Origin of the sequence: [Zimmermannella] bifida NBRC 103089, from assembly GCF_001570925.1 — a bacterium.
Taxonomy (GTDB): Bacteria; Actinomycetota; Actinomycetes; order Actinomycetales; family Microbacteriaceae; genus Gulosibacter; species Gulosibacter bifidus.
The window spans coordinates 1-92,555 of the sequence record NZ_BCSP01000007.1 but is presented as its reverse complement, the minus strand read 5'-3'; the positions used below and the strand labels follow the sequence as shown (position 1 = coordinate 92,555).

Sequence of the window (92,555 nt, the reverse complement as noted above, 5' to 3'; positions counted from 1 at the left end):
AGCTGGTGATTTCGAGATTCACCAGGGGGTGTGAGGGCAGTGTTTAGCGAGGCAGATACGTAACCGGGGCTACAGCTCGGAATCACTCGGGTGATTTCGTGCCAGAGCCCCGGTTACGTTACCCACCGCATCCGCCGTACTTGACGCCTGGAGTGTGCTGTAGGTTCAAGCGATCAGTGGACTAAATACGTGCTGAATATCTTGGCGGATTGAATTGCCTCGATCGTCGTATTGTCGGTGGGCGGTATTCCTGCGGGGTGGATTACCGCCTGATTATTGCTGCGCGAGGGCCTGAGCCGGCGCAATTCGAGTGGCCTTGCGTGCCGGGCTTGTACCGGCAAGCACACCGATACCAATGGCGACAACGAGGACAACCAGCACGGCTACCCATGGAATCGACTGTTGCGTGCCGCCCAGCGGGATGAGCGCGGGAACCGCAGCCATGCCCAGCGGGATACCGATCAGGATCGCGAACCCGGCACCGGTGCATGCCAGCACGACTGACTCGATGAGCACCATGCGGCGGACTCCACCGCGGCTCGTGCCGAGTGCGCGCAGCAGCGCAATTTCTCGTCGACGCTCACCAACGGCCAGGGCCACTACCGACGCCAGACCGAGGGCAGAAATCACGATCGTGAGCGCAAGCATCGCGAGCACAAACATGACCAGCATGTTGATGGCTTGCATGATCATCTGCTGCAGGGCCATGGGACCTTCGAGCTGCAACGAGTTGTATGCAACGCGTACTTCGTCGATGGTCTTCGCCAGGTTGTCGATCGTGTTCGCCGGGGCCTCTACCCAAAGGCGGGAGTTATCGACCGGCTTCGCGAATTCCGCGAGCGTGGTTTCGGTAACGCCACCAACGATCGACGGGGCAGAAGTGAATGATCCAAGACCGTCGAAGGCTTCGTCGAGGTGAATGGTCAGTGTCACGGCCTTGCCGTCAGTATCGGTGAGGACAATCTGGTCGCCGTCCTTGAGGTCGTACGCGCCAGCCATAGATGCCGATACGAGGATTTCGCCATCCTGCAGCGGAGTCGTAAACGCGCTCGAAACTGATTCGGGGACGGTCGTAACTTCAGTGAATGGAGTTCCCGTTTCGGGCGCGGAGACCTCTGCACTCTTGGTGAATGCCGTGGATGAAACTGCGTCGCTGTTGACAATCGGTGCTACCGCTTCCGGAGCAATCGCGGCCCCACTGGAATCTGAAATAACCGCGTCGAATGCGAAATCCTCATCCATCTGCTTGTTAAACGTCGCTGTGGCGCCGCCAACTGCCGTGAGCATGGCGAGGACGAGGCTGCCACCGAACGCGATGGCGAGCACGACCGTGCCTGAGCGGCGTGCGGTGCGAACGAGGTTTTCGCTCGCGATCTTCGCGATCGGGCCGCCGGCACGAAGCGGTGCCGCAATGGCTGGCATTACGATGGGCACCAGCAGCGGAACCAGCACAAACAGGCCTGCTGCGAGCACGACTGCCGCGAGGATGAACAAGAACGGGTTGGCGGTTGCGGGGAGCGTGTTCGCTGCGGCACCGGCGACACCAGCCGCACCTCCGACAGTCAGCAGCGAACCGATAACCCAGCTGAATATCCTGCGGCCTTCGCGCTCAGCGGCAGCCGAGTTGGCTGCGCCGAGGGATGCGATTGGGCTGAGGTTACGCAGGCGAGCAGCAGGTGCCCAGGCCGCAAACACCGTCATGAACGTGGTCGCTACCAGCGCAGCAATCACCCAACCGATCGAGACGACGAGTCCGCCACCGGCGAGACCGGCAAGCTGAGCTACACCCCAACCGAGCGCGATACCGACGCCGACACCGACAACAGCCGAGACGAAACCAATGAGGGCGGCTTCGTACAGCACGGCGGACTGCACCTGACTGCCGGTCGCCCCCACCAGTCGCAGCAGACCGTTCTCGCGCAGGCGCTGCGAGAGCAAGACCTGGAAGGTGTTGCGGATCACCATGACGGCCGCGAGCATCGCAATGACGACGAAGATCATGAACACGATGGTGAGCGTCTGCGTCGAGCCGGTCTGGCTCGCGATCTTGGCGTTCACGTGGTCGTTGACGGTCAGCGCCTTCGCGCCGTGCGGTGCATCGGGATCGAATCCCATCTCGGTGTTGATGGTTGACACCATCGAGTTCGGGTTGCCACTCGTCGCAATGATGTACTCGCTGGCGGGCGCACCGGATGCGGATTCCAAGAACGCGGGTGGGGCAACGAACCACGGGTTTCCGCGAAGCGGCGCACTCGTTGTGATGGTGCCAACAACAGTGGCTTCCTTGGAAGCTTCGCCGAAGAATCCGAACGAAACGGTGTCGCCGATCTTGAGACCGAAACGGTCAAGGTTTTCCTGCGTTGCGAGCACTTCATCGGTGTGAGCCGGCCAATTGCCCGACTCAAGGTTGACCCAGCGCAGCGACTCTGTGCTGGGCAGCGAGTGCAGCTGCACATCAAAGTCAGCGCCCTTGATCGTGGCGCGGACATACGATTCGTGCACCGGTTCAACGGCGGTGACGCCGTCGATCTGCGCGAGCTTGTTGACGTCAACGGGCGCGCCGTCGGTGGTGACGATGACATCGGCATGCGAGAGGGGAGCCGCCATGCTCGCTGCCATGCCGCGGTCAAGCGTGCCGATGAAGGTACCGGTGGCCATGATGGCCATCGCGCTCAGTAGTGAAGCGAGGGCGATTGCGAGGATGCGTCGCGGCGAGCGACGGATCTGCGCGGTGGCGAGTTTGCGTGCGACGCTCATGCTCCGACCTCCGCCATGACGGCTGCGATCTGCTCGTAGTTGGCCCCGCGAAGATCGTGGGCGATCTGGCCATCAACCAGGATGAGCGTGCGATCTGCGAATGCAGCGGCAGCCGGGTCGTGGGTGACCATGATGATCGTCTGGTTGCGTTCGTGCGCGGCCTGCTGCATGCTCTGCAGCAATTCGCGACCGGTGCGCAGATCAAGGGCGCCCGTTGGCTCGTCGGCAAAGACGACGGCAGGCTGTGAAATCAGGGCGCGGGCGACGGCTACACGCTGCTGCTGACCGCCCGAAAGCTCGTGCGGCAGGTGGGCGAGACGCTCAAAGATACCGAGGCGACTGGCGAGTCGATCGATTTCACCCGCATCCACCTTGCTGCCGGCAAGACGCAGCGGCAGCTCAATGTTCTCGCGCGCGGTCAGCGTCGGAACCAGGTTGAACGACTGGAAGATGAAACCGAGTCGGTCGCGACGGAGTTTGGTGAGCTGCTTGTCGTTCAAGCCGGTTAGCTGGTTGCCTTCGATACACACCGAACCCGAGGTGGGGGTGTCGAGGCCAGCGAGCAAGTGCATCAGCGTCGACTTTCCCGAACCAGACGGGCCCATAATCGCGGTGAATTCGCCAGCGGCAAATCCTGCCGTGACGCTGCGCAGCGCGTGCACCTGAGCTTCGCCGGTGCCGTAGGTTTTCGTGAGCTCTTGGCAGCTGACTGCCGCCGGGGGTGTTGGGTGGTTCATCGTGATCCTTTCAACGTGTGTGCGGTTTTGAAGGCAGATTGGGCACGCACAGCTTGCGGTGATGGTTCAAGGATGCTGACATCCGGTTTCGTGCGGCAGTGTGCTGTAGTCGCATTCAGATGCATTCGCTGATACTCGAGGAGGAGAGAATTTCTCGGGCATCCACTCCATATGGGGGAAGGTGCGCACGCGACCAATGTCTAGGGTTGAGTTATGCAGGATTCATTCATCGCCACGCGCCCCAACCCCATGCGGGTGCTTCGCAATGATGCGATCGCTGCGGGCATCATGGGCGCGCTCAGCGCACTGCCACTGTTGCTGCCCGGGGGCAACGTTGCCCCGCAACTTGTGGGATATGCGGTGTTGTGGTCGGTGCTGAGCTGCCTGGTGCTCACTGCCCGCCGAGTCGCGCCGGTGACAACCCTGCTCGCCACGAGTGTGCTTGCCGGTGCGACGCAGGGACAAACCCCGTTCGCGTTGTTGCCAACGTTTCTTGCGGTCTTGATTGCGGCCTATGGTGTGGCTGCATTTGCGCAGCGAAAATACATGTTCTTGAGTTTCTTGCCGATGGCGGCCGCGCTCGTGCAAGTGGCGCTGCAGATTTTCATCGGCATGCCCTGGGCAAGCGACCACGCGTTTCTAGGGGTTGACGCTTGGCGGCAAGCCGAATCGCTAATCGCGTTCGTTGCCGTGGTGGTGCTGTCGTTCCTTACTTCGTGGGCATTGGGCATGGTGCGACGCAGCCAGCTCGCCGAGGTCGTAACCGCGCAAGAAAAAGCGCTACTGCTCGAACGTGACCAACAGCGACTGACCGAGCTCGCACTCTCGGACGAACGCTCGCGAATCTCGCGCGAGATGCACGACATCATTGCGCACTCGCTGGCATCGATCGTGACACTGGCCGAAGGTGGGCGCATGGCTAGCCGTACCCGGCCCGAGATTGGGAGCGAACTGTTCGGCAAGATTTCCGAGGCCGCGCGAGACGCCCTGGGCGACATTAAGGTGCTACTGCAACGCGTTGATTCGCCGCAGGACGATGCCCCGGTGAAGGGAATCGGTGACCTGCGCGAACTGGTGTCTGCCGCTCAGCTTGCGGACGTTCCGCTTCGTTTTATTGAGACCGGTGAACCGCGGGAACTACCAAAGGGGCTGTCGCTCGCGGTATTTCGTGTTGGACAAGAGTGCCTGACAAATATGTACAAGCATGCGCCGGGTGCCCCCGGCGAGCTTCACCTGGATTGGCGCTCGGACCAACTGGTCCTGCGGGCAATCAACGAGCGCGTGACCTCGGCGCCTCCGGTGCCGAGCGATAAGCGCGGGCTCTCGGGGATGCGCGAGCGCACGGAATTGTTTAACGGCGAGTTCTCGGTGCATGAAAATGACACGAGCTTTGAAATATCTGCAATTTGGCCGTTTTCGGCAACATGATGCCGTGAATATCGCAAAGGTTGTGCACTTAGTCTTACGGCGTCCGTAACTAGGTGGAAACAAGCATGAATCGACCATTGACCGTTACCTCGACAGAAATTGCAACGTAGGAGAACCAATGACTGCACAGTTGGGCGACACCGACACGAATGCTGCGGATCCGATCCGGGTGCTGATCGTCGACGACCAGTCGCTCGTTCGTGATGGGCTGGCGTTGATCGCAGGATCTGCCGATGACATCGAAGTCGTCGGCACCGCCGAGAACGGCCGAGCCGGTATCGAGGCGGCGTTCCGCCTGCGTCCCGATGTGGTGCTGATGGACATCCGCATGCCGGAACTCGACGGTATTTCGGCAACGGCGCAGCTGCTGCGCCACGAAGGTGAATCCACCGACATTCGAGTCATTGCGCTGACCACCTATGACTCAGAGGACTTTGCCGTGCGGATGCTCTCTGCCGGCGCGTCAGGTTTCTTACTGAAGGACGCACCCGGCGAAGAGCTCGTGCGGGCGATCCGCACGGTTCACGCCGGCAACGGGATTATCGACCCATCAATGACGAAGTCACTGATCCAACGCATGTTGTCGCAGCATCCGCAGCAGGCGGCCGGCGTTGTGGCACCGGGCACAGCGGATGCGGGTGCTCAGGCAGCTGCGAACGCTGCGAAGGCGTCTGGTCGCGCACCCGAAGCCGAGGCACAGTTCGAGCAGTTGACGGCACGCGAACGCGACGTGTTTGAACTGCTGGTGCAGGGTGCATCCAACGGAGAAATTGCCGCGAAGCTGTTCTTGGCTCAGGTGACGGTGAAGTCACACGTCGGTCGAATCTTGGAGAAGCTCGACCTGCCCGACCGCGTACACGTGGTGATCTGGGCGTACCAGCACGGCTACGCCTCGGCATAAGCAAGCGGTGCCGCACCCGAATTCGTGGCTTGGCACCGCTTGGGTCACCCGGATCGCTGTGTGGATACGTAGTCGATCAGTCCGCGCTTGGTGCGATTTGGTGCTGGTTGCCTGAGGTTAGCGCGCGGAGCGCGTAGAGGATTGCAGCGAGATCGACGAGCTCTTGCGAGAGCGCACCCCAGATCGCCGGGATGTAGCCGAACGCGGCAATGGTCATGAGCCCCAGCGACAGTGCAATACCGATCCAAATTGCGGTGATGGCAACTTGGTACGTGTGTCGGCCGATCGACACAGCCCGTGCCACCATCGAAATATCGTCTCGAACAATCACTGCATCCGCCGACTCACTGGCCGCGGTTGCGCCGCGTGCGCCCATCGCAATGCCGACATCGGCCGCGGCAAGGACTGGCGCGTCGTTGACACCATCACCAACCATGATGACGGGGCGAGCGCCCTGTTCGGCAACGAGACGAACCTTGTCTTGCGGGAGCAGGTTGCCGTGCACCTCGGCAATGCCCGCTTGGGCAGCTAACGCATCGGCGGTGTGCTGATTGTCACCCGTCAGGATCACAACGTGTTCGATACCATTGCCGCGAAGATGCGTGACGGTGTCGGCGGCGTTGCCGCGGAGCCGGTCAGCAATGCGCAGCACACCGGCGTAGACGCCGTCGATGGCGACATACACGGCAGTCTCGCCCGCGGTCAGTTCGGATTCGGGCGCGTTCGCATCGAGTTCGCGGATGAACGCGAGCTTGCCGACGCGCACGTGGCGGCCGTCGATGCAGGCATCGACGCCGTTGGTGGCGATTTCTTCGGCAGTGTCGGTGGTCGCCAGCGCGAGTCCACGAGATTGCGCGGCATCGATGATGCCAGCTGCCAACACGTGCGTGGAGTACTGCTCAGCAGAGGCCGTTAGCCGCAGCAGCTCGAGCGCTTGGTCATCGAGCGTGGCAGCTTGTTGAACGTCCGTATTGCCTGCAGCGAACGATTCGTGCAGCTGTATGGCGGTGAGTTCGGGCTCGCCGTGCGTGAGCGTACCGGTCTTGTCGAACGCTACGGTCTTGGCTTTGGCGAGTTGCTCGAGCGTTGCGCCACCCTTGACGACGACACCTTCGCGGGAGGCGCGGCTCATGCCACCCATGAACGCGACCGGTGCCGCGATCAGCAGGGGACAGGGCGTTGCCAAGACAAGTACTTCAGCGAAGCGGGTTGCTTCGCCGGACAGCCACCAGGAAAGCCCGGCAACCGCGAGCGAGACGAGCGTGAACGGAATCGCAAACCGGTCGGCAACACGAACGGTTGGGGCCTTGGCCTGCTCGGCCTCAGAAACGAGCGCGATGATCTGTTGGTACTGCGAGTCCTTGGCGCTCGCGGTAGCGCGGATGCGGATGGCCGTGTGTCCGTTGACGGCACCGGAGCGAATATGGTCACCGGCGACATAAGCAGCCGGCAGGCTTTCGCCGGTGAGTTGCGACTCATCGATTTCCGCGTTGGCGGTGAGGAGCTCACCGTCGACCGGAATGACTTCGGCGGGCTTGACGAGCAGGATGTCGCCTGGTGTCACCTCATCGACGGGGACATCTGTGCTTGCGGGGAGTTCGTCCGTCGTGGAAGTCAGGGCGGTGTCGTCGGTTTGTGTACCGAGTCGGTGCGCGCGTTGCGGGGCACGCTTAAGTAGCGCATCGAGGTCTTTGGTGGCGCGGGATGCGGCGTAGTCTTCGAGCGCTTCGCCACCCGAGAGCATGAGCACCACGATCATGGCGGCAATGTACTCGCCCACAGCAATGGCAGCGCTCATCGCAACCACGGCCAAGATGTCGAGACCGAAGTTGCCGCGCAGGATGTCGCGCACCATGTCGATGACGGTGATCACAATGATGATGGCGACATAGCCCGTTGCGACGGGCTGGGCAACGTTTCCGAGGCCGCCGAGCGCCAGGGCAATCACGATCGGGAGCAATATGAGCGTGCACAGCACAATCGGATAGCGGCGGGCGAACGTACTGAGGTTCGGCACTTGCATCACTTCCTTCGTACTTAATGATCCCGGATTTGCGGGGCGGTTTCCAGCTAGGTAAGGCTTGCCTGATCAGGGAATTTATGGGGTCAACGGGTTTGCTTGAGCGGAATTTCGAGCGCGTGCGGTCGTCATTTCGGTAGTCGTTGTGCACGGGATGTTGGCCGTGCATTTGTGCGCAGCCACGAGAGATGGATGGCCGGGCGGGCGTAAACTTGTCGGTTGACGCAGACGCTGCGTCACGGTTTCTGCGGCACTGTTTGTGCTCGACCGCTCACATGGCAAACCGACGCCTCGTGAGTGTGACCGTTGCCGGAGAAGTGGGGAAAACACCATGGCATTTGCCGACGAGATGGTTGCAAGCAACGCGGAGTACGTGGAGTCGTACCCGGGACCAAAGCCGCTGCTGCCGAGCCGGCAGGTAGCGATCGTTGCGTGCATGGACTCGCGACTGCAGATCTTCCCGCTCACAGGTATCGACCTGGGTGAGGCGCACATCATTCGTAACGCAGGTGGCGTGATCACCGACGACATGATCCGCTCACTGACCATCTCGCAGCGCAAGCTCGGCACCCGCGAGATCATCCTCATCCACCACACGGACTGCGGTCTGTCGACCTTCACCGAAGACGAATTCGACGACCTGCTCATGAGCGAAACCGGTGCTCGTGCCCACTGGAAGGCTGAAGCCTTCAAGGATGTCGATCTGAGCGTGCGCGAGTCGATTCGCCGGATCATGCAATCGCCATTCATTGAGCACAAGAACGTGCGCGGATTTGTTGCCGATGTCGACACCGGACGCCTGCGTGAGGTAACTGCGTAATGTCGGATGCCCTGCGCGTACTGCCAAGCCGATTCGGACGAATTGGCGTGGTGGCAAGCGAGTTGGGGATTTCCCGCTGCTGGCTGCCGAGCGCGTTGGCGGCGGATGCGCGTGATGCATCGTTCGCGCAGGGCAATTTGAGCGTCGCGCAAGACGCGCTGCTTACCCGTGCCGTGACCGAGCTTGAGGAATTCCTCTCGGGTAGGCGTCGTGAATTCTCGGTGCCATTGGATTGGAAGCACGCATCCGTCGGCTTTGCCGGCGAAGTACAGCGCGCGCTCCGCCAGATTCCGTACGGCGAAACCGAAAGCTATGGCAACCTGGCGGCACGGTTGCAGCGACCGGGTGCAGCACGGGCGGTCGGTACCGCATGCGGTAAGAATCCGCTGCCACTGTTCGCACCGTGCCATCGAGTGATCCGCGCCGGTGGCGAGATCGGTCTGTATGGCGGCGGTGAAGCATTGAAGCGTGCGCTGCTCGAGCTCGAAGCGGTGGCAACGGCCTAAGTTGATTGCCATGGGCGTTGCTTGTTGCCGGATGCACGCCTCGGTAATCAAGCATGCAGCCTGAGGGCGTACCGTCGAAGTACGGCAACGGTGACCGGATGCACTGGCATCGGCGCTGGAGAGGTCGGTATCGGCCAAGCGCAGCTTGTGTCGATGGCATGTGGGTACTGGTAGCCGACGCAGCATTGCAGGAATCCCAATGGTGATGACGGAATTAGGTGGCGCGTAGCGATGGACGAGAACGAACTCACCCGTCGCCGTCGCGTGTGGATTGAACGGCGGCTGCGCCAACGATCGCTTTCGTTCCCTCGGCCAACCAAACTCTCGCCGGACCAGTTGCAGGTGCTGCGAAAACAGCTGCCGAAACGTCGCACACTGTGGTGGCGATTCACTCGCGCTCGCGGGATGATTGCGGATGCCGGATTCTGGACGATTCGGCAGGTGGATGCCGCGAACGCAATGCTGCGCAAGACGCCCGGACTGATTCCGATGTTCCGGTTGCTGGGCGCGCTCGGCCCGGCCAAGCTGCCAACTCGGTACGCCGAAAGCGCGGCTCCCTGGCGTGAAGGCGCCGATTTGCGTGCGCACCGACCGCATCCCGAGGGCGAATCGACCGCCGAAGCTGCGCTGCCGGTCGTGGTGGTGCTTGCCGGGTTGGCAACGCCATGGGGCTTCATGCGGCCGATGCTCGACGCGTTGACCGAGCGCGGTTTTCGTACGGTGGTGCTGCCGCAGCTCGGATGGAACTACCGTTCGGTGGCCGAACTTGCCGAATTGGTTGACCTGTATCTTCGCGCGCATCCCGAGTACGGGCGAGTGTTGCTCGTCGGCCACTCGAAGGGTGGATTGATCGCCAAGCAGGTGCTCTTGCGTGACGCGGATAGTGAGCGGACGCTGGGCGCGGTGGCAATTTCGGCGCCGTTTCGGGGCGCGGTTACCGCGAAGTACGTGTTCGGTTCGTCGTGGAACATCACGCGCGAAATCATTGGGCTTCGCCCCGGAACTCCGACGCAATTGGCATTGACCGAGCACGACAGTGTGGATCAGCGCATGGTGTCGATCATTCCGCTGTACGACCCGATTGTGGGTGTGCCGGGAACGTTGGTGCAGGGGAAGAACCGTACGGTTCGTGCACTCGGGCACAACCGGTTGTTGGGCGACCCGCGCGTACATGAATTGGTGGCGCGTGAACTGCGCAGGCTGGCCGCATGCGCAGTGGATGAAGGCACGTTCGAACACTAGACACCCACCTCGATCGGTGATGCAGTTGCGGCGGCATTCTGAATCAATACGTATTCCTGCCAGGCGAGCTTTAAATCGCGCGCGAATTCGGCTTGGATGGATACCCCGCGTTCTCCGGTACGGCGCACTTTGCCGCGAATCAGCAGCAGTGGAGTACCGAATAGAACGCTGCCGCTGAGCTCCTGCGCATCATCAAAGAAGGTGGCATCGGCACAGCCGGTGCCGTCATCGACCGAGATGAATACGACACGTTTTCCACTACGCATTGGTGGGGTTTGAGTTGCGACTCGGACACCCGCAACGGTGACTTCGGTGCCGGCGCGCAGCGAAGCGAGCCTACCTGCGGGAGTAACCCCAATCGCATCCAGCAGCGGGCGATAGCCATCAACGACGTGTTCGGAGAGGTCGAGCGCCAGAATGTCGAGTTCGGCATGGACGCGTTCGCGCGCATCCATTTCGGGAACACCGCTGGGGAGTACCGGTGCGTGCGCTTCACGAAAGTCCAACGGAAGCTCGAGGGCAGTTGGATGAACCGCACGCGAGCGTGTGCGCGGGCGAGCACGAATCGCGGCAACAAGATCGCCACGCGTAGGTGCACCGGGCTCGAGCCCATCGAGTGCGCCGATGAGGGCGAGTCGTTCGGCAAGAGTGCGGGACGGCCGAGCACGGGTCAGGAAATCGCCGAGGGACACGAATGGTCGTTCGCTCAGGATGCGCTGGATTTCGGCTTCGGTAATGCCGCGGATATCGGTGAGCGCGAGCCGAACCCCGAGATCGCCCGGACGGGTCGGCGACCCCGGTGGCGTTTCGCGCACTCGTTCAACCACGAATGCCCGTGTCGAGTGGTTGACATGCACGGGGAGGATCGGGATACCCATGCGGCGGGCATCGCCAAGTAAGAGTCGCTTCGGATACATCCCCGGGTCGTGGGTGAGTAGCCCAGCAACGAACTCTGCGGGGTAGTGCGTTTTGAGCCACGCGCTCTGCCACGTGGGTAGTGCAAACGCCGCCGCGTGCGCCTTGCAAAACCCGAACGAACCGAATCCGCGCAGCACATTCCAGATCTCGTCGATTTGGGCATCGGTAAATGTTCGCTTGCCGTTCGCATCCCGATTGGCGCGGGTTCGTTCCCGGAAAAGCTGCTCGATCCCGTCGGTCTGCTTTTCCATGCTGCGGCGCAGTTCATCGGCATCGGCCAGTGAGATTCCCATGCAGTGATGCAGAATGCGCAGTACTTGTTCGTGATAGACAACCACACCGTAGGTCTCGCGAAGGAACGGGCGAAACGACGGATGCAGCCACTTCGGGCTGGCATAGCCGTGCTTGACGTCAAGAAACGGCGCCACCATGTTGCCTTTCATCGGGCCGGGGCGAAACAGCGAGATATCGGCAATGAGGTCGTTGTAAACATCGGGCTGCATTTTGCCAATGAGCTCACGCTGCCCGGGCGACTCGATCTGGAACATCCCGAGCGTGTGGGTGGAACGGATTTGCTCGAACGTGGGTTCGTCATCGGTCGGGATTTCATCGAGCACGATGCGGCCATTTGGTGCGACATAGGTGACATCGGGCAACAACCCGCCTCGAATTGCGGCAGCGGAACCGTGTAACCGCTGCACTTCGTTGACGGCATAGGCCAACGACGATTGCATCCGGACACCGAGCACATCGAGTTTGAGCAGCCCCATGTCATCGATATCGTCCTTATCGAACTGGCTCATCGGCAGGTCAATACCGCTGGGTTGTACCGGCGTGGTCGACAAGAGCGAGGCGTTCCCGAGCAAGACACCGCATGGATGCATGGAGAGGTGACGGGGGAGTCGGTCGAGTCGCTCGGCCAGGTCGATCAACAAGTTGAGGTCGCGGTCTTGGCGGGACTGTTCTGCAAGCGCCACGAGCTCAGGCTGTTCGTGCAGCACTTGCCGCAATTGGCCGGCATTTAGCCGCCACAGCGACTTTGCGATCTCGTCGATTCGCTGTTCGGGTAGTCCCAGCGCGAGCCCAGCATCTCGGGCAGCGCCACGAGCCCGATAGGTGGAGTGCGTTGAGAGCAGGGTGACGCGTTCGGAACCGTAACGCTGGAAAATAGCGCGGTATACCTCGTGCCTACGAGCCGATTCCACGTCAATATCGATGTCGGGCAGGGTCGAGCGTTTGCGCCCAAGAAAACGCTCGAACACGAGGTCGTGTTCAATCGGATTGACGTTGGACACCCGCAAGAGATAGTTCACCAGGCTGGACGCGCCGGATCCTCGGGCCTGGTTGCGGATACCAAGATCTCGGATCAGTGAAGCCACATCGGCAACGGCCAGAAAATATGTGGCAAACCCAAACCCCGAAATCGTGGTGAGCTCGTGGTTAAGGCGATCTTCGATCGCGCGCAGTGCGCTACCGGTCGTTGTCGCAAACCGTTCCCGCAGCGCCAGCTCGCAGCGCTGCCGCAACACCGAATCCGGTGCATCCTGCAATTGGAGCACTTCGGGCTCGGGCACCTTTGGTTGGCGCCAGTGGACGTCCGTTGCCGGATCGAGCCTGCACCGTTCGGCAAGGATGCTCGTTTCGGCAATGAGCCGCGCCCGCGCGTGCGCACCAAGATCAGTTCGCGAAACCACAAGGTCAGCGAGTGCGTGCATCCGCTCGGGCGGTTTAAGCCAGGCCTGCGCATTTGCCTGTAACGGCGATTGCGCCAACGGCTGGAGGGCTTCAGCCGCATCGAGCACGTCACCGGTCAAGGCATCGTCGTGGTCGAGATAACGCACCTGGTTGGTCAGCACCGCCGGAACATTCGCTCGGTGTGCAAGCTCAAGCAATCGAGCCGCATGCCGCAGCGACGCTGCAGCTCCCGGCTCGGTGAGATGACACACCACTTCGATCGCGACACCACCGGGTACCCAGCGTTGCCAGCGCTGCAGGCGTGCTTGCGCCAACTCAGCGTTCCCTCGCAGCAGCGCGCGCCCCACATCTGACCACGGGCCGAGCAATACGGTACCGAGCGCATCCACCGTACGGGTTTCGTGCCCCGACGCATCCGCGCACAGAAACGGTGCGAACCGGCTCGCAGCAAGCTGTGCCCGGTGTGCTCGTTTTTGGGTTGGTGATGCTGCACGTGGGGGCACATGTGCTGCTGAAACGAGCCGACACAGGCTCTCCCAACCCGCACCGTCAAGGTTGCCGTGAGCGAGAACGGTGACCCGGTCGAGGCCGGGCTGGGCTACGAAACCGGATGCCGAACCCGCGATACGTAACTCGCTCGCGACGTCGCCGGGTTGCGCGCCAGAAGCGGCAACTGCCGGTGCCAGCGCAATATCGGCACCGACAATTGGCGCCAGACCGTGCGTCAGACATGCGCGAATGTGGCGCACCGCACCATACAGGCCATCGCGGTCAGTAATCGCGGCCGCCTCGCCACCCCACTCGGCAACCCTGGCCACCAATGCTTCGGGAGCGGCAGTGCCGTGATGCATTGAGTGTGCCGAGGCCACGTGTAGATGCGTAAAGACAGGCATGGTCAGGCAAACAACCGATGTTCGAGCTCGTCATCCCAAACGTGATCGAGCAGCCAGTTGCCGGTTTGGTCGCGTTCGAGATCAAAACTGCCGTCGACCGGAGATCCCGTACCGTGCAGTGGTACCGCATCTACCCGCCAAAGCTCGCGCTCGATGCGAACCGCAGTGCCTTTCGCAGCCCGGTCGACATGTTGCCACCAGGGCTCGCGACTGAACCAGGGCTCGGGGGCACTGGTGACGCCGTATGGCACGCCGCGCCAGTGAAAGCGCACTGGCGCGCCGTGCGGTGAGCACTCCACCACAACCGGTTCATTGACCAACATGACAACCTCCCTGTATCGAAAATATGTTCGATACGAAATGTACGAGGAGCCTACGACATGTTCGAATAATCGGTAAGGGGGTGTGGATAACGTTTGCTGGCTGAGTGCGGGTCGTGGTGCTGCGGGCGAACGAAAAACCCCTGAACTCGCGCGGAATTCAGGGGTTCAAGTAGTGCTTGAAGTGAAGTTGGGTTACTCGCCAAGCTCGCTTGGTGCTTGCGGTCGAGCAACGCGGGTGTTCGAAAGCTCTCGAGAGATTTCGCTGAGTGCGGAGACCTGGTCGTCGTGATCGAGAATGCCGATTCGCGCTAATTCCTGCACCAATTCAGCGCCATTGGGGGCGTGCACCCAGGGTACAGCCGAGGTTGCGTGCCACTTCACCCACGAACTCGCACGGCCACCGGCGAGTACGGACTCGGTGTTCGAGAGCTGGCGAATCGCGACGGCGAGTACCGAGTCGGGGAACTCAGCGGCAAACTCGCCATAAATCTGTTCGTCATGCTGACCATCGTCACCGATGAGCAGCCACTTCATGTTGGGAAATTCCTGCGCGAGCCGGCGCAGATTCTGTCGCTTGTGTTCGGTTCCAGAGCGGAAGATTCGTTGCGGCACCGGACCCCAGTCGGTAAGGAGCAATGGGCCGAAGGGGAACATATTGCGTCCCAAGAAGCGGCTCAGTGTCGGCGCGACATTCCAAGATCCCGTCGACAGATAGACGATCGGTGTTGTGTCGCCGCCGAACTTATCGGTCAGTCGCTGGTACAGCACGTTCATGCCCGGAACCGCAGCGCGGGCGTGCTCGTCAAGGACAAAGGTGTTCCACGCGGCTAGCAGCGGGCGGGGGAGCGACGTCACCATGACGGTGTCGTCGATGTCGGACACAATGCCGACCTGCTGTTTTGGTTCAGTAATAAACACGCGTGCAACGGTTCGCTGCTGATCGGCGCTTTCAAACGTGACCTGCTGCCATCCCGGAGTCAGCGACGCCGGCAGCACGGCGTCAATCACGCCGCCGCGGTCAGCGGTAATTTCGTGGACCTGGTCGCCGATGAACACCTTGACCTTCGCGTATGGCACCGTGACGCGCACGAAACTGCGCCAGCCGCGCACCGACTTTTCGCGACGGCGCGGACCGCCGATCGGCAGCACTGTGAAGCGACGGCGTCCGGCTCGACGTACCGCGTGTGGCAGCATCTGCACGCGGCCGAGTACCCGCACCGATTCGGTGGTGCCATAGCCGGTGTAGGCCTCGACCTCCGAGATCTCACCGCGCTTCAGTGCGCCGCGCAGTCGAATTGCTTTGTATCGGTCTTCGACTCGAAACGCATTCTCGGCGAGGTGTCGCACAAATGAAACGGGTGCGAATCGAAAACCAGTAGATGCGGGGCGGTCGGGTCGAGAGCTCACTGAGCCATATTTACACGATCAACTTGACGAACCGAGTGTTTGGCGTCTGCGCCGCGCGCATCCGGGGGGCGAACTCAACGCATCCTCGGCGCCGCACTAGGCGGGGTCGGCCATCGGCGCAATAAGCTCTGGCCCTCGCTCACGCACATTCCCGACGCGGCGGTCAACGGCACGCAGTGCGAGTGAATCGGTGAGTGCCAGGCTACGTTCGGCAAAATCCGCCACGAGTTCAGCCGATCCGGCTAGTGCCGGGTCGCACCACTCGTCAATATCTGCGGCAGTACAGAAGACCGGGATGCGGTGATGTAGCTCGCGCATTCGTCCCGCAGGTGCCTCGCGGGTCAAGATCGTCGTCGAAAGGAGCCACTCGCCTTCGGGGTTTTGCCACCACTCGTAGAGTCCGGCAAAACAAAGGGACGCATCGGCACCGCCCTCGGCAGGATGCACGTAGTACGGCTGCTTGGTGCCGTCGGCCCCCGTCTGCCATTCGTAATAGCCGGATGCGGGGATGACCGCGCGGCGACGTTTAACCGCGGCGCGGAACGTGGGCTTGACTGCGGCGGTTTCGCTGCGGGCGTTGAATGCACGCGAGGCGACGCTGGCATCGCGTGCCCATCCCGGAACCAGCCCCCATTTAGCGACTTCAAGTCGGCGAATCGGGCCGGGCCCGTAGGTGTCTACTTCTTCGGCCGGTGCGGGTGCTTGCACGATGACCGGCACTGAGGTCGTGGGTGCGATGTTGTACGAGGGCGTGAACTCCGTATCGCTCACTCGATCAATATCGAATTCGACCGCGAGATCACTCGAGGCTTTGGCTACTACGAATCTGCCGCACATGCCGTCAGGCTAGCCAGCATTGCTGGATGCAGGTGGCGAGCTCGCAGCTCGCGGGTGCCGGCCGAGCGCGTGGTCGCTATGCCGACGCGTCTGCGCCTGCGTCTGCAGCCGCATCCGGCGTGCGATCGACGCGCCGACTGAGCCAGCGTTTGAGTGCCCAGGTGCCGAATGCGAACGCGATGAGGACGCCGGCGAAGATGAAGCTCGCCAGATGGAGATTCGACTTGGCTCGGTCGAATCCTGCCGTTGCGATCGCCCCAACAGAAACGTAAGCGAGCGACCAGAGCGTGCAGGCGGGGACGGTCCACGCGATGAACGTGCGGTACCGCATCCCGGTCATGCCTGCGGTAACCGGGACGAGCGAGTGCAGCACTGGGAGATAGCGCGAAATAAAGACGGCGAGACCGCCGCGTTGTTGCACGAATGACTCGGCGCGCTGCCAGTTACGTTCGCCAAGTCGGCGGCCAAGCCACGAATGTCGCAGGTGTGGTCCAAAATATTTGCCGAGCGCGAAGCCAAGCGACTCGCCACCAATCGCACCCAGAATCGCGGCAGCAACGACCGCTGCCCACATGCTCCAGCTATCGACGCCTGCGGATGCGGCAAGCAAGATTGCGTCGCCGGGCACGATAAAGCCGACGAGCAGGCTGGTCTCGAGGAAAACGCCACCGAAGGCGATCGCAATGATGATTGCGGGGTCGAGTTGGCGCACGGTCTCGATGAGCCAGGCGAGGGTGTCGGCGAGCATCGGTCCAGCCTAATTCGGGCGGAGCAGGATTGGGGAACCGGCTGGGCACGCCAGCATGAATGCTTGTAATGGAAAGTGAATTATTCGAGCGAGTTCTGCATATCACCGCGCGTTAAAATATCTCGATGTAGAGCGATTTGTGGGATTTCTTGTGTTGATCCGGTGGATATCTCGATATCGAGATATAAATCTTGTTTATTTTGGATGCATTCCTTGTTGTGAATGCTTCAAGATTGCGCCCAAAATCCCTGGTCAGGGTGTTAAAAAAGTTCGAACTGTCGATTCTGAAAAATGGCTGGTGAACGATAGACTGGGCGAGTCGCATTCAGGCGGCAAAGCAACGTGGCCTGCAGCGACATCCATCACGTCACAGCTGAAGGTGAGAGCCCGTGGAAGCCTTATTGGATCCCCTCGTTCTATCTCGGTGGCAGTTTGGTCTAACCACGCTGTACCACTTCTTATTCGTTCCAATCACGCTGGGCATGGTGCTCTGCGTCGCGATCTGGCAAACCCAGTGGGTGCGCACGGGCAAGGTCATCTACCTGCAGCTCACGCGCTTCTTCGGGAAGATCTTCCTCATCAACTTCGCGATGGGTATCGTCACCGGTATCGTGCAGGAGTTCCAGTTCGGTATGAACTGGTCGAACTACTCGCGATTCGTCGGTGACATTTTTGGTGCACCACTCGCATTCGAAGGTCTCGTCGCGTTCTTCCTCGAGGCAACCTTTATTGGTCTGTGGATCTTCGGCTGGGACAAGCTCTCGCCGAAGCTGCACCTCGCGACCATCTGGCTCACCGTCATCGGTACCTGGACCTCGGCCTACTTCATCCTCGTCGCCAATGCGTTCATGCAGAACCCGGTCGGCTTCGAGTTCAATGAGGTCACCGGCCGTGCCGAGCTCGTTGACTTCGGTGCCGTACTGACGAACCCGGTTGCCGTAACGCAGCTGCCGCACACGCTGACCGCATCCGTCATGCTTGCTGGAACGATCATCGCCGCAACTGCCGCATGGCACCTGCGCCGTGGCCAGCACCAGGAAGTCTTCCGCCCGGCGCTCACCTTCGGTCTGTGGACCGTGCTGATCTCCGGCGCTGGCATCATGCTCTCGGGTCACGCACTCGGCATCGCCATGACCGAAACGCAGCCAATGAAGATGGCTGCCGCTGAAGCGATGTACAACACCGCGAGCGGTGCGGATGCGTCGTTCTCACTCTTCTCGCTCGGTACCCCCGACGGGTCTGCAGAAGTCTGGTCGCTGCGCATCCCGTACCTGGCTGGATTCCTTGCCACCAACACCTTCGACGGAACGGTGCACGGCATTAACGACCTGCAGGCCCAGTACGCCGAAATGTACGGCGCTGACCAGGTCTACTCGCCAGTTATCTGGCTCACCTACTGGTCGTTCCGCTGGATGATGTTCTTCGGTTTCGCTTCGATGGCGATCGCTGCGATTGGCCTGTGGATCACCCGCAAGGGTCGCGAGCCGAAGCCATGGCAGTGGAGCGTCGCTATCTGGGGTGCAACCTTCCCGCTGTGGGGCATCCTGATCGGTTGGATCTTCACCGAAATGGGCCGCCAGCCGTGGCTCGTATTTGGGCTGATGCCAACCGAAGCCGGTGTCTCGCCAAATGCAACTGGAGTCAGCGTGCTGATTTCGCTCATCGGATTCACGCTGATCTACGGCATCCTCGCCGTGGTCGAAGTGAAGCTCCTGCTCAAGGCAATCCAGTCCGACCCAATGCCGGTACCGGGAGCGAATGAAGCAGGCGTCGTCGAAGACGTCGAGACCGTCAAGGTGAAAGCGAGCGTCTACTAATGGAACTGCAAGTTATTTGGTTCTGGATTATTGCTGCGATGTTCATCGGGTACTTCGTGCTCGATGGCTTCGACTTCGGCCTCGGTATTGCGCTGCCATTCGTGAGCCGCGACGACACTGACCGCCGCATCCTGATCAACACGATCGGCCCGATCTGGGACCTCAACGAGACCTGGGTCATCACCGGTGGTGCCATGCTCTTTGCGGCGTTCCCGGAGTGGTACTCGACGATCTTCTCGGGCGCCTACCTGGTGCTGTTCCTGATCCTGCTCGCACTGATCGCCCGCGGTGTTTCGTTTGAATACCGCCACCAGGGCACCGGCAAGGCCTGGACCGACAAGTTCGACTGGATGATCTTCGCCGGTTCGGCGCTGCCGGCCCTGCTGTGGGGTGCCGCGTTTGCGAACATCGTTCGTGGTATGCCGATGGAGACCGTTGAGCAGACTGTTGGTTCGCTCGACTACTCGTTCGGGTTCAACTACACCGGCACGTTCTTTGACCTGCTCAACCCGTACGCACTGCTTGGTGGACTGACCACGCTCGCGCTGTTCTTCTATCACGGTCTGATCTTCATCACGCGCCGTACCGATGGTGAACTGCGTGAACGCGCCCGCACCATGGCGAAGTGGGAGGGCCTGATTGTTGCCGCGCTCGCGATCGTGTTCCTGGGCTGGACTGTGCTCGCGTACTTCTCGGTTCCGGGCCTCATCCTGACCCTCCTCGCGGTGGTGTGCTTCGTCGGTTCGTGGGTTGCCAACCTGCTCAACAAGGACGGCCTGGCCTTCCTTGGTGGCGCACTGACTGTCGTATTCGCGGTTTGGTCGCTGTTCGCCGCGCTCTTCCCGGCGCTCATGCGCAACCTGACCCCGGGTGGCGAAGACCTCACCATCTGGAACGGTTCTGCTAGCGACAACACGCTGCAGATCATGACGTGGGCGTTTCTCTGCATCATGCCGGTCGTGCTCGGTTACCAGGCATGGACGTTCTGGACGTTCCGCAAGCGCCTGCGCCGCGTGGACTTCGAAGAAAACGCGTCGCGTGCCGAGCTGGCACACGCAGATGAAGCAGTCACTGCCTAACCGCAGTTACTGACACAACCGAATCGGACCTGGTGTACGACACCGGGTCCGATTTGGTTTTCCTTCGGGTCGCCGTCGTGCCGTTCTCGCGCTTCACGCACGCCAACTCCGGTAGCCTTGAGGAACCGTGAAACCGCTTGATCCACGCCTGCTGAAATACGCCCGTTCGTCCCGGGCGTTCCTCGCAATTGGCGCGATTCTTGGACTCCTGCAGGGCGGTGCGCTGATCGGCATCGCTTGGTCGATCGCCCGCTGCGTCACCCAGGCAATCGAGGGCCACGGGTTCGACACGCTCGGCCCAGACTTCGCGCTGCTGCTGATTGCGGTGGCCGTTCGTGGTCTTGCCCAGTGGGGGATGGACTGGGCTGGTGCACGCGCCGCTGCGACCGCAAAGTCGGAACTGCGCGGTGCACTGATGCGCAAGATCGCGCAGACGCGAGGGAACTCGATTGCGGTACCGGGTGCATCCGAAACCGAACCCGCCAAGCGACTGGGCAGTGCCGAACTCACGCTGCTGGCAACCCACTTGCTGGACGCGCTTGACAGCTATTTCGGCAAGTACCTACCGCAGCTCTTGCTCACCATGATCGTGATGCCGCTGCTCATTTTGGTGACGCTGATCGCTGACCCGGTTTCGGGCATCACTGAAATCGTTGTGCTGCCGATCATTCCGCTGTTCATGATTCTGATCGGCTGGGCCACGCAGCGTGCACAGGCCAAGCAACTCGATGCGCTAAGCACGCTCGCAGCGTCGTTCCTTGAAATCATTGAGGGACTTTCCACGCTCAAGATCTTTGGTCGCGCGCGCCGTCAGCGTGACCGCATCCGCACCATTACCGATGACTATCGCAAGTCCACGATGAAGGTGCTGCGCGTCACGTTCCTTTCGGGATTCGCGCTCGAGCTGTTCGCGTCGTTGTCGGTCGCGCTCGTGGCGGTGCAGATCGGTATTCGCCTCATCGACAACGAAATGGCGCTGTTTGCGGGACTGTTTGCGCTGATTCTTGCGCCAGAAGTATTCGCCCCGCTTCGCGCCGTTGGCGCGCAATTCCACGCGGCAAGCGAAGGCGTGCAAGCCTCCGCGACCGTGTTCGCGATTTTGGATGCACCGGAAGGTGCCACGGGTAGCGCTCCTGAAGGTGCCGAGCGAGACGCAAACGCCACCGGTGCCGCAACTGCGCTCGAGATCCACAACGCAGCTGTGCAATACGACGGTCACGTCGTATTCGACGGGCTTACCGCATCGTTTGCCGCGGGCCTCATTACTGCACTCACCGGTGAATCCGGTGCCGGAAAATCTACGCTCCTTGGCTTCATCCGCGGCGAGGTCGAAGGCACCGGAAACTGCACGATTTCATCGGCAACCGGTTCGCGTGCCTGCCACCGCGACGACATCGCCTGGATGGGGCAATCTGCCGGCCTCATCGAAGGCACAGTGTTCGACAACGTTGCCCTCGGGCAGCCGGATGCATCACCCGAGCAGGTGCGCGCCGCACTTTCGCTCGCTGGTTTCGCCACGGTCGACCCACAACAATCCCTCGGCGTCGGGGGAGCCGGGCTCTCTGGCGGGCAGGCACAGCGCGTCGCACTTGCCCGCGCTATCGTGCGTGCCCGCGCCAAGGACTGCCCGGTGGTGCTGCTCGATGAGCCCACATCCGCGCTCGATGCCGACCGCGAGCGCGAAGTCATCTCGGCGATGCGCGCGCTCGCTGACGAAGGCCGAATCGTGGTGGTTGTTAGCCATCGTCCCGCCGTAATCGCCGCAGCCGACGCGACGGTGACGCTGACCGCACCCGTGCATCCTGCCGCCGCCGCGGCGAGTGAAGGAGCACACGCATGACTTCACCAATTGCTGAATCCACGGCGGCAGACACCAAGATGACGCCCGCCGAGCGCGAAGTGCTGGAACTGGCAACCCCGCCCGCGAAACGCATGTGGGTGCCGATTGCCTGGGCCGTGCTTTGGGGGATTTCGGTGGTCTCGCTGCTGGCCGCGAGCGCGTTTCTGATCACCCGTGCCTCACTGATCATCCACATTCTGTGGCTCGGTTGGGCAATTGTCGCCGTGCGCATGTTTGCGCTGGGCCGGGCCGTGTTCCGCTATTTGAAGCAGCTTTCGGGGCACGACGCATCATTCCGTCAGCTGGCAGAAATGCGCGTCGGATTGCTTGACCGACTCGAACCACTCGCACCGGCTGGGCTCGCTCGTACGCGTCGAGGCGATCTGCTCAGCAGGCTCGTTGACGACATTGACGAACTGCAGTTCTTGCCGTTGCGCGTCATTGAGCCGCTGATCACCTCGGTGATTGTGGCCGCACTCACGGTTGTTGGCGTGGCGATCATGTCGGTACCGGCAGCGTTGACGCTGCTTGGATGCTTGCTGGTCGCGCTCATTGTGGCCACGCTCGCGCAGCTGATGATCGCCGGTGCCGCCGACCGGCAGGTTGCGCCGTTGCGAGCCGCGCTCGGCGACCGCGTGCATGACACGATCACGAACCTGGAGACGCTGCGTGCGTACGATGCGCTCGATTCGCAACTGGCGCGCATCCACGAAGCCGACGCTGCGCTGCGGCGCGTGCTCGTGCGCCGTTCAATCGGTGAGGGAGTTGTGACCGGTGTCGTGACGATTTTCGCCGGCCTCGCAACCGCGGGTGCGCTGTGGTTCAACGTGGATGCGACGGCAAACGGCACGTTTACGCCCGAGTTTCTGACGATGGTCGCGCTGGTGCCGCTGGCACTGTTCGAAGTGTTCGCGCAGGTGCCGGTGGCGGTGGCTGCGTGGCGGCGAGTACGAGTTTCGGCACAGCGCGTGGCCACGGTCGCACCAACCACCGTTCCCAGCGAGATCCCGCAGCCCGGTGGCACAGCGAAGCTGCCCGAAGGCCCGCTCGACATCACGATTACTGACGTTTCGGCCCGCTGGCCGGGCGCTGCGCAGCCCGCGATTCAGGGCTGCTCGGTCGAAATTCCGGCTGGTGCGCGGTTGCTGGTTGCCGGTGAATCTGGCTCAGGTAAATCGACCTTTGCGAATGTGCTCGTGCGTTTTCTCGACTACGACGGCACGTACCGAATTGGCGGTGTCGAAGCTCGCGATGTCGACCCCGAACTGCTCCGCCAACGCGTGGGCCTGATCGAACAGCGCGCGCACCTCTTTAACGAGAGCATCCGCCAGAACCTGCTATTTGCCAAGCCGGACGCAACCGACGCAGAGCTCGAAGCCGTGATCGAACGCGTAGGGCTCGGTGGCTGGATGCGGTCCCGCGGCGGCCTGGACGCGCACCTTGGCGAGCGCGGCAGCCTCGTCTCGGGCGGCCAAGGTCAGCGCATCGCCCTGGCTCGCGCCCTGCTCGCTGATTTTGACGTGCTCGTGCTCGACGAGCCAACCGCCAATGTTGACCCGGGGCGTGCCGATGCGCTTGTCGCTGACCTGCTCGACGCTGCTGGCAGCCACACCGTCGTGCTGATTTCGCACACGCCAATTGACGAACGGCTGATCAGTGCGAAGTTGGTGCTGGGGTAGTCGAGCGTGGGCCGCAATTCGATTGCGGTCATGACGATCGTTGCAGCAATGTGCAGCCATCAGTCAGAACGCCTGCAAGCACGGGCGGGCCGGGGCTAAACTGGCGTAGTTCAGCAATACGTCTAGCGAAAGCAGCACAACCGTGACTCAGGCCGAAAATCCACAGGTGGATGCACCGAACGAGGACGAGTACGACTTCCGCCGCCTCGAATCGAAGTGGCGCCCAATCTGGGATGAGCTCGACCTCTTCAACGTTGACAAGGCCGACCCTGAGCTTCCGCGCAAGTACGTGCTCGACATGTTCCCGTACCCGTCCGGCGACCTGCACATGGGTCACGCCGAGCAGTACGCACTCGGTGACGCAGTAGCGCGATTCTGGCGCCACCGCGGCTTCAACGTGCTGCACCCAATCGGTTGGGACTCGTTCGGTCTGCCCGCAGAAAACGCCGCCATCAAGAACGGTGGCGACCCCAAGGACTGGACCTACAACAACATTGCGCAGCAGCGCGACTCGATGCGCCGCTACGGCGCCAGTTTCGACTGGTCGCGCGTGCTGCATACCTCTGACCCCGAGTACTACCGCTGGAACCAGTGGCTGTTCCAGCAGATGTACAAGCGCGGACTCGCGTACCGCAAGGAATCGTTCGTCAACTGGGACCCGGTAGACCAGACCGTGCTCGCGAACGAACAGGTGCTCGCCGACGGCACCAGCGAACGCAGTGGCGCGATCGTCGTCAAGAAGAAGCTCACCCAGTGGTACCTGCGCATCACCGACTACGCCGACCGCCTGCTTGACGACCTCGACCAGCTCGAAGGACGCTGGCCCGCGAAGGTGCTCACCATGCAGCGCAACTGGATCGGCCGCTCCTACGGTGCCGATGTGCAGTTCCAAATCGAGGGCCGCGACGAACCGGTGACCGTATTCACCACTCGCCCCGACACGCTGCACGGCGCCACCTTCATGGTGGTCGCGCCCGAAAGCGACCTGGCTGCAGAACTGGCAGCCGGTGCATCCGCCGACGTACGCATGAAGTTCCAGGACTACCTGCAGCAAACGCAGGCCATGGGATCGATCGACCGCCAGTCGGCCGACCGTGAAAAGACCGGTATTTTCCTCGAGCGCTACGGCATCAACCCGCTCAACGGCGACCGCCTGCCGATCTGGACGAGCGACTATGTGCTCGCCGACTACGGCCACGGCGCCATCATGGCCGTACCCGCACACGACCAGCGCGACCTCGACTTCGCTCGCGCATTCGATCTGCCAGTCAGGATGGTTGTCGACGTCACTCAGGGGCCAGACGCCCCGACCGACACCGACGGAAACGCGATCGCGCTTGCCGACCTCGACCCGGCCGCATCCGGCGAAGCACTCACCGGTGACGGCACCCTCATTAACTCGGGTGAGCTCGACGGCCTGTCGAAGGATGCGGCAATCGCGAAGGCGATCGAGATTCTGGCAGCGCGCGGTACCGGTACCGCCGCCACCAACTACCGCCTGCGTGACTGGCTGATTTCGCGTCAGCGCTACTGGGGCACCCCGATTCCGGTCATGTACGACGAAGACGGCAACGAAGTACTCGTACCCGAAGACCAGCTGCCGGTGCGCCTGCCCGACGGCGAAGGCCTCGACCTGAAGCCCAAGGGCTCGTCGCCGCTGGGCGCGGCAACCGAGTGGAAGACCACGCAGACGCCGGACGGCAAGCCGGCGGTGCGCGACACCGACACGATGGACACGTTCGTTGACTCGTCGTGGTACTTCCTGCGCTTCATCTCGCCGAACAACCACGAGGCGGCGTTCGACCCCGAAGAACTCGCCAAGTGGGCACCGGTCGACCAGTACATCGGCGGCGTTGAGCACGCGATTCTGCACCTGCTGTACGCCCGATTCATCACCAAGGTGCTCTACGACCTCGGCTACGTGAACTTCACCGAACCATTCACGGCGCTGCTCAACCAGGGCATGGTGGTGCTTGAGGGCGCCAAGATGTCGAAGTCGAAGGGCAACTTCATCAAGCTCAGCGACGAACTCGGCGAGCACGGTGTGGATGCGGTGCGTACGACCATGCTGTTTGCTTCGCCACCAGAAGAAGACGTTGACTGGGCGACCGTATCCGTTGCCGGTTCTGGCAAGTTCCTTGCCCGCGCGTGGCGCCTGGCTAAGGACGTCACCTCGGCACCCGGTGTCGACGTCGCTGGGGGAGACGTGGCCCTGCGCCGCGCCGTTGCCAAGGTTCTGGCCGAAGTGCCGCAGCTTGGTGAGACGTTCAAATACAACGTGATCATTGCCCGCCTGATGGAGCTGACCAACGTCACCCGCAAGGCGATTGACTCGGGCGTTGGCGCGGCCGATCCTGCCGTTCGCGAAGCCGTCGAAGTGATCGCCATGATGCTCGACCTGTTCGCTCCGTATGTTGCCGAAGACATGTGGCAGCTGCTTGGACACGAGACTCCCGTGGCATTCGCACAATGGCCAACCGCCGAAGCAGCACTGCTCGTTGCCGATCAGGTCACCGCGATCGTGCAGGTCAATGGCAAGCTGCGCGACAAGGTCGAAGTTGCGCCATCGATTTCGGATGCGGAACTCGAACAGCTCGCGCTCGCGGCAGACGGTGCCAAGCGCGCCATTGGCGATGGCGATGTCGTCAAGGTGATCGTCAAGGCACCGAAGTTCGTCAACATCGTGGTGAAGGGCTAACTGCCTGACGCTTGATGTTTGCTGGCGGGGTATGACCGGATGGTTCGGTCATACCCCGTGTTCTTGTTGGTGTGGCACTTAACGAGAAGTGGGCACTGCCGGTGGTGACGCAGGGTACTATCTAGGCATCGCCAAGCAACACTGTGGTTGTGCGGCGGACACAAATGATGGCGTTTGGAAGTAGCAAGGAACACACACAATGGCTCCTGCATCGAGCAAACAGTCAACGAAGCCCGGTGAGTACTCTGGCATGTCGCTCACGGAACGGTCGAACCGCTATGCGGAGAAACAGCAACAACGACGCGCCCGTGGAGTTTCTATTGCCTTCGGTGTGACCGTATTTGAGTACTTCTGGTTGTGCATCATCGTCGGAGGATTCGCCAGCAGTGGCAGTGCGTATGGAACTAGCGGTGTCTCGTCCGGCCTAGTTTCGTTCGCGATGCTCGTGTACTCGGGCCCGATCGTTCTGCTGGTCAGCCTTGGGCTGTTGATTTATGGCATGACCGTGATCGGGAAAATGCCCAAGGGTGAAAAAGTGCTCCCGATCTTGATCATGGTCGGGAACGGATTCCTATTGCTGTTGGCGTTGGTGTGTTGTTTGGGCATGATTTGAAACTGACGTCTTGAATGGGAGGAACTGCAAGCACGATGCCTGGTAACAACCCTGATGCAGTCGGTAAGGAACCGCACACACTCAGCGATGCCGAAGTAGACGAATTGCTTGCAAGACCTGAGCGAGATCGCAAACCAGTGTCGCGAGGGCTGATCTTTGCATCCGTCACAACCGTGATTCAGTTCGTCGGAATGTTTACGGTGCTGGGGTTGTTCTCGGCAGCCAGCGAAGAAGGGCAAGCGGGCATCGGATACGTTGGCTTGGCGACCCTGATGTCTATCGGGCCGTTCTTGCTGATTTCGGCGATCGCCAACATCATCTATTGCGGAACCAAGATCGCGGACGACAAAGATGGCGATCAGATGGCTGCCGGAATCCTGCTGACGGCCAACGGTTTCTTCATCATTATGGGTTTGGGATTATTTCGGCCGTTCTAGCCAGGATTTGCTCTTGGCTGGTCTGCGTTGCCCACCGGGCGGCGATCGGATGTCGATCTGACGCTGTGGAGAACGAGTTATCCACAGCGTGACACGGCGCGATCCCGGTGAGAGCGCAGCGTACCTAAGCTGCCGGGCATGTCGCCCACTTCGCACGCCTGGACGTCCACCCAAACCGCACCGATCGAGCTGCCGGAATCGCCGCATCCGTCAGCTCTCGGGAGCGCGCACAAACCCGACCCTTTAACGGATCTAGAGCTCGACTCACTGTTCGCGTCCCCGCAGCGCCCGCGATTGCGCGTGGGGTTCGGCGCTGCGGTAATCGTCGCGCTGATTGCCAGCGCCATCGTGGTGTTTGCTGTCTCGTTGCAGCCACGGTCGACGCAGCTGCCGGTGCTGGACGCCGGCAGCACCGTGCCCGCAAGTGGTTCGGCTGCGCTACCGACACCGAGTGCAACCGCATCGACGGTGGTTGTGCATGTGGTCGGACAAGTCCAGCAGCCGGGCGTTTATGAGCTTCCGGGCTCGGCACGCGTGGCTGATGCGGTGGCTGCTGCCGGAGGGGTGCTGGCCGAGGCGGACATTACGGCGGTGAACTTCGCTCGTGCGCTGGTCGATGGCGAGCAGATCTATCTGCCCAAACCGGGCGAGCAGCTGCCTGCTGCCGAGGGTGCAGGTGCCGGTGGCACACCCGGTAGCGCTGGTGGTGTCGGCAACGCTGGCGGTGTCGGCAACGGATCTGGACTCGTCAATATCAATACCGCGAGCGCCACGGAACTCGAAACGCTGCCGCGGATCGGTCCCGCCATGGCGCAACGAATCATCGACTATCGCGAGCAGCACGGCGGGTTTCAACAGGTCGAAGATCTGCGAAATGTCACCGGTATCGGTGACGCGACGTTTGCCGGAATCAAAGATCTGGTGACTGTGTGAGCCACGACATGAACGGGGGAGCTGCCGCAGGGGTGCGGAATAGCGAAACCAGTGCTGGGCAGCCACCTGATCTGCGCATGTTCGTGGTTGCGCTGGTCGCGTGGGCTACGGCGTGGGTTGCTGTCGGTGCGCCGGATGCATCCCCAACGATCGCCCTACTCGCTGCGGCAGCAATGGTGTGCGGTCTCGTCGTACTCGCAGCGAACCGTAGGCTTCCGCGCAAACCCGCGTCGCATTGGCGGCGGGACTGGTTCGCGCTGGCCTCCGTCGCGGCTGCGGCAAGCATGCTTGTGGCAGCGATGGTGGCGGTGCGGGCGCCGGCGCGAACGCCGCAGCTGCTGATCGACGCGGCCGAGTCACAAACCGAACGCGGCTACACGCTCGTGATCACCGGTGCTGGAAAACCTGCGGCCGGGGCGCAGTTTGGGCCACCCTCGCTGCGCTACCGCGCGCAAATCCAGCACGTCGAGTTGCGCCCTGAGCCAAACCTCACAAGCAAGGGACAGCACGACGAGCAAACGCCGCTCGACGGGGTGCCGGTCGTGGTGACGCTGCCCGTGGCACGAGCCAACATCGGGCCGAGCAGTGACGTACGGGACTCCCAGATGCCCGGCAGCGCCGATGCGAGCGAGGCGTTGCCTATTGGTACGACTGTCCAGGTTCGGGCCAAGGTGCGGCTCACCGATCCGGGCGATAGTGCGGTGGCGATGCTCTACGCGAAGGGACCGGTGCAGCTGCGTGCCCCACCGCATCCACTGCTGCAAATGGCGCATGATGTGCGCACACAGACCGCGGCGGTCGCAGCGATGTTGCCAGCACCGGGCAACATGTTGATTCCGGGGCTTGCTGCGGGCGACGAACAGCTGGTGTCTGACGACCTCAACCACGACATGAAGGCGACGTCGCTGACTCACCTAACGGCGGTTTCGGGCTCGAACATCGCGGTGATCGTGGCCGGGGTGCTGCTGCTCGGCCGGTGGGTGGGGTTCGGCAGAGTGTGGCGGTTGGTGTTGGCACTGCCGGTGCTCGCGGCATTCGTCTGTTTGGTGACGCCGCAAGGTTCAGTGATCCGAGCAACCGCCATGGCCGTGATCGTCATCGGGATCGACCTCGCGGGGCGAAAGGTTGCCGGTGTGCCGGTGCTTTCGCTCGCGGTGCTCGGACTGCTGGTGGCCGATCCCTGGTTGAGTCGCGATTACGGGTTTGCGCTGTCGGCCGCGGCAACGGCGGGATTGCTGTTGGGTACGCGCCCGTTGGCGAACTTGTTGCAACGGTGGTTGCCGCAATCGGTGGCATTGCTGATCGCGGTGCCCACGGTCGCGCAAGTGGCCTGTCAGCCAATCCTGTTGCTGCTCGAGCCGAGTCTGCCAACCTACGGCGTCCTCGCCAACCTGTTGGCCGCGCCCGCAGCACCGATCGCAACACTGGCCGGGCTCTTGCTGGTTGCCGCAGTAGTGGTAGCGCCCGCGTTGGCGCCGATCGTCGCGTGGCTTGCGTGGTTACCCGCGCAATGGATCGGGCTCGTCGCCGAAGCCTTCGCCGCGTTCCCGGCGGCCAACCTGCCGTGGCCGGGAGGATTACCCGGGGCATTGCTTTGGATCGCAACGATCACGGCAATCGTGATCGCCTGCAGCCCACGATCCCTGCCACCTTGGCTACACGGACGGCCAAGCGGGTTGCAGCAGCGGGCTTGGTGCCTGCTGCAGCGAATTGCCTCGGGGCTCGTGGTCACGGCAGCCATAGTGGTATCGGTCATCTGGGTGGGACGAATGGCCGTTCGGATGCGTGACTTCCCGCATGATTGGCGGCTCGTTGCCTGCGATGTTGGGCAGGGGGATGCACTCCTGCTGCGCGGCGGGTCGCTCACCATGCTGGTCGACACCGGGCTGGAACCGGAACCGGTGGCACGCTGCCTACGTGACTTCGGCATCCGCGAGATCGATGTTCTGGTGCTGACTCATTTTGATGCCGACCATGCTGGCGCGGCAGATGCGCTGCCGGTTCCAGTGCGCTCCCTGTGGGTACCCGATACCGAAGATGCTCGCACCGAGCCGCTGGTGCAGCGCTTCCATCGGGCGCAGATACCCGTTACGCATGTTGCCACCGATGATCGCGTCACCATTGGCGACCTGGAGATAACGGTGCTGTGGCCGCGGCGTGCCACCGATGGCAGTCCGTCTTCCCTTGCCGACAACGACGGCAGCGTGATTTTGCGGGCCGACCCGACCGCGGATTGCCAAACCGGTTGCGTCAGCAGTTTGTTACTCGGAGACTCGGGCGAAGCCGTGCAACAACAGCTCGATCCCGCCACGCTCCCCGCAGACATCGTCAAGGTCGCGCATCACGGTTCGCGAGATCAGTTCGCGGATGCGTACGGGTACGCACGCGCGCAACTCGCGGTTATCTCTGTGGGTGCCGACAACGGTTACGGCCACCCGACTCAATCAACGCTGACGGTACTCGCGAACGCGCAAACCCCGTGGCTGCGTACCGATGAACATGGTGACATTGCCGTGTTTGCCGATCGAAGGCAGCACACTGTGCCACAGGTTTGGACGTCTCGAAACAACTGAGGTTTGCCACCGATGGGCAGGCTCATAGATTCGTTAGCTGAGATTTTGCAGAACGTTTCATCCCAGTTACCTGATTGCACTAGTCTCCGGGCAGGCTCCAATCCGGAGTGTTCTGAATCCACCAGCGCAGCCGCCCGCAACTATTGGGCAGCCGTACGAAAGGGTACATCCGCCATGTCGACATCGACTCCTACGAACTCATCGAACCAGCAACCGGCTGCGGGCTTCGCCATGCCGAAGAACCTGTTTGGATTTGGTCCGATTGCCGTGGCCGCTGCCGGTGTTCTCGGTTTCATCTCGGTATTCCTGCCACAGATCACGATCGAGATGTCGGACTTCTCGATCACCACCATGGAATCGACCACCGAAACTGAATTGATCGGTTACTTCACTGAGGGCGCCGCCGGCGAAGGCGTACTGCTGCTCATCGCGTTCGTGCTTGCCATTGCGCTCGGTGCCGTTGCAATCCTTAAGCAGGCCAAGGAGCTCACCCTGGCCGCTGCTGGTGCCGGCATCGTGGTCGGTCTGTTCGCCCTGCTGCGCAGCATCAACATCATGTCCAGCGCCGACGAGCTCGCATTCCTCGCTGACGGTGGCCCAGCATTTGGTGCGTACCTGATGCTGTTCGCCGCGCTCGTGCTGATCGCTGGTGGTGTGCTTTGCGTCGTGGGTGCGTCGAAGCTCCCCTCGATGCTGAACAAGCAGGCTCCAGGCGCAACCGTCGCCTAGGTTCGAGGCGAATCGACTACTTCAACGTGGCCCGGTGCGAAACGCGCCGGGCCACGTTTGCATCTCGAATGCGCCACACACTCGTGCGCGGCCCGACACCCGCATCTACGAATGCCTGCCACCCGCATCCGTGTCACCAGCGCCGAGATTCGGATGCGGCATCCTACGGTCGACTGAAATTCGCCGTATTCGACGAATTTGATTCGTACTTGTAACGCGCAGTCTTTATGATTGCCGCAGCTTGCCACCGTGCTGGCGGTTTCGATCGCCCGGCTTCGAGCGGTGTTTGCGAGTCCACCTGAACGCGTGAATACCCACACGAAAGGAACAGCATCCCGATGTCGATGCCCGGTTCGCCAAATCAGCCAGGACACCCTGGTCACAACCCAAACCAGTTCGGGCAGCCTCAGGGTCAGCCTCAGGGCCAGCCTCAGTACGGTCAGCAGCCAGGTCAGCCGCAGTTCGGCCAGCAGCCAGCTCCGCACCAGGCATACGGTCAGCAGCCGCAGCAGGCCTACGGCCAGCAGCCTCCATACGGTCAGCAGCCAAAGCCGTACGGTGCTTCGGGCTCGACCGGTGCTGGATTCCAGATGCCGAAGAGCTTCCTCGAAGCTGGTCCGTTGATCGGTGCCATCGTCGGACTCATCGGCATCATTTCGCTGTTCCTGCCACAGGCCACCGTGTCGATGGAAGCTCAGGACTATGGCTATGGCGTGACCATGGAAGCCCAGAGCCACAGCTTCAGCTACTTCTCGCACGGTGAGACTGGTTGGGGATTCACCCTCCTCCTGCTCATGCTGCTGCTCGTAGGTGCATCCGTCTACGCGATGATTAAGCCGGCCAAGGAAATCCTCTTTGGTGCTGGCGGTCTGGCCATCGTTGCCGGTGGCCTTTCGCTCTTCAAATGCATCGATCTCCTCTCGAACACCGGTGACTACGGCTATGGTGCTTCGGCCTCGATGGGCTTCGGCGGCATCATCCTCATGATCATGGCCATTGCGATGCTGGGTGTGGCTGCACTCGACATCATGCAGGCGCTCAAGGCTCCGTCGATGATGAACGGCCAGGGCGGCCAGGGTGGCAACTTCGGTGGCCAGCCAATGGGCTACGGCCAGCAGCCGCAGCAGTTCGGTCAGCCACAGGGTTACGGTCAGCAGCCACAGCAGTTTGGTGGACAGCCGGGCCAGCAGCCATTCGGTGCACCGGGCCAGCCAGCACCGGGCCAGCAGCCGCAGCAGTTCGGCGGCCAGCCAGGCGGCTACGGTCAGCAGCCATTCGGTCAGCAACCAGGCCAGCCAGGCCCGCAGAACCCGAACCAGCCAAACTTCTAGGCCCTAGCTAGCGCCTACCACGAAGCGATCCGCTAACCGGCCGTGATCGCACGAGGGTCCGACGTTGACGCGTCGGACCCTCAACCGTTTCCATTCGCGCGTTGAACCCCGTAAGCGCCGCCCTGCAGCAACTGTGGCAACGGGACAACTACGATAGATGCACGCGAACAACCCGGCGGCCCGACTCGACAACGCAACACCTGCGCTGCCAGCGTGACCGTCCGCATCCCGCCCGCAGAAAGTGACGCCAGTGGCTACCGCAAAGAAACCCGCTAAACGCAGCAGCAAAGTGAAGCTGCAGCAGGTTTCGTGGCTCGAGATTCGTCCAGCACCGGTGGCGCTCTTGAGCGGTGCCGAGGACTTTTTCGCGGACGAAGCCGTGAGTAACCTGCGGGCGATCTTGCGGGCCGAAGACCCGGCCATCGAAGTTCACGAAATTGATGCGAAACACCACGAACCGGGGGAGTTCACCACGGTGGTGAGTCCGTCGCTCTTCATGGAACCGCGGCTGGTCATCGTGCAAAACGTTCACGAAACGAGCGAATCGCTACTCAACGAAATCATCGACTACCTCAGCGCCCCGATCGACGGCACGCACATCGTGCTGCGACACCGCACGGGTGTGCGCGGCAAGAAATTGCTGGATGCGGTTCGGGCACTTCCCGAAGCAATTGAAGTTGCCTGCACACCCCTGAAAGCGAACGAACTTGACGGGTTTGTGCGCCAATTGGTGCGCTATGAGCGGCGCAGCATCCAGCCCCAAGCCGTTCACGCTCTCATCGCCGCGTTCAACACCGATCTTGCCGAACTTGCAGCTGCGGTTCGACAGCTCATGAACGTCTCGACCGAACCCGAGATTACGCCCGAGCTGGTGGACCGGTACTACGGTGGGCGAGTGGAAACCACCGGATTCAAGATCGCGGATGCGGCGATCGCGGGCCGTCTGCCCGATGCGCTGCGGCTGTTGCGCGCCGGTTTTGAGACCGGACTTAATCCGGTACCGATCGTCTCGGCAATCGCCATGAAACTCCGCATGATGGCCAAAGTTTCGGGTCTTGCGGGGTCGGATGCACAGCTTGCCGGTACCGTAGGCGCGGCACCTTGGCAGGTTGGTCAAGCCCGACGCGAACTGCGCGGCTGGACCGATCGAGAACTGGCGATTGCCATTCAGCTCACCGCCGAAACCGACCACATGGTGAAGGGACTATCGCGCGATCCCGAGTTTGCTGCAGAGCGACTCGTGCGCAAGGTGGCGCTGCGCGAGCGCTGACGCAGATACTTGGGTTGCTGACGTAGGCGCGTTCCTCAGCTGCGGCAGGAAGTTATGCGAACGAGACCAATAGTTCTGCTGCCAGTCATCGGTCTGGGCTAGCTTCGAAGTATGCGTGAACGACGAATCTGGCCGCTGGTTGCCGCTGCTACTTCTACCTTGCTCGTGCTCGTTGGTTGTGCGTCCGAGACCCCAGCCACGAGCGAGTCGGTTGCACCGACGCAAAGCGTGACACCGACCTCGACACCAACGCCAACTCCCGAGTGTGGAACCGCCAGTGCGGAAGAAGCAATGGCTTCGGCTGTCGATGAAATGGCGTTGCCGCTCCCCGACCGTACCGACGTTGGGTGGGCAGTGGAGCTAGCTGAAACAGATGATTACGATCCTTGTGCAGCACTTTCTTGGGCGGTTGTCACCGCGAGGGGTGCAACCGTATCGTCGCCGTCGGCTGTCGTACTGTTCCACTACGGTGAATTCGTCGGTACCGCAACCGAGCAGTCATTTGGCTGGGCGCCAATGGTCGAGCGTGTCGATGACGCCACGATCGAAGTGACGTTCCGATGGGCAGGGCCGGGCGAAAGCAACGCTGAAGCTTCGCAGACTGCAACCTCAACCCTGACCTGGGACGATGAAGCGGGAGCCGTCGTTCGCACCGGCGACGTTCCGGACTACAGCGATGGCCGAGACCGGACTGGTGAAACCGAAGGCCAGGTGGGGCCGTTCGGTATGAAGGACTCAACTGGCAACACCGGTGAGGACACTTCGGCCGCTTTCCCCGGTGCAGGTGGAGCGATTCCTTCGGACGCTACCGAAGCGACAGAGACTCGCCAAGCAAGTGCCGACCCAGCCGATACGGAAGCAATCATCCAGACTGAATCCGGCAGTATCAAGTGTGATGTGAATGCGGGCGAGTCCGGTGTCCACTGCATGGTGCAGACATGGTGCGACGCCGGTGGCGACTGCAGCGTGCAACTGGGTGTGAACGACACCGAGCCAACGTTCATGGGTGGGGAAAGCTTCCCATCCGCGATGCAGAAACAGCTTTCACCGCAAGCAATTGGTTCGGGCGAAGCGGTCTACTACGGGGACATCGTCTGCGGTGCACCCGGCAGTGACGCGCTTGTGTGCTGGAGCACCGTTACCGGGGCGGGCTTTACCTACTCGGGTGAACAGAGCGCGTTTACGGCGTTCTAAGCGCTAGCGGGCAGCAGCCCGTCGGAGGGCGTTCACGAACGCGAGCGCACGTGCACGTTCTGATCGCACCGGAGCGGCAACGTGCGCATCCACGGCAGTGCCGATTGAGGCACGTAGACGCCGCATCGCACGGCGCCTGCGGCCACCGGCCACGCCTGCGCTGATGAACGCGGCAACCGCGCCGAGCACGATGCCGAGCAACACTCCGAACACGAGCAGCAGCCCAGGCACCGGCCATCCTTCAACGGTCGGAATCTCCACGAACCCGAACCCAAGCGCCTGCATTGCCCACAACACCAGGTACCAACCGGCACCGACGCATCCGGCCAGTAGCGAAACCACCTGCAGCGCAGTGATCAGCGGCCACCACCACGATCGGCCTGCGCCGAGGTCAGTGGCGGCAATCGCCTGATCGACCGCATCCGGAACCGACTCGCTCAACGTCAACCCCTGGCCGCGCAGGTACTCCTGCCACGGCTCGGGCAGATCGGCGGATGCATCGCTCACGTAGCTGCGAACGGCACGGTTCATGCCCGCTTTCTGACCCGCACTCAACGGCTGCCGATAGGTGCGCGCCACGACCGGAGCATCCGCATCCGTCGCCGTACGCTGCTGGGCCGGAAGATGCAACCGGCGCAGGGGATCGGGACGGAACCGCAAGAGCCACGACGTTACCGGCCACCCTGTGGCCTGGCCCGCGCGCTTTCGGTACGACTTTGCAACCGCCTGCGAAATTAGTTCAGCGCCCGACGCCGTAATGATCGCCTCACGCATCGCGCGGGCACTGCGATCGGCGTTGAACGGCCGAGTGGGTGGCGGCGACTGTTCCCTAGTGCCGGGCGATTCCACGTTGCGGGGGAGCTGCGATGAGGCGCACTGGCGCACATCGGCGGTCAGTCGTGCCGTTGCCGCAACACGATCGCGAGCAAACTTCGCAATCCGGAGACGCACCGAATCGACTCCGGCTCCGGTGACCGCGCTTGCAGCCATGACCTCGGTGTTCGGCAGCCCATCGCGAGCGATCAGCGACTCGAGCGACTGCACCACCTGCGGAATCTCGGCGGGAGCAAGTCGGTCAATCTGGTTCAGCACCACCGCAGTAACGGCAGCGTGCGTCGCCAATGGCTGAATGAAGTCGCGGTGCAGCGTCGCATCGGCGTACTTTTGCGGGTCAACGACCCACACCAACACATCAACCTGGCCCGCGAGCCGAGTCGCAATCTCGCGGTGTTCGGCCTGAACCGAATCGAAGTCGGGCAAATCCAGCAAGATCAGCGGCAGCGCGGGGTCGCCAGCGAACGGATGCGCGGGGATCCGTCGATCTTGCACCTGCAGCCAGTCCAGCAGCGGCGAAGCGTCTTCTTGTCGCCACACGGCAGCCAGCGGCACCGACGTGGTCGGGCGTCGAACGTGCGTGTGCGCCAACTGCTCGCCGACGACCGCGTTGAACAGCGACGATTTGCCAGACCCGGTGGCGCCAAAGAACCCGACGACCGTGTGTTCACTCGAAAGTGCACGACGCTCAGCTGCCGCCGCAATCACACGGTCGAGCTCGGCAAGCGACGCTTCAGACAGCCTGCCGACGCCGAGTTCGCGCGCTTCGCGGAGCGACTGGATGCGGTCATCGATAGTGATGCGGCTCATACGCGAGGCCCGTTCGTGGTCTGGCTGCCGAAGGTCGGCGGTGAAAGCTGCGAGGCGGGCGGCGCAGCCAGGTCATCACGCAGCGTTGCTTCGAACTCGGCGATCGCCGAACGCAGCTTGTCGCCGCTTCCGGGTGCGGTCACCGGCATGAGTTCGGCGCTGTACCGGAGCGACTCGGCACGGAACAGCGACGTAACCCGCAGCTCGAGATCATCGCGCGCCTGGGTCGCGAGCTTTCGCACTGCCTCGTCACCGAACAGTGTTTCCAGCAGTTTCTGGCCGACCACTGCCGAACCACCGGCAATGGCCACTTCACCGCCGGTGAGGCCCGCCGTGGACGCAAAGACGACGATCATCAGCGCCACCGTGACCGCGTTGAGTCCCAGCGACAGCACGCGCGCCTTGGTGCGTTTTCCGGCAGCCTGCGTGCGCACTAATTCCACGAGCGCGGCTTGCCAGTCGCGCATCAGCCGGGCAGCGGATTCGTTCAGGCTGTCTGATTCGTGGGCCAGCGTTGCATCCGAGAACACGTGGCGGCCGTGTTCGGTAGCACGCACCCGCTGCCAGCTTGAAGCGGCGGCGCGGCTGGCCGCATCCACGATAACCGCGTGCAAACCGGACTCGAGTGTGGCTTCGACCTGCTCGACGGTCTTTGGCTTTCCAGTGAACCAACCGGTAACCCGATCGCGGGCACCAGACACCCACGTCTCGATGCCGCGGAATGCATCGGATGTGCCAACAACATCCTGCCAGCGGGCGAGCACCTCGCCGCGCAATAGCTGACCGTCGCGGGTGGCTTCGCGCACGTCGTCGATGGCATCTTCGTATTCGTCATCGATAATGCGCATTAGGTCTTCGGCCGTGCGCAGTTGTACGTCGCGGGCGATCGCAATTTCGTGGCTCATATGGGTGAGTTTGCGTGCCGAGCCGAGCACGGTACGTCGTGCCAGTTCGTGGCGGGATGCGGAGTCGGCAGCAATTGTGCCAAGCCAGTTTCGTAGGCCGGCCACTGCTGCGGGCGGCAGCATACCGAGCTGGTCGAGCGGTTGTTCGGTGATGGTGAATACGGGAGCGTGGGGAAGGCCGCGCTCGTGCAGCATGCGCTGCAGGTCATGCTGAATCTCCTGCTCAGCACCCGGCGGTACTCGGTTGAGGACGACCGCGACGGTGATGTCGCGAGTGGCAGCGTCATCGAGCAATTGCCACGGCACCGCATCGGCGTAGCGGTTGGCGGTGGTTACGAAGAACCACAGGTCGGCTGCAGCCAGCAGTTGGGATGCGAGTGCGCGGTTTTCGTCGGCGATCGAGTCGATATCGGGTGCGTCGATGAGCGCAATGTGCTTCGGGATGTGCGGGTCTTCGACGAGCACAACCGAGCCGATAAGGCTGGCGTCTGGGGTAGCGCCAGCCTGTGACGAAGGCAGCACCTGGTGAGTTGCGGTGCCGCGGATGCGCGAGAGTCCGGGCAGGATGCGGTCGGTCTCGAACCATTCGCCCTCACCGGGTGCGTGCAGCAGAATCGGTTGTCGCGTAGTGGGGCGGATTGCGCCAGTGCGCGTCACGGGGCTGCCGACGATCGCATTGACGATGGTGGACTTGCCCGCGCCCGTTGAGCCGCCAGCAACCGCCAGCAGCGGTGCGTCCAGGTTGGCCAGTCGCGGCGCGATGTAGTCGTCGATCTGCTGAATTGCCCAGGACTGGTTCGCTTTGGCGCGCTGGGTTTCGTTGAGATCAAGAGGCAGGGATGCGTTCGACAGCTCGTCACGGAGTGTGTCGAGCGCGGCTAGTCGGGGCAGGCTTGCATCACTCACCTCTCAAGCATGACGGAAGCCGCATGGGTAACGTCCGATAGTGGTGCTGGCCGGGCGGGAGAACACCACGACGCCGCAACCTTTGACCGGGCAAATCTCCAAAGTGGTGCAGATACAGCGCATCGGAGGTGCATAGCGCCTCCGCCCTCGGCTCAGTGCACCATGTTGGAGATGGTTGACTTCGCAGATATTGGTTTGCGGGTGTGACTGAAGGCGGAAAACAAAAATTGGGCCCCGAGGAGCCCAATTCCTGTGTACCGGCGATGCCGGCGAAACTTACTTAGCGTCGATCGCGTTGACCAGCTTGGCGATAGCCGACTTGCGGTTCGCAGCCTGGTTCTTGTGGATGACACCCTTCGAAACAGCCTTGTCGAGCTTCTTCGAAGCGAAGGCGAGAGCGGTCTGTGCCTTCTCTACGTTGCCTTCGGCAGCAGCTTCGCGAACGCGACGGATCGCGGTGCGGAGCTCCGACTTGTATGCCTTGTTGCGCTCGGTCGCCTTGCGGTTGGTGCCGATGCGCTTAATCTGCGACTTGATGTTTGCCACGTGACTACTTTCGTGTGGAGGTTGAGTTTTCGGTTGCGTGGATGCGGGTAGAGGGACCGCAGCACGCCTCGCGTCGAGTGGGGTACGCGTAAGCCAACGCTCAACTTTACCAGCCAGGCGACTCGGATGCACGCGATTTATTCATGAGTGGTTCTGACATCCGCGGCAGGCCGCCCCACAAGCCGCGCAATACATGCGAGAATTGCGGACACCATGCCGAAACAGCCCAACATCTTGCAGCCGCTCGCGACACCCGCTGAGCGCATCCGCAACTTCTGCATCATTGCGCACATCGACCACGGAAAATCGACCCTGGCCGACCGCATGCTGCAGCTGACCGGATCCGTTGAAGACCGCGTGATGCGCGCGCAGTACCTCGACAAGATGGACCTCGAACGCGAACGTGGCATCACGATCAAGTCGCAGGCCGTGCGCATGCCGTGGCACGTCAATGAAGAAGACTTCATCCTCAACATGATCGACACCCCCGGTCACGTTGACTTTTCGTACGAGGTTTCGCGTTCGCTCGCAGCCTGTGAAGGTGCGGTACTGCTCGTGGATGCGGCACAGGGCATCGAAGCGCAAACGCTCGCCAACCTGTATTTGGCCATCGAGAACGACCTCGAAATCATCCCGGTCCTCAACAAGATTGACCTCCCGGCAGCCGATCCCGAACGCTACGCCGAAGAAATCGCTGGCCTGATCGGCGGCGACCCCGAAGACGTCCTGCGGGTTTCCGGTAAGACCGGTATGGGTGTCGAAGCGCTACTCGACCGTATTGTCGACCGCATCCCGGCACCAAAGGGCGACCGCGACGCATCCGCTCGCGCCATGATCTTTGACTCGGTCTACGACACCTACCGCGGCGTGGTGACGTACGTTCGTGTCGTTGATGGCGAGATTCGTGCTGGCGAGAAGATCCAGATGATCTCGACCGGTGCCAACCACGAACTGCTTGAGCTCGGTGTCTCATCGCCGGAGCCGAAGAAGGCGAAGGGCCTTGCCGTTGGTGAAGTGGGCTACCTCATTACCGGTGTGAAGGACGTGCGCCAGTCCAAGGTTGGTGACACTGTCACGAACGCGACCAAGCCGGCGACCGAAGGCCTGCCAGGTTATGTCGAACCGAAGCCCATGGTGTTCTCGGGTCTGTACCCGATCGAAGCCGGCGACTACACCGACCTGCGCGAAGCGCTCGACAAGCTCAAGCTCGAAGACGCTGCCCTGAACTACGAACCCGAAACCTCGGTCGCGCTCGGATTTGGTTTTCGCGTTGGTTTCCTCGGGCTCCTGCACCTCGAGATCATCACCGAGCGACTTTCACGTGAGTTCGACCTCGACATCATCACCACCGCGCCAAGCGTGACCTACGACGCCGTGACCGAAGACGGCGTGACGCACCACGTCACCAACCCGTCGGAGTTCCCGGAAGGCAAGATCAGCGAAGTGCGCGAACCGATCGTGCGCGCGAGCATCCTGGTGCCGAAGGAATATATCGGCAAGGTCATGGAGCTGTGCGAATCTCGCCGCGGCTCGCTGATCTCGATGGAGTACCTCTCCGAAGAGCGCGTCGAACTGCGCTACACGCTGCCGCTGGGCGAGATCGTGTTCGACTTCTTCGACCAGCTCAAGTCGCGTACGCAGGGCTACGCCTCGCTCGACTACGAACCGATCGGTGACCAGGCCGACGACCTGGTCAAAGTCGACATCCTGCTGCAGGGCGAAAAGGTGGATGCGTTCAGCGCAATCGTGCACCGCGACTCGGCCTACAGCTACGGCACGATGATGGCCGAGCGCCTGCGCAAGCTGATTCCTCGGCAGCAGTTCGAAGTACCGATCCAGGCCGCAATTGGTGCCCGCATCATTGCTCGAGAAACTATCCGCGCGATCCGCAAGGACGTTCTTGCCAAGTGCTATGGCGGTGACATTAGCCGTAAGCGCAAGCTGCTCGAGAAGCAGAAGGAAGGTAAGAAGCGCATGAAGATGGTTGGTCGCGTCGAGGTGCCGCAGAAGGCGTTCATCGCGGCACTTTCGGGCGACGTCGAAGAGAAGAAGTAGCGCTCGCGGTCGTGTGCCGGGTGGATGCGGTGTGCCTGCAACCATTTGCGGGTGCCCGTAACCCTGTCGTCACCGGCGGTTGTTAGCGTGCTTGGCATGCGCGTTGGCATTGACTTTGGCACTACCCGAACCCTGATCGCAGTTGCCGACCGCGGCAACTATCCGGTGCTCGGAGTCACGGACCCGCTCGGTGACTCGCACGAACACATTCCGACGGCGATCGCACTTGATGGTGACGAGTTTGTTTGCGGCCACGATGCACTCGAGCGGCAGCATGACGGGCTTACGCTGGTGCGTTCGTTCAAGCGATTGCTGGCATTGCCGACGGTTACAGCCGATACGCCGGTGCGGTTCGGCCCTATCCAACGCCCGCTGAACGAGGTGCTGGTCGCGTTCGCGACGCATGTTGCCGAGCAGATTCGCAACAGCCCGTTTTGGGGTGGCGAATGCAACAATGAGCCGATCGAAGCGGTTATTGGTGTGCCCGCGAATGCGCACAGTGCGCAGCGATTGCTGACCCTAGACGCGTTTACTCGTGCCGACATCGAAGTCATCGCGCTCGTGAATGAGCCCAGCGCTGCGGCGTTCGAATACACGCACCGTCATCCGCGCGGCATTAACTCGAAGCGCACCAGTGTGCTCGTGTATGACCTAGGTGGTGGCACGTTCGATGCCTCATTGGTGCGCATCGACGGCACCGACCACGAGGTGATTCGCTCGCTCGGCATCAGCAAGCTGGGTGGCGATGACTTCGATGCGGTCTTGGCCGATCTGGCGCTTGCCCACGCGGGGCGAACCGATGACGTGTTCGGTGACCGTGCGCGCGGGCGACTGCTTGACGAAGCTCGCACGGCAAAGGAGCGCTTGGCGCCGCAATCGCGTCGCATGGTGCTTGAGATCGGCGATGACGACGTTGTGGTGCCGGTCGACGAGTTCTATGAGGCGTCGGCGCCGTTGGTTGCGCGCAGCATGGAAGCGATGCTGCCGCTGATCGGTGAGCGGGTGGACACCGGGCTGGTCGATACCGACATCGCGGGTATTTACCTCGTTGGTGGTGCCAGCGGGTTGCCGTTGGTGCCGCGTCTGTTGCGTGAGCGGTTCGGGCGCCGCGTGCACCGCTCGCCGTACCCAGCCGCATCCACCGCAATTGGGTTGGCGATCGCGGCGAGTCCCGAATCTGGTTACCGCTTGCGCGACCGGTTGGCGCGGGGGATTGGGGTGTTCCGTGAACGCCAGGGTGGTGCGGGCGTCACGTTTGATGCGCTGGTTGCGCCCGATGCGCTGCCCGATGCCGATGGCAGCGTCGTGGCCCGGCGCGAGTACCGCGCGGCACACAATGTGGGCTGGTTCCGGTTTGTCGAGTACTCGGCGGTGGACGCGCGTGGCGAGGCCACAGGGGATATTTCGCCGCTGACGACGGTCGCGGTTCCGTTCGCCGCACACTTGCGTGACGGCCGCGACCTGAACGCGGTGCCGGTTGAACGCACCGATCAGGGCCCACGCGTCATCGAAACGGTGCGGGTGGATGCGAACGGTATCGCATCAGTACGGATCGAACTGCCCGACGACGGTCTGGTTGTCGAGCGGGCAGTCGATCGCGTCGCGTAGCGCTAGCCCTGTGCCTGTTGTCTGTGCTCTGACGTCCTGACACTGCGTGCTTGGGACGGGGAGGCGTCGTTTGGCTCATCAAAACGGGGGTTTCGGCGGGAATTTGGCCGCGAAATGTCGCAATTGATGAGTCAAACGACTTCTTGCGGTTCGCGAGTGTTCCAACTGTCACCAAAACCGGCAGACTTGGCCCGTAGCGTCGCGAAAAGCGGCAAAAGGTGACAGTTGTAACAGTTTTGCGACGACTCGTTCGGCGACGGTGTGCTCCGGCTCATCAAAATCGTTTATTTGACTGCCAAAACCATCCGGTGCGGCCAAAATGATGAGCCGCAGCACACCACAGCGCTCAATAGAACCGAAGACCGCCAGCTAAACGCGCAACGAACCACCCAGGAAACCCAAAAGCGGGGCACACCCGAAGGTGCACCCCGCCGTGGTGAGTGGCTTACGCCTCGTCAGCAAATCCGCGACGACGTGCAACCAGGTAGGTACCTACGGCACCGGCGGCAACGGCCAGACCAGCAGGCAGTACCGGGTTGAACTCGTTACCGGTTGCTGCCAGGTCGCCAGCAGCGTCGTTCTTCTCGCCAGCTACCGGCGCAGCGGTGGTTGCCGCAGCTTCGGTCGACTCAGCCGGAGCCTCAGTGGTCTCAACCGGAGCCTCAGTGGTCTCAACCGGTGCTTCGGTGGTTTCTACCGGTTCCGCAGTGGTGGTCGGGGTTGGCTCTTCGATGCGCATGAGCATCAGCTGGCCGTGCTGAACGGTGACGTTGTCTCCGGTTCCAGCGTGTACCTGAGCGTCAAGCAGGAATGCACCTTCGCCGAGGAACGGAACTGGGATGATTCCCGAGCTCTCTTCGTCGTTGGTCATGAAGTCAGCAGCACCAGGGGTGAAGAGCTTCTCGTCGAAGCGGGCGATGCGCTCAGTGGCGCCGTCTGCCGAGTAGCGGAAGATACCAGCTTCGGGCAACCAATGGTAAACGGCTTGTTGCCAAATGCTTATATTTGCGGGCTAGGAATACCTGCGATCAGTGAAGGTGCGGCCATCAGACCTGGCTGCCCGGTGGCAGCGTGCCTTCGCTCGGGTAAAAACACGGACTCCAGACGTCGACCTGCACCACGGCAGACTTGCTGCCTTTTGGACGAACGGTATCGATACTGATGATGAACCCATCGCTCGTTGAAAGATTCACGCCCAGTCCTGGAGAATCGCCTTCGTTGACTGGGCTGAGTTCTGGCAATGACTCCAGGGTGTCGGCCAGTATCGCATTGGCAATATCACTTCCTTGGGCCTCATCGTTCAACTCCACAGCAAATGTTCCCGGGTATTGAACGGCCTGTTGCCCAGCATTCGAATCGTTCTCATTCGAGAAAATGGGTTCGCATTCGAGCAAGGTGAATTCAAGTTCGCCCGGCCCTGGAAGTGAGTTTCCTTTGATGGCTTCCGGAGGCATTACGTCCAGAATTTCCCGCTGCAGTTCGAGCGAGCGTTCTTTCATTTCACTGGCCGAGTGGCTGGGGTAGTTAGGGGGATCTGGCGATGTTGGATGCGTGCACCCAGCCATGTGGCCCGCTAGGAAAAACAGAACCACAACAAAGCACTGTGTTCGGGGTGCTCTATTTCTGGTCATTGAATGTAACTTATGTTGCCGTAGCTATTGGATTGCTGAATCATGTAGCTGGTCGATGCAATGCGGCCTCCAGAGGGGCATCATCCCAACTCCTAAGATCCTCCCAAGTCGTCATCGGCCGTCTCCCAACGTGACTTCAAAGGCTTTGGCAAGCGCTGAGTCGACGTGTTCAAAGTCGTCGGCTACCGCGTAACAGTCATTACTGGCTTCAGCAATGACTGAAGTAAGATTTCTTAAGAGCCTCGTTATGGCGTCGGTCGTGCCTTCTAAGTCGGCTTCGTTGCCCCCCCGGCATAGCTAATGATTCCGCCGCAGCGCACTCGGAAAGAGTCGGATTCGTCATCTCGGATGCGACCTCCGATAGTCGTTCACCGGCCATTCCTAATTCGTCTTCGCGAATATACAGTGTGGCCATGCTGTCCTCCTCGCCGTTGAAGATCGGGGGAGAGTTGCCCTCCCTCGTGGGGCGCCAGATCGTAGCACCACAAGTAAACGATCTGGGGACAGCGATGTTCACTTCGTTACGCGAGCTCCTTGCGCACGCCGACGATGTCGTGGGCGGGGCGACCGGCAAGCTGACCGCGCTCCTCGAAGTGCGTCAGCAGGCGCCCCTCGAACCGCGGCGCGAAGCCGCCGCGCTCAGGTTCGTCATCGGCCGGATCCGGGCGTTCACCCAAGTGCGGATTGTCGAAGTGTGGCGAATCCTCAACCACATTGCGCATCTGCCAGGCGTAGTTTTCCCAGTCCGTCGCCAAGCGCCACGTACCGCCCGGTTCCAGAATGCCGGCAACCGTGCTGGCAAACACTTCGTTCACCAGACGACGCTTGTGGTGACGCGCCTTGCGCCACGGGTCGGGGAAGAACGTCCAGAGTTCATGTGCCAGCGGGTTTGAGGCATTTGGATGCGACGGGTCACGACGGCCAGTCGTCGCACCGGTACCGTCAACGCCCACGCCGTACCCGCCCTGCGTGGCCAATTCATCCGTGCTCACTTCGAGCCCGAAGATAATCGGCAACGCCTGCGCGGCGTCCGCCTCAATAATTCGCACATTCGTCAGCCCCGCGCGCGCAAAGTTGCCGATGCACTTGGCAACGCCCGGGTGCCAGGCTTCAAACGCCACAAAGTTCCAGTCGGGGTGCGCGGCCGCAGCGTGCGTCAGCTGCTCGCCATTACCCGGGCCGATCTCTACAACGAGTGGTGCACGGCGACCGAACTCCGCATCCAAATCAACACGCGCATCCGCCGCGATCGTGGCCGTGCTCGGGCCAGCCGGAAGATCAATCAAGTACGTGGGCGCATGCTGTTCGAGTACCTCGTCGTAGTCGCGTGCCATACGATTGTGGCCGCGCATCGAGAACGAACGGATGCGGTACTTCGAGCGTGCCTCCGCCTTGCGGTCCGCGATCGCATCCGCATCCGAACCCTCGACTGCAAGCTCCGCAGGAGTGCCGGGAGCAGTCACAGCGCGGTCATCATCGGACAGGGGCGTGCGGGGGCGTCGTCAGTCGGCGAAGTCATACCGTTCATTTTCGCAGACCGAACGAGGAAGCGTGCCAGTTATTCGCACACTTCCCCGTAATTAGCGGGCACCCGGTAACCTTGAGGGGTGTCTGTTGAAAATCCATTTGGTCAAGTACTCGTAGCGCTCATTACCCCCATGGATCACGATGGTGAAGTCGTGTGGTCCGATGTCGAGCGGCACGTTGATCAATTGGTGGCCGACGGGGTCGATGGCATCGTCGTGTCGGGCACAACCGGAGAGACCTCCACACTTACCGACGCGGAGAAACTCGAACTCGTTCGCGTTACGAAGTCGGTCGCCGGAGATCGCGCCAAGATCATCCAGGGCGGTCCCTCCAATGAAACCGCGCACGCGATCCAGCTCGCGAAGCAGTCCGAAGCTGCAGGTGCCGACGCCATTATGGCCGTCACCCCGTACTACAACAAACCAACCCAGGCCGGTGTGCTGACGCACTTCCGCATGGTTGCTGACGCTACCGACCTGCCCGTCATCCTCTACGACATTCCCGGCCGTGCCGGTGTGCCGATCCGACGCCAGACCATCCTGCGCCTCGCAAAGCACCCGAACATCCTGGCCGTCAAGGACGCCAAGGGAAACCTTGCCGAGGTCTCACAGGTGCTGGGGGAGTCCAACCTCATGTACTTCGCCGGTGATGACGCGATGGCGTTGCCGGCAATGGCCATCGGTGCAACCGGACTCATCGGTGTTACCGCAAATATCGCGCCCGCCCCGTATCGCACGATGGTGGATGCGGTTAACCGCGGCGACCTCGCGGCAGCAACGGCCGCACACAAGTCACTCGAACCGCTCGCTCGTGCCACGATGACGCACGTACCGGGCACCGTCTCAACCAAATACATCCTGCACGGACTCGGACGCATCTCGAGCCCGCGCGTCCGCCTACCGCTGGTCGGCCCAGAAGAATGGGAAGCCACCCTCATCGAAAACGATGTGGCCGCGGTAACGGACATCGAAGGCATCGACTTTTCAAACTTCCGCCCCGATCGCAATGCCGCCGCCGGCGGTGCACTGCCAAGGATCGCGGGCACAACGCGCTAAGCGTTACCCGACGCGGACAGCGGCCCAGCACCAACTGCCGGTTCGCATCCGCCCAATACCGACAGGTGAAACATGACCAGTACTGACCCGGACATCGTGCCGACCAAGCTGCCGAAGCTGCCGGCCGATACGCTCCGAATTATTCCGCACGGCGGCCTTGGTGAAGTCGGCCGCAACATGACCTCGTTTGAGATCAACGGCAAGATCTTCATCATCGACTGCGGTGTGCTCTTCCCTGAGTCCACCCAGCCCGGTGTTGACCTCATCTTGCCTGACTTCAAGATGCTGCTCGATCGTCTCGATGATGTCGTTGGTATCTTCCTGACGCACGGCCACGAAGACCACATCGGTGGTGTACCGTACCTGCTCAAGCGCAAGCCGGACATTCCCGTAATCGGTTCGCCGTTCACGCTCGCGCTGGTTGAAGCCAAGCTCAAGGAGCACCGCATTCGTCCGTACACCCTCACGGTGCATGAAGGCGACGTCGAAGAGTTCGGCCCGTTCCGCTGCGAATTCGTGTCGATTAGCCACTCGATTCCAGACTCGCTGGCCGTACACGTTACGACCAAGGCGGGTACGTTCATCCACTCGGCCGACATGAAGATCGACCAGACCCCGATGGACGGCCGCCTGACCGACCTGCGCGCCTTCGGGCGCCTGGGGCGGGAGGGCGTCGACCTCTTTCTGTGCGACTCGACCAACGCCGAAGTACCGGGCCACTCCGGTAGCGAAATGAGCGTTGGCCCAGCTATCCACGAAGCGGTTCGCACCGCGAAGGGGCGCGTCGTCGCCGCAAGCTTCGCGAGCCACGTTCACCGCGTGCAGCACATCGTTAACGCGGCTGTTGCCAGCAACCGCAAGGTGGCGTTCGTCGGTCGTTCGATGACCCGCAACATGGGCATCGCGCTTGACCTCGACTACCTGCGCGCGCCCGCAAACACGATCATCGACCACAAGAAGGCGCTCGAACTGCCGCGCGATCGCGTCGTGTTCATCTGCACCGGTTCGCAGGGTGAAACGCTCGCCGTGCTCAACCGCATCGCGCAGGGCGACCATGCGATCGGCGTAACCGAGGGTGACCGCGCGATTCTCGCATCCAGCCTGGTGCCGGGTAATGAAGTACCGGTATCGAACATGATCAACAACCTCATGAAGGCTGGCGCTGACGTCGTGCACAAGGGCAACGCCCGCGTGCACGTTTCGGGCCACGGATTCTCTGAAGAGCTGCTCACTTGCTACAACGTGATTCAGCCAGAGTTCGCGATGCCGGTGCACGGCGAATACCGTCACCTCGTTGCCAACGCCAACATTGCGGTTCGCAGCGGCGTGCTGCCGGGCAACACGGTGATCACCGAAAATGGTGGCGTCATCGACATGCGTGACGGTGTGCCAACAAAGGTTGGCGAGGTGCCGGTTGGCTTCGTGTACGTTGACGGCAAGACCGTTGGCGCCGTGACCGAAGACGACATCAAGGACCGCGTCACGCTCTCTGAAGAAGGCTTTATCTCGATCTACGCGGTCATCGACCCCGCTGAAGGCCAGATCATTGCCGGTCCTGCAATCCACGCCCGTGCATTCGCACCGGACGACGACGTGTTTGAGCCGGTCGTACCGCAGGTTCGCAAGGCACTCGAGGATGCACTCGATGACGGCGTGCGGGATGTGTACCGCCTTTCGCAGGTCGTTCGTCGCGTCGTTGGTCGCTGGGCAGGCACCAAGCAGCGTCGCCGCCCGATGATCGTGCCGGTCGTGATGCTCTCGAACGATGCCGACTCGGTGCCAGTTCACGACGCTGATTAAGTGACGCTTGTTACCCGAGACGCGGTAACAAGCACCAAAAAACCGGCGGGTAGTCAGACAACTTACCCGCCGGTTTTGTGTTGGCGTTACGCGAGCTGCTCGGATGCGGCTGCTCGCGGTCACACGCTACTGGTTCTGGTCGTTGGCGACGAGTTCGGCGATCTCGTCGTTGACGTCAGCGCGGTCTGGGAAGATCACGTTGAAGAGCACACCGGCGATTGCGGCACCGATGATCGGTGCAACGATGAACAGCCAAACCTGCGAGAGTGCCTCGCCACCGGCGAACCAAGCAACACCGAGCGAACGCGCCGGGTTGACCGAGGTGTTCGATACGGGGATCGAAACGAGGTGGATGAGCGTCAGCGACAGGCCGATCGCGATCGGCGCGAAGCCCTTCGGTGCGCGACGGTCGGTGGCACCGAGGATGACGAACAGGAAGATCGCGGTGAGGACAACCTCGGCGACGAGAACGGCGATGAGCGAGTAACCCTCCGGCGAACGCTCAGCGAAACCGTTGGTGGCGAAGCCGGACTCAACCGCGTTGAAGCCTTCCTTGCCCGATGCGATGAGGTAGAGCACGCCACCGGCAGCGCTGGCGCCGATGATCTGCGTGATGATGTACGGAACGATGTCCTTGATGTCGGTGCGGCCAGCAAGTGCGGTACCGATGGTGACGGCCGGGTTGAAGTGGCCACCCGAAATGTGACCCACGGCGTAGGCCATGACCATGACGGTCAGACCGAATGCGAGGGCGACACCGAGGAATCCGATGCCCATGTTGACACCGGCCTCGGTGTCCATGACCTGGGCTGCGAAGATTGCCGAGCCACAACCGCCGAATACGAGCACGAATGTGCCCAGGAACTCAGCAGCAAGGCGCATTGGCATGCCTTGGTTTTCCATGAAAAGTCCTCCAGAACTTGCGAGGCATGCGCGCGCCAAGGCATCCCCGAAACACGTCTTTGGCGTAATTGGCGCGTGCCCGAAACTAGCACGGCGACGTCATACGAAGGTATGAGTTTGCGTCATTCGGCAGTACTGATGCGCGACTGTTACCGGCGGGCTGAATTTCTGACACCCGTGACCTGAATCGTTACGTTCTCGCCAAGGAAAATTGTTGGCGGGCGGCACGCTTACCCGGCGGTGTCGGATGCTGGACGTACGGTGTATGACATGTCGAATAATGCTTCCAAGCGATCAACGAGCGGAAACTCGGGCAAATCTGGTGCCCGGGGACGCTCGACTTCGGGTAAGCAAACGGATACGAAAGTCCAATTCACCGACGAAGAACTCGGTACCGGCGTCAAGATGTGGAACGGATTTGCGCACGCCATCGGCGGCGCCGTCCGTTCCGTCGGCCCCGACTCACTCGCCAAAGAGGACCGTCGGGATACCTTCCCGACCGTCTTGCTGTTGATGTCGATCATCGGCGGCGTGACGCTCTGGTTTTTCCCGGGTAATGGGTTCGCCGAACACCTCAACGCGTTCACCTTTGGCGGCTTGTTCGGGCTGGTTTCGTACGCGCTGCCAGTCGTTCTCGCAGGTTTCGCGTTCTGGTTGTACTTCAATCCGCCCACCGTGTCGCAGAACGGTCGTGTGTTCACCGGACTTGCGTTGGCAGTATTCAGTGCCGCTTCGCTGTGCCACTTGCACACGGGCCAACCGCAGCCTCAAGCTGGCATGCCCGAGCTTGCTCGCGGCGGCGGCATCTTCGGTTGGATGATCGGTGGTTCCCTTGGCACCATCATCACGCCAGTAGGTGCCACGATTCTGCTTGCGGCACTGTTCGTGCTCTCGCTGTTTGTGATCACGAAGACCCCGCCTCGCCAGCTGCCGCAGCGTGTGGCCGAAGGCTGGAACTGGCTGGTTGGTGCCGACGGTGCGCGCCACCACGCAACGGATGCGGGCACCGAGAGCGATTCCAAGGGCGGCGAGCGTGCGACTAGCGCCGTTGATGATGACGAGCTGCCGTGGTGGCGTCGTAACGACACCGGCCGCGAAGTTGAGCCCGCCTACGACACTCCGATCGTGGATCCGGCAAACCGAGAGGGCGCCGAAACCCGCGTACTCAACTCGCGAGGCAAGAAGAAGCGTCGCCGTGGTGGCGCTGACGAGTACTCGCAGGTGCAGCCGCCGAGTGAAGATGCATCGCCGCTCGATATCTTTGGCGAACCCGCTCCGCTCGAGAACCCCACAGAGATTCTTTCGGATGCGCAATCGCCGTTCCTGCCACACCAACAGCAGGTGCCCCCGCAGCAGCGTCCGGCCGCATCCGGCAATGCGCAGCCACAGCCTGGCCGAAACGGAACCGCACCGATGCCTATCCCAGGCACGCAGCCAGGCACGCAACCGGGCGCGGTGCCGAACGCGCCCGCGCAATCGAGCGCTGCATCCCTCGCGGGATCGAATGCCGCAACAACCGGTGAGCCGAGCGAAGCAGACGCCCTCGCTGCCGTAGAAGAAGACGAGACGGCTTCGTGGGATTCCCGCGGTGCCGCAAGTAGCCAGGATGCGGATTACTCGTTGCCGTCGTCGCAATCGCTGGTGCGTGGTGGCGAACCCCTGCAGCGCACCGACGCAAACGACGCGACCATCGCCGCGCTCAACCAAACGTTCCAATCGTTCAACGTTGAAGCGCAGGTAACGGGCTTTTCGCGTGGCCCGACGGTCACTCGATACGAAGTTGAAGTTGCCCCTGGCACCAAGGTTGAGAAGGTTACCAACCTGTCGAAGAACATCGCCTATGCGGTGCGCTCCAACCAGGTTCGTATCCTCTCGCCAATCCCGGGCAAGTCGGCAATCGGTATTGAGATTCCGAACTCCGACCGCGAAACGGTGCAGCTCGGTGATGTCCTCGCATCGCAGAAGGCGATCAAGGCCAGCCACCCGATGACTATTGGTGTCGGTAAGGACGTTGAGGGCGGATTCGTGCTCGCGAACCTGGCCAAGATGCCGCACTTGCTCGTTGCCGGTTCGACCGGTTCGGGTAAGTCGAGCTTCGTGAACTCGATGATCGTGTCGCTGCTGATGCGTTCGACACCGGCCGAGGTGCGCATGGTGTTGGTCGACCCGAAGCGCGTCGAGCTGACGCCATACTCGGGTGTGCCGCACCTAATCACGCCAATCATCACGAACCCGAAGAAGGCCGCCGAGGCGCTGCAGTGGGTCGTGAAGGAAATGGAGATGCGATATGACGACCTCGAGAACTTCGGGTTCCGCCACATCGATGACTTCAACGCGGCGATTCGCGCAGACCAGGTCGAACTGCCTGAAGGATCCAAGCGCAAGCTGAAGCCCTACCCGTACCTGCTCGTCGTGGTCGACGAGCTTGCCGAGCTGATGATGGCCGCACCGCGCGATGTGGAAGACTCGATCGTGCGCATCACGCAGCTCGCACGTGCCGCCGGTATCCACCTGGTGCTGGCAACGCAGCGTCCATCGGTTGACGTGGTAACCGGTCTGATCAAGGCCAATGTGCCATCGCGTCTCGCCTTCGCCGTCACCAGCTCGACTGACTCACGAGTCATCCTCGACCAGGTCGGCGCCGAAACGCTGATCGGTCAGGGTGACGCGCTGTTCTCGCCGCAAGGCTCCAAGCCAATCCGTGTGCAGGGCGCGTGGGTGAGCGACGACGAAATCCACCAGGTCGTGAAGCACGTCAAGGATCAGGCCAAGCCGGAATATCGCAAGGACGTTACGGCTCCGGCCGAGAAGCGCGAGATCGACTCCGACATCGGTGACGACCTCGAACCGCTGCTTGCGGCCGCGGAGCTCATTATTAACTCGCAGTTTGGGTCGACATCGATGCTGCAGCGAAAGCTGCGCGTTGGTTTCGCCAAGGCGGGACGTTTGATGGACCTGCTGGAGTCGCGCGAGATCGTCGGTCCTTCCGAGGGCTCGAAGGCGCGCGATGTGCTCGTCACGCCCGAAGAATTGCCACAAGTGTTGGCAATGCTCCGCGGCGAAGCACCACCGGCAGGCGCCGATGCCCCCGCAGGCGTAAGCAACCAAGCGGAAGGCTACGACGACCAGTACGGTCAGGACGCCGTCGGCGACATGGTCGCGCAGCAGTATGCGGGCCTCGAAGAAGTCGAAGCGCCGAGCGAAGACGCATGGGAACTGACCGATCGTGACTAGCGCTGTGCCCATCATCGACAAGCACAAGACCGACACCGCAATCGTGGAGGCAGCATGAGCAGCGGCGCGCGTATTTGGCGCCGTGGTGAGGGCCCGGTAAGTCCATGGGCCGTACCAAACATCATTACCGTGGTGCGAATTGGGTTTGCTCCGGCAATGGTCGCGGCGCTGTTCCTCGACGGCCAGCAGTATGGTCCGTGGCGATGGATTGCCCTCGCGCTATTCGTCGTGGGGATTGCCTCCGATGCCGTTGACGGTTACTTGGCACGCAGCCGGAACCTCATCAGCGACCTCGGCAAGCTGCTTGATCCGATCGCCGACAAGGCGCTTACCGGTGCCGCGCTCGTTACGTGTTCGATTCTCGGTGAGCTGCCCTGGTGGGTGACCGGACTCATCCTGTTCCGCGAACTGGGCATCACCGTTTGGCGCCTCATCGAGGCACGACGAATCGTGCTGCCCGCTGGCCGCGGCGGCAAGCTCAAGACGGTCATGCAGGCGGTCGCGATTTCATTCGCGCTCGCGCCGTTCCCGCAGCTGTTCGGCGAGTGGATGCACACGGTAAACGCCGTGCTGATGGCAATCGCCTTCGTACTCACGCTTTGGTCGGGAATCGACTACCTCGTGCGGGCATACTGGCAGAAGCCGGCTGCTTCGCCGACCACTGACCACCGCGACGATCGATGATCCCGTAACCTAAACCATCCAGGAGCCGCAGTGCAGGGCACGAACGACAACAACATGACGCCAACTGAGCCCTACGCCATGCCATTGGGGGAGCAGCATGCCGCGCAGGCCCGGCTGATTGAGCCGGTTGAGATTATTGACTCGCCCGCCGCAGCCCCCGCTGCAGCTGCGGAGTTGCCCAAGCTGCCGCCGGTGCCAACCGGCGAGATCAATGCGATTGCCGACACCACGTCGAAGCTCGCGCATGTGCTGATGGATGCGGACCTCACGATCGCGACGGCAGAATCGTTGACCGGTGGTGCCGTCGCTGCAGAACTTGTGCGCGTCCCCGGGATCTCGGAGTCGTTCCAGGGCGGCATCGTGGCGTATCAGTACGAAGTTAAGACCAAGCTGCTTGGTGTTGACGCGTCGCTGCTCGCGGCTGCTGGCGCTGTTAACGCTGAGGTTGCGTTGCAGATGGCGCAGGGCGTGCGTGGTGAGCTTGATACCGACGCACGCAGCATCGACATTGGTGTGTCAACAACAGGAGTTGCCGGCCCCGATCCTGCGGACGGTCAAGCTGCTGGCACCGTGTTTGTGGGGATTAGCTCGCTTTGGGGTGAGCGCGTGGTCAAGCTCGACTTCAGCAACCTGGTGCGTGCCGATGACCCGGTGGGGTCACGCCAGCGGATCCGCATGGCCACGGTCGAAGCGACCATGTTCAACCTGCTCGAGCACCTGCTCGAGAATGCAGAGGACGACCGTTAGCGCACTGTCTGCCCTGGGAATGCGTGGCACCGAGGCTGGCGGTTGCGTGAGGTGGCGGCCGCAACAGGCTGATGCACATTTATTTTGGATGTGTTGGGAATAGATTCGCTCATGGGCGAGTTGTAGACTGCATAACTCGAATTTGGTTGCGTGAGCAGCCAGTGAACTTTGGAAAGGAGGTCCCTCATGGTCCTTGTACGTCACGAAATGGGCGAAGTGCTTCGGGACGTCCGTCTTCGTCGCGGTGACACGCTGCGCCAGGTTGCCGGCCGAGCATCGGTCGCGCTGGGATACCTGTCGGAGATCGAGCGTGGACAGAAAGAGGTCTCGAGCGAGATCCTCGCATCGGTTGCCGAAGCATTGGATACGCCGCTGTCGAGCATCTACTTTGAGGTGGGAAACCGCCTGGCCTCGCATGAACAGATTGCAGAGCGCGAGGCGCGTCTCATGGGTGTCATCCCAGATACCGTGCCTGACGACCTGCTCGAGCGCGGCGGTGCTCGCAAGGAAACGTCCGTTTCGCTGCGATAGTGCACAAGCCCGTGCGGGCTATCGCCGCATGTACGACGAACGCGTCCCGAACACGGGGCGCGTTTTTCGTGCTGCTAACCTGGTGCATCCACACCCGTGGTGACGGTGTTCTTCATCGCGGCCACTCTTGCAAAAGGAACCACCGTGCGACTGAGCGAATTTCACCGAGCCGTAGCTGACGAATTCGGCGCCGTGTACGGGGCCTCGATCGTGCGTGATCTCGTGATCAGCGAGTTGGGGGAGCGCACCGCTGCCGATGCGCTGGCAGCCGGCGTGGATGCACGCGACGTTTGGTTGGCGCTGTGTGTCGCCATGCAGGTCCCGGCCTCGCGCCGTCACGGCGTTGGCCGTCTTGATCCGAAAATGTAATCAAGACACGCCGAGTGTGATTCGAACGAGTGTTCGAATTGGGCTAGGTTTGATCCTGGTCCTGTGGAAAGTGAGTTATCCACAGCGAACGAGTTCAACCCGACTGATGTCGGTGGCTGCTCGTACGCTCAAGCTAACCAATTCACCACACGATCACACGCCCTGTTTGCGTGCTCTACATCAGCGCGAAACAGCCTATGGGCACAACGATCACCGCATTTAAGGAGCACCCAATGCCAGCACCAAAAGACCGCGAGAAAGCCCTCGAAACTGCACTCTCTGCTATTGACCGTCACTTCGGCAAGGGCTCGGTCATGCGCCTGGGCTCCGGTGAGCGTGCCCCGGTAGAAATCATCCCAACCGGCTCAGTTGCGCTTGATGTGGCGCTCGGCACCGGTGGTTTGCCACGCGGACGAATCGTTGAGATTTACGGACCAGAATCGTCGGGTAAGACGACGGTTGCGCTGCACGCAATCGCAAATGTCCAGCGCAATGGCGGTATTGCAGCGTTCATTGACGCGGAACACGCACTTGACCCGGAATACGCACGCAAGCTCGGTGTCGACATCGACCAGCTGCTCGTTTCGCAGCCAGACACTGGTGAGCAGGCACTCGAGATTACCGACATGCTCGTTCGTTCCGGTGCTGTCGACCTGGTTGTCGTCGACTCGGTAGCGGCGCTGGTGCCGCGCGCCGAAATCGAAGGTGAGATGGGCGATGCGCACGTTGGTTTGCAGGCACGCCTCATGTCGCAGGCACTGCGAAAGCTGACCGGTGGGCTCAACCAGACCAAGACCACGGCAATCTTCATTAACCAGCTGCGCGAAAAGGTCGGTGTGTTCTTTGGCTCACCGGAAACCACCTCGGGTGGTAAGGCGCTGAAGTTCTACGCTTCGGTGCGCCTCGACATTCGACGCATTGAAACGCTGAAGGACGGCGGCGACGCTGTCGGTAACCGTACGCGTGTCAAGGTCGTTAAGAACAAGATGGCACCACCGTTCAAGCAGGCCGAGTTCGACATCCTGTTCGGTCACGGTATTTCGCGTGAGGGCTCGCTGATCGATTTTGGTGTCGACCACGGTTTCGTTAAGAAGTCGGGTTCCTGGTACACCTACGAAGGCGACCAGCTCGGGCAGGGCAAGGAGAACGCACGCCGGTACCTGATCGAGAACGCCGACATTGCGAACGAGATCGAGAACAAGATCCTGATCAAGCTCGGCATTCGCGAGGACCCAAACGCGGAACTCGAACCGATTGTCGACGAAGAGACTGGCGAAGTCATCGAACGCATCGCCTAGCCGGTGTGGTGCGGGCCTACCGGAATACCGGTGGGCCCGCGCTGCTTCATAGGTATTGACTACGAATCTGCCATCGCGCCGGTTACCTGGTGTGAATGGGCAAACCAAGCAGTAGTCACACATCTGGCGATAACGATAGAGGGGCGATGATGCACAGCAACGATGGTACGAACGAAACGCCAAAGCTCGGTCGCGTGCTTGCGTTTCCCGCGCGAAACCAAGACGGTGAAGCATCCGTTGACGAGTCGGCAGACACCTCCCAGGCATCTTCAAACGCATCGGTAAACGACGTTGACGACGACGCCCGCTGGGGGAGTTGGGGCACTTCCGGGCCTGGAGCAGGCAGCGAAGCAGCCAACGATGCACAGCTCGATGTAGTGCTGGGAGCCAACAACGAGGTTGCGGAAGCGGACCCCGAAGCGTCGGCGCAACGGCGGTTAGAACCCTCGGAAACCGACGTAGCCGGAGATTGGACCGAACTGGGCGGAACGCCTGACGAGGTGCAGCAACCCAGCGGTGAGCAACAGCAGGATGCGCTCGCACGCCTGCGCGCAAAGATCGCCGAAGTCGAGTCAGGCACGGCTGAGGCAAGCGAGCCAACACCGACCACCAACGTCATTCGATTCCCTGGTGCACGGTCAACGCAAATCGATGATGCGACCTCGCGAAACCGAACCACGAAACCGCCTGCCACCCCGCGTAAATCGTCCGTGACTCAACTCGATTCAGTTGCATCACCGAATAACGTCGTTGCTATCGGTGCAGATCGTTCACACCCCGTCGAATTCGAACCCGCGGGAATAGACGAGCCGAATGCATCCGATGACCTGCAAGCGCAAATTGACGATGCCAAACGTTTGCTAACGAAAGCGCTCGCACGAAGTGACAAGTCACTGAGCGAGTGTTCCGACATGCTCCGTCGAGACACCGAGCTCGACGACACCGAGCGGATGCAGTTGCTCGATGAGTTCTGTGCGCGCGGGTATATCGACGACAGTCGGCTTGCGGAGCAACTCGTATCCGGCGCCCTGTCTCGTAAAGGTCTTGGCCGCACGGGAATGGAACGAGAGCTGCGTAAACGCGGGCTAGATGATGTTGTGATCGACGACGCGCTGGGCGAGTTTGACCGCGACGCCGAGTACGACCAAGCGCTCGAGATCGCGCTTGCCCGCGCATCCAGATTGCGAGGTGTGGAGCCCGAAGCGGCAACACGTCGCCTCTACAGCTTCCTTGCTCGCCGCGGGTTCAGCGGCGAACTCGTTGGCCGCGTTGTCAACGAAGCGCTCGGGAATCGTGGCGGCAGGCCGAGTGGCGGGTTCGGAAAGTCGGGCAATCGACCAAACGGCAGCCCGGGTGGCGGGCCGCGCTTCCGATAGGCATCCAGATATCGGCACGCCAGAGGTGGCTCGGCCGCGTCGCCCCGATCACCTCCGGAAACCCGGGGTGCCAGGAAACACAGAACGAACGTAGAATCGACTGGTTATGACTGAGACAGCGACCACTATTGCGCCTTCGCCCGCATCACGAAACATCGACGGCAGTGCGCGTACGTTCTACGTGCGCACGCTCGGCTGCCAGATGAACGTGCACGACTCCGAACGCATCACCGGCTCGCTACTCGCAGCCGGCTACGCCGAGTCCGACACCGAAGACGCCGACGTCATCGTCATCAACACCTGCGCCGTTCGAGAGAACGCTGCCAACAAGCTCTACGGAAACCTTGGCCAGCTCGCGAGCCGCAAACGCGAGCATCCCGGCATGCAGATCGCCGTCGGTGGCTGCCTGGCGCAGATGGAACAGCAACAGATCGTCGAACGCGCTCCTCAAGTCGATGTGGTCTTTGGTACCCACAACATGGGTTCGCTGCCGGTGCTGCTCGAACGTGCCCGACACAACGAAGAAGCGCAGGTCGAACTGCTCGAATCGCTCGAGACCTTCCCCTCGACCCTGCCGACCAAGCGCGACTCCACCTATTCGGGCTGGGTCTCGATTTCGGTTGGATGCAACAACACCTGCACGTTCTGTATCGTTCCGGCCCTGCGCGGCAAAGAAAAGGACCGTCGCCCCGGCGACATCCTGAGCGAGGTCAAGGCCATCGTCGACCAGGGCGCCATCGAAGTCACACTGCTCGGCCAGAACGTGAACTCGTACGGCGTCGAGTTCCGTGACCGCCAGGCGTTCTCGAAACTGCTGCGTGCCTGCGGCGACATTGAAGGACTCGAACGCGTGCGCTTCACCAGCCCGCACCCGGCAGCCTTCACCGACGACGTCATCGACGCCATGGCAGAAACGCACAACGTTATGCCACAGCTGCACATGCCGCTGCAATCGGGCTCCGACCGCATCCTCAAGGAAATGCGTCGTTCGTACCGCTCCAGCAAATTCCTCGGCATTCTCGACCGCGTGCGCGAACGCATCCCGCACGCGGCAATCACGACGGACATCATCGTCGGCTTCCCCGGCGAGACCGACGAAGACTTCGAGGACACCATGCGTGTTGTCGAACAGGCGCGATTCTCGAGCGCCTTTACCTTCCAATACTCGATTCGCGAAGGCACCCCGGCGGCAACCATGCCCAACCAGGTGCCAAAGGAAGTCGTGCAGGAACGGTTCGAGCGCCTGATTGCGCTACAGCACCGCATCTCGCTCGAAGAGAACGAGAAGCTCGTCGGCACGACGCAGCAGGTACTCGTCTCGGTTGACGAGGGCAAGAAAGACGGCGAAACGCACCGTCTCACCGGGCGATCCGAAGACGGCCGCCTGGTGCACTTCTCCGCGCCAGAAACGGGTGAACTGCCACGACCGGGCGACGTAGTCACCGTCGAAATTACCCGCGGTGCCCCGAGCTATCTCGTAGCCGACGCACCGGCATCAGTACCGCTCCGCATCCGCCGTACGCGTGCCGGTGACGCATGGGACGCGGCCCAAGCCGCATCCTGCGGCACTGGCACCAATGACGCCGCAGCAGGCGCCGTCAACCTCGGTCTGCCGACGCTTCGTATCGGCGCACCCAGCAGCGCCGGCACCGCATCCAACGGAACGAATAACTAGCGAACCCGCATGGTGAGCGAGTTGATCAACGGCGCCGCACCCGCACTCGACGGGTCGGGTACCGAACCGGCAGCAACACGCTCGCAATTGATCGTTATTGGCGGGGCCACGGGAACCGGCAAGACCGGTCTCTCACTCGATGTTGCCGAACTACTCGGCCGGCACGGCGTTCGTGCCGAGATCGTGAACGCTGATGCCATGCAGCTGTACCGCGGCATGGATATCGGTACCGCGAAACTGCCACCGATCCAGCGGCGCGGTATTCCACACCACTGCTTTGACGAGCTTGACGTGACCGAAAACGCGACCGTTGCCTGGTACCAAGAGCGCGCCCGGCAAGTAATTACCGAGATCCTCGAACGGGATGCGGTCCCTATCCTTATTGGCGGGTCAGGTCTGTACATTGCCTCGGTCGTGTTTGACCTCAGCTTCCCTGGCCGCGACCCCGAGGTGCGCGCCGCGCTCGAACAACGCCTCATCGATGAAGGCCCGGGGACGCTCTATCGCGAACTTGAAGCGGTGGATCCGAAAGCTGCAACCAACATCGACCCGGCCAACGGCCGACGCATCGTACGAGCGCTCGAAGCAATTGCAGTAACCGGTGAACCGTTCTCGTCGCAGCTCCCCGAACAGCAGCGTTGGTGGCGTCCAACCACAATGGTGCTCGCCGAAGTCCCACGCCCCGAACTCGTTTCCCGGCTCGACGCCCGGGTTGAAGACATGTGGCGTGACGGCATCGTAGAAGAAACCGCCGCACTCCTCGAAGCCGGACTCGTCTACGAGTCGACGGCGGGCAAAGCCATCGGATACGCGCAAGCTGCCGATCAGCTGCGCGGCGAAATCGACCAGGACGAAGCCATTGCGCGTGCACAACAACTCACCCGCAAATACGCGCGGCGTCAGGTGTCGTGGTTCCGTCGCTATGACACCGCGCTGAGGCTACGAGCCGACGATCCGTGGGCGGCGCAAACCGTTCTCGAAGCAGCCGGATTCCTCAACCGAGAAGGCACGGCATAGCCGCCACCGTTTGCTCGGCGCTACCCCGAACCAGCCTCGGTGCGAACGCCTAGCCACAACAGACTTCAACGCACGACAACAGGGGAGCGCAACGCAACATGACCGAATCCATCCTGCTGCACAAAGTTCACGCAAACGGTGCCGACTACTTGGTGCACGTCGCCAAAGACGAGGACGCGGCAATTTGTGCTCCCGAGACAGTGGCGCAGTGGTGCCACCGCCGCACCGGCATCGGTGCCAGCGGTTTCGTGCAACTCACACCAACAACCGCGCCCGAACACACCGCTGAGCAGGTGCACTGGCAGCTTCAGGCATATCGCCTCGACGGGTCACCGCAACCCGTTAACGGCGACGAACTGCGCGCCGCCGCGCGCATCCTCATCGACGAAGGTCACGTAGAGCTCGCACCGGCCGAAACCCTGCCAATCCTCACCGTGAATGGCATCCACGATGTGCAACCAAATGGCAGCGGCGGTTTCCAACTCGACCTCGGGCGTTGGCGGCTCATTCAGAACGAACCAACCGTGTTGGTTCCGGGTCTCGAGATCCCGCGGCCCGGACTCGAGATCGAACTTGCGGGCAGCCGCGTCATCGTGATTGCGCTCGCACACGCCGACGAACTGGCCGCCGTGCACATCGATACTGCGCCAACGATCGAACCTGAACCTGTCGACCTCCCCACGATCGCCTATGTGGTGCCCGACGAGCCACTCGTGCGCGATAGCGTCGGCTGGTTGCGCATGCGGGCATGGCAGCCCGTTTCAGGCGGCACGGATGCGGGCGGTACCGCGGCTGCCGCAACCGCGCTCGCCGTTCGGTACTGGGCCGGTAGTGATGCCGGCAATCGTGCCCCCAACCATTGGCGAGTCACTACCGACGGCGGACCACTGCAGGTGCGGATGTTTCCGACCGAAGAAGGCGAGCACCTCGGGCTCGCCGGTCGCGCAGAACGCGTATTCGATACGCGGGTTACCCTGCCACAGGGTGAACCGCGATAGCCAGCTGGACATGCTGGCTGGGCTGAGGAACGCGCCGCGCCGCGAGCTTCACGCTATGGCGCCAGGTACACCTTGCGTAGACGCTCACTGTGAACGGTCCAACGCGTCTTCGTGCCGGCCGCAAAGGTGACGACGCTTCCCGGGGCGATCTCGATCGACGCCGAACGCGGTTCGAGAAACTCGACCGTGGCACTGCCCTCGAGTACGACGAAAAGTTCTTCGGCTTCGGTGTCGTGCATGACACCGGTCGACATCTCCCAGATGCCGTATTCGCAACCGGCAAATTCACCCAGCTCGGTGACGCCGGCTTCGCAGCCGTCGCTTGGCGCATGTTCGGAAGGTACGAGTTCACGCGGGACAGGTAGGTCGGCCGCCTTGTGGTGGGTAGTTGCGGTGGTGCCCTGAATAGCGGGGACCGAAGGATGCTCGAACACGGGTCTCCTTTGACGTGGCTTCGATCACAATTGTGGCGCTGCCGGGCGGCGTTACGGTGCCACGAACGCAACCGCCAGGCCTAACAGTCTGGACGGTACAGTATCGAATTCAGTTGCAAATCCCAAGTGCTCGCGAGATGTCGCCCACTCGACGCCGCGGGCCGCATCAGGCAGGGTGACTACCGCGGTCACCGCTCAAGCAGCAGCGTGCGAGTCATGCTGCGCTACTGCACGCGATCCACGCGCAGGATGCGGAATCCGCCCGATGTGCTGTGTCGGTGCACCGAGAAATCCGTGCCGAGCAAATCGGCCAAGCGCCGCTGGAGCGAATCTGCGCCAAGGTTCTTGCCAACAACCATCCACGCTGAACCACCGAGAGCCAGCCGCGGCAGCCAAGTCGCGAGCAACGCATCCAATTCAGCCTTGCCAATGCGAATCGGTGGGTTCGACCAGATCACATCGAAGCGCACCTCTTCGGGAACCACCGCTGCGGTGCCCGCTACAAGGTTGCTGCACCCGAGCAATTCGGCGTTGCGACGTGTGAGATCGAGGGCGCGCTCATTGACGTCGATGGCCCAGACCTTGAGTTCGGGTGAGTGCAGCGCGAGCGATAGCGCGATCGGTCCCCAACCACAGCCAATATCGAGCGCGTTTCCGGATGCGGGTGGCAGCGGTACCGCATCGAGCAGAATGCGCGTGGCCTTGTCGAGTCGCTCGGCAGAAAAGACGCCGTTAGCTGACACCACCTCGACAGTCCGTCCAGCAAGCTCGATCTGCATGGTGTGACGGTCCTCGGCAGTTGCCGGTTCGGCCGAAAAATAGTGGTCAGTCATGTAATGAACGTAGCGCAGCAAGTATTCTTGTGCAGAACATGCATCAAGACGTTGAACGCGGCAACACCGCGAACCAAGACGGCGCTCCCGACGAGGCGGCAAAGCGCGACGCGGTCATCGACCGAGTCCTCTCCCGCGGCACGTCGAATCGCACCGCGACGACGCGATTTACCGACGGCCGCGCAACTGCGCTACAGGATGAATCCACCGTCGCTGATTCTGACCATGACGGCCTGCAGCTCGAACGTGAGGAACGTCGCTCGCTGCAACACGTTGATGGCCTATCCACCGAGCTCGAAGACGTCTCGGAAGTTGAGTACCGCCAGGTTCGTCTGGAACGCGCCGTACTGATCGGAGTGTATGCGGCAGGTACGCTCGCCGATGCCGAAAACTCTCTGCACGAGCTGGCCGCGCTCTGTGAAACCGCTGGTGCAGTTGTGCTCGATGGCGTGCTGCAGCGTCGACCGCATCCGGACGCGACGACCTACCTCGGCCGAGGCAAGGTCGAAGAGTTGGCCGACATCGTGCGTGCAGTCGGCGCTGACACGGTTGTCGCCGACACGGAGCTCGCGCCGTCACAGCGCCGTGCACTTGAAGACCGTGTCAAGGTGAAGGTCATCGACCGCACCGCCGTCATCCTCGACATCTTTAGTCAGCACGCGAAGAGCCGCGAGGGTAAAGCCCAGGTTGAACTCGCACAGCTCGAGTACCTGCTGCCGCGCCTGCGTGGTTGGGGTCAATCGATGTCGCGTCAGGCCGGTGGTCAGGTGGGTTCCGCCGGAGCCGGTATGGGTTCGCGCGGTCCCGGTGAAACTAAGATCGAGCTTGATCGCCGTCGTATCCACACGCGCATGGCCAAGCTCCGCCGTCAGATTGCGGGCATGAAGACGGCTCGCGACACCAATCGTGCGCAACGTGGGCGAAACAAGGTGCCGGCGGTTGCCATTGCGGGCTACACCAACGCCGGTAAGTCGTCGCTGCTCAACCGCATTACGAAGGCCGGGGTGCTGGTCGAGAACCAACTGTTTGCGACGCTTGACGCCACGGTTCGGCGGGCGACGACCGCTGATGGTCGTCCGCACACGATTGCTGACACCGTCGGGTTTGTGCGCAACTTGCCGCACCAATTGGTCGAGGCATTCCGTTCGACGCTCGAAGAGGTCGCCGAAAGTGACGTTCTCGTTCACGTTGTCGATGGCTCGCATCCAGACCCGGCGGCACAGATCCGCACGGTCCGTGAAGTCATTACCGAGATCGACGCACACGAACTGCCAGAGCTCATCGTGTTTAACAAGGCCGACCTGGTGGATGCGCCGACGCGCATGGTGCTGCGAAACCTCGCACCTGATGCCGTGTTCGTTTCGGCACGAACGGGTGAAGGAATTGACACGTTGCTCGAGCGCATTGCCCAAATGCTGCCGGTGCACGAGGTCGAGATCGAATTGGTGATTCCGTACCACCGCGGCGACCTTGTTTCGCAATTGCACGGACAGGGCGGCGTGCTGCGCGAGCACCATGACACCGATGGCACGCACCTGCGGGCGCTGGTGCATCCGGACCAGCTCGGTCAGTTCGCGGAGTTTCGTGTGGGTGGTGCCGATGCGCCGGAGCGCAAGCGGCCGTCAGTTCGGCATAAGCCACGCTCGGGCAGTGAGCCGGCAGCATCACGCTCGCTCGACTTGCCCAAGCAGAACTACGACAACTAGTTCGTTGCGCGCTTCAGCGGGCGTTGCTGCAGCGCGCAGTTGTGTGGATGCGGGTGCTCCTTAGACCGACCGCAGTACGGCAACGACGCGGCCGAGAATTTCGGCGTGGTCGCCGAGGATCGGTTCGAATTCCGAGTTGCGTGGCAGCAGCCAGGTGTGCCCGTCACGCTGTTTGAACGTCTTGACGGTTGCTTCGCCATCGAGCATGGCGGCGACAATGTCGCCATTTTCGGCGTTCGGCTGCTGGCGCACGACAACCCAGTCACCATCACAAATCGCGGCATCGATCATGCTGTCACCGCTGACGCGCAGCAAGAAGAGGTCGCCGCCCCCAACTACCTGGCGGGGTAGGGGAAAAATTTCTTCGACCTGTTGGTCGGCGGTAATCGGGATGCCCGCGGCAATTCGGCCGACAACCGGCACCATGGCCGTTGGGCTCGGCGCCACCGTGGCGTGGGCTTCTGGCAGCGCCACGTCGACAAGGAGTTCGAGGGTGCGAGCCTGGTTGGAGTGGCGGCGAATGTAGCCGTACTTCTCAAGCTGAGCCAATTGGTGCGATACCGACGATGAGCTCGACAGATTCACCGCATCGCCAATCTCGCGAATAGTCGGCGCGAAGCCATGCCGATTCAAATGCTCGGCGATAAACCCGAGGACTCGCTCTTGTACTTGGCTGAGTGGTTTGCGCTGAACGCTCACGGTGCTCCTTCGGCGGGCAGGGGTTACGCAGCGATGCAAACCGTGTCGTAGGCCCGTGGTCGACTTTGAACTGTCGCAAACGACACTACCGACTCTGTCGCGCTGATTCAAACATCTGTTCGAGCATGTCGCTGTTTTGTTCGGAAGTTTTGTTTGCTTTTTCGGTCATTCGAATGTACGTTCGAATCAAGAGTTCGAACATCCACTGATGTTTTCGACGAAAGGGTAAGAAGATGAGCGCCGCAACGATCACCAACACCGAGGTCACCGCTACTACAAGCGCTGCTGCAACCCTCGCAGCGGCACGTCGCAACGCTGGCAAGCTGCGTTTGACGGTGCGCGGTCGTCGCGTTCTCGCATCGCTCTTGCTCGCGCCATTCGCCGTCGTGGGCGGATTCGCGCTCACGCAGGTCGAAGGTGCCGCAGCTGACAACGCTGCGCACGCAACCGGCGCAGAATCGTTCAAGACGCACACCGTGCTTGCCGGGGAATCGCTCTGGGACATTGCCGAAGAGATCGCCGACGGTCGCGATATCCGAGACGTGGTGGCAGAGATTCAGCGACTCAACGTGCTCGACTCTGCTTCGCTTTCGGCAGGTCAAGAGATTGCGCTGCCGAACTACTAAATCGTCGTAGGTGATTGCATCATCTCTCGTGGCTACGCGTCGGGTTTCGCGGCGGAATCTAGGGCATCTACCATGGAGGAATGACCTCGTTCGAAGACCTTCCAATTCGTGATGATTTGCGTGGCATGAAACCCTATGGTGCGCCACAGGAACCGCTACCGGTTTCGATCAACGTGAACGAGAACCCGCATCCGGTGCCGGAATCGGTTGCCATGGCAATCGTCCAGCAGATCGCGCAGGAGATTCCGCGGCTGAATCGCTACCCGGATCGTGAATTCACCGAGCTGCGCAACCATCTGGCGGCCTACCTCGGTCACGGAGTGCAGGCCGACCAGATTTGGGCAGCCAATGGTTCGAACGAGGTGCTGCAGCAACTCTTGCAGGCATTTGCCGGACCGGGTCGCTCGGTAATGGGCTTTGCCCCGACCTACTCGATGTATCCGCTGCTGACCAGCGGCGTCGGTAGTCGTTGGAACGCAGGCTCGCGAGATGCTGACTATGAGCTCAGCCCGCAGACGGCAGCCGCGCAAGTGCGTGCCGAGCAGCCCGATGTCGTTATTCTTTGCTCGCCGAACAACCCGACCGGAACGCCACTCAGCCTGGATGTTGTCGAGGCCGTATACGAAGCCACCAATGGCATCGTCATCGTCGACGAGGCATACGCTGAGTTCCGTCACGACGGTGTGCCTTCGGCGCTCGAATTGCTCGAAGGTCGTCCTCGCCTGGTGATCTCACGCACGATGTCCAAAGCATTTGCGTTTGCTGGCACCCGTCTCGGGTACTTTGCTGCCGATGCTGCTGTGGCGGATGCGGTTCGTCTCGTTCGACTGCCGTACCACCTTTCGGCCATTACGCAGGCAGCTGCCGTGGCTGCACTCCAACACGCCGACACGATGCTGGCGCAGGTCGACCGCATCCGCATCCAGCGTGACCGATTGGTTGCCGAAATCGCTGCCTGTGGCTTCACCGCCTATCGCTCGGATGCCAACTTCGTCATGTTCGGGGGAGTGAACGACCCCCAGGCCATGTTCGAAGCGTTCTACGAGCGTGGCATTCTCATCCGCAACAACGGAATCCCCGGATGCCTGCGCGTATCCGCAGGTACCGAAGCGGAGACCACGCAGTTCCTCGAGGTATTGCGCGAAATCGCACCTCGTTTTCTCGCGGCACCGTCCGCATCCGATTGCACCGACGAACCCCGAGCCCAGGAGTAACGATGACCAACGCACGCCAGGCAAGTGCCAGCCGCACCACGAGCGAATCCTCGATTGAACTCACCATCAACCTCGACGGTCGTGGCACCGCCGACATCGAAACCGGTGTTCCGTTCTACGATCACATGCTCACCGCATTCGCGAAGCACTCGCTGAGCGACCTGACGATCCGTGCGAAGGGCGACGTACACATTGATGAGCACCACACCATCGAAGACACTGCCATCGTGCTCGGTCAGGCGATCCGCGAGGCGCTCGGCGACAAGTCGGGAATTGCCCGCTACGGTGACGCGCTCGTGCCACTTGATGAGGCACTCGCGCAGTGCGTCGTCGACATTTCGGGGCGCCCATTCCTCGTGCACAGCGGCGAATCCGAAGCATTCACCATGCACCGTATCGGTGGGCACTTCACCGGATCGATGGTCCGCCACGTGTTCGAAGCCATTGCCTTCCACGCCGGCCTGACCGTGCACCTGCGGGTGCTCGAAGGTCGCGACCCACACCACATCGCCGAAGCCGAGTTCAAGGCCTTCGCTCGCGCATTCCGCGCCGCAAAGGCACCGGATGCCCTGGTGCAGGGCGTGCCATCCACCAAGGGAGCCCTGTAACCGTGACCGAACCCGTACCGGGCAACACCGCAGCCACCGAAGCGGCAATGGCAAACGTGACCGAGGCGGATGCCCGCAAACACGTAGTCGTCTTTGACTACGGTTTCGGCAACGTGCACTCTGCGGTAAAGGCACTGCAAGCAGCTGGTGCCCGAGTGACGCTCAGCGCCGACCCTGAAACCTGCGTGGCCGCCGACGGTTTGCTCGTCCCTGGCGTCGGTAGCTTTGCTGCAGTAATGGCGGGACTCCGTGCAGCGCAGGGGCCACAGATTATTGATCGTCGCCTCGCCGGTGGCCGCCCCGTCATGGGCATTTGTGTCGGCATGCAGGTCATGTTTGAACGCGGTCTTGAGGGTACGGATGCGGATGCAATCGTTGACTGCGCTGCAACCGACACCCAGGCGCCTACCTCGGATGATGTCGAGGTGCAGATCCACGCGCCCGCTGTTGCCGCCGCCGATGCTGAAACCCACCGCATCCACGCCAAGAACGCCGATGAGTTTTGGTGGTCCGAAGAACCACAGTCGGATGCAGCCGGTACCGAAGGTCTCGAGCAGTGGCCGGGCGTTGTGCGCCGACTCAATGCGCCGCGACTGCCGCACATGGGGTGGAACACGGTTGAACCGCCGGCAGGCACGCGCCTGTTCGCCGGTATCGAAAACGAACGGTTCTACTTCGTGCACTCCTATGCCGTTGAGGATGTGGAGCTGCCGGTCATTCTGCCCGGCTCCGATCCCGTACGGTGCACCTACGCGACCTACGGCGAGCGGTTTGTCGCCGCAGCTGAAAACGGTCCGCTGACCGCCACCCAGTTCCACCCAGAGAAGTCAGGTGAGGCCGGAATTGCGCTCCTGCGCAATTGGGTCGCTACGCTGTAAGACTGTTCCTGACGCACATATACCTGAGCCGCCGACGACTGGCGCGAGACTACGACTTGAGGAATTACCGTGAGTGAATTCAACGAATCTTCGAACCTGACGCTCTTTCCGGCGATCGACATTGCCGATGGCAAGGCGGTTCGACTGGTTCAGGGCGAAGCCGACTCGGCCACCAACTATGGCGACCCGGTAGGTGCTGCCGCCGATTGGGAAGCCCAGGGTGCTGAGTGGATTCACCTGGTCGACCTCGATGCGGCCTTCGGTCGCGGCGAAAACCGTGCCATCATCCGCAAGGTCATCCGTTCGCTGCGTGACCGCGTACAGGTTGAGCTCTCCGGCGGTATCCGCGACGATGAGTCGCTCGAACGCGCGGTTGACATGGGTGTGAAGCGCATCAACCTCGGTACCGCCGCCCTCGAGAACCCGGAGTGGGCAGCAAAGGTCATCGCCCAGTACGGCGAACTCATTGCGGTAGGTCTCGATGTGCGCGGCACCACGCTGGCCGCACGCGGATGGACGCGTGAAGGCGGCGACCTTTGGGAAGTGCTTGCACGACTCGAAGAAGCCAATTGTGTGCGCTACGTCGTCACCGACGTCACCAAGGACGGCACGCTGAAGGGGCCGAACATCGAACTGCTCAAGCAGGTCATGGAGCGCACCGACCGTCCGGTCGTCGCATCCGGTGGTATCGCCACGCTCGACGACATCGCGGCGCTGCGCGAACTGGTACCGCTCGGACTCGAAGGCGCCATTATGGGCAAGGCACTGTACTCCGGCGCGTTCACCCTGCGCCAGGCACTCGACGTCGCCGGTCGCTAGCAGACAGCGCGCATCATGGTTGCAATCCCGGAGCACCTACACAATCACCTGACCGACTCGGCCGGGCAGCCGTGGGAGGGGCGTACGTTCAGCGACAACCCGTGGTCGGATGACGACGGATCTGCGCCCGAGCCACTGCTCGCGGCCCTGACCGGGTTCCGCGCGGGAGACGCCAGCCTTATTGACGTCATTGACGCACTTCGCACTTCGCGCTTGCTCATCCCGCTGGTGGCGCACCTGGGGGAGGCCGGGGTCAACGACGCCGGTGTCACGGTCGATAAGTCGGCGGATTTGTCGATTGTCTCCGTGAAATCTCCCGATGGTCGAGCGACGCTGCCGGTGTTTACCAGCGTCGACGCGATGCAGCACTGGGATGCCACCGCTAGGCCCGTGCCGATCGCGGCACGCAAGGCGGCCCTGGCCGCCGTCTCCGAAGACACGCAGCTGATGATTCTCGACCCCGGCAGCGAGACCGAACTCGCGATTCGTCGCCCGGCCGTTTGGGCGATCGCGCAAGACACTGAGTACACGGTTTCGTGGCAGCACGATGCCGTGCGTGCAGCATGTGCCCAGTTGCTCGCCGACCACCCCGAACTCGTGTCGGTTGATCTGCATCCCGGCGACCTTCCCGGGAAATTCTTGGGCCCCGAACTCATCGTCGAGCTTGGCGTTAGCAGTGACCTTGCCGAACCACAGCGGGAACAGTTGCTTGCCTCGGTACAGCAGCGGCTCGCATCCGATTCACACGTTGTCGAAGCCGTGGACTCGATGGCGTTGCACCTTGCTGTGATCGATGCTGATTCACTACCTGCGAAGGAACCCACCACCGAATCGGCTCCGTCCAAAGCAGGATTGTTTGGTTGGCTCCGGCGCCGTTAGCCTTTTCAGGTGACCCGTACTAACCCCGAATCGCGCCCGAACTCCGTGCCACAAGTTGTGGAGCATCCGGCGGATCCCCAGACAACCAAGTCGCCGCAACCAGTGGCGACACCCGCGAAATCCTTGTTCGAAGGACTCGATACGGACTGGCCGACTCGCGGCTTGACCGCGGCACAGGTTTCCGATTCACGGGCAGCGCACGGCGACAACGCCATCTCCACCGCCACGAGCCGTTCAATGTGGGCGATTCTGCGCACGCACGTTTTCACGCTCTTTAACGGCATTGTCGTCGCCTGTTTTGCGCTGCTCGCGTTTCTCGGTCGGTGGCAGGATGCGCTGTTCGGATTCTCGGCGATCGGCAACTCGATCATCGGTATTTGGCAGGAGTACTCCGCCAAGCGCCAGCTCGACAACCTGCGGGTGCTGCACGCACCACACGCTCGCGCGATTCGTGATGGCGAAACCGCCGATCTCGCGCGCGAAGACCTGGTGGTCGACGACCTGATCGTGATCAAATCGGGCGACCAGGTGCCAGCCGACGCCGTGGTCGTTAGCTCCAGCGGACTCCAGCTCGACGAATCGCTGCTGACCGGCGAAGAAGACGCCGTGGATAAGCGCCCCGGTGACGCACTACTGTCGGGCGCCATCGTGTCGGGTGGATCCGGTCAAGCGCGCGTTACGCGCGTGGGTTCGGCATCGTTCGCCGCTCGCCTCACCGAAGAAGCCAAACGATTCTCGCTCGTCAACTCTGAGATTCGCGAAGCGATTAACCGCATCCTGCGCATCATTGCGCTCCTGCTGCTGCCGGTAATGCTGATTGTGGTCAATGGCCAGATCAATGCGTTCGGCGGTTGGGAACGCGCGCTGCAGAACGGTGCGTGGCGCGATGCTGCTGTGGGCGCTGTTGCGGCCGCGATCGCCATGGTGCCACTTGGCCTGATGCTGATGACCTCGGTGGCGTTTGCTGCCGGTGCGTTGAAGCTCGGTAAGCGCAAGGTGCTCATTCAAGAACTTCACGCGGTCGAGGGCCTCGCACGCGTCGACGTGCTCTGCTTCGACAAGACCGGCACGCTCACCGAAGGTGGCGTTACCTACCGCGACACGCACACCACCGATGACATGCCTGACGGGTGGCAGCACGCACTGGCCACGATGGCTGCGGCTGATGACGCGAACGAAACCGCCGCATCCATGGCCGAAGCGTATCCTGCCGATCTCGTCGTACCCACGAGCATGGTCGTGCCGTTCCACTCGAGCCGCAAGTGGTCGGCGCTGGTAATTGACGACAACCGTGCGCACGGAACCTGGGTTCTCGGTGGGCCAGACGTCATTCTTGACGCCGCGCACGATGCTGCGCTCCTGGACGAAGTTGAACGACGTGCGAACCTGGGCCAGCGTGTGCTCGCGCTGTGCCACAGCAACCAGCTCCTCACCGAAGATGAAGTTGCGGCCAACACGCTTGCTAGCGACCGCCGTGGCATCGCGCTAATTGTGCTGCGAGAGCGGGTACGCGAGGACGCTGCTGATACGGTCCGCTACTTCACTGAAGAAGGCGTATCGCTGCGTGTGATCTCGGGTGACGATGCCCGTACCGTGACCGCCGTGGCTCGCCAGGTTGGGCTCATCGGCGACGACGAGCAGGGCGTGGATGCACGCACGCTGCCGAGCGAGCAGGCAGAACTTGCCGAGGTGGTCGCGAACAACCGCGTCTTTGGTCGTGTCACGCCCGACCAGAAGCGTGCCATGGTGCACGCGCTGCAGTCTTGCGGTCACGTCGTGGCCATGACCGGTGACGGCGTCAACGATGTGCTGGCACTCAAGGATGCGGACCTCGGTATCGCGATGGGTCACGGCTCGGGTGCGTCCCGTGCGGTTGCCCGGATGACACTGCTCGACAACCAGTTTGAAGCCATGCCAAACGTCGTCAACGAGGGTCGCCAGGCCATCGCCAACATCGAGCGACTGGCGAAGCTTTACCTGTCGAAGACCGCTTGGGCGATTCTCGTTGCCATCATCTTCGGCGCGCTGCTGTGGTCGTACCCGTTTGAGCCGCGCCAGATGGCGTTGCTGGACGGCATGGCCATCGGTTGGCCGGCCTTCGTGCTCGCGCTCATTCCAAACACGCGCCGATACATCCCTGGGTTCTTTGAACGCGCTACACAGTTCTCCATTCCGGCAGGCATCGTCATCACACTCGGCCTGATCGCGAGCGTCATTGTCGGGCGGATGCACGACCTGTCGGTGGCACAGCAGCAGACCGCGAACGCACTGGTGCTCGCCATACTCAGCCTGTGGGTATTGGGCCTACTGTGCCGCCCATTTGGTCCGTTGCTCGCGATCGTGTTGATCGGTTGCATCAGCATTTTCGTCGCGACCCTGTTCATCCCCGTGACCGTGTGGTTCTTCGGCTTCGAGTGGCCGAGCCAGCCGGTGCTGATCGCCGTGGCCATCATCGGTGCCGTGGGTATCGGGTTGCTCGAGATCCACGGCCAGCTGCGCATCCGTGCTGAACGTCGCCAGTTCGAGGCGGCAGACGCCAAGGTGACCATGAACTAGCGAAGCGGTGGCTCGCACGCGCGGGCACCGCATCCGTAACGCAAACGACTGCGCCGCACCAGGTGATCCTGGTGCGGCGCAGTCGTTTACCTCTTGACGGTTTATGGTCTAGGCAAATACCGGACCAGTGAGGTCCTCGCCGGGACCCTTGCCGATCGGATCTGGCATGGTCGAAGCCTCGCGGAAGGCGAGCTGCAACGAACGCAGGCCGTCGCGCAGCGGACGTGCGTGGTGGTCACCCAGGTAGGGGAGCGATGCGGTGATGAGACCGGCCAGCGCACTGATGAGCTTGCGTGCCTCATCGAGGTCCTTCGTCGGTTCCGGTTCGTCACCGAGGCCCAGCTGCACCGCAGCGGCGCTCATTAGGTGTACGGCGACGGTGGTGATCATCTCGACCGCCGGCACTTCGGCGATATCGCGCTCCTGCTGTGCGAATGCATCCTGCAGGGCAGCGTCAGCTGCTGCATCGTTGAGGTGATCAGGGGAGGGAACTTGCTCGTTCAAGGCATTCCTTTCGAGCCGAAACTCTGGTAGTCTGGTCGCTGGTGTCTGCCATGCAGACTCTGAGACAAGAGGACTCGTCCCACCCGCGCATACCGTTTAGGTTACCGGGTTTGCCATTCGGCTCCGTGCACGTTGGTCGGCCATTCACTTCGGTGAGTGCGTCAGATTTGGATGCATTGGGTCGGCGTAGCTTGCTGAGTTACGCAGCAAGATGGCCACTCGCGTGATGCTGCGGTATCTGCCGGTGAGACGATCTGAAGTTTCACCACCGTGAACAGAATCACACGCGAGCAAAGGAGTCATCCATCAGCGAACCACGCACCAACGACCGAATTCGTGCTCACGAAGTCCGACTCGTCGGACCCGGAGGCGAGCAGGTCGGTGTCGTCAAGCTCGAGATTGCGCTGCGTCTTGCGCAGGAAGCAGACCTCGATCTCGTCGAAGTATCGCCGAACAGCAAGCCGCCCGTGGCAAAGATCATGGACTACGGCAAGTTCAAGTACGAAGCAGCACAGAAAGCCAAGGAAGCACGCCGCAACCAGGCCAACACTGTGCTTAAGGAAGTCCGCTTCCGTCTGAAGATCGACGACCATGACTACGAGACCAAACTCAAGCGAGCCATCGGGTTCCTTGAAGCTGGCGACAAGGTGAAGGCCATGATTCAGTTCCGCGGACGCGAGCAGTCGCGTCCAGAGCTGGGTCTGAAGTTGCTGCAGAAGTTTGCTGAAGATGTCGCCGAGTACGGAACCGGTGAAAACCGTCCGAAGCTCGATGGTCGCAACATGGTGATGATCGTTGCCCCGGTCAAGAACAAGTCCGAGGCAAAGGCGGAACAAAACGCACGTCGCAGCGAGCAGAAGCAGGCCGCACGCGCCGCCAAGAACGCCGCAGCCGAAGCTAAGGCTGATTCAGCCACGGCCGCGGAATAACCAACCAAGGAGAACTAATGCCGAAGCAGAAGACCCACTCGGGTAGCAAAAAGCGCTTCAAGCTCACCGGTACCGGCAAGGTGCGCAAGCAGCAGGCCGGTATGCGCCACAACCTTGAGGTCAAGTCAGCCCGTCGCAAGGCTCGCCTCAACAAGGACCAGGTCCTCGCACCGCAGGACGCCAAGGTCGTCAAGAAGCTGCTGGGTAAGTAAGCCCGATCGCTCGGTCGCAATCGCGGCGAGCAACGAACAATTTTAGGAGAACACTGCAATGGCACGTGTGAAGCGGGCGGTTAACGCCCAGAAGAAGCGTCGCACTATTCTCGAGCACGCATCCGGTTACCGCGGACAGCGCTCGCGTCTGTACCGCAAGGCAAAAGAGCAGGTCATCCACTCGTTTGTCTACAACTACGACCACCGTAAGGACCGCAAGGGTGACTTCCGTCGCCTGTGGATCCAGCGCATCAACGCAGCATCGCGCGCAAACGGCCTGACCTACAACCGTTTCATCCAGGGCCTCAACCTGGCTGGCATCGAGGTCGACCGTCGCATGCTTGCTGAGCTCGCAGTTAACGAGCCTGCTGCATTCGCAGCACTCGTTGAGCAGGCGAAGAACGCACTGCCCGAGAACACCTCGGCACCGAAGAACGCTGCGTAAGTTCAGCACCTTCACCCGTGATGGGCGGCCAAGCAAGTCTTGGCCGCCCATCGTCGTTTCCGGCAGTCATCGGTAGCTCGGAAACCATCTCGATCGTGCCCACTGGCTACGATCGGTACCGCAACAACTTTGCAGGAGGCATCCCATGATCGAATCTGTCCGCAACCAGCGCGTCCGCGATGTGCGCAAGCTCGCACAGAAATCGGAGCGAACCGAGCGCGGCATGTTCGTGTTGGAAGGCCCACAGGCAGTGCGCGAAGGGTTGATGACGCGCCCCGACCTCATCGAAGAGCTCTACGTCACCCCGACCGCGTTTGAACGGCACCAAGACATTGCCGAATATGCGGATGCGGCCGGTATCGAACCAGTATTTGCAACCGAGGCCGTCGTCGACGCCATGAGTGACACGCGCACGCCACAGGGTGTGGTCGCTGTCGCCCGACAGTTTCCCGCTGCGCTCAAACGCCTGTTTGATGGCCAGCCGAAGCTTATTGCCATTCTCGAAGAGGTTCGTGACCCCGGCAACCTGGGCACCATCATCCGCGTTGCCGATTCGGCCGGTGCTGATGCCGTGGTGCTGACGGGTCGCACCGTCGACCTCTACAACCCGAAGGTCGTGCGCGCGACCACCGGTTCACTCTTCCACATCCCGATCGCTGTTGATGCCGACTTCGGCGACGCCACATCGCGTGCTCGTATTGCGGGGATGCGTGTGGTCGCGGCAGATGTCAACGGTAACGACCTGCTCGAAGCACGTACCCGCGGCGACCTGGCCAAACCAACCGCGTGGGTCTTTGGTAACGAAGCCCGCGGGCTCGAACCAGAGTTTGTGGCGCAGTGCGATGACAGTCTCGTCGTGCCGATTTACGGACAGGCCGAATCAATGAATCTCGCGACGGCGGCGAGTGTCTGCCTGTACGAGAGCGCCTTTAGTCAGCGGAGCTAAGCCCACCAAACTTCGCCCCTGGCGGTCGTGTGGCTGGCAGGGAAGCGGCCACGGGATCACGCAGTGTGCTCTGTTGCGGATGCGGCGCTCAAGTTGCGGTTTTGCCATCGGGTTCCTATATTGTTGGCAAGACTACTGGCAATGGGGGCAGTATGAATAAACCTTTGGTGTCGCTTACGGGCGTCAATAAGTGGTTCGGAGAGAACCACGTACTGATCGATATCAACGCAGAAATTCTTCCGGGCGAAGTTGTTGTGGTTATCGGTCCATCGGGTTCGGGTAAATCCACATTTTGCCGAACCATTAACCGACTCGAAACGATTGATTCAGGCGAAATCCGAATTGACGGCGAACTCCTGCCAGAAGAAGGCGCCGACCTCGCCCGACTTCGTAGCGAAGTCGGCATGGTATTCCAATCTTTCAATTTGTTCTCGCACAAGACCGTACTTGAGAACGTCGTGCTGGCACAGATCAAGGTCCGCAAGATCTCGCGCGAAGCCGCAACCAAACGAGCGATGGATCTGCTGAAACAGGTTGGCGTCGAGGCGCACGCGAAGAAGATGCCCTCGCAGCTCTCGGGCGGTCAACAGCAGCGCGTTGCCATCGCACGTTCGCTAGCCATGGACCCGAAGCTCATCCTGCTGGATGAACCAACGTCGGCGCTTGACCCAGAGATGATCAACGAGGTCCTCGACGTCATGGTGCAATTGGCGAAGAACGGCATGACGATGGTCGTGGTCACGCACGAAATGGGTTTTGCGCGACGTGCTGCAGACCGCATTATCTTCATGGCCGACGGTGCAATCGTCGAAGAATCCACGCCAGAAGAATTTTTCACTAATCCCAAGACTGACCGAGCCAAACAGTTCCTCTCAAAGATCCTGACCCACTAGCAAGCGATTTCCCATTCCAACTACAAATGAATTCCGTTCAGTGTGGAACGGAAAATGCGGCACGTAATAGTCGGTGCCGTATTTCAACCCACGTTGTATTCCCGAGCGGGCATCAAACGATGCCGGCACAATTCACCATCGAACAAAGGAGTTCGTATGAACCTCAAACGCACCCTCTCGACGATCGCAATGGCCGCCTCAGCAATGCTTGCCATCACGGCCTGCAGCAGTGACGCCACCAGTGAAGAACCGCCGAAGCAGTCGTTCGCCGAAGGCTCGACCATGGCGCGCATCCAGAGCGAAGGCAAGCTCGTAGTCGGTGTGAAGTTTGACCAGCCGCTGTTCGGTCTCGCCGGACCAGACGGCACCCCGGTCGGCTTCGACATCGAAATCGCAAAAATGATCGCCCACGAACTCGGTGTGCCCGAAGACAAGATCGAATGGCGCGAAACGGTCTCGCAAAACCGTGAGCCGTTCATCCAGGACGGTCAGGTCGACATCGTTGTCGCCACCTACACGATCAACGACACTCGCAAGGAAGTCATCGACTTCGCCGGTCCCTACTACGTAGCCGGGCAGTCGTTCCTGGTGCCAGCCGGTAACCCGAAGGGGATTACCTCGGATCCCGCCTCGTTGGGCGACGCCAAAGTCTGCACGGTGACCGGTTCGACCTCAGAGAAAAACGTCCGTGAACACACCAAGAACGTGATCACCGTCGACAAGTACTCGGACTGCCTCGAACCCATCCGCACCGGCCAGGCCGACGCACTCACCACCGACAACGTCATCCTTGCCGGACTCGTTTCGCAGAACGGCGAAGAGTTTGAAGTTGTTGATGGCACCTTCACCGAAGAGCCCTACGGCATCGGTTTGAAGAAGGGTGACGAAGAGTTCCAGGAGTTCATCAACACCACGCTCGAGACCTCGTTCGAGGACGGCCGTTGGGAAACCGCGTGGAAGGAAAGCGTCGGGGACGTCCTCGAAATGCCTAAGCCACCGGCAATTGAGCGCTACTAAGTAGCAACTGAACCCGCTGTCTTGCCGCGGTCGGTTGCCATGCCCCAGCGATCGGTATCGAACACGATGCCGGTACCGGCACCCATACCGGCCGCGGCAGCAGCACCATCGCCACTGTCAACGACGACCTGATGGAATGAAATGCAAGCGATATTCGACAATCTGGATGCGGTCCTGCAGGGATTCGGCACCACGATCTTGCTCCTCGTAGTGGGCGGAATCGGGGCGTCGATCATTGGAACGTTTGTGGCGTTCCTGCGGATCTCGCCAATTCCCGCACTGCGGACGATGGCGACGGTGTACACCGAGGTTGTGCGGAACACCCCGCTCACGCTCGTCTTCTTTTTCATGGTCGTCGTGCTGCCAGCGCTGAGCCTCGGCATGGACTCCCTGCAGGGCGCCTTCATCGCGCTGGCGATCTACACCTCGCCATTCGTCGCCGAAGCGCTTCGCTCCGGAATCAATGGCGTCCCCATCGGACAGGCCGAGGCGGCGCGTTCGCTCGGTCTGAACTTCTCCCAAACCGTGACGACGATCATTTTCCCGCAGGCCGCGCGAATGGTTGTACCACCACTCATCAACGTCTACATCGCCCTCGCAAAGAACACCGCGGTCGCCTCGGGATTCGTCGTCACCGAGTTGGTGGCAACCTCGAAGATCCTGGCCAACGAGTACGGAAACCAGATCATTCCGCTGCTGCTCGGTATCGCCTTCTTCTACCTGATCATCACCATCCCACTCGGTCTCATCGCCGGGTACGTTGAACGAAAGGTGGCGGTGCTGCGATGAGCGCTTCAGTTCTCTACGATGCGCCGGGACCAAAGGCCCGTCGCCGCTCGACGGTCATCTCCGTCATCAGCACGATCATCGTGGTGACGCTGATCGGCTGGCTGGCCTGGTCACTCGGACAACCCCGACAAACCGCCGGTGGCGCCACGCTCACCGGGCTGTGGGATCCGTCTCGCTGGGACATCTTTGCCGAACCAGAAGTCTGGGAAGGTTTGCTCTGGCGAGGTCTCGTGATGGGTACGCTGCGTGCCGCAGCGCTCGCGGCAGTGCTCGCACTCGTGATCGGCGTGCTGTTCGCGCTCGGCCGCGTCGCGCGACCCGCGTGGATCCGCATCCCGACCACGATCATCCTGGAATTCTTCCGCGGTATGCCGATTCTGCTGGTGATGCTGTTCATCCTGCTCGGGATGAAGGTGGGCGCGTATGCGGCCGTGGTCGGCGGTCTGGCCATCTACAACGGCGCGATCATCGGTGAAGTACTACGCGCCGGTATTGTCTCGCTCCCGCGCGGTCAGACCGAAGCCGCCCAGTCGCTCGGGTTTACGAACCTGCAGACGCAGTTCCTGATCCAGTTGCCCCAAGCCTTCACCCAGATGCTGCCGATCATCCTGGCGCAGATGGTGGTGCTGCTCAAGGACACCTCGTTGGCCTACATCGTGGCCTACCCGGAGCTCCTACGTGTTTCGACCACGATGAAGGACTTCTACGGTTCGGGTAAGTACTCGTTCTCGCTGTTCATCGTGACCCTGGCGATCTACCTCATCGTGAACCTGGTTGTCAGCATGTTGGCTCGACGGCTCGCACGTCGCACGGGTACGCAGGCCGTCGGCGCCCGTCGCAAGCGAGACAAGACCGGCGCCGCGGTGACGCCACCGCCTCCGGGAGAGATCGGTACCGACACCTCGCTGCTATCGATTGGGCAAGCGGATGGCATGACTGGACGCGCTCCGGAGCACCGTCCCTGATCTCGGTCGCGACCGGACACGCATCCCCACTAGACTGTGTGACCGTGTCTGAAACCAACGCATCCGAGCATCCAATCACTCCGGAAGCCGTCACCGCTGCGCAATCGGCTGCCCTGACCGCCATTGCGCAAGCCAGCGATGCTGCTGCGCTGAAGCAGGTTCGATCGGAATTCCTCGGTGAACAGTCCGCACTCGCCCAATTGAACGCGGCCATGCGCCACGTGCCAAAGGACCAGAAGAAGGCTGCTGGGCAGCTCATTGGTCAGGCCCGCGGCGCCGTCAACCAGGCGTACAGTGCGCGCGAGGCAGAGCTTGCGGCTGCCGAAGCCGCAGCGCGAATTGCTGCCGAACGTGTTGACGTCACGGCCTACGCTTCGCGCGAGCGCAACGGCGCCCGCCACCCGCTGAACATGCTCCGCGACCGCGTCAGCGACATCTTCGTGGGTATGGGTTGGGAGATCGCCGACGGCCCCGAACTCGAGAACGAGTGGTTCAACTTCGACTCGCTCAACTTTGACGCCGACCACCCGGCCCGTGCTCTGCAGGACACGTTCTTCGTCGAGCCGGTCGAACGTCACATGCTGTTGCGCACGCACACGTCGCCGGTACAGATGCGCTCGATGCTCGAACGCGGCGCGCCCCTCTACATTCTTTCGCCGGGCCGCACGTATCGCACCGACGAGCTCGACGCTACGCACTCGCCGGCCTTCATGCAGTTTGAGGGCCTCGCCGTCGACAAGAACCTGAGCATGGCGCACCTGCGCGGCACGCTCGAACACCTTGCCCGCACGCTCTTTGGCGAAGACGCCAAGATTCGTCTGCGTAACAACTACTTCCCGTTCACCGAGCCGAGTGCCGAAATGGACGTTTGGCACCCGCTCGCTAAGGGCGGCCCGCGCTGGATCGAATGGGGCGGCTGCGGCATGGTGCACCCGAACGTGTTGAAGGCGGCCGGTATCGATCCTGAGGAATACCGTGGCTTTGCCTTTGGCATGGGTGTGGAGCGCACGCTCATGTTCCGCAACGAGCTCACTGACATGCGCGACATGGTTGAGGGCGATATTCGGTTTAGCGAACAGTTCGGAATGGTGATCTAGCAATGCGCGTACCTCTTTCATGGCTTCGCGAGTACGTCGAAGTCGACTCGGATGCATCCCCGCAAGACGTCCTCGACGCGTTCGTTCGCGTCGGGTTCGAAGACGAAGACATTCACGGCGGCGACATCACCGGACCCGTCGTGGTTGGTGAAGTGCTCGAGCGCATTCCAGAACCACAGAAGAACGGCAAGACCATTAACTGGTGCCAGGTTCGCGTTGCACCCGATGGCGAGACCGCGGCCGATGGCGGTGACGCTATCCACGGCATTGTCTGTGGCGCACACAACTTCGAGGTGGGCGACAAGGTAGTGGTTACGCTGCCGGGTGCCGTACTACCGGGCAACTTCGCGATCTCGCCACGCAAGACCTACGGCCACGTGTCCGAAGGCATGATGGCATCGAGCCGCGAACTCGGCATCAGCGATGACCACGACGGCATCATCGTGCTGGGCAACTTGGGTATCGACGCCGAAGTTGGCACGCCAGCGCTGCCGCTGCTCGGACTCGACGACATTGCGGTTGAAGTCAACGTCACTCCTGACCGCGGCTACGCCATGTCGATGCGCGGGCTCGCTCGCGAATACGGCCACGCCACCGGTGCGGCGTTCGCCGACCCAGCCATGCGCCCGGAGCTCGACGAGATCATTCGCGCGGCCACCGCATCCACACCCGACGAGGTGCGCGTGCCGGTAACTATTGCCGACGAACTCGCCGTTCGCGACGAGCCACTGAGCGAAGTGTTCGCCGGATTCGTGGTGACCGGAGTCGACGGTAACCGTGCGACTCCCGGATGGATGAAATCGCGTTTGCGTCTCGCCGGCATTCGTTCGCTCGGTCTGCTGATCGACATTACGAACTACGTCATGCTCGAACTCGGTCAGCCGATCCACGGCTACGACCTGGATGCGCTGCGCGGCGGCATCACCGTCCGTCGTGCCACCGCGGGGGAGACGCTCAAGACGCTCGACGACCAGACGCGCAAGCTCTCGGACGAAGACATCCTCATCACTGACGACCGCGGCCCGATCGGCATCGCCGGCGTCATGGGCGGCGCCGAGACTGAGCTTTCGGCGGACACCACCAACGTGTTCATCGAGTCGGCCAACTTTGCGCCGATCTCGATTGCGCGTACGGCACGCCGTCACAAGCTGCCCTCGGAAGCATCGCGCCGCTTCGCCCGCAGCGTTGACCCGGCCGTGGCAACCAAGGCCGCTGCTCGCGTAGCGGAACTCATGGTTGAACTTGCTGGCGGCACCATTGCCCCAGCGGGTGTCGTTGTTGGCGAGCCTGCCGCACGTGCAGCGATCGCGCTTGACCCGGCGCTGCCGGCACGACTCATGGGTATCGACTACGCCCGTGAAGAACTGGTTGAGGCCCTCACCGCAACCGGCTGCACCGTGGGTGAGCAGGACGGCGCGTTCGCAGTTGTGCCCCCGAGCTGGCGTCACGACCTGACCGACGACGTTGACCTGGTTGAAGAGATCGGTCGCCTCGCTGGATTCGACCGCATCCCGTCGATCGTGCCGCAGGCATCGAGTGGCCGCGGATTCACCCGCGCGCAAGAGCTTCGCCGCAAGCTGAGTGACGTTCTCGCGGCGACGGGCAACACCGAGGTCATCACCTACCCGTTCGTCACCGAAGCCGCGAACAAGTGCTTTGGTGCAGTCGCTGGCGAAGCCGTCGAATCGATCAAGCTCGCGAACGCACTCGACGCCACCCAGGGCTGGCTGCGCCGCAGCCTGCTGCCGGGGCTGACCGAAGCCGCGCACCGAAACGTATCTCGTGGCATGACCGATGTGGCCGTGTTCGAAATTGGCCGCGTATTCCGACCAGAAACCGGTCGCCGCTACGGCGTCGACGAGCTGCCACCGGTGGCCGCGCGCCCGAGTGACACCGTGCTTGCCGAACTGAACGCATCCCTGCCGCCGCAGCCCTACTGGGTCGCCGCGGTCATGGTGGGTAACCGCACCGACAAGCAGCCGGGCATGGCGGCTGCCGCCTACGGCTGGCAGGACGCACTCGAACTCGTTGACCGCATTGCGCTGGCTACGGCTGCGAACCTCAAGGTGCGCCAGGGCGAACACCCAGCGTTCCACCCGGGCCGCTGCGGTGAAGTATTCGTCGTTGACGCTGCCGGCAACGAGCACGCCATCGGTTTTGCCGGTGAACTGCACCCCGACGTCGCCGCAGATCGCGACCTGCCACGCGTTGTCGCCGCGGTTGAGCTGGATGCGGATGCGCTCATTGCGCACGCAAACCGTCACGTGATCGCAGGCGTCATCGCGGGCGTTCCCGCAGCCACGCAGGACCTCTCGCTGGTCGTTGCGCAGGACGTCCCGGCCGCGGAAGTACTGGATGCAGTACGTGCCGGTGCCGGCGAACTGCTCGAGCACATCCACCTGGTAGACGACTACCGCGGTGCCGGGCTCGACGACGACCAGAAGTCGCTGACGTTCGCGTTGCGCTTCCGTGCGACCGACCGCACGCTTACCGCTGCCGAAGCGACCGAAGCAAAGGAAGCCGGCGCAGCTGTGGCGAAGGACCGATTTGGCGCGCAGATCCGCGCCTAATCAGTCACGCTGATTTCGATTCCAGGGCCCGGACATCACCGTCCGGGCCCTGTTTCGTTTTCACGAGGCGCAGGTGGTTCGACTGGCGCAGCGCTGATTGGATACACCGTCAATTCAACCCGCGCGAACGTGCAACAAGCGGCGAAAGCGCGAACGAAACTGCACAAGGTGTTTGGTCAAGCGGCGTACGAAGGCCGCGGACGTGACCGAATGTAAGTTCAAGACAACTAGGATGGGGATATGAAGTACTCAGTAGCCGTTGCCGGTGCGTCGGGTTACGGCGGGGGAGAAGTCCTCCGCCTGCTCGCGAACCACCCCGAGTTTGACGTGCGGACCGTGACCGCACACTCGCAGGCCGGGCAACGACTGCGATCCGTGCATCCCCACCTGGCAAGCTACGGCGACCTGGAACTGCAGCCAACCACGGCCGAGGTGCTCGCCGGTCACGATGTTGTGTTCCTAGCGCTGCCACACGGACATTCGGCAGCAATCGCGGCGCAACTGCCCGAATCAACGCTTGTCCTTGACGCCGGTGCTGACCACCGACTTGAGCGCGAGCAAGACTGGATCGACTACTACGGCAGCGAATATGCCGGTAGCTGGGCCTACGGCTTGCCAGAGCTGATTCTTGCCGACGGCACCAAGCAGCGCGAGCAATTGCCCGGCTGCCGCCGCATCGCCGTACCCGGCTGCAATGTGACCGCGGTGACATTGGCGCTCGCCCCGCTCATCCACCACGGCGTTATCGAAGCTGATGACCTCAGCGCGGTGCTCGCCGTTGGGCCGTCTGGTGCCGGCAAGAAAGCCAGCGTTTCACTGCTCGGTAGCGAACTCATCGGCAACATTGCGCCCTACGCCGCGTTCGGCACCCACCGACACGTGCCCGAGATCCGCCAGAACCTGCGCCGAGCATCCGGCAGTGACGTGACCATCGCATTCACGCCCGTTCTGGTGCCCGCAGCACGCGGTATTCTTGCGACTTGCTCGGCTCGGGTAGCCCCCGGAAAGCGGCTTGCCGACGCGCTCGCCGCCTACAACGACGTGTATGCCGACGAACTGTTTATCGAGCTCATGCCCGAAGGCGTGCTGCCTCGAACCGGCGATGTGATCGGCTCGAACCGCACCCAGCTGGCCGTAGGTCTTGACGCCCGTGCCGGACGCATCGTTGTTTGCAGCGCCATCGATAACCTCGGCAAGGGCACCGCCGGCGCTGCAATTCAATCAGCCAACATTGCCCTCGGCATTTCTGAACCAACCGCATTGCCCGTGAATGGAGTAGCACCGTGACCGTAACCGCACCCAAGGGATTCCGCGCCGCAGGCGTCACCGCAGGAATCAAGACCAGCGGCAACCGAGACGTGGCACTCGTTGTCAACGACGGGCCATCGGCCGCCGCTGCCGCCGTGTTCACCATGAACCGATGCGAAGCACACCCGGTTACCTGGTCGCGCAAGGCTGTCGCTGATGGCTCGATCAGCGCGGTCCTCATCAACTCCGGTGGCGCCAACTGCTTCACCGGTGCGTTCGGCTACGAAACCGTAGAAGTTACGGCCGCTGCCGCTGCCGCAAAGCTCGGTATCGCCGACACCGACGTCCTCGTTTGCTCGACCGGCCTCATTGGTGCAGGTGACCAGACGTTCCGTGACGGCGTGCTCAAGGGCATTGATCTGGCCTACGACGCGCTCGGTACCGACACCGAATCGGGCGAGCAGGCAGCGGATGCGATCCGCACGACCGACTCGGTCATCAAGGTTGGCGTTCGTGAGGGTACCGGCGGTTACACCATCGGCGCCATGGCCAAGGGTGCCGGCATGCTCGCGCCAGGGCTGGCCACAATGCTGGTCGTTATCACCACCGACGCCGACCTCGAATCGGCCGCCCTCGACGCCGCACTTCGCGAAGCCACCCGCGTCAGCTTCGACCGCGTGGACTCGGACGGTGCCATGTCGACGAACGACACGGTCGCACTGCTCGCATCGGGTGCATCCGGAATCACCCCGGACACCGCTGAATTCACCGAGCTGCTGCGCGGCCTGTGCAACGACTTGGCCAAGCAGCTGCAGCAGGACGCAGAAGGCGCCAGCCACGACATCACCATCACCACCATGGGCGCTGCCAGCGAAACGGATGCGGTCAACGTATCCCGTGCCGTGAGCCGTTCGAACCTCTTCAAGGCCGCAATCTTCGGTAACGACCCGAACTGGGGTCGCGTGCTCGCCGCGATTGGCACCACCGACGCCGAGTTCGTGCCCGAGCAGATTGACGTCTCCATGAACGGCGCGATGGTCTGCAAGGCCGGTACGCCCTATGTTCCCGTTGACCAGGTCGACCTCACCCCGCGCGAAACCACAGTGCTGATCAACCTGCACGCCGGCGATGCCGAGGCAACAATCCTCACCAACGACCTCACGCACGATTACGTACACGAAAACAGCGCCTACTCGTCGTAGGCCGGAGGACTCCATGACAGGTCATAGCGACCCCACTAGCGACACCGTCTCGTCGTCCACTGATGCACCGGGTGTGCTCGCGGCGCCAACTGCGAAAGTCGAGACCCTGATCGAAGCGCTGCCCTGGATGCAGCGATACCACGGTGAAATCGTGGTCGTGAAGTTCGGTGGCAACGCCATGGTCGACCCCGAACTCATCGACGCATTTGCCGAAGACATTGCGTTCTTGCGGCACGCGGGCGTGCGTCCGGTCGTCGTGCACGGCGGTGGACCGCACATCTCGCGCATGCTCGACCGTGTCGGTATTGCCTCGGAGTTCCGTGCCGGATACCGATACACCAACGCCGAAGCCATTGAGATCGTTCGCATGGTGCTCGGCGGTCAGGTGGCGCGTGAGCTCGTGGCGGCAATCAACGAGGTTGCGCCGGTCGCTACCGGTATTTCGGGTGAAGACGCCGGATTGTTCCAAGCTCGCCGCAAGACGCACGATCAGGCTGGCGAACCAATCGACCTCGGCTACGTCGGTGAAATCGAATCGGTCAACCCAAACGTGGTGCTCGCCGATCTCGCTGCCGGCCGCATCCCGGTGGTCTCCACGATTGCCAGCGATATCAACCAGCCGCGCAAGGCGCTGAACATCAACGCCGACCGTGCCGCCGCAGCGCTTGCAGTGGCGCTCGGTGCCAAGAAGCTCGTCATGCTCACCGATGTTGAGGGGCTCTACCGAAACTGGCCCGACCCCAACTCACTCGCATCCACCATCACCGTGGGTGAACTGCGCGCCATGCTGCCGAACCTCGCAGCGGGCATGATTCCCAAGGCACAGGCGTGCATCGAAGCGATTGACGGTGGTGTGATGCGCGCCACGATTATCGACGGTCGCGAACCCCACGCAACCCTGCTCGAAATTTTTACGACGGACGGATTCGGCACCGAAGTCACGCCCGACACGATTGACAGCTGAATCTCGCTCAACGACTGACTTTTGAAAGGACCATCATGATTCGCCACTTCCTCCGCGATGATGACGTCACCCCTGCCGAGCAGCTCGAGATCCTTGAGCTTGCTAGCAAGCTCAAGGAGAACCGTTTCGCGGCACGCCCGCTCGAAGGGCCACAAAGCGTTGCCGTCATCTTCGACAAAAGTTCGACCCGTACGCGCGTCTCCTTTCACGTGGGTATCTCAGAACTCGGCGGTAGCCCACTGATCTTCACGACGGCAAACAGCCAGCTCGGCGGCAAAGAAACCCCATCGGACACCGCACGCGTGCTCGAGCGTATGACCCAGGCCATCGTTTGGCGAACCTACGAGCAGTCCGGCCTCGAAGAGATGGCCGCAGGCGCCACGGTGCCAGTTGTCAACGCGCTCAGCGATGACTTCCACCCGTGCCAACTGCTGGCCGACCTGCTGACGATCCGCGAACACCGCGGCGACACCCGCGGCCAGAAGCTAACCTTCGTCGGCGACGGCGCCTGCAATATGGGCCACTCGTACTTGCTCGCCGGCGCGCTCGCGGGCATGCACGTGTCGATCGCCTCGCCCGAGGGCTACCTGCCACGCGAAGACGTTGTGGCGGATGCACGCAAGATCGCTGCCGAGACCGGTGGTTCGATCACGGTCGGTACCGATCCCGCTGTTGCCGTGTCCGGTGCCGATGTTGTTGCCACCGACACCTGGGTATCGATGGGTATGGAGGCCGAGCGCGAAGCGCGGGTCGCGACGTTCTCGCCATACCGGGTCACCGCATCCCTCATGGCAGAAGCAAAGTCGGACGCCATCTTCATCCACTGTCTGCCCGCAGACCGCGGATTCGAAGTCGACGCCGAGGTCATTGATGGACCGCAATCGGTGATCTGGGACGAAGCCGAAAACCGTTTGCACGCACAGAAGGCCCTGCTGGTGTGGCTGCTCGCGAAGGCGCGCGGCCAGTCGCTGCCACAGGCCTAACCATCACCGATTCACGACCTCAGTAATTCACACCTGACCCCTCAACTAGAATGGGGAAAAGGCCAGTTCTCGCAAAAGGAGCACCATGACTGAACGCATTGTTCTTGCATACTCGGGAGGGCTCGACACCTCCGTTGCCATTCCATGGATCAAGGAACGAACCGGCCGCGACGTAATCGCTTTTGCCGTTGACGTAGGACAGGCCGGCGAAGACCTCGAGCAGATCCGCCAGCGCGCACTCGACTGCGGTGCGGTTGAAGCAGTTGTGCTGGATGCACGTGACGAGTATGCGGACGACTACCTGATCCCTGCGCTGAAGGCCAACGCGCTCTACCAGCGCCGCTACCCACTGGTTTCGGCCCTCTCGCGTCCGCTGATCGCCCGCCACCTGGCACGCGTGGCTCGCGAGCTCGGCGCCAACTCGATTGCCCACGGTTGCACCGGTATGGGTAACGACCAGGTCCGCTTCGAAGCTGCCGTTGCCGCAGTCGCACCAGAGCTCGAGTCGATCGCACCGATCCGCGACCTCTCGCTCACCCGCGACGTTGCCATCGAATACGCCGAAGCCAACAAGCTGCCGATCCGCCAGTCGAAGTCGTCGCCATACTCGGTTGACCAGAACATGTGGGGCCGCGCAGTTGAGACCGGCTTCCTTGAAGACCCGTGGAACGCACCGATCGAAGACCTGTATGAGTACACGCAGGACCCAACGATTCAGCGCGACCCGACTGAGATCACCATCGCGTTTGAAGCTGGTGTACCGGTTGCCATCGACGGCGAGCGCATGAGCATGCGTCAGATCGTTGAGAAGCTCAACGACCTTGCTGGCAAGCACGGCGTCGGCCGCCTCGACATGGTTGAGGACCGCCTCGTGGGCATTAAGTCGCGTGAGATCTACGAAGCTCCCGCCGCTATCGCCCTTATCGAAGCGCACACGCAGCTTGAAGACCTCGTGCTTGAGCGCGACGTCCACCGCTACAAGCGCGAAGTTGAGGTCGAATGGTCGAACCTCGTTTACGACGGTCTGTGGTTCGGCGGCCTCAAGGTCGCCCTCGACAGCTTCATCGACCACACCCAGGAAAAGGTTACCGGTGAGGTTCGCATGACCCTGCACCAGGGCCGCGCCGTGGTGACTGGCCGCCGTTCGGACCAGTCGCTCTACGACTACTCGCTCGCTACCTACGACACCGGCAACACCTTCAACCAGGACGCAGCTCGTGGCTTCATCGAACTGCACAGCCTGCCATCGAAGATTGCCGCACGTCGCGACAAGCCGCAGCTCTAGGAACTCATGACGAATTCGAATTCTCGCGCCAGCGAAGACGGTGCCCTCTGGGGTGGCCGCTTCGCTGGCGGCCCGTCGGCGGAATTGGCAGCCCTGTCGAAGTCGACGCACTTCGACTGGAAGTTTGCTGCGTACGACCTCGCCGGATCCCGCGCGCACGCACGCGCGCTGGCTTCGGCCGGATACCTCGACGACGCCGAACTCACCGGCATGATCAACGCGCTCGACGAGCTCGAGCGTCGCGTGGTCACCAACGAGTTCCGTCCCGAGGCTCAGGATGAGGACGTGCATTCGGCGCTCGAACGCGGCCTGATGCAGATCGCTGGTCCAGAACTCGGCGGCAAGTTGCGCGCTGGACGTAGCCGTAACGACCAGATCGCCACGTTCATCCGCATGTACATTCGCGACACGTCGCACGTCATCGGGGGACTGGTTGCGGAACTCGCCGGTGCACTCGCATCGCAGGCCGAGACCAACATGACGGTGATCATGCCCGGTCGCACCCACCTGCAGCACGCACAGCCGGTGCTGCTGGCACACCAGCTGCTCGCTCACGCGTGGCCGCTCATCCGTGACCTGCAGCGCCTTCGTGATCTGCGTCATCGCCTCGACTCGTCACCGTACGGCTCCGGTGCACTCGCGGGCTCGACGCTTGGGCTTGACGCCACGCAGGTTGCGACCGAACTCGGGTTCTCGTCTTCGGTGCCGAACTCGATCGATGGTACGGCCGCCCGCGACCTGGCTGCCGAGTACGCATTCGTACTGGCACAGATCGGCATCGACATTTCGCGCCTGAGCGAAGAGATCATCATCTGGAACACGAAGGAATTCGGTTTCGTCACCCTCGACGACGCATTCTCGACCGGCTCGAGCATCATGCCGCAGAAGAAGAACCCGGATATTCCCGAGCTTGCTCGTGGCAAGTCGGGCCGTCTGATCGGTAACCTCACCGGCCTGCTTGCGACGCTGAAGGCGCTGCCACTTGCGTACAACCGCGACCTGCAGGAAGACAAAGAACCACTCTTCGACTCGGTCGAACAGCTGCAGCTCGTACTGCCGGCGTTCATCGGTATGGTGCAGACCATGCGATTCCACGGTGCACGCATGCGTGAGCTCGCACCGCAAGGCTTCTCGCTGGCTACCGACGTTGCCGAATGGCTCGTTAAGCGTCACGTGCCGTTCCGGGATGCACACGAAATTTCGGGTGCGACCGTTCGCCTTGCCGAGTCCAAGGGCGTCGACCTCGACGGCCTGACCGACGAGGACTTCGCAAGTGTTTCGCCACTGCTCACCCCTGAGGTGCGCGATGTGCTGACCGTCGACGGTTCGGTTTCGACGCGTAACGGTCGCGGCGGTACTGCGCCAGACCGAGTTCGTGAGCAGCTGCAGGAATTCCGTTCGCTGCTTGACGAACTCGACGAGTTTGGCGGACAGCAGTAGCGGATCCGATTTCGCAATGAGCGGGGCGGCACTTCGGTGTCGCCCCGCTTGTGTTTGGGCCACCGAACGTTGCGGTAAATGCGCAACGTTTTGGATGCATCCGTCATGCCGCTGCGCACTGTCGTTCGCATGTTGTTACAGTTACCTGCGTGACTCAACGTGATCTTTCTTGGCAACGCAATGACCCCTCGTTCGACCACATCTTGGATGAACTCGAGTGGCGCGGCTATATTCACGTGTCCACCGACATCAATGAGCTGCGAAAGCGCATGTCGGAAGGTCCGATTTCGTACTACTGCGGTTTCGACCCGACCGCACCAAGCCTGCACCTCGGTCACCTGGTGCAGCTGCTGCTGCTGCGTCGCCTGCAGCTTGCCGGTCACAACCCGTTCGGCCTCGTGGGTGGTTCGACCGGCCTGATTGGTGACCCCCGCCCGACTGCCGAACGCACGCTCAATTCGCGCGAGACCGTTGCCGAGTGGGTACAGGGACTGCGCAACCAGATCGAGGGCTACCTCGACTTCGCCGGTGACAACCCGGCGCAAATGGTGAACAACCTTGACTGGACTGCAGAACTTTCGGCTCTCGACTTCTTGCGCGACCTCGGCAAGTTCTTCCGCGTGGGAACCATGCTCAAGAAGGATGCGGTTGCCGCACGTTTGAACTCCGACGCCGGTATCTCGTACACCGAGTTCAGCTACCAGGTGCTGCAGGCATTTGACTTCCTCGAACTCAACCGCCGCTACGGCGTCGAACTTCAGACCGGTGGTTCGGACCAGTGGGGCAACCTCGTTGGTGGTGTCGAGCTGATTCGCCGCAGCGAAGGCAAGACCGTGCACGCCATGGGCAGCCCGCTCATCACGAATTCGGACGGCACCAAGTTCGGTAAGAGTGAGGGCAACGCGATCTGGATTAATGCCGAACTCACCTCGCCGTACGCGTTCTACCAGTTCTGGCTCAACACCGATGACCGTGATGTCATCGAGCGACTGAAGGTGTTCACCTTCTTGAGCCGTGCCGAGATCGAAGCGCTCGAAGTGCAGGTTGCCGAAGCGCCGTTCAAGCGCGAAGCCCAGAAGACGCTGGCGAAGCATGTGACCGAACTCGTTCACGGTGCGGAAGCCACGGCTGCCGTTATCGCTGCGAGTGAAGCGCTCTTTGGCAAGGGAGACCTCGCCGCGCTCGAAGGCGATGTACTTGCTCAGGCTGTGGCTGAACTGCCCAACGTTGAGGTAGCGCTTGGCGCAACCATCGCCGATGTGCTTGTTGATACCGGTGCCGAAACGAGCGTGAGCTCTGCACGACGTGCCATCAAGCAGGGCGGTGTGGCCGTCAACAAGCTGCCGGTCACCGAAGCAGACCGCGCCGTTACCGAAGCCGATGTGCTGGCCGGGGGAGTCGTAGTGATTCGCCGTGGCAAGAAGACGTTGGTTGGTGCGTTCGTTAAGTAACACCATTTGCCGCACAGTTTTGGCAGCGGATGCCGCAGGCAAGTAGCTGCGATAGTCGCGAGGTGGTGCACCCATTCGGGTGCACCACCTTCGTCGTTTCCGGTACCGGCCGCGCAATCCCAATTCGGGCTGCTTCCGCACAAACCCGCGCGACACGCCCGGGCGTGCATCCGGATTTGCCGGTACCTCCGAACCTGCGTAATGTATTCATTCGTTGCCACCGAGAGCGCGGGACACAGTCAAGTAGAACCGCTCAGGCGCAACAAGCTATCGCCTAGCAAGCCTCTTGCACTTGCAGAGAAAACAAGCTAAGGTCGATGAATCACAAGCCCCAGGGCAAGCGCAACTGCGAGTCACTCGCAGAGCTGAACTGGGCAGACGAAACCCTTAAGGTCAAGCACAAGTAAATTGTGTGGCGCTTTTTGGTGT

Annotated in this window: 78 protein-coding genes; 58 read left to right on the top strand and 20 right to left on the bottom strand. The window is 61.8% G+C overall.

The window, feature by feature from the left end:
- Nucleotides 1–273: 273 nt before the first annotated feature.
- Nucleotides 274–2,757, bottom strand: coding sequence for an FtsX-like permease family protein (locus ZBI01S_RS06935; RefSeq protein ID WP_066058308.1), 2,484 nt, complete (start codon nucleotides 2,755–2,757; stop codon nucleotides 274–276).
- Nucleotides 2,754–3,494: an ABC transporter ATP-binding protein gene (locus ZBI01S_RS06930; RefSeq protein ID WP_066058304.1), complete on the bottom strand. Its 741-nt coding sequence runs from the start codon at nucleotides 3,492–3,494 to the stop codon at nucleotides 2,754–2,756. Before ZBI01S_RS06930 ends, ZBI01S_RS06935 begins: the two co-directional genes overlap by 4 nt.
- A 213-nt stretch (nucleotides 3,495–3,707) precedes the next feature.
- Between ZBI01S_RS06930 and ZBI01S_RS06925 the strand changes: the two genes are divergently transcribed.
- Together ZBI01S_RS06925 and ZBI01S_RS06920 are read left to right on the top strand one after the other, a co-directional pair.
- Entirely contained in the window at nucleotides 3,708–4,922 is a 1,215-nt protein-coding gene (locus ZBI01S_RS06925) for a sensor histidine kinase (protein ID WP_066058300.1), read from the top strand.
- A 118-nt stretch (nucleotides 4,923–5,040) separates the two neighbouring features.
- The gene (locus ZBI01S_RS06920) at nucleotides 5,041–5,823 is read left to right on the top strand and encodes a response regulator (RefSeq protein ID WP_066058298.1); all 783 of its coding nucleotides are present in this window, start codon (nucleotides 5,041–5,043) and stop codon (nucleotides 5,821–5,823) included.
- A gap of 76 nt (nucleotides 5,824–5,899) precedes the next feature.
- Here ZBI01S_RS06920 and ZBI01S_RS06915 read toward each other — a convergent pair whose 3' ends face one another.
- Nucleotides 5,900–7,846 (bottom strand): heavy metal translocating P-type ATPase, encoded by a 1,947-nt coding sequence (locus ZBI01S_RS06915; RefSeq protein ID WP_066058296.1) that lies wholly within the window; start codon nucleotides 7,844–7,846, stop codon nucleotides 5,900–5,902.
- Nucleotides 7,847–8,174: 328 nt separating this feature from the next.
- Here ZBI01S_RS06915 and ZBI01S_RS06910 point away from each other — a divergent pair, with 328 nt between their 5' ends.
- From ZBI01S_RS06910 to ZBI01S_RS06900, 3 genes are all read left to right on the top strand, one after another.
- Nucleotides 8,175–8,663 (top strand): beta-class carbonic anhydrase, encoded by a 489-nt coding sequence (locus ZBI01S_RS06910; RefSeq protein WP_066058293.1) that lies wholly within the window; start codon nucleotides 8,175–8,177, stop codon nucleotides 8,661–8,663.
- Nucleotides 8,663–9,169: a methylated-DNA--[protein]-cysteine S-methyltransferase gene (locus ZBI01S_RS06905; RefSeq protein ID WP_066058289.1), complete on the top strand. Its 507-nt coding sequence runs from the start codon at nucleotides 8,663–8,665 to the stop codon at nucleotides 9,167–9,169. The genes ZBI01S_RS06910 and ZBI01S_RS06905 overlap by 1 nt, the downstream gene beginning before the upstream one ends.
- 231 nt (nucleotides 9,170–9,400) lie before the next feature.
- Nucleotides 9,401–10,411: an esterase/lipase family protein gene (locus ZBI01S_RS06900; protein WP_066058287.1), complete on the top strand. Its 1,011-nt coding sequence runs from the start codon at nucleotides 9,401–9,403 to the stop codon at nucleotides 10,409–10,411.
- Here ZBI01S_RS06900 and ZBI01S_RS06895 read toward each other — a convergent pair.
- The 5 genes from ZBI01S_RS06895 to ZBI01S_RS06875 form a co-directional block, all read right to left on the bottom strand.
- Nucleotides 10,408–13,917 carry a DNA polymerase III subunit alpha gene (locus ZBI01S_RS06895; RefSeq protein ID WP_066058284.1) on the bottom strand — a complete coding sequence of 1,170 codons (3,510 nt, stop codon included), beginning with the start codon at nucleotides 13,915–13,917 and terminating at the stop codon, nucleotides 10,408–10,410. The two genes, ZBI01S_RS06900 and ZBI01S_RS06895, sit on opposite strands and share 4 nt — an antisense overlap.
- Before the next feature lie 2 nt (nucleotides 13,918–13,919).
- Nucleotides 13,920–14,240, bottom strand: a complete 321-nt coding sequence (locus ZBI01S_RS06890) for a DUF6504 family protein (protein WP_066058281.1) — start codon at nucleotides 14,238–14,240, stop codon at nucleotides 13,920–13,922.
- 192 nt (nucleotides 14,241–14,432) lie between these two features.
- Nucleotides 14,433–15,647 carry an App1 family protein phosphatidate phosphatase gene (locus ZBI01S_RS06885; protein WP_083524597.1) on the bottom strand — a complete coding sequence of 405 codons (1,215 nt, stop codon included), beginning with the start codon at nucleotides 15,645–15,647 and terminating at the stop codon, nucleotides 14,433–14,435.
- Nucleotides 15,648–15,743: 96 nt separating this feature from the next.
- On the bottom strand, nucleotides 15,744–16,484 hold the full coding sequence (locus tag ZBI01S_RS06880) for an SOS response-associated peptidase (protein ID WP_066058279.1): 741 nt from the start codon (nucleotides 16,482–16,484) through the stop codon (nucleotides 15,744–15,746).
- 76 nt (nucleotides 16,485–16,560) lie between these two features.
- Nucleotides 16,561–17,232, bottom strand: a complete 672-nt coding sequence (locus tag ZBI01S_RS06875; protein WP_066058276.1) for a DedA family protein — start codon at nucleotides 17,230–17,232, stop codon at nucleotides 16,561–16,563.
- Nucleotides 17,233–17,621: 389 nt separating this feature from the next.
- On the opposite strand from ZBI01S_RS06875, the gene ZBI01S_RS06870 reads away from it, so the two are divergent.
- The 13 genes from ZBI01S_RS06870 (at nucleotide 17,622) to ZBI01S_RS06810 (ending at nucleotide 35,425) form a co-directional block, all read left to right on the top strand.
- Nucleotides 17,622–19,049, top strand: coding sequence for a cytochrome ubiquinol oxidase subunit I (locus tag ZBI01S_RS06870; RefSeq protein ID WP_066058273.1), 1,428 nt, complete (start codon nucleotides 17,622–17,624; stop codon nucleotides 19,047–19,049).
- Nucleotides 19,049–20,128 carry a cytochrome d ubiquinol oxidase subunit II gene (gene cydB / locus ZBI01S_RS06865; protein WP_066058271.1) on the top strand — a complete coding sequence of 360 codons (1,080 nt, stop codon included), beginning with the start codon at nucleotides 19,049–19,051 and terminating at the stop codon, nucleotides 20,126–20,128. Before ZBI01S_RS06870 ends, cydB begins: the two co-directional genes overlap by 1 nt.
- 127 nt (nucleotides 20,129–20,255) lie before the next feature.
- Nucleotides 20,256–21,968 (top strand): thiol reductant ABC exporter subunit CydD, encoded by a 1,713-nt coding sequence (gene cydD, locus ZBI01S_RS06860; RefSeq protein WP_066058267.1) that lies wholly within the window; start codon nucleotides 20,256–20,258, stop codon nucleotides 21,966–21,968.
- A complete protein-coding gene (gene cydC / locus ZBI01S_RS06855) occupies nucleotides 21,965–23,647 on the top strand; it encodes a thiol reductant ABC exporter subunit CydC (RefSeq protein WP_245610565.1) in 1,683 nt (560 codons plus the stop codon). Before cydD ends, cydC begins: the two co-directional genes overlap by 4 nt.
- A gap of 142 nt (nucleotides 23,648–23,789) precedes the next feature.
- Nucleotides 23,790–26,345, top strand: coding sequence for a leucine--tRNA ligase (gene leuS, locus ZBI01S_RS06850; protein WP_066058264.1), 2,556 nt, complete (start codon nucleotides 23,790–23,792; stop codon nucleotides 26,343–26,345).
- Nucleotides 26,346–26,544: 199 nt separating this feature from the next.
- Nucleotides 26,545–26,958, top strand: coding sequence for a hypothetical protein (locus ZBI01S_RS06845; protein WP_159421440.1), 414 nt, complete (start codon nucleotides 26,545–26,547; stop codon nucleotides 26,956–26,958).
- A gap of 35 nt (nucleotides 26,959–26,993) precedes the next feature.
- Nucleotides 26,994–27,395 carry a hypothetical protein gene (locus ZBI01S_RS06840; protein WP_066058258.1) on the top strand — a complete coding sequence of 134 codons (402 nt, stop codon included), beginning with the start codon at nucleotides 26,994–26,996 and terminating at the stop codon, nucleotides 27,393–27,395.
- 138 nt (nucleotides 27,396–27,533) lie between these two features.
- Nucleotides 27,534–28,328, top strand: coding sequence for a ComEA family DNA-binding protein (locus tag ZBI01S_RS09580; protein WP_083524596.1), 795 nt, complete (start codon nucleotides 27,534–27,536; stop codon nucleotides 28,326–28,328).
- Nucleotides 28,325–30,901 (top strand): ComEC/Rec2 family competence protein, encoded by a 2,577-nt coding sequence (locus ZBI01S_RS06830; RefSeq protein WP_159421439.1) that lies wholly within the window; start codon nucleotides 28,325–28,327, stop codon nucleotides 30,899–30,901. The genes ZBI01S_RS09580 and ZBI01S_RS06830 overlap by 4 nt, the downstream gene beginning before the upstream one ends.
- Before the next feature lie 174 nt (nucleotides 30,902–31,075).
- Complete coding sequence (locus tag ZBI01S_RS06825) at nucleotides 31,076–31,630, top strand: DUF5336 domain-containing protein (protein WP_066058254.1); 555 nt, start codon at nucleotides 31,076–31,078, stop codon at nucleotides 31,628–31,630.
- A gap of 338 nt (nucleotides 31,631–31,968) precedes the next feature.
- Nucleotides 31,969–32,961, top strand: coding sequence for a hypothetical protein (locus ZBI01S_RS06820; protein WP_066058250.1), 993 nt, complete (start codon nucleotides 31,969–31,971; stop codon nucleotides 32,959–32,961).
- A gap of 250 nt (nucleotides 32,962–33,211) precedes the next feature.
- Nucleotides 33,212–34,231, top strand: coding sequence for a DNA polymerase III subunit delta (gene holA, locus ZBI01S_RS06815; protein ID WP_066058247.1), 1,020 nt, complete (start codon nucleotides 33,212–33,214; stop codon nucleotides 34,229–34,231).
- 111 nt (nucleotides 34,232–34,342) lie between these two features.
- Nucleotides 34,343–35,425 (top strand): LppP/LprE family lipoprotein, encoded by a 1,083-nt coding sequence (locus ZBI01S_RS06810; protein ID WP_066058244.1) that lies wholly within the window; start codon nucleotides 34,343–34,345, stop codon nucleotides 35,423–35,425.
- A 3-nt stretch (nucleotides 35,426–35,428) separates the two neighbouring features.
- Here ZBI01S_RS06810 and ZBI01S_RS06805 read toward each other — a convergent pair whose 3' ends face one another.
- The 3 genes from ZBI01S_RS06805 to rpsT all read right to left on the bottom strand — a co-directional run bounded on the left by ZBI01S_RS06805 (nucleotide 35,429) and on the right by rpsT (nucleotide 39,426).
- Nucleotides 35,429–37,069 carry a GTPase gene (locus tag ZBI01S_RS06805; protein ID WP_066058241.1) on the bottom strand — a complete coding sequence of 547 codons (1,641 nt, stop codon included), beginning with the start codon at nucleotides 37,067–37,069 and terminating at the stop codon, nucleotides 35,429–35,431.
- Nucleotides 37,066–38,880 (bottom strand): dynamin family protein, encoded by a 1,815-nt coding sequence (locus tag ZBI01S_RS06800; RefSeq protein WP_066058238.1) that lies wholly within the window; start codon nucleotides 38,878–38,880, stop codon nucleotides 37,066–37,068. Before ZBI01S_RS06800 ends, ZBI01S_RS06805 begins: the two co-directional genes overlap by 4 nt.
- A gap of 276 nt (nucleotides 38,881–39,156) precedes the next feature.
- Nucleotides 39,157–39,426, bottom strand: coding sequence for a 30S ribosomal protein S20 (gene rpsT / locus ZBI01S_RS06795; protein WP_066058236.1), 270 nt, complete (start codon nucleotides 39,424–39,426; stop codon nucleotides 39,157–39,159).
- 213 nt (nucleotides 39,427–39,639) lie between these two features.
- Between rpsT and lepA the strand changes: the two genes are divergently transcribed.
- The 3 genes from lepA to ZBI01S_RS06785 all read left to right on the top strand — a co-directional run bounded on the left by lepA (nucleotide 39,640) and on the right by ZBI01S_RS06785 (nucleotide 43,089).
- Complete coding sequence (lepA, locus tag ZBI01S_RS06790; RefSeq protein WP_066058233.1) at nucleotides 39,640–41,481, top strand: translation elongation factor 4; 1,842 nt, start codon at nucleotides 39,640–39,642, stop codon at nucleotides 41,479–41,481.
- 79 nt (nucleotides 41,482–41,560) lie between these two features.
- Entirely contained in the window at nucleotides 41,561–41,617 is a 57-nt protein-coding gene (locus ZBI01S_RS10230) for a hypothetical protein (protein ID WP_370664375.1), read from the top strand.
- Nucleotides 41,614–43,089, top strand: coding sequence for an Hsp70 family protein (locus ZBI01S_RS06785; protein ID WP_370664374.1), 1,476 nt, complete (start codon nucleotides 41,614–41,616; stop codon nucleotides 43,087–43,089). Before ZBI01S_RS10230 ends, ZBI01S_RS06785 begins: the two co-directional genes overlap by 4 nt.
- Before the next feature lie 445 nt (nucleotides 43,090–43,534).
- Here the strand turns inward: ZBI01S_RS06785 and ZBI01S_RS06780 are convergent, their stop codons facing one another.
- The 3 genes from ZBI01S_RS06780 to trmB form a co-directional block, all read right to left on the bottom strand.
- On the bottom strand, nucleotides 43,535–44,059 hold the full coding sequence (locus ZBI01S_RS06780) for a hypothetical protein (RefSeq protein WP_066058230.1): 525 nt from the start codon (nucleotides 44,057–44,059) through the stop codon (nucleotides 43,535–43,537).
- Nucleotides 44,060–44,135: 76 nt separating this feature from the next.
- Nucleotides 44,136–44,588, bottom strand: a complete 453-nt coding sequence (locus ZBI01S_RS06775) for a hypothetical protein (protein WP_066058227.1) — start codon at nucleotides 44,586–44,588, stop codon at nucleotides 44,136–44,138.
- Nucleotides 44,589–45,241: 653 nt separating this feature from the next.
- Nucleotides 45,242–46,183, bottom strand: coding sequence for a tRNA (guanine(46)-N(7))-methyltransferase TrmB (gene trmB / locus ZBI01S_RS06770; RefSeq protein WP_245610564.1), 942 nt, complete (start codon nucleotides 46,181–46,183; stop codon nucleotides 45,242–45,244).
- A gap of 144 nt (nucleotides 46,184–46,327) precedes the next feature.
- On the opposite strand from trmB, the gene dapA reads away from it, so the two are divergent.
- On the top strand, nucleotides 46,328–47,302 hold the full coding sequence (gene dapA, locus ZBI01S_RS06765; protein WP_083524594.1) for a 4-hydroxy-tetrahydrodipicolinate synthase: 975 nt from the start codon (nucleotides 46,328–46,330) through the stop codon (nucleotides 47,300–47,302).
- A 72-nt stretch (nucleotides 47,303–47,374) separates the two neighbouring features.
- A complete protein-coding gene (locus ZBI01S_RS06760) occupies nucleotides 47,375–49,102 on the top strand; it encodes a ribonuclease J (RefSeq protein ID WP_066058221.1) in 1,728 nt (575 codons plus the stop codon).
- Nucleotides 49,103–49,228: 126 nt separating this feature from the next.
- On the opposite strand, the gene aqpZ is transcribed toward ZBI01S_RS06760, so the two are convergent.
- Nucleotides 49,229–50,005: an aquaporin Z gene (gene aqpZ, locus ZBI01S_RS06755; protein ID WP_066058218.1), complete on the bottom strand. Its 777-nt coding sequence runs from the start codon at nucleotides 50,003–50,005 to the stop codon at nucleotides 49,229–49,231.
- A gap of 270 nt (nucleotides 50,006–50,275) precedes the next feature.
- Here aqpZ and ZBI01S_RS06750 point away from each other — a divergent pair, with 270 nt between their 5' ends.
- From ZBI01S_RS06750 to ZBI01S_RS06705, 10 genes are all read left to right on the top strand, one after another.
- Nucleotides 50,276–53,239, top strand: a complete 2,964-nt coding sequence (locus ZBI01S_RS06750) for an FtsK/SpoIIIE family DNA translocase (RefSeq protein WP_066058329.1) — start codon at nucleotides 50,276–50,278, stop codon at nucleotides 53,237–53,239.
- A 54-nt stretch (nucleotides 53,240–53,293) separates the two neighbouring features.
- The gene (pgsA, locus tag ZBI01S_RS06745) at nucleotides 53,294–53,923 is read left to right on the top strand and encodes a CDP-diacylglycerol--glycerol-3-phosphate 3-phosphatidyltransferase (protein WP_066058216.1); all 630 of its coding nucleotides are present in this window, start codon (nucleotides 53,294–53,296) and stop codon (nucleotides 53,921–53,923) included.
- A 30-nt stretch (nucleotides 53,924–53,953) separates the two neighbouring features.
- Entirely contained in the window at nucleotides 53,954–54,670 is a 717-nt protein-coding gene (locus tag ZBI01S_RS06740; RefSeq protein ID WP_066058213.1) for a CinA family protein, read from the top strand.
- 186 nt (nucleotides 54,671–54,856) lie between these two features.
- Nucleotides 54,857–55,201 (top strand): helix-turn-helix domain-containing protein, encoded by a 345-nt coding sequence (locus ZBI01S_RS06735; RefSeq protein WP_066058210.1) that lies wholly within the window; start codon nucleotides 54,857–54,859, stop codon nucleotides 55,199–55,201.
- Between the two features lie 144 nt (nucleotides 55,202–55,345).
- Complete coding sequence (locus tag ZBI01S_RS06730) at nucleotides 55,346–55,570, top strand: DUF3046 domain-containing protein (protein WP_066058326.1); 225 nt, start codon at nucleotides 55,346–55,348, stop codon at nucleotides 55,568–55,570.
- 233 nt (nucleotides 55,571–55,803) lie between these two features.
- Complete coding sequence (recA, locus tag ZBI01S_RS06725; protein ID WP_066058324.1) at nucleotides 55,804–56,868, top strand: recombinase RecA; 1,065 nt, start codon at nucleotides 55,804–55,806, stop codon at nucleotides 56,866–56,868.
- A gap of 149 nt (nucleotides 56,869–57,017) precedes the next feature.
- Nucleotides 57,018–58,244: a regulatory protein RecX gene (locus ZBI01S_RS06720; RefSeq protein WP_159421438.1), complete on the top strand. Its 1,227-nt coding sequence runs from the start codon at nucleotides 57,018–57,020 to the stop codon at nucleotides 58,242–58,244.
- 106 nt (nucleotides 58,245–58,350) lie between these two features.
- Nucleotides 58,351–59,919: a tRNA (N6-isopentenyl adenosine(37)-C2)-methylthiotransferase MiaB gene (miaB, locus tag ZBI01S_RS06715; RefSeq protein WP_066058204.1), complete on the top strand. Its 1,569-nt coding sequence runs from the start codon at nucleotides 58,351–58,353 to the stop codon at nucleotides 59,917–59,919.
- 9 nt (nucleotides 59,920–59,928) lie between these two features.
- A complete protein-coding gene (miaA, locus tag ZBI01S_RS06710; protein ID WP_083524592.1) occupies nucleotides 59,929–60,936 on the top strand; it encodes a tRNA (adenosine(37)-N6)-dimethylallyltransferase MiaA in 1,008 nt (335 codons plus the stop codon).
- Nucleotides 60,937–61,034: 98 nt separating this feature from the next.
- Nucleotides 61,035–61,934, top strand: coding sequence for a diaminopimelate epimerase (locus tag ZBI01S_RS06705; RefSeq protein ID WP_066058201.1), 900 nt, complete (start codon nucleotides 61,035–61,037; stop codon nucleotides 61,932–61,934).
- Nucleotides 61,935–61,987: 53 nt separating this feature from the next.
- Here ZBI01S_RS06705 and ZBI01S_RS10015 read toward each other — a convergent pair whose 3' ends face one another.
- Both ZBI01S_RS10015 and ZBI01S_RS06695 read right to left on the bottom strand, forming a co-directional pair.
- A complete protein-coding gene (locus ZBI01S_RS10015; protein WP_222822373.1) occupies nucleotides 61,988–62,368 on the bottom strand; it encodes a cupin domain-containing protein in 381 nt (126 codons plus the stop codon).
- Between the two features lie 224 nt (nucleotides 62,369–62,592).
- Nucleotides 62,593–63,201: a class I SAM-dependent methyltransferase gene (locus tag ZBI01S_RS06695; protein WP_066058198.1), complete on the bottom strand. Its 609-nt coding sequence runs from the start codon at nucleotides 63,199–63,201 to the stop codon at nucleotides 62,593–62,595.
- A gap of 38 nt (nucleotides 63,202–63,239) precedes the next feature.
- Between ZBI01S_RS06695 and hflX the strand changes: the two genes are divergently transcribed.
- A complete protein-coding gene (gene hflX, locus ZBI01S_RS06690) occupies nucleotides 63,240–64,907 on the top strand; it encodes a GTPase HflX (protein WP_066058316.1) in 1,668 nt (555 codons plus the stop codon).
- Between the two features lie 60 nt (nucleotides 64,908–64,967).
- Here hflX and lexA read toward each other — a convergent pair whose 3' ends face one another.
- Nucleotides 64,968–65,606 carry a transcriptional repressor LexA gene (lexA, locus tag ZBI01S_RS06685; protein ID WP_083524591.1) on the bottom strand — a complete coding sequence of 213 codons (639 nt, stop codon included), beginning with the start codon at nucleotides 65,604–65,606 and terminating at the stop codon, nucleotides 64,968–64,970.
- Nucleotides 65,607–65,839: 233 nt separating this feature from the next.
- On the opposite strand from lexA, the gene ZBI01S_RS06680 reads away from it, so the two are divergent.
- The 7 genes from ZBI01S_RS06680 to ZBI01S_RS06650 all read left to right on the top strand — a co-directional run bounded on the left by ZBI01S_RS06680 (nucleotide 65,840) and on the right by ZBI01S_RS06650 (nucleotide 73,186).
- Nucleotides 65,840–66,232 carry a LysM peptidoglycan-binding domain-containing protein gene (locus ZBI01S_RS06680; RefSeq protein ID WP_066058192.1) on the top strand — a complete coding sequence of 131 codons (393 nt, stop codon included), beginning with the start codon at nucleotides 65,840–65,842 and terminating at the stop codon, nucleotides 66,230–66,232.
- An 80-nt stretch (nucleotides 66,233–66,312) separates the two neighbouring features.
- Nucleotides 66,313–67,446, top strand: a complete 1,134-nt coding sequence (locus ZBI01S_RS06675; RefSeq protein WP_066058189.1) for a histidinol-phosphate transaminase — start codon at nucleotides 66,313–66,315, stop codon at nucleotides 67,444–67,446.
- A gap of 2 nt (nucleotides 67,447–67,448) precedes the next feature.
- Nucleotides 67,449–68,054, top strand: coding sequence for an imidazoleglycerol-phosphate dehydratase HisB (gene hisB / locus ZBI01S_RS06670; RefSeq protein WP_066058186.1), 606 nt, complete (start codon nucleotides 67,449–67,451; stop codon nucleotides 68,052–68,054).
- 2 nt (nucleotides 68,055–68,056) lie between these two features.
- Nucleotides 68,057–68,932 carry an imidazole glycerol phosphate synthase subunit HisH gene (locus ZBI01S_RS06665; RefSeq protein WP_370664373.1) on the top strand — a complete coding sequence of 292 codons (876 nt, stop codon included), beginning with the start codon at nucleotides 68,057–68,059 and terminating at the stop codon, nucleotides 68,930–68,932.
- 69 nt (nucleotides 68,933–69,001) lie between these two features.
- Nucleotides 69,002–69,751: a bifunctional 1-(5-phosphoribosyl)-5-((5-phosphoribosylamino)methylideneamino)imidazole-4-carboxamide isomerase/phosphoribosylanthranilate isomerase PriA gene (priA, locus tag ZBI01S_RS06660; protein WP_066058183.1), complete on the top strand. Its 750-nt coding sequence runs from the start codon at nucleotides 69,002–69,004 to the stop codon at nucleotides 69,749–69,751.
- Nucleotides 69,752–69,766: 15 nt separating this feature from the next.
- Complete coding sequence (locus tag ZBI01S_RS06655; RefSeq protein WP_066058180.1) at nucleotides 69,767–70,630, top strand: SseB family protein; 864 nt, start codon at nucleotides 69,767–69,769, stop codon at nucleotides 70,628–70,630.
- Nucleotides 70,631–70,639: 9 nt separating this feature from the next.
- Nucleotides 70,640–73,186 carry an HAD-IC family P-type ATPase gene (locus ZBI01S_RS06650; protein WP_245610563.1) on the top strand — a complete coding sequence of 849 codons (2,547 nt, stop codon included), beginning with the start codon at nucleotides 70,640–70,642 and terminating at the stop codon, nucleotides 73,184–73,186.
- A gap of 108 nt (nucleotides 73,187–73,294) precedes the next feature.
- Here ZBI01S_RS06650 and ZBI01S_RS06645 read toward each other — a convergent pair whose 3' ends face one another.
- Complete coding sequence (locus ZBI01S_RS06645; RefSeq protein WP_245610568.1) at nucleotides 73,295–73,633, bottom strand: DUF1844 domain-containing protein; 339 nt, start codon at nucleotides 73,631–73,633, stop codon at nucleotides 73,295–73,297.
- 311 nt (nucleotides 73,634–73,944) lie between these two features.
- Here ZBI01S_RS06645 and infC point away from each other — a divergent pair, with 311 nt between their 5' ends.
- From infC to ZBI01S_RS06615, 6 genes are all read left to right on the top strand, one after another.
- Nucleotides 73,945–74,619 (top strand): translation initiation factor IF-3, encoded by a 675-nt coding sequence (infC, locus tag ZBI01S_RS06640; RefSeq protein ID WP_083524590.1) that lies wholly within the window; start codon nucleotides 73,945–73,947, stop codon nucleotides 74,617–74,619.
- 17 nt (nucleotides 74,620–74,636) lie between these two features.
- Nucleotides 74,637–74,831: a 50S ribosomal protein L35 gene (rpmI, locus tag ZBI01S_RS06635; protein ID WP_066058168.1), complete on the top strand. Its 195-nt coding sequence runs from the start codon at nucleotides 74,637–74,639 to the stop codon at nucleotides 74,829–74,831.
- A gap of 58 nt (nucleotides 74,832–74,889) precedes the next feature.
- Nucleotides 74,890–75,276 carry a 50S ribosomal protein L20 gene (gene rplT, locus ZBI01S_RS06630; RefSeq protein WP_066058166.1) on the top strand — a complete coding sequence of 129 codons (387 nt, stop codon included), beginning with the start codon at nucleotides 74,890–74,892 and terminating at the stop codon, nucleotides 75,274–75,276.
- 145 nt (nucleotides 75,277–75,421) lie between these two features.
- Nucleotides 75,422–76,222, top strand: coding sequence for a TrmH family RNA methyltransferase (locus ZBI01S_RS06625; protein ID WP_066058163.1), 801 nt, complete (start codon nucleotides 75,422–75,424; stop codon nucleotides 76,220–76,222).
- A gap of 152 nt (nucleotides 76,223–76,374) precedes the next feature.
- Entirely contained in the window at nucleotides 76,375–77,115 is a 741-nt protein-coding gene (locus ZBI01S_RS06620; protein ID WP_066058160.1) for an amino acid ABC transporter ATP-binding protein, read from the top strand.
- 156 nt (nucleotides 77,116–77,271) lie between these two features.
- Entirely contained in the window at nucleotides 77,272–78,132 is an 861-nt protein-coding gene (locus ZBI01S_RS06615; protein ID WP_066058157.1) for a glutamate ABC transporter substrate-binding protein, read from the top strand.
- Here the strand turns inward: ZBI01S_RS06615 and ZBI01S_RS09855 are convergent.
- Nucleotides 78,129–78,293: a hypothetical protein gene (locus tag ZBI01S_RS09855; RefSeq protein ID WP_159421437.1), complete on the bottom strand. Its 165-nt coding sequence runs from the start codon at nucleotides 78,291–78,293 to the stop codon at nucleotides 78,129–78,131. The two genes, ZBI01S_RS06615 and ZBI01S_RS09855, sit on opposite strands and share 4 nt — an antisense overlap.
- On the opposite strand from ZBI01S_RS09855, the gene ZBI01S_RS06610 reads away from it, so the two are divergent.
- The 11 genes from ZBI01S_RS06610 (at nucleotide 78,274) to tyrS (ending at nucleotide 92,126) form a co-directional block, all read left to right on the top strand.
- On the top strand, nucleotides 78,274–78,921 hold the full coding sequence (locus ZBI01S_RS06610; protein WP_066058154.1) for an amino acid ABC transporter permease: 648 nt from the start codon (nucleotides 78,274–78,276) through the stop codon (nucleotides 78,919–78,921). The two genes, ZBI01S_RS09855 and ZBI01S_RS06610, sit on opposite strands and share 20 nt — an antisense overlap.
- On the top strand, nucleotides 78,918–79,886 hold the full coding sequence (locus ZBI01S_RS06605) for an amino acid ABC transporter permease (RefSeq protein WP_066058150.1): 969 nt from the start codon (nucleotides 78,918–78,920) through the stop codon (nucleotides 79,884–79,886). The genes ZBI01S_RS06610 and ZBI01S_RS06605 overlap by 4 nt, the downstream gene beginning before the upstream one ends.
- A 38-nt stretch (nucleotides 79,887–79,924) precedes the next feature.
- On the top strand, nucleotides 79,925–80,983 hold the full coding sequence (gene pheS, locus ZBI01S_RS06600) for a phenylalanine--tRNA ligase subunit alpha (RefSeq protein ID WP_066058147.1): 1,059 nt from the start codon (nucleotides 79,925–79,927) through the stop codon (nucleotides 80,981–80,983).
- Between the two features lie 2 nt (nucleotides 80,984–80,985).
- On the top strand, nucleotides 80,986–83,553 hold the full coding sequence (pheT, locus tag ZBI01S_RS06595) for a phenylalanine--tRNA ligase subunit beta (protein ID WP_066058145.1): 2,568 nt from the start codon (nucleotides 80,986–80,988) through the stop codon (nucleotides 83,551–83,553).
- A 240-nt stretch (nucleotides 83,554–83,793) separates the two neighbouring features.
- Nucleotides 83,794–84,840 (top strand): N-acetyl-gamma-glutamyl-phosphate reductase, encoded by a 1,047-nt coding sequence (argC, locus tag ZBI01S_RS06590; protein WP_066058143.1) that lies wholly within the window; start codon nucleotides 83,794–83,796, stop codon nucleotides 84,838–84,840.
- Complete coding sequence (gene argJ, locus ZBI01S_RS06585; RefSeq protein ID WP_066058141.1) at nucleotides 84,837–86,003, top strand: bifunctional glutamate N-acetyltransferase/amino-acid acetyltransferase ArgJ; 1,167 nt, start codon at nucleotides 84,837–84,839, stop codon at nucleotides 86,001–86,003. Before argC ends, argJ begins: the two co-directional genes overlap by 4 nt.
- 13 nt (nucleotides 86,004–86,016) lie before the next feature.
- Nucleotides 86,017–86,967 (top strand): acetylglutamate kinase, encoded by a 951-nt coding sequence (argB, locus tag ZBI01S_RS06580; RefSeq protein ID WP_066058138.1) that lies wholly within the window; start codon nucleotides 86,017–86,019, stop codon nucleotides 86,965–86,967.
- A 35-nt stretch (nucleotides 86,968–87,002) separates the two neighbouring features.
- Complete coding sequence (gene argF / locus ZBI01S_RS06575) at nucleotides 87,003–87,950, top strand: ornithine carbamoyltransferase (RefSeq protein WP_066058135.1); 948 nt, start codon at nucleotides 87,003–87,005, stop codon at nucleotides 87,948–87,950.
- 85 nt (nucleotides 87,951–88,035) lie between these two features.
- Nucleotides 88,036–89,235: an argininosuccinate synthase gene (locus tag ZBI01S_RS06570; protein ID WP_066058131.1), complete on the top strand. Its 1,200-nt coding sequence runs from the start codon at nucleotides 88,036–88,038 to the stop codon at nucleotides 89,233–89,235.
- A gap of 6 nt (nucleotides 89,236–89,241) precedes the next feature.
- Entirely contained in the window at nucleotides 89,242–90,675 is a 1,434-nt protein-coding gene (gene argH / locus ZBI01S_RS06565; protein ID WP_066058128.1) for an argininosuccinate lyase, read from the top strand.
- A gap of 149 nt (nucleotides 90,676–90,824) precedes the next feature.
- The gene (tyrS, locus tag ZBI01S_RS06560) at nucleotides 90,825–92,126 is read left to right on the top strand and encodes a tyrosine--tRNA ligase (RefSeq protein ID WP_066058125.1); all 1,302 of its coding nucleotides are present in this window, start codon (nucleotides 90,825–90,827) and stop codon (nucleotides 92,124–92,126) included.
- Nucleotides 92,127–92,555 lie beyond the last annotated feature (429 nt).

Excerpts from the sequence above, each read along its gene's own strand:
- ZBI01S_RS06905 (WP_066058289.1), top strand. The coding sequence starts at position 8,663 with ATGTCGGATGCCCTGCGCGTACTGCCAAGCCGATTCGGACGAATTGGC.
- argB (WP_066058138.1), top strand. The coding sequence starts at position 86,017 with ATGACAGGTCATAGCGACCCCACTAGCGACACCGTCTCGTCGTCCACT.
- ZBI01S_RS06680 (WP_066058192.1), top strand. The coding sequence starts at position 65,840 with ATGAGCGCCGCAACGATCACCAACACCGAGGTCACCGCTACTACAAGC.
- ZBI01S_RS06620 (WP_066058160.1), top strand. The coding sequence starts at position 76,375 with ATGAATAAACCTTTGGTGTCGCTTACGGGCGTCAATAAGTGGTTCGGA.
- miaB (WP_066058204.1), top strand. The coding sequence starts at position 58,351 with ATGACTGAGACAGCGACCACTATTGCGCCTTCGCCCGCATCACGAAAC.
- ZBI01S_RS06910 (WP_066058293.1), top strand. The coding sequence starts at position 8,175 with ATGGCATTTGCCGACGAGATGGTTGCAAGCAACGCGGAGTACGTGGAG.
- ZBI01S_RS06750 (WP_066058329.1), top strand. The coding sequence starts at position 50,276 with ATGTCGAATAATGCTTCCAAGCGATCAACGAGCGGAAACTCGGGCAAA.
- hflX (WP_066058316.1), top strand. The coding sequence starts at position 63,240 with ATGCATCAAGACGTTGAACGCGGCAACACCGCGAACCAAGACGGCGCT.
- ZBI01S_RS06840 (WP_066058258.1), top strand. The coding sequence starts at position 26,994 with ATGCCTGGTAACAACCCTGATGCAGTCGGTAAGGAACCGCACACACTC.
- ZBI01S_RS06625 (WP_066058163.1), top strand. The coding sequence starts at position 75,422 with ATGATCGAATCTGTCCGCAACCAGCGCGTCCGCGATGTGCGCAAGCTC.
- argH (WP_066058128.1), top strand. The coding sequence starts at position 89,242 with ATGACGAATTCGAATTCTCGCGCCAGCGAAGACGGTGCCCTCTGGGGT.
- ZBI01S_RS06605 (WP_066058150.1), top strand. The coding sequence starts at position 78,918 with ATGAGCGCTTCAGTTCTCTACGATGCGCCGGGACCAAAGGCCCGTCGC.
- ZBI01S_RS06820 (WP_066058250.1), top strand. The coding sequence starts at position 31,969 with ATGTCGATGCCCGGTTCGCCAAATCAGCCAGGACACCCTGGTCACAAC.
- ZBI01S_RS06610 (WP_066058154.1), top strand. The coding sequence starts at position 78,274 with ATGCAAGCGATATTCGACAATCTGGATGCGGTCCTGCAGGGATTCGGC.
- pgsA (WP_066058216.1), top strand. The coding sequence starts at position 53,294 with ATGAGCAGCGGCGCGCGTATTTGGCGCCGTGGTGAGGGCCCGGTAAGT.
- ZBI01S_RS06845 (WP_159421440.1), top strand. The coding sequence starts at position 26,545 with ATGGCTCCTGCATCGAGCAAACAGTCAACGAAGCCCGGTGAGTACTCT.
- ZBI01S_RS06570 (WP_066058131.1), top strand. The coding sequence starts at position 88,036 with ATGACTGAACGCATTGTTCTTGCATACTCGGGAGGGCTCGACACCTCC.
- ZBI01S_RS06705 (WP_066058201.1), top strand. The coding sequence starts at position 61,035 with ATGACCGAATCCATCCTGCTGCACAAAGTTCACGCAAACGGTGCCGAC.
- hisB (WP_066058186.1), top strand. The coding sequence starts at position 67,449 with ATGACCAACGCACGCCAGGCAAGTGCCAGCCGCACCACGAGCGAATCC.
- cydB (WP_066058271.1), top strand. The coding sequence starts at position 19,049 with ATGGAACTGCAAGTTATTTGGTTCTGGATTATTGCTGCGATGTTCATC.
- ZBI01S_RS06655 (WP_066058180.1), top strand. The coding sequence starts at position 69,767 with ATGGTTGCAATCCCGGAGCACCTACACAATCACCTGACCGACTCGGCC.
- miaA (WP_083524592.1), top strand. The coding sequence starts at position 59,929 with ATGGTGAGCGAGTTGATCAACGGCGCCGCACCCGCACTCGACGGGTCG.
- ZBI01S_RS06825 (WP_066058254.1), top strand. The coding sequence starts at position 31,076 with ATGTCGACATCGACTCCTACGAACTCATCGAACCAGCAACCGGCTGCG.
- ZBI01S_RS06930 (WP_066058304.1), bottom strand. The coding sequence starts at position 3,494 with ATGAACCACCCAACACCCCCGGCGGCAGTCAGCTGCCAAGAGCTCACG.
- ZBI01S_RS06775 (WP_066058227.1), bottom strand. The coding sequence starts at position 44,588 with ATGAAAGAACGCTCGCTCGAACTGCAGCGGGAAATTCTGGACGTAATG.
- argC (WP_066058143.1), top strand. The coding sequence starts at position 83,794 with ATGAAGTACTCAGTAGCCGTTGCCGGTGCGTCGGGTTACGGCGGGGGA.
- ZBI01S_RS06720 (WP_159421438.1), top strand. The coding sequence starts at position 57,018 with ATGCACAGCAACGATGGTACGAACGAAACGCCAAAGCTCGGTCGCGTG.
- ZBI01S_RS06810 (WP_066058244.1), top strand. The coding sequence starts at position 34,343 with ATGCGTGAACGACGAATCTGGCCGCTGGTTGCCGCTGCTACTTCTACC.
- ZBI01S_RS06675 (WP_066058189.1), top strand. The coding sequence starts at position 66,313 with ATGACCTCGTTCGAAGACCTTCCAATTCGTGATGATTTGCGTGGCATG.
- ZBI01S_RS06760 (WP_066058221.1), top strand. The coding sequence starts at position 47,375 with ATGACCAGTACTGACCCGGACATCGTGCCGACCAAGCTGCCGAAGCTG.
- ZBI01S_RS06880 (WP_066058279.1), bottom strand. The coding sequence starts at position 16,484 with ATGTGCGGCAGATTCGTAGTAGCCAAAGCCTCGAGTGATCTCGCGGTC.
- ZBI01S_RS06925 (WP_066058300.1), top strand. The coding sequence starts at position 3,708 with ATGCAGGATTCATTCATCGCCACGCGCCCCAACCCCATGCGGGTGCTT.
- ZBI01S_RS06695 (WP_066058198.1), bottom strand. The coding sequence starts at position 63,201 with ATGACTGACCACTATTTTTCGGCCGAACCGGCAACTGCCGAGGACCGT.
- argF (WP_066058135.1), top strand. The coding sequence starts at position 87,003 with ATGATTCGCCACTTCCTCCGCGATGATGACGTCACCCCTGCCGAGCAG.
- ZBI01S_RS06900 (WP_066058287.1), top strand. The coding sequence starts at position 9,401 with ATGGACGAGAACGAACTCACCCGTCGCCGTCGCGTGTGGATTGAACGG.
- ZBI01S_RS06805 (WP_066058241.1), bottom strand. The coding sequence starts at position 37,069 with ATGAGCCGCATCACTATCGATGACCGCATCCAGTCGCTCCGCGAAGCG.
- pheT (WP_066058145.1), top strand. The coding sequence starts at position 80,986 with ATGCGCGTACCTCTTTCATGGCTTCGCGAGTACGTCGAAGTCGACTCG.
- recA (WP_066058324.1), top strand. The coding sequence starts at position 55,804 with ATGCCAGCACCAAAAGACCGCGAGAAAGCCCTCGAAACTGCACTCTCT.
- ZBI01S_RS06920 (WP_066058298.1), top strand. The coding sequence starts at position 5,041 with ATGACTGCACAGTTGGGCGACACCGACACGAATGCTGCGGATCCGATC.
- ZBI01S_RS06615 (WP_066058157.1), top strand. The coding sequence starts at position 77,272 with ATGAACCTCAAACGCACCCTCTCGACGATCGCAATGGCCGCCTCAGCA.
- lepA (WP_066058233.1), top strand. The coding sequence starts at position 39,640 with ATGCCGAAACAGCCCAACATCTTGCAGCCGCTCGCGACACCCGCTGAG.
- cydC (WP_245610565.1), top strand. The coding sequence starts at position 21,965 with ATGACTTCACCAATTGCTGAATCCACGGCGGCAGACACCAAGATGACG.
- aqpZ (WP_066058218.1), bottom strand. The coding sequence starts at position 50,005 with ATGGAAAACCAAGGCATGCCAATGCGCCTTGCTGCTGAGTTCCTGGGC.
- ZBI01S_RS09580 (WP_083524596.1), top strand. The coding sequence starts at position 27,534 with ATGTCGCCCACTTCGCACGCCTGGACGTCCACCCAAACCGCACCGATC.
- rpmI (WP_066058168.1), top strand. The coding sequence starts at position 74,637 with ATGCCGAAGCAGAAGACCCACTCGGGTAGCAAAAAGCGCTTCAAGCTC.
- rplT (WP_066058166.1), top strand. The coding sequence starts at position 74,890 with ATGGCACGTGTGAAGCGGGCGGTTAACGCCCAGAAGAAGCGTCGCACT.
- ZBI01S_RS06735 (WP_066058210.1), top strand. The coding sequence starts at position 54,857 with ATGGTCCTTGTACGTCACGAAATGGGCGAAGTGCTTCGGGACGTCCGT.
- ZBI01S_RS06890 (WP_066058281.1), bottom strand. The coding sequence starts at position 14,240 with ATGTTGGTCAATGAACCGGTTGTGGTGGAGTGCTCACCGCACGGCGCG.
- ZBI01S_RS06915 (WP_066058296.1), bottom strand. The coding sequence starts at position 7,846 with ATGCAAGTGCCGAACCTCAGTACGTTCGCCCGCCGCTATCCGATTGTG.
- ZBI01S_RS06935 (WP_066058308.1), bottom strand. The coding sequence starts at position 2,757 with ATGAGCGTCGCACGCAAACTCGCCACCGCGCAGATCCGTCGCTCGCCG.
- ZBI01S_RS06875 (WP_066058276.1), bottom strand. The coding sequence starts at position 17,232 with ATGCTCGCCGACACCCTCGCCTGGCTCATCGAGACCGTGCGCCAACTC.
- ZBI01S_RS06895 (WP_066058284.1), bottom strand. The coding sequence starts at position 13,917 with ATGCCTGTCTTTACGCATCTACACGTGGCCTCGGCACACTCAATGCAT.